Source organism: Dechloromonas sp. H13, from assembly GCF_009469615.1.
Classification (GTDB): domain Bacteria; phylum Pseudomonadota; class Gammaproteobacteria; order Burkholderiales; family Rhodocyclaceae; genus Azonexus.
This window is the reverse complement of the sequence record NZ_SSXX01000002.1, coordinates 207501-317484: the sequence shown is the minus strand read 5'-3', so window position 1 is coordinate 317484 and position 109984 is coordinate 207501. Positions and strand designations below refer to the sequence as shown.

The 109984-nt window shown below is 66.9% G+C and carries 113 protein-coding genes, 1 tRNA gene and 1 rRNA gene (2 of these 115 only partly in view); 54 read left to right on the top strand and 61 right to left on the bottom strand.

The genetic code is table 11. The features are described 5' to 3' along the window. The 5 genes from GH660_RS06075 to purB form a co-directional block, all read right to left on the bottom strand. Window positions 1-177: the 5' portion of a cytochrome b/b6 domain-containing protein gene (locus tag GH660_RS06075; protein ID WP_153145762.1), read on the bottom strand. Its footprint begins 516 nt before the window's first position; the window shows 177 of its 693 coding nt (coding positions 1-177); its start codon is at window positions 175-177; its stop codon lies off the left edge, out of view. Window positions 178-236: 59 nt separating this feature from the next. Then, complete coding sequence (locus tag GH660_RS06070) at window positions 237-695, bottom strand: cytochrome c (RefSeq protein ID WP_153145761.1); 459 nt, start codon at window positions 693-695, stop codon at window positions 237-239. A gap of 138 nt (window positions 696-833) precedes the next feature. Continuing rightward, window positions 834-1151, bottom strand: a complete 318-nt coding sequence (locus GH660_RS06065) for a DUF2322 family protein (RefSeq protein ID WP_153145760.1) — start codon at window positions 1149-1151, stop codon at window positions 834-836. Next, window positions 1152-1427: a zinc ribbon domain-containing protein gene (locus tag GH660_RS06060; RefSeq protein ID WP_153145759.1), complete on the bottom strand. Its 276-nt coding sequence runs from the start codon at window positions 1425-1427 to the stop codon at window positions 1152-1154. A gap of 3 nt (window positions 1428-1430) precedes the next feature. After that, window positions 1431-2798 (bottom strand): adenylosuccinate lyase, encoded by a 1368-nt coding sequence (gene purB, locus GH660_RS06055; RefSeq protein ID WP_153145758.1) that lies wholly within the window; start codon window positions 2796-2798, stop codon window positions 1431-1433. 94 nt (window positions 2799-2892) lie between these two features. Between purB and GH660_RS06050 the strand changes: the two genes are divergently transcribed. Together GH660_RS06050 and GH660_RS06045 are read left to right on the top strand one after the other, a co-directional pair. Beyond that, on the top strand, window positions 2893-3501 hold the full coding sequence (locus tag GH660_RS06050) for a glutathione S-transferase (RefSeq protein ID WP_153145757.1): 609 nt from the start codon (window positions 2893-2895) through the stop codon (window positions 3499-3501). Between the two features lie 122 nt (window positions 3502-3623). Beyond that, window positions 3624-4229, top strand: coding sequence for an HD-GYP domain-containing protein (locus GH660_RS06045; protein WP_228276378.1), 606 nt, complete (start codon window positions 3624-3626; stop codon window positions 4227-4229). A gap of 6 nt (window positions 4230-4235) precedes the next feature. On the opposite strand, the gene mnmA is transcribed toward GH660_RS06045, so the two are convergent. Genes mnmA through GH660_RS06030 form a run of 3 tightly spaced genes read right to left on the bottom strand, consistent with a single transcriptional unit; the run spans window position 4236 to window position 6326 of the window. After that, a complete protein-coding gene (gene mnmA / locus GH660_RS06040; protein WP_153145756.1) occupies window positions 4236-5333 on the bottom strand; it encodes a tRNA 2-thiouridine(34) synthase MnmA in 1098 nt (365 codons plus the stop codon). Beyond that, the gene (locus tag GH660_RS06035) at window positions 5326-5880 is read right to left on the bottom strand and encodes a hypothetical protein (RefSeq protein WP_153145755.1); all 555 of its coding nucleotides are present in this window, start codon (window positions 5878-5880) and stop codon (window positions 5326-5328) included. Before GH660_RS06035 ends, mnmA begins: the two co-directional genes overlap by 8 nt. After that, the gene (locus tag GH660_RS06030) at window positions 5877-6326 is read right to left on the bottom strand and encodes an NUDIX hydrolase (protein ID WP_153145754.1); all 450 of its coding nucleotides are present in this window, start codon (window positions 6324-6326) and stop codon (window positions 5877-5879) included. Before GH660_RS06030 ends, GH660_RS06035 begins: the two co-directional genes overlap by 4 nt. A gap of 88 nt (window positions 6327-6414) precedes the next feature. Between GH660_RS06030 and GH660_RS06025 the strand changes: the two genes are divergently transcribed. The 7 genes from GH660_RS06025 (at window position 6415) to GH660_RS05995 (ending at window position 11838) form a co-directional block, all read left to right on the top strand. Further along, window positions 6415-7335: a branched-chain amino acid transaminase gene (locus GH660_RS06025; RefSeq protein ID WP_153145753.1), complete on the top strand. Its 921-nt coding sequence runs from the start codon at window positions 6415-6417 to the stop codon at window positions 7333-7335. Window positions 7336-7354: 19 nt separating this feature from the next. Further along, entirely contained in the window at window positions 7355-7543 is a 189-nt protein-coding gene (locus GH660_RS06020) for a zinc-finger domain-containing protein (RefSeq protein WP_153145752.1), read from the top strand. A gap of 58 nt (window positions 7544-7601) precedes the next feature. After that, on the top strand, window positions 7602-8612 hold the full coding sequence (waaF, locus tag GH660_RS06015) for a lipopolysaccharide heptosyltransferase II (RefSeq protein WP_153145751.1): 1011 nt from the start codon (window positions 7602-7604) through the stop codon (window positions 8610-8612). Beyond that, window positions 8609-9040: a nuclear transport factor 2 family protein gene (locus GH660_RS06010; RefSeq protein ID WP_153145750.1), complete on the top strand. Its 432-nt coding sequence runs from the start codon at window positions 8609-8611 to the stop codon at window positions 9038-9040. The genes waaF and GH660_RS06010 overlap by 4 nt, the downstream gene beginning before the upstream one ends. Next, on the top strand, window positions 9037-9993 hold the full coding sequence (locus tag GH660_RS06005) for a YheT family hydrolase (RefSeq protein ID WP_153145749.1): 957 nt from the start codon (window positions 9037-9039) through the stop codon (window positions 9991-9993). Before GH660_RS06010 ends, GH660_RS06005 begins: the two co-directional genes overlap by 4 nt. A 9-nt stretch (window positions 9994-10002) precedes the next feature. Further along, window positions 10003-11379 (top strand): phosphomannomutase/phosphoglucomutase, encoded by a 1377-nt coding sequence (locus tag GH660_RS06000; protein ID WP_153145748.1) that lies wholly within the window; start codon window positions 10003-10005, stop codon window positions 11377-11379. Window positions 11380-11481: 102 nt separating this feature from the next. Continuing rightward, complete coding sequence (locus tag GH660_RS05995) at window positions 11482-11838, top strand: hypothetical protein (protein WP_153145747.1); 357 nt, start codon at window positions 11482-11484, stop codon at window positions 11836-11838. Between the two features lie 11 nt (window positions 11839-11849). On the opposite strand, the gene GH660_RS05990 is transcribed toward GH660_RS05995, so the two are convergent. The 5 genes from GH660_RS05990 to GH660_RS05970 form a co-directional block, all read right to left on the bottom strand. Beyond that, window positions 11850-12341 carry an NUDIX domain-containing protein gene (locus GH660_RS05990; protein ID WP_228276377.1) on the bottom strand — a complete coding sequence of 164 codons (492 nt, stop codon included), beginning with the start codon at window positions 12339-12341 and terminating at the stop codon, window positions 11850-11852. Between the two features lie 4 nt (window positions 12342-12345). Beyond that, window positions 12346-12651 (bottom strand): hypothetical protein, encoded by a 306-nt coding sequence (locus GH660_RS05985; protein WP_153145746.1) that lies wholly within the window; start codon window positions 12649-12651, stop codon window positions 12346-12348. Beyond that, complete coding sequence (gene alaS / locus GH660_RS05980; RefSeq protein ID WP_153145745.1) at window positions 12648-15263, bottom strand: alanine--tRNA ligase; 2616 nt, start codon at window positions 15261-15263, stop codon at window positions 12648-12650. The genes GH660_RS05985 and alaS overlap by 4 nt, the downstream gene beginning before the upstream one ends. 83 nt (window positions 15264-15346) lie before the next feature. Then, entirely contained in the window at window positions 15347-16051 is a 705-nt protein-coding gene (ugpQ, locus tag GH660_RS05975; protein ID WP_153145744.1) for a glycerophosphodiester phosphodiesterase, read from the bottom strand. Then, window positions 16051-17352, bottom strand: coding sequence for an extracellular solute-binding protein (locus GH660_RS05970; RefSeq protein WP_153145743.1), 1302 nt, complete (start codon window positions 17350-17352; stop codon window positions 16051-16053). Before GH660_RS05970 ends, ugpQ begins: the two co-directional genes overlap by 1 nt. Before the next feature lie 293 nt (window positions 17353-17645). Between GH660_RS05970 and GH660_RS05965 the strand changes: the two genes are divergently transcribed. The 5 genes from GH660_RS05965 (at window position 17646) to GH660_RS05945 (ending at window position 25562) form a co-directional block, all read left to right on the top strand. After that, window positions 17646-18782: an efflux RND transporter periplasmic adaptor subunit gene (locus tag GH660_RS05965; protein ID WP_153145742.1), complete on the top strand. Its 1137-nt coding sequence runs from the start codon at window positions 17646-17648 to the stop codon at window positions 18780-18782. A 9-nt stretch (window positions 18783-18791) separates the two neighbouring features. Then, window positions 18792-21917 (top strand): efflux RND transporter permease subunit, encoded by a 3126-nt coding sequence (locus GH660_RS05960; protein ID WP_153145741.1) that lies wholly within the window; start codon window positions 18792-18794, stop codon window positions 21915-21917. A 1-nt stretch (window position 21918) separates the two neighbouring features. Further along, window positions 21919-23343, top strand: a complete 1425-nt coding sequence (locus tag GH660_RS05955; RefSeq protein WP_153145740.1) for an efflux transporter outer membrane subunit — start codon at window positions 21919-21921, stop codon at window positions 23341-23343. A 32-nt stretch (window positions 23344-23375) separates the two neighbouring features. Further along, the gene (locus GH660_RS05950) at window positions 23376-24005 is read left to right on the top strand and encodes a TetR family transcriptional regulator (protein ID WP_153145739.1); all 630 of its coding nucleotides are present in this window, start codon (window positions 23376-23378) and stop codon (window positions 24003-24005) included. Between the two features lie 132 nt (window positions 24006-24137). Next, on the top strand, window positions 24138-25562 hold the full coding sequence (locus tag GH660_RS05945) for a DEAD/DEAH box helicase (protein ID WP_153146188.1): 1425 nt from the start codon (window positions 24138-24140) through the stop codon (window positions 25560-25562). A gap of 6 nt (window positions 25563-25568) precedes the next feature. Here the strand turns inward: GH660_RS05945 and GH660_RS05940 are convergent, their stop codons facing one another. The 6 genes from GH660_RS05940 to hyi all read right to left on the bottom strand — a co-directional run bounded on the left by GH660_RS05940 (window position 25569) and on the right by hyi (window position 32296). After that, window positions 25569-26363, bottom strand: a complete 795-nt coding sequence (locus GH660_RS05940) for a PP2C family serine/threonine-protein phosphatase (RefSeq protein WP_153145738.1) — start codon at window positions 26361-26363, stop codon at window positions 25569-25571. A gap of 90 nt (window positions 26364-26453) precedes the next feature. Next, on the bottom strand, window positions 26454-27692 hold the full coding sequence (gene glcF, locus GH660_RS05935) for a glycolate oxidase subunit GlcF (protein ID WP_153145737.1): 1239 nt from the start codon (window positions 27690-27692) through the stop codon (window positions 26454-26456). Continuing rightward, on the bottom strand, window positions 27692-28774 hold the full coding sequence (glcE, locus tag GH660_RS05930; protein ID WP_153145736.1) for a glycolate oxidase subunit GlcE: 1083 nt from the start codon (window positions 28772-28774) through the stop codon (window positions 27692-27694). Before glcE ends, glcF begins: the two co-directional genes overlap by 1 nt. Beyond that, window positions 28774-30255 carry an FAD-linked oxidase C-terminal domain-containing protein gene (locus GH660_RS05925; protein WP_153145735.1) on the bottom strand — a complete coding sequence of 494 codons (1482 nt, stop codon included), beginning with the start codon at window positions 30253-30255 and terminating at the stop codon, window positions 28774-28776. The genes glcE and GH660_RS05925 overlap by 1 nt, the downstream gene beginning before the upstream one ends. 8 nt (window positions 30256-30263) lie before the next feature. After that, window positions 30264-31526: a glycerate kinase gene (locus GH660_RS05920; protein WP_153145734.1), complete on the bottom strand. Its 1263-nt coding sequence runs from the start codon at window positions 31524-31526 to the stop codon at window positions 30264-30266. Beyond that, a complete protein-coding gene (gene hyi / locus GH660_RS05915; RefSeq protein ID WP_153145733.1) occupies window positions 31523-32296 on the bottom strand; it encodes a hydroxypyruvate isomerase in 774 nt (257 codons plus the stop codon). Before hyi ends, GH660_RS05920 begins: the two co-directional genes overlap by 4 nt. A 64-nt stretch (window positions 32297-32360) precedes the next feature. Here hyi and GH660_RS05910 point away from each other — a divergent pair, with 64 nt between their 5' ends. From GH660_RS05910 to GH660_RS05895, 4 genes are all read left to right on the top strand, one after another. Further along, on the top strand, window positions 32361-32951 hold the full coding sequence (locus GH660_RS05910) for a cob(I)yrinic acid a,c-diamide adenosyltransferase (protein WP_153145732.1): 591 nt from the start codon (window positions 32361-32363) through the stop codon (window positions 32949-32951). Then, entirely contained in the window at window positions 32948-33232 is a 285-nt protein-coding gene (locus GH660_RS05905) for a DUF1330 domain-containing protein (protein ID WP_153146187.1), read from the top strand. The genes GH660_RS05910 and GH660_RS05905 overlap by 4 nt, the downstream gene beginning before the upstream one ends. 82 nt (window positions 33233-33314) lie before the next feature. Next, window positions 33315-34136, top strand: coding sequence for a crotonase/enoyl-CoA hydratase family protein (locus tag GH660_RS05900; RefSeq protein WP_153145731.1), 822 nt, complete (start codon window positions 33315-33317; stop codon window positions 34134-34136). A gap of 237 nt (window positions 34137-34373) precedes the next feature. Then, entirely contained in the window at window positions 34374-34946 is a 573-nt protein-coding gene (locus tag GH660_RS05895) for a hypothetical protein (protein ID WP_228276376.1), read from the top strand. 85 nt (window positions 34947-35031) lie between these two features. Here the strand turns inward: GH660_RS05895 and aroG are convergent, their stop codons facing one another. Next, a complete protein-coding gene (gene aroG, locus GH660_RS05890) occupies window positions 35032-36111 on the bottom strand; it encodes a 3-deoxy-7-phosphoheptulonate synthase AroG (RefSeq protein WP_153145729.1) in 1080 nt (359 codons plus the stop codon). Between the two features lie 51 nt (window positions 36112-36162). On the opposite strand from aroG, the gene GH660_RS05885 reads away from it, so the two are divergent. Continuing rightward, window positions 36163-37269 carry a PA0069 family radical SAM protein gene (locus tag GH660_RS05885; protein WP_228276375.1) on the top strand — a complete coding sequence of 369 codons (1107 nt, stop codon included), beginning with the start codon at window positions 36163-36165 and terminating at the stop codon, window positions 37267-37269. Here GH660_RS05885 and GH660_RS05880 read toward each other — a convergent pair whose 3' ends face one another. The 5 genes from GH660_RS05880 to GH660_RS05860 form a co-directional block, all read right to left on the bottom strand. After that, window positions 37270-38049, bottom strand: coding sequence for a type IV pili methyl-accepting chemotaxis transducer N-terminal domain-containing protein (locus GH660_RS05880; protein WP_153145727.1), 780 nt, complete (start codon window positions 38047-38049; stop codon window positions 37270-37272). Between the two features lie 109 nt (window positions 38050-38158). Then, complete coding sequence (locus GH660_RS05875) at window positions 38159-38782, bottom strand: cytochrome c (protein WP_228276374.1); 624 nt, start codon at window positions 38780-38782, stop codon at window positions 38159-38161. 27 nt (window positions 38783-38809) lie between these two features. Further along, window positions 38810-40255, bottom strand: a complete 1446-nt coding sequence (tldD, locus tag GH660_RS05870) for a metalloprotease TldD (RefSeq protein ID WP_153145726.1) — start codon at window positions 40253-40255, stop codon at window positions 38810-38812. Between the two features lie 10 nt (window positions 40256-40265). Further along, on the bottom strand, window positions 40266-41054 hold the full coding sequence (locus tag GH660_RS05865) for a carbon-nitrogen hydrolase family protein (protein ID WP_153146185.1): 789 nt from the start codon (window positions 41052-41054) through the stop codon (window positions 40266-40268). Between the two features lie 17 nt (window positions 41055-41071). Then, window positions 41072-44932: a YhdP family protein gene (locus tag GH660_RS05860; protein ID WP_194266235.1), complete on the bottom strand. Its 3861-nt coding sequence runs from the start codon at window positions 44930-44932 to the stop codon at window positions 41072-41074. Window positions 44933-45034: 102 nt separating this feature from the next. Between GH660_RS05860 and glnE the strand changes: the two genes are divergently transcribed. Then, entirely contained in the window at window positions 45035-47731 is a 2697-nt protein-coding gene (gene glnE, locus GH660_RS05855) for a bifunctional [glutamate--ammonia ligase]-adenylyl-L-tyrosine phosphorylase/[glutamate--ammonia-ligase] adenylyltransferase (RefSeq protein ID WP_153145724.1), read from the top strand. A 64-nt stretch (window positions 47732-47795) separates the two neighbouring features. Here the strand turns inward: glnE and mscL are convergent, their stop codons facing one another. Next, entirely contained in the window at window positions 47796-48221 is a 426-nt protein-coding gene (mscL, locus tag GH660_RS05850) for a large conductance mechanosensitive channel protein MscL (RefSeq protein WP_153145723.1), read from the bottom strand. A gap of 73 nt (window positions 48222-48294) precedes the next feature. Further along, window positions 48295-49449 (bottom strand): pyridoxal phosphate-dependent aminotransferase, encoded by a 1155-nt coding sequence (locus GH660_RS05845; protein ID WP_153145722.1) that lies wholly within the window; start codon window positions 49447-49449, stop codon window positions 48295-48297. A gap of 116 nt (window positions 49450-49565) precedes the next feature. Here GH660_RS05845 and GH660_RS05840 point away from each other — a divergent pair, with 116 nt between their 5' ends. The 12 genes from GH660_RS05840 to GH660_RS05785 all read left to right on the top strand — a co-directional run bounded on the left by GH660_RS05840 (window position 49566) and on the right by GH660_RS05785 (window position 60142). After that, entirely contained in the window at window positions 49566-49790 is a 225-nt protein-coding gene (locus GH660_RS05840) for an AbrB/MazE/SpoVT family DNA-binding domain-containing protein (protein WP_153145721.1), read from the top strand. Between the two features lies 1 nt (window position 49791). After that, on the top strand, window positions 49792-50172 hold the full coding sequence (locus tag GH660_RS05835) for a type II toxin-antitoxin system death-on-curing family toxin (protein WP_153145720.1): 381 nt from the start codon (window positions 49792-49794) through the stop codon (window positions 50170-50172). A 3-nt stretch (window positions 50173-50175) separates the two neighbouring features. Continuing rightward, window positions 50176-51264 carry an S-methyl-5-thioribose-1-phosphate isomerase gene (mtnA, locus tag GH660_RS05830; RefSeq protein ID WP_153145719.1) on the top strand — a complete coding sequence of 363 codons (1089 nt, stop codon included), beginning with the start codon at window positions 50176-50178 and terminating at the stop codon, window positions 51262-51264. Continuing rightward, the gene (locus GH660_RS05825) at window positions 51257-51886 is read left to right on the top strand and encodes a class II aldolase/adducin family protein (RefSeq protein ID WP_153145718.1); all 630 of its coding nucleotides are present in this window, start codon (window positions 51257-51259) and stop codon (window positions 51884-51886) included. Before mtnA ends, GH660_RS05825 begins: the two co-directional genes overlap by 8 nt. A gap of 76 nt (window positions 51887-51962) precedes the next feature. Then, complete coding sequence (locus GH660_RS05820; RefSeq protein WP_153145717.1) at window positions 51963-53678, top strand: DUF1538 domain-containing protein; 1716 nt, start codon at window positions 51963-51965, stop codon at window positions 53676-53678. After that, entirely contained in the window at window positions 53675-54055 is a 381-nt protein-coding gene (locus tag GH660_RS05815) for a P-II family nitrogen regulator (protein WP_153145716.1), read from the top strand. Before GH660_RS05820 ends, GH660_RS05815 begins: the two co-directional genes overlap by 4 nt. Window positions 54056-54062: 7 nt before the next feature. Then, entirely contained in the window at window positions 54063-54413 is a 351-nt protein-coding gene (locus tag GH660_RS05810) for a hypothetical protein (RefSeq protein WP_153145715.1), read from the top strand. A gap of 20 nt (window positions 54414-54433) precedes the next feature. Continuing rightward, window positions 54434-54952 carry a DUF3124 domain-containing protein gene (locus GH660_RS05805; RefSeq protein ID WP_153145714.1) on the top strand — a complete coding sequence of 173 codons (519 nt, stop codon included), beginning with the start codon at window positions 54434-54436 and terminating at the stop codon, window positions 54950-54952. Further along, window positions 54949-55983 carry a TrkA family potassium uptake protein gene (locus GH660_RS05800; RefSeq protein ID WP_153145713.1) on the top strand — a complete coding sequence of 345 codons (1035 nt, stop codon included), beginning with the start codon at window positions 54949-54951 and terminating at the stop codon, window positions 55981-55983. The genes GH660_RS05805 and GH660_RS05800 overlap by 4 nt, the downstream gene beginning before the upstream one ends. Before the next feature lie 91 nt (window positions 55984-56074). Further along, the gene (gene nhaD, locus GH660_RS05795; protein WP_153145712.1) at window positions 56075-57358 is read left to right on the top strand and encodes a sodium:proton antiporter NhaD; all 1284 of its coding nucleotides are present in this window, start codon (window positions 56075-56077) and stop codon (window positions 57356-57358) included. Between the two features lie 126 nt (window positions 57359-57484). Continuing rightward, complete coding sequence (locus GH660_RS05790; RefSeq protein WP_153145711.1) at window positions 57485-58843, top strand: cation:proton antiporter; 1359 nt, start codon at window positions 57485-57487, stop codon at window positions 58841-58843. Window positions 58844-58846: 3 nt separating this feature from the next. Then, window positions 58847-60142, top strand: coding sequence for an MFS transporter (locus GH660_RS05785; protein ID WP_153145710.1), 1296 nt, complete (start codon window positions 58847-58849; stop codon window positions 60140-60142). A gap of 100 nt (window positions 60143-60242) precedes the next feature. On the opposite strand, the gene GH660_RS05780 is transcribed toward GH660_RS05785, so the two are convergent. The 4 genes from GH660_RS05780 to GH660_RS05765 form a co-directional block, all read right to left on the bottom strand. Continuing rightward, window positions 60243-60563: a hypothetical protein gene (locus tag GH660_RS05780; RefSeq protein WP_153145709.1), complete on the bottom strand. Its 321-nt coding sequence runs from the start codon at window positions 60561-60563 to the stop codon at window positions 60243-60245. Between the two features lie 126 nt (window positions 60564-60689). Next, window positions 60690-60977 carry a hypothetical protein gene (locus tag GH660_RS05775; RefSeq protein WP_153145708.1) on the bottom strand — a complete coding sequence of 96 codons (288 nt, stop codon included), beginning with the start codon at window positions 60975-60977 and terminating at the stop codon, window positions 60690-60692. Window positions 60978-61178: 201 nt separating this feature from the next. Then, on the bottom strand, window positions 61179-62138 hold the full coding sequence (locus tag GH660_RS05770) for a hypothetical protein (protein ID WP_153145707.1): 960 nt from the start codon (window positions 62136-62138) through the stop codon (window positions 61179-61181). A 146-nt stretch (window positions 62139-62284) separates the two neighbouring features. Beyond that, window positions 62285-63064 carry a ferredoxin--NADP reductase gene (locus GH660_RS05765; protein WP_153145706.1) on the bottom strand — a complete coding sequence of 260 codons (780 nt, stop codon included), beginning with the start codon at window positions 63062-63064 and terminating at the stop codon, window positions 62285-62287. A 99-nt stretch (window positions 63065-63163) separates the two neighbouring features. On the opposite strand from GH660_RS05765, the gene GH660_RS05760 reads away from it, so the two are divergent. The 7 genes from GH660_RS05760 to GH660_RS05730 all read left to right on the top strand — a co-directional run bounded on the left by GH660_RS05760 (window position 63164) and on the right by GH660_RS05730 (window position 71173). Beyond that, entirely contained in the window at window positions 63164-64081 is a 918-nt protein-coding gene (locus GH660_RS05760) for a LysR family transcriptional regulator (RefSeq protein WP_153145705.1), read from the top strand. A gap of 20 nt (window positions 64082-64101) precedes the next feature. Next, window positions 64102-65082, top strand: a complete 981-nt coding sequence (locus GH660_RS05755) for an efflux RND transporter periplasmic adaptor subunit (protein ID WP_153145704.1) — start codon at window positions 64102-64104, stop codon at window positions 65080-65082. 58 nt (window positions 65083-65140) lie between these two features. Next, window positions 65141-66415 (top strand): NAD(P)/FAD-dependent oxidoreductase, encoded by a 1275-nt coding sequence (locus GH660_RS05750; RefSeq protein ID WP_153145703.1) that lies wholly within the window; start codon window positions 65141-65143, stop codon window positions 66413-66415. A gap of 6 nt (window positions 66416-66421) precedes the next feature. Then, window positions 66422-69607 (top strand): efflux RND transporter permease subunit, encoded by a 3186-nt coding sequence (locus GH660_RS05745; protein ID WP_153145702.1) that lies wholly within the window; start codon window positions 66422-66424, stop codon window positions 69605-69607. After that, window positions 69604-69828, top strand: coding sequence for a DUF2892 domain-containing protein (locus GH660_RS05740; protein WP_153145701.1), 225 nt, complete (start codon window positions 69604-69606; stop codon window positions 69826-69828). Before GH660_RS05745 ends, GH660_RS05740 begins: the two co-directional genes overlap by 4 nt. Window positions 69829-69952: 124 nt before the next feature. Next, window positions 69953-70519 carry a phosphoribosyltransferase family protein gene (locus GH660_RS05735; RefSeq protein ID WP_153145700.1) on the top strand — a complete coding sequence of 189 codons (567 nt, stop codon included), beginning with the start codon at window positions 69953-69955 and terminating at the stop codon, window positions 70517-70519. Between the two features lie 21 nt (window positions 70520-70540). Further along, complete coding sequence (locus GH660_RS05730) at window positions 70541-71173, top strand: phosphoribosyltransferase (RefSeq protein ID WP_153145699.1); 633 nt, start codon at window positions 70541-70543, stop codon at window positions 71171-71173. Here the strand turns inward: GH660_RS05730 and GH660_RS05725 are convergent. Next, a complete protein-coding gene (locus tag GH660_RS05725; protein ID WP_153145698.1) occupies window positions 71165-72517 on the bottom strand; it encodes a nicotinate phosphoribosyltransferase in 1353 nt (450 codons plus the stop codon). The two genes, GH660_RS05730 and GH660_RS05725, sit on opposite strands and share 9 nt — an antisense overlap. A gap of 2 nt (window positions 72518-72519) precedes the next feature. Next, window positions 72520-73107 (bottom strand): isochorismatase family protein, encoded by a 588-nt coding sequence (locus GH660_RS05720; RefSeq protein WP_153145697.1) that lies wholly within the window; start codon window positions 73105-73107, stop codon window positions 72520-72522. A gap of 178 nt (window positions 73108-73285) precedes the next feature. Between GH660_RS05720 and GH660_RS05715 the strand changes: the two genes are divergently transcribed. The 3 genes from GH660_RS05715 to GH660_RS05705 are packed head-to-tail and all read left to right on the top strand — an operon-like array spanning window position 73286 to window position 75798. Further along, complete coding sequence (locus GH660_RS05715; protein ID WP_153145696.1) at window positions 73286-74152, top strand: NAD(P)-dependent oxidoreductase; 867 nt, start codon at window positions 73286-73288, stop codon at window positions 74150-74152. Continuing rightward, entirely contained in the window at window positions 74149-75003 is an 855-nt protein-coding gene (locus tag GH660_RS05710) for an NAD(P)-dependent oxidoreductase (RefSeq protein WP_153145695.1), read from the top strand. The genes GH660_RS05715 and GH660_RS05710 overlap by 4 nt, the downstream gene beginning before the upstream one ends. A gap of 60 nt (window positions 75004-75063) precedes the next feature. Beyond that, window positions 75064-75798: a hypothetical protein gene (locus GH660_RS05705; RefSeq protein WP_153145694.1), complete on the top strand. Its 735-nt coding sequence runs from the start codon at window positions 75064-75066 to the stop codon at window positions 75796-75798. Window positions 75799-75811: 13 nt separating this feature from the next. Here GH660_RS05705 and GH660_RS05700 read toward each other — a convergent pair whose 3' ends face one another. The 3 genes from GH660_RS05700 to GH660_RS05690 all read right to left on the bottom strand — a co-directional run bounded on the left by GH660_RS05700 (window position 75812) and on the right by GH660_RS05690 (window position 77895). After that, window positions 75812-76045, bottom strand: coding sequence for a thioredoxin family protein (locus GH660_RS05700; protein ID WP_153145693.1), 234 nt, complete (start codon window positions 76043-76045; stop codon window positions 75812-75814). Window positions 76046-76060: 15 nt separating this feature from the next. Further along, window positions 76061-77497 (bottom strand): permease, encoded by a 1437-nt coding sequence (locus GH660_RS05695; protein ID WP_153145692.1) that lies wholly within the window; start codon window positions 77495-77497, stop codon window positions 76061-76063. Between the two features lie 71 nt (window positions 77498-77568). Next, window positions 77569-77895: a hypothetical protein gene (locus GH660_RS05690; protein ID WP_153145691.1), complete on the bottom strand. Its 327-nt coding sequence runs from the start codon at window positions 77893-77895 to the stop codon at window positions 77569-77571. A gap of 98 nt (window positions 77896-77993) precedes the next feature. On the opposite strand from GH660_RS05690, the gene GH660_RS05685 reads away from it, so the two are divergent. Together GH660_RS05685 and GH660_RS05680 are read left to right on the top strand one after the other, a co-directional pair. Continuing rightward, on the top strand, window positions 77994-78329 hold the full coding sequence (locus tag GH660_RS05685; RefSeq protein WP_153146184.1) for a YnfA family protein: 336 nt from the start codon (window positions 77994-77996) through the stop codon (window positions 78327-78329). A gap of 38 nt (window positions 78330-78367) precedes the next feature. Then, window positions 78368-78829: a PaaI family thioesterase gene (locus tag GH660_RS05680; protein WP_153145690.1), complete on the top strand. Its 462-nt coding sequence runs from the start codon at window positions 78368-78370 to the stop codon at window positions 78827-78829. Between the two features lie 24 nt (window positions 78830-78853). On the opposite strand, the gene GH660_RS05675 is transcribed toward GH660_RS05680, so the two are convergent. The 5 genes from GH660_RS05675 to GH660_RS05655 form a co-directional block, all read right to left on the bottom strand. After that, complete coding sequence (locus tag GH660_RS05675; RefSeq protein ID WP_153145689.1) at window positions 78854-79816, bottom strand: cation diffusion facilitator family transporter; 963 nt, start codon at window positions 79814-79816, stop codon at window positions 78854-78856. Between the two features lie 70 nt (window positions 79817-79886). Continuing rightward, a complete protein-coding gene (locus tag GH660_RS05670; RefSeq protein ID WP_153145688.1) occupies window positions 79887-80432 on the bottom strand; it encodes a sigma-70 family RNA polymerase sigma factor in 546 nt (181 codons plus the stop codon). Continuing rightward, complete coding sequence (gene arsB / locus GH660_RS05665) at window positions 80429-81490, bottom strand: ACR3 family arsenite efflux transporter (protein WP_153145687.1); 1062 nt, start codon at window positions 81488-81490, stop codon at window positions 80429-80431. Before arsB ends, GH660_RS05670 begins: the two co-directional genes overlap by 4 nt. Then, on the bottom strand, window positions 81487-81990 hold the full coding sequence (locus GH660_RS05660; protein WP_194266233.1) for an arsenate reductase ArsC: 504 nt from the start codon (window positions 81988-81990) through the stop codon (window positions 81487-81489). The genes arsB and GH660_RS05660 overlap by 4 nt, the downstream gene beginning before the upstream one ends. Next, entirely contained in the window at window positions 81987-82322 is a 336-nt protein-coding gene (locus tag GH660_RS05655) for a helix-turn-helix transcriptional regulator (protein ID WP_153145686.1), read from the bottom strand. The genes GH660_RS05660 and GH660_RS05655 overlap by 4 nt, the downstream gene beginning before the upstream one ends. A gap of 82 nt (window positions 82323-82404) precedes the next feature. On the opposite strand from GH660_RS05655, the gene GH660_RS05650 reads away from it, so the two are divergent. Beyond that, window positions 82405-83340: a hypothetical protein gene (locus GH660_RS05650; protein WP_153145685.1), complete on the top strand. Its 936-nt coding sequence runs from the start codon at window positions 82405-82407 to the stop codon at window positions 83338-83340. Between the two features lies 1 nt (window position 83341). Here the strand turns inward: GH660_RS05650 and GH660_RS05645 are convergent, their stop codons facing one another. From GH660_RS05645 to GH660_RS05635, 3 genes are read right to left on the bottom strand one after another with little or no spacing between them, the layout of a single operon-like run. Further along, entirely contained in the window at window positions 83342-83698 is a 357-nt protein-coding gene (locus GH660_RS05645) for a PilZ domain-containing protein (protein WP_194266232.1), read from the bottom strand. A gap of 7 nt (window positions 83699-83705) precedes the next feature. Then, complete coding sequence (locus tag GH660_RS05640) at window positions 83706-84602, bottom strand: alpha/beta hydrolase (protein ID WP_228276373.1); 897 nt, start codon at window positions 84600-84602, stop codon at window positions 83706-83708. After that, window positions 84599-85639, bottom strand: a complete 1041-nt coding sequence (locus tag GH660_RS05635) for a C4-dicarboxylate ABC transporter (protein ID WP_153145682.1) — start codon at window positions 85637-85639, stop codon at window positions 84599-84601. The genes GH660_RS05640 and GH660_RS05635 overlap by 4 nt, the downstream gene beginning before the upstream one ends. 151 nt (window positions 85640-85790) lie before the next feature. On the opposite strand from GH660_RS05635, the gene GH660_RS05630 reads away from it, so the two are divergent. The 3 genes from GH660_RS05630 to GH660_RS05620 are packed head-to-tail and all read left to right on the top strand — an operon-like array spanning window position 85791 to window position 88036. Continuing rightward, entirely contained in the window at window positions 85791-86837 is a 1047-nt protein-coding gene (locus tag GH660_RS05630; protein ID WP_153145681.1) for an inorganic phosphate transporter, read from the top strand. Beyond that, a complete protein-coding gene (locus tag GH660_RS05625) occupies window positions 86834-87472 on the top strand; it encodes a DUF47 domain-containing protein (RefSeq protein ID WP_153145680.1) in 639 nt (212 codons plus the stop codon). Before GH660_RS05630 ends, GH660_RS05625 begins: the two co-directional genes overlap by 4 nt. Window positions 87473-87475: 3 nt before the next feature. Continuing rightward, the gene (locus tag GH660_RS05620) at window positions 87476-88036 is read left to right on the top strand and encodes a 1-acyl-sn-glycerol-3-phosphate acyltransferase (protein ID WP_153145679.1); all 561 of its coding nucleotides are present in this window, start codon (window positions 87476-87478) and stop codon (window positions 88034-88036) included. Window positions 88037-88045: 9 nt separating this feature from the next. Here GH660_RS05620 and GH660_RS05615 read toward each other — a convergent pair whose 3' ends face one another. From GH660_RS05615 to GH660_RS05590, 6 genes are read right to left on the bottom strand one after another with little or no spacing between them, the layout of a single operon-like run. Continuing rightward, the gene (locus tag GH660_RS05615) at window positions 88046-88261 is read right to left on the bottom strand and encodes an RNA-binding S4 domain-containing protein (RefSeq protein ID WP_153145678.1); all 216 of its coding nucleotides are present in this window, start codon (window positions 88259-88261) and stop codon (window positions 88046-88048) included. Then, window positions 88258-88908 carry a lactate utilization protein C gene (locus GH660_RS05610; RefSeq protein WP_153145677.1) on the bottom strand — a complete coding sequence of 217 codons (651 nt, stop codon included), beginning with the start codon at window positions 88906-88908 and terminating at the stop codon, window positions 88258-88260. The genes GH660_RS05615 and GH660_RS05610 overlap by 4 nt, the downstream gene beginning before the upstream one ends. Continuing rightward, on the bottom strand, window positions 88905-89861 hold the full coding sequence (locus GH660_RS05605) for a D-2-hydroxyacid dehydrogenase (protein WP_153145676.1): 957 nt from the start codon (window positions 89859-89861) through the stop codon (window positions 88905-88907). Before GH660_RS05605 ends, GH660_RS05610 begins: the two co-directional genes overlap by 4 nt. After that, the gene (locus GH660_RS05600; protein WP_153145675.1) at window positions 89861-90559 is read right to left on the bottom strand and encodes an aldehyde dehydrogenase family protein; all 699 of its coding nucleotides are present in this window, start codon (window positions 90557-90559) and stop codon (window positions 89861-89863) included. Before GH660_RS05600 ends, GH660_RS05605 begins: the two co-directional genes overlap by 1 nt. 2 nt (window positions 90560-90561) lie before the next feature. Then, window positions 90562-92004 (bottom strand): lactate utilization protein B, encoded by a 1443-nt coding sequence (locus tag GH660_RS05595; RefSeq protein ID WP_153145673.1) that lies wholly within the window; start codon window positions 92002-92004, stop codon window positions 90562-90564. Continuing rightward, window positions 92001-92732 carry a (Fe-S)-binding protein gene (locus tag GH660_RS05590; protein WP_153145672.1) on the bottom strand — a complete coding sequence of 244 codons (732 nt, stop codon included), beginning with the start codon at window positions 92730-92732 and terminating at the stop codon, window positions 92001-92003. Before GH660_RS05590 ends, GH660_RS05595 begins: the two co-directional genes overlap by 4 nt. Before the next feature lie 129 nt (window positions 92733-92861). On the opposite strand from GH660_RS05590, the gene GH660_RS05585 reads away from it, so the two are divergent. Continuing rightward, window positions 92862-93590 (top strand): IclR family transcriptional regulator, encoded by a 729-nt coding sequence (locus GH660_RS05585; RefSeq protein ID WP_153146182.1) that lies wholly within the window; start codon window positions 92862-92864, stop codon window positions 93588-93590. Window positions 93591-93632: 42 nt separating this feature from the next. Here the strand turns inward: GH660_RS05585 and pbpG are convergent, their stop codons facing one another. Then, window positions 93633-94715 carry a D-alanyl-D-alanine endopeptidase gene (pbpG, locus tag GH660_RS05580; RefSeq protein ID WP_153145670.1) on the bottom strand — a complete coding sequence of 361 codons (1083 nt, stop codon included), beginning with the start codon at window positions 94713-94715 and terminating at the stop codon, window positions 93633-93635. Between the two features lie 104 nt (window positions 94716-94819). Next, on the bottom strand, window positions 94820-97099 hold the full coding sequence (locus GH660_RS05575) for an NADP-dependent malic enzyme (protein WP_153145668.1): 2280 nt from the start codon (window positions 97097-97099) through the stop codon (window positions 94820-94822). Window positions 97100-97344: 245 nt separating this feature from the next. Here GH660_RS05575 and GH660_RS05570 point away from each other — a divergent pair, with 245 nt between their 5' ends. Both GH660_RS05570 and GH660_RS05565 read left to right on the top strand, forming a co-directional pair. Continuing rightward, the gene (locus GH660_RS05570; protein WP_153145666.1) at window positions 97345-99189 is read left to right on the top strand and encodes a phosphoenolpyruvate carboxykinase (GTP); all 1845 of its coding nucleotides are present in this window, start codon (window positions 97345-97347) and stop codon (window positions 99187-99189) included. A gap of 81 nt (window positions 99190-99270) precedes the next feature. Further along, window positions 99271-100434: a pyridoxal phosphate-dependent aminotransferase gene (locus tag GH660_RS05565; RefSeq protein WP_153145664.1), complete on the top strand. Its 1164-nt coding sequence runs from the start codon at window positions 99271-99273 to the stop codon at window positions 100432-100434. Here GH660_RS05565 and ampD read toward each other — a convergent pair. The 6 genes from ampD to ispB form a co-directional block, all read right to left on the bottom strand. Further along, complete coding sequence (gene ampD, locus GH660_RS05560; RefSeq protein ID WP_153145662.1) at window positions 100411-100980, bottom strand: 1,6-anhydro-N-acetylmuramyl-L-alanine amidase AmpD; 570 nt, start codon at window positions 100978-100980, stop codon at window positions 100411-100413. The genes GH660_RS05565 and ampD overlap by 24 nt on opposite strands. Next, entirely contained in the window at window positions 100977-102329 is a 1353-nt protein-coding gene (locus GH660_RS05555; protein WP_153145660.1) for a sigma-54 dependent transcriptional regulator, read from the bottom strand. The genes ampD and GH660_RS05555 overlap by 4 nt, the downstream gene beginning before the upstream one ends. Next, on the bottom strand, window positions 102287-103897 hold the full coding sequence (locus GH660_RS05550) for a PAS domain-containing sensor histidine kinase (RefSeq protein ID WP_153145659.1): 1611 nt from the start codon (window positions 103895-103897) through the stop codon (window positions 102287-102289). The genes GH660_RS05555 and GH660_RS05550 overlap by 43 nt, the downstream gene beginning before the upstream one ends. Continuing rightward, window positions 103894-104124, bottom strand: a complete 231-nt coding sequence (locus tag GH660_RS05545) for a PP0621 family protein (protein ID WP_153145657.1) — start codon at window positions 104122-104124, stop codon at window positions 103894-103896. Before GH660_RS05545 ends, GH660_RS05550 begins: the two co-directional genes overlap by 4 nt. Before the next feature lie 251 nt (window positions 104125-104375). Continuing rightward, window positions 104376-104452 (bottom strand) — tRNA-Pro (locus GH660_RS05540). Between the two features lie 18 nt (window positions 104453-104470). Next, a complete protein-coding gene (gene ispB / locus GH660_RS05535) occupies window positions 104471-105439 on the bottom strand; it encodes an octaprenyl diphosphate synthase (protein WP_153145655.1) in 969 nt (322 codons plus the stop codon). A 199-nt stretch (window positions 105440-105638) separates the two neighbouring features. Here ispB and tcdA point away from each other — a divergent pair, with 199 nt between their 5' ends. Then, window positions 105639-106403, top strand: coding sequence for a tRNA cyclic N6-threonylcarbamoyladenosine(37) synthase TcdA (gene tcdA, locus GH660_RS05530; RefSeq protein ID WP_153146181.1), 765 nt, complete (start codon window positions 105639-105641; stop codon window positions 106401-106403). Next, a complete protein-coding gene (gene corA / locus GH660_RS05525; protein WP_153145653.1) occupies window positions 106400-107458 on the top strand; it encodes a magnesium/cobalt transporter CorA in 1059 nt (352 codons plus the stop codon). Before tcdA ends, corA begins: the two co-directional genes overlap by 4 nt. Here the strand turns inward: corA and GH660_RS05520 are convergent. After that, window positions 107455-108405 carry an MBL fold metallo-hydrolase gene (locus GH660_RS05520; RefSeq protein WP_153145652.1) on the bottom strand — a complete coding sequence of 317 codons (951 nt, stop codon included), beginning with the start codon at window positions 108403-108405 and terminating at the stop codon, window positions 107455-107457. The two genes, corA and GH660_RS05520, sit on opposite strands and share 4 nt — an antisense overlap. Window positions 108406-108473: 68 nt before the next feature. On the opposite strand from GH660_RS05520, the gene GH660_RS05515 reads away from it, so the two are divergent. Then, complete coding sequence (locus tag GH660_RS05515; protein ID WP_153145650.1) at window positions 108474-109310, top strand: alpha/beta fold hydrolase; 837 nt, start codon at window positions 108474-108476, stop codon at window positions 109308-109310. Here the strand turns inward: GH660_RS05515 and msrA are convergent. Further along, the gene (gene msrA / locus GH660_RS05510; protein WP_153145648.1) at window positions 109291-109830 is read right to left on the bottom strand and encodes a peptide-methionine (S)-S-oxide reductase MsrA; all 540 of its coding nucleotides are present in this window, start codon (window positions 109828-109830) and stop codon (window positions 109291-109293) included. The genes GH660_RS05515 and msrA overlap by 20 nt on opposite strands. A gap of 136 nt (window positions 109831-109966) precedes the next feature. After that, window positions 109967-109984: ribosomal RNA gene (gene rrf / locus GH660_RS05505) — 5S ribosomal RNA — on the bottom strand (it continues 96 nt past the right edge of the window).

Here is a 109984-nt window from a genome sequence, read left to right as displayed (position 1 = left end):
GCCCCAGACGAGGCGAAAGACCAGGAGGCCGATGATCAGCAGCCCGATGCGTCCGTGCCATGCCATCAGGTTGCCGCCCAACTGGCCGCTGACGATGGCGGCGATGACAGCCGCGGCGAGAAGCCAGTGGAAAAGCCGGGTTGGCAAATCCCACAGGCGAATCCGTTTTCGGTTCATGACGAATCCTCGCTATGGCGGACGCCTAGGCGCCCGCGGAACGACGTTCGGCGTCTTCGTTACTGCTTGATCTTGAAGTCGTCGTGGCAGGCCTTGCAGGCGCCGCCCAGCTTGCCGAACTGCTCCTTGATCGCCGCCACGTCACCGGTCGCCGCGACCTTGGCCATTTCGTTGGCCTCCTTGTTGAAAGCCATGGCGACCTTGGCAACGCCTTCCTTGTCGGTGAAGAACACCGGCTTGACTCGGGTCTTTTCCCAGCCGGTGCCCTTGTCGGTGCCCGGCAGGTAGAGGGCACCCATGCCGGAATTGGCGATAGCCTGGATGGCATTGGCTGCCTTGATCACCTCTTCCTTGTTGAACTGGCCGCCTTCGACGTTGGCCTTGATGCGGCCCATGTTCCACGCCATGAAGCCATAGCCCGACTGGCGGAACTTGATGGCGTCCTCGGGCTTGAGCTGGGCGGCAGCGGTGCCGGTCAGGGTGATGGCCAGCAGGGCGAGCAGAAGCTTCGATTTCATCTTGTTTTCTCCATTGTCGTTGAGGAAGGAAAGCTGCACACGGTATACGCCTGGCAAGCGCGGTTTATTCCAGCGTAATTGGAACGCCCGGCGATGACGGCCTTCCGGCCGTCCGCCACAGCGCCGGAGCGCGGCGCCTCAGACGGCGAAAACGTGCTTGACGCGCAAGGCCGGGCCGCCCTGCTCGATGGCGATCAGGCGGTCGATATTGGGATGCTTGCCGGGATTGAGGCGGGCATCCTCGGTATGTTCGGCGAAGATTTCCAGACCCTTCCGGGCGGCTTCGAGGTTGATCGAGCCGTAGGTCTGCGCCAGGTGGTTGTAGACGGCCAGCGAGCCCTGGCTACCCGGCTTGTTCTCGATGGTGGCGACAACGGTTTCCGCCTTGTCCAGCAGGTTGACCGCAGCAAGGTGGGAAATCCCCGGCAATTTTTTCAGGTTTTCGGCAAAAGACATTTATTTCCAGTCCCGTTTGGCTTTGACCAGACCCAGGATCAGCCCGGTCGCGAAGGTGGCGATCGGCACGGTCAGGGCGATCGCCTTGATGCCGCGCTCGGCGCCGTACAAGTAAAGAATCAGCAGGGCCGGCACCAGACCGACCAGCAGGCCGATCAGGCCGCCGCGGATGCCGCCGCGGATGACCTCGCGATCCGTGGTCTGGCGCTCGCCGGTACAGTGCGGGCAATAGATGGCGTCGGCGGGCACTTCCTGCCCGCACTTGCTGCACCGCATGGCTTAGATGCGCTTGGCCAGTTCGGCGGCCTTACCGGTGTAATCCCAAGGCGTCAGCTTCAAGAGTTCGGCCTTGGCGGCTTCCGGAATCTCCAGCGTGGACACGAAGGCCTGCATGCCGTCGCGCGAGACGCGGGTGCCGCGAGTCAGCTCCTTGAGCTTTTCGTAAGCATTCGGCACAGCGTAGCGGCGCATCACGGTCTGGATCGGCTCGGCGAGCAGTTCCCAGTTGGCGTCGAGGTCGGCCTTCATCAGGTCGGCGTTGATTTCCAGCTTGCCCAGGCCCTTCAACAGCGAGTCGTAGCCGAGCAGCGTGTAGCCGAGGCCGACGCCCATGTTGCGGAGCACGGTGGAGTCGGTCAGGTCGCGCTGCCAGCGGGAAATCGGCAGCTTTTCGGCGAGGTGCTTGAGGACAGCGTTGGCCAGGCCGAGGTTGCCTTCGGAGTTCTCGAAGTCGATCGGGTTGACCTTGTGCGGCATGGTCGACGAGCCGATTTCGCCAGCCTTGACCTTCTGCTTGAAGAAGCCGAGCGAGATGTAGCCCCAGACGTCACGGTCGAGGTCGATCAGGATGCTGTTGGCGCGGGCGAAAGCGTCGAACAGCTCGGCCAGCGCATCGTGCGGCTCGATCTGGATGGTGTACGGATTGAAGGTCAGGCCGAGCGACTCGACGAAGCGCTTGGCGAAGCCTTCCCAGTCGTAGCCAGGGTAGGCGGCCAGGTGGGCGTTGTAGTTGCCGACCGCGCCGTTGATCTTGCCGAGCAGTTCGACGGCGGCGATGCGGGCGCGGGCGCGTTGCAGGCGGTAGGCGACGTTGGCCATTTCCTTGCCCATCGTAGAGGGCGTGGCCGGCTGCCCGTGCGTACGGCTCATCATCGGGATGTCGGCGTAGGCATGGGCGAGCTCGACCAGCTTGGCGATGACCTTGTCCAGCGTCGGCAGCATGGCCTGCTGGCGGGCGCCCTGGCACATCAGCGCGTGCGACAGGTTGTTGATGTCTTCGGAGGTGCAGGCGAAGTGGATGAACTCGCTGACCTTGGTCACTTCGGCGTTGCCCTTGGTGTTCTTCTTGATCCAGTACTCGAGCGCCTTGACGTCATGGTTGGTGACCGCTTCCTCGGCCTTGACCTCGGCGGCCTGCTCGACGGTGAAGTTGGCAACCAGCGCATCCAGCTCTGCTACGGTCGACGGCGAAAAAGCGGCGATTTCGGTGAAATGCGCTTCGGCAGCCAAGGCCTTCAGCCATTCGATCTCCACCTTGAGGCGGGCGCGGATCAGGCCGAATTCGGAAAAATGCTCGCGCAGGGCATCGACCTTGCCGGCGTAGCGGCCGTCGAGCGGGGAAAGGGCGGTCAGGGGATTGAAAGTCATGAAGGCATCCTTTTCGGTAAGCCCTCGATTTTACCCGCCCGGCGAACCCCTCGCCACACGCTATAATCACACTCCCCAAATCAGAGAACATGCGATGAAGCTGATCGGTTCCCATACCAGCCCCTTCGTGCGCAAGGTGCGCATCGTGCTGGCCGAAAAGAAGATCGACTACGAATTCGTGATCGACTCGCCGTGGCTGGGCGACAGCAAGGTGCCGGACGTCAACCCGCTGGGCAAGATTCCGGTGCTGCTGCTCGACGACGAAACGCCGCTGTTCGACTCGCGCGTCATCGTCGAGTACATCGACAACGTCACCCCGAACAACAAGCTGTTTCCCGCCCCCAACCGCGAGCGCACCGAGGTCAAGCGCTGGGAGGCCCTGGCCGACGGCATCTGCGACGCGGCCGTCAGTGCCTTCCTCGAGGCGAAGCGGCCGGCCGGGCTGCAAAGCGGCGACTGGATCCTGCGCCAGCGCGGAAAGATCGGCCGCGGGCTGGAATTCATGGCCGAGGAACTCGGCGAAAAGCCCTATTGCCAGGGCACCCACATCTCGATGGCCGACGTGGCCGTCGGCACCGCGCTCGGCTACCTGTGCTTCCGCTTCCCGGGGATCGACTGGCAGACCGGGCATCCGAACCTGGCCAGGCTGTATGGCAAGCTGATGCAGCGCCCGTCGTTCGCCGAAACGGTGCCGAACGACTGACGGGCTGCGCCGGCGCGGCATCCCGCTTCATCTCCCTAGCCGAACGACATGCCGCGAATGAACCGGCGGCCCCCTCTGCCGGTCAATGGTTCACCTGCCAGCCCGCATCGAGGAACATCGCGTTGACGCAAAAGCCTGATCTGGTGCCGATGGAAAGCATCATCCGCTCCCTGACCGTCGCCCTCGGGGAGCGCGATCACCACACCCGCATCCATTCCGAACGCGTCGTCCTTCTCTCGGCCGAGCTCGGGCGCCACCTCGCCCTCTCGGCGCATGAACTGGAAGTGCTGTCGCTCGGCGCCCAGTTCCACGACCTGGGCAAGATCGGGATTCCCGACCGCATCCTGCGCAAGGCAACCCCGTTCGACGACGCGGAATGGGAATGCATGAAACAACACGCGGCGATCGGCGAACGCATCGTCCTCGCCATCGGTGACGACAGGTCACCCGCAGTGGCGCGCGTCGTCCGCCACCACCATGAAAACTTCGATGGCTCGGGCTATCCCGACGGACTCGGCGGCACCGCGATTCCCCTGCTGTCGCGGATTATCATGCTGACCGACAACTACGATGCGATGGCGGTCACCCGCCCCTACCACAAGGCGCGCAACCATCGGGCGGTGATGGACATCCTGGCCGACGAAAACGGGAAAAAGTTCGACCCCGACCTGCTGCGCGCCTTCAGTGTCGTCATCGAAAAATCGGACATGCGCGCCACGGACGACTGAGTCCGCTCAGCGGATCACGCCGCCGCCAAGACAGACCCGGCTTTCGTAGAGCACCACCGACTGCCCCGGCGTGAGCGCCCACTGCGGCTCGGCGAAGCGGATCTCGCAGGTCGCGCCATCGACACGCTCGACTTCGCACGGCTGGTCAGCGGTCCGGTAGCGCGGCTTGGCCGTGTACACCCAATGCGTGTGCGGCGCCTCGCCCGACACCCAGCTCAGCTGCTCGGCGACCAGATCGCCCTTGAGCAGCGCCGGGTGGTCGTGGCCCTGGACGACGTAGAGCACATTCTTTTCCATGTCCTTGCCGGCGACGAACCAGGCATCGTGGTCGCCACCGCCGGGCTGGCCCTTTTCCTTGAGGCCGCCGATGTGCAGGCCCTTGCGCTGGCCCAGCGTGTGGTACATCAGGCCGTCGTGCTCGCCGAGCACCTTGCCGTCGTCGAGCCGGCGGATCTCGCCCTTCTTCGGCGGCAGGTAGCGCGCCAGGAAATCCTTGAACGGCCGCTCGCCGATAAAGCAGATGCCGGTCGAATCCTTCTTGGCGGCGACGTGCAGCCCCTCGGCCTCGGCGATTTTCCTGACCTCGCGCTTGTAGATGTCGGCCAGCGGGAACAGCGTCTTCGACAACTGCGCCTGGTTCAGCCGGTACAGGAAATAGCTCTGGTCCTTGGTGCCGTCCTCGGCCTTGATCAGCTGGAACTTGCCGTCGAACTCGCGCACCCCGGCGTAATGGCCGGTGGCGATCTTCTCGGCGCCCAGCTGCAGGGCATGGTCGAGGAAGGCCTTGAACTTGATTTCCGAGTTGCACAGGATGTCCGGGTTCGGCGTCCGCCCGGCCTGATATTCGCGCAGGAACTCGGCGAACACCCGCTCGCGGTACTCGGCGGCAAAATTGACCACTTCGACGTCGATGCCGATGCGGTCGGCGACGCTCATGACGTCGATCAGGTCCTGGCGCGACGAGCAGTACTCCTCGGTATCGTCGTCCTCCCAGTTCTTCATGAACAGGCCGATCACCTTCCAGCCCTGGCGCTTGAGCAGCAGCGCCGCCACCGACGAATCGACGCCGCCGGACAGGCCGACCACCACCGTTTTTTCAGACATCGGGCCCCGCCCCTTCCTTCCATTCCGCCAGCGGCAGGATCACCGCCGGCTGGCCATTGTCGACAAACCAGCTATCGACGACGAAGCGCGCCCCGCCGTCCTTCTTTTCCTCGATCACCGCCGACCAGTGCGCCGGGAACACGAACGCCCAGTTGCGCACCTCGGGCTCCAGCACCCGGTGCCAGCGCAGGCTACCGCGCGCTTGGAGCAATTTCAGCAGGCGTGTCGTCGACGTCGAGTGATCGATGCAGTCCATCTTGCCGGGCGCATGGCCGTCGGCATAGTTGCCGCCGCGGTCGTTGCGGATGTCCGACTGCTGGCCGGCCCAGCCGTACAGTTCGCCGACGGCAACGGCGAGCAATTTGCGCTCTTCGGCAGCGTCGACCGCAACCGACAGCTGGCGGCCGATGTCGCGCAACTGCACTTCGCTGAACCTGATCTGCGCCTGGGCGATGCAGCCGTAGCCATAGCAGATCGGCACGGTTTCGTCGGCCGCCGCCACCCCGGCCCCGAGCAAGATCAGCGCGGCAAGGGCATGGCGGATCATCGGTCGTAATGCACCAGCAGGTCGAGCGGGTAGCGGCGGCCGGCGACCAGGTCCTCGATGCAGCGCAGGATCAGCGGGCTGCGGTGGCGCACCTGCGTCGCCTTCACCTCGTCGAGGGTCAGCCAGTGCGCGGCGACGATGCCTTCGTCCAGCTGGCGCCCGGCCTCCCAGCCGCGCAGCTCGCCGGCGAAGGCAAAGCGCAGGTAGGTCACCTCGCCATCCGGGCGGCGCCAGTTGTAGACGCCGACCAGGTGCGTCGGCTTGAAGTGGTAGGCGGTTTCCTCGAGGACCTCGCGCGCCGCCGCGTCGACCAGCGACTCGCCCTCTTCCAGGTGTCCGGCGGGCTGGTTGAAAGCGAGGCCGGCCGAGGTTTCCTCCTCGACCAGCAGGAATTTTCCGTCGCGCTGGACGACGGCGGCGACGGTGACGTTGGGTTTCCAGACCATGCGCGGCTCGAACGGCAAAAGCGTTATTTTACCTGTTGATTTGGGCTAGAATTATGCGCTTTCACACGCGCAACACGGAGAATCGAACATGTCCATGTCGGATCGCGACGGCTTCATTTGGCAAGACGGCAAACTGGTGCCCTGGCGTGAAGCCACCACCCACGTCCTCACGCATTCGCTGCACTACGGCATGAGCGTATTCGAGGGCGTCCGTGCCTACAAGACCGAGCGCGGCACCGCCATCTTCCGCCTGGAAGAGCACACCGACCGCCTGTTCAACTCCGCCCACATCTTCCAGATGGCCATGCCCTTCGACAAGGCGACCATCAACGAGGCGCACAAGGAAGTGCTGCGCGCCAACAACCTCGACTCCGGCTACCTGCGGCCGATCGCCTTCTACGGCTCGGAAAAGATGGGCGTTTCCCCGAAGGGCGCCAAGGTGCACGTCGCCATCGCCGCCTGGCCGTGGGGCGCCTACCTCGGCGAGGAAGGCATGGAGCGCGGCATCCGCGTCAAGGTGTCGAGCTACACCCGCCACCACGTCAATATCTCGATGGTCCGCGCCAAGGCCTCCGGCCACTACATCAACTCGATCCTCGCCAACAACGAGGTGACCAACGAGGGCTACGACGAGGCCATGCTGCTCGACCCCGAAGGCTACGTGGCCGAGGGCGCCGGCGAGAACCTGTTCATCGTCAAGAAGGGCAAGCTGTACACGCCCGACCTGACCTCCTGCCTGGAAGGCATCACGCGCGCCACGGTGTTGCAGATCGCCGAGGAACTCGGCCTCTCCGTCCAGGAAAAGCGCATCACCCGCGACGAGGTCTATACCTGCGACGAGGCCTTCTTCACCGGCACCGCCGCCGAAGTGACGCCGATCCGCGAACTCGACGGCCGCCAGATCGGCATCGGCCGCCGCGGCCCGATCACCGCGCAGATCCAGCAGAAATACTTCGACGTGGTCTATGGCCGCTCGCCCGAACACGACGGCTGGCTGGCCTACATCTAAGCTCAGGGAGAAGACCGAAATGTCCGACAACAAGACCATTGAAATCACCGCCCACGACCTGCCACTGCACTGCCCGACGCCGAACGCACCGCTGTGGAGCCAGCACCCGCGGGTCTTCCTCGACGTGCTGAAGACCGGCGAAGTCACCTGCCCCTACTGCAGCGCCAAGTACGTCTTCAAGGGCGAGGCGCCGAAGGGCCATCACTGATCGCTGTCGGTTGCCGGTCATTGGTCGCTGGCAACTGATGACTGGCGACCAATAACCCATGAAAGCCCTCATCGTCGCCCCCTCCTGGATCGGCGACACCATCATGGCGCAGCCGCTGTTCGCGCGGTTGCACGCCCGGCACCCCGGCCTGCAACTCGACGCCCTGGCGCCGCGCTGGGTGGCGCCGGTCCTGCGCCGCATGGACGACATCGCCGAGGTCGTCGACAGTCCCTTCGGCCACGGCCAGCTGTCGCTCAAGGCGCGCTGGCGGCTCGCCCGGCAGCTGGCGGCGCGCGGCTACGATGCCGTCTATGTCCTGCCCAATTCGCTCAAGTCGGCACTGGTACCCTTCCTCGCCGGCATCCCGCGCCGTGTCGGCTTCACCGGCGAATCCCGCTACGGCCTGATCAATGTCCGCCACACGCTCGACAAGGACGCCCTGCCGCTGATGGTCGAACGCTTCGCCCAGCTTGCCGAATCCCCGGGCGCCGCGTTGCCGCAGCCCATTTCGCACCCCAAAATCCGGTCGACCGCAGCCGACCAGGACGACACCCTGACGGCACTCGGCCGCGAACGTCCGTCCCGCTTCGTCGCCTTCTGTCCGGGCGCCGAATACGGCCCGGCCAAGCGCTGGCCGGCGGCGCATTTCGCCGCGCTGGCGCGCGCCCTGGCCGGGCGTGGCTACCGCATCGGCCTCTTCGGCTCGCCCAAGGACCAGGCGGTGGCCGACGAAATCTGCGCCCTCGCCCCCGGCGTCTGCGACAACCTGTGCGGCGCCACCTCGCTCGAACAGGCGATCGACCTGCTGGCCATGGCCGACCTCGTCGTCTGCAACGACTCCGGCCTGATGCACGTCGCCGCCGCGCTTGACCGGCCGATCGTCGCCCTTTACGGCTCGTCGTCGCCCGGCTTCACGCCGCCACTTTCGGAGCGGGCGGACATTCTCAGTCTGCACCTCGACTGCAGCCCCTGCTTCAAGCGCGAATGTCCGCTCGGCCACCTCGACTGCCTCAACAAACTCTCGCCCGACCAGGTGCTTGCCGCCTGCCTGCAACGGAGCAACGCATGAGCAAACCCGCCAATTACGCCTCGCCCGAAGACATCGAACAGGCCTTCTACGAGGCCGTGCAGAAGGGCGACGCCGACCTGCTGATCCAGCTCTGGGCCGAGGACGAGGAAACCCTGTGCGTGCATCCGACCGGCGTCCGCCTGCTCGGCATCGTGCCGATCCGCGAAAGCTGGCGCAGCATCTTTTCCAATGCCCGCATTCGCGTGCAGGCCGAATCGGTCGCCCACTGGCAGGGCTCGGTGCTGGCCATCCACCACCTGACCGAAATCCTCTTCGTCGGCGACGACCCCAGCCCGCACGGCCCACTGCACGTCACCCACACCTATGCCCGCGGCGCCCACGGCTGGCGCCTGGTCAGCCGCCATGCCTCGGCCGCCGACGACAGCCACCAGGCGATGGCCGAGGCCGTCCCGCACACTCTGCATTGAAACCCTACCATGCCCCCGCCTGGCTGCCCGGCGGGCATGCCCAGACCATCTGGCCGAAGCTGATCCGGCAGGCGCCGATCAAGCTCCGGCGCGAACGCTGGGATACGCCGGACGGCGATTTCATCGATGTCGATTGGGTCGACGGCCCGCCACGCTCTTCCCTGCTCGTGCTCTTCCACGGCCTCGAAGGCAGCTCCGCCAGCCATTACGCGCTGAGCACCGCGCACGCCTGCAGGAAGGCCGGCTGGCGGCTCGCCCTGCCGCACTTTCGCGGCTGCTCCGGCGAACTCAACCGCCGCCCGCGCGCCTATCACTCCGGCGACGCCGAGGAAATCGACTGGATCCTGCACCGCCTCCGCACCGCCCACGGCGGCCGGCCGCTGCACGCCGCCGGCGTCTCGCTCGGCGGCAACGCCCTGCTCAAGTGGGCGGGCGAGCGCGGCGCGGCGGCCGGCGAACTGGTCACCGGCGTTGCCGCCCTCTGCGCCCCGCTCGACCTCGCCGCCTGCGGCCACCACCTGGCGCGCGGCTTCAATCGCGTCTACACCCAGTATTTCCTGAAGACGCTGAAAGCCGTCTCGGCCGCCCGCCTGCGCCAGTTTCCCGGTCTCTTCGACGAGGCGCGCATGCTGGCGGCGATCAACCTCCACCAGTTCGACGATGCCGTCACCGCCCCCGTGCATGGCTTCGCCGGCGCCGACGACTACTGGCAACGCGCCTCGGCCAAGCCCTGGCTGAAATCGATCGCCGTGCCGGCGCTTGCGGTCAACCCGAAAAACGACCCGTTTTTGCCCGCCACCTACCTGCCCACCGCTACCGACGCCGGCCCTTCGGTCCGTCTCGAACAACCGGCGGGCGGCGGTCATGTCGGCTTCGTCAGCGGCGCCTTCCCGGGAAATCTGGACTGGCTGCCGCAAAGACTCTTACACTTCTTCCTTTATGAAACGTCATAGGCAAACATCATGACCCAACTTCCCGCCGAAATTTTCAAGGCCTACGATATCCGTGGCATCGTCGACAAATCGCTGACCGCCGGTGTCGTCCGGCAGATCGGCCACGCCCTCGGCTCGCTCGCCGTCGAACAGGGGCAGACCGCCATCGCCGTCGGCCGCGACGGCCGCCTGTCCGGCCCCGAGCTGGCCGGCGCACTGATGGACGGCATCTGCGCGGCGGGCTGCGATGCCATCGACGTCGGCTGCGTACCGACGCCGGTCACCTACTTCGCCGCCTACGAACTCGGCTGCAATTCCTGCGTCTCGGTCACCGGCAGCCACAACCCGCCGGACTACAACGGCCTCAAGATGGTCATCGGCGGCACGACGCTGGCGCTCGACGCCATTCAGGATCTCAGGCGCCGCATCGAATCCGGCGACCTGAAGCACGGCCAGGGAACGCGCCGCAACGCCGACGTCAAGACCGCCTACGTCGACAAGATCGTCGCCGACGTCAAGCTCGCCCGCCCGCTGAAGATCGTCATGGACTGCGGCAACGGCGTCGCCGGCGCGGTCGCCCCCGAACTGTTCCGGCGCCTCGGCTGCGAGATCGTCCCGCTCTACTGCGAGGTCGATGGCAACTTCCCCAACCATCACCCGGACCCGTCGAAGCCGGAAAACCTCGCCGATGTCATCAAGGCCCTCCAGGAAACCGATGCCGAGATCGGCATCGCCTTCGACGGCGACGGTGACCGCCTCGGCGTCGTCACCAAGGACGGCGAGATCATCTACCCCGACCGCCAGCTGATGCTCTTCGCCGCCGATGTCCTGTCACGCGTACCGGGCGGCCAGATCATCTACGACGTCAAGTGCACCCGCCTGCTCGCCCCGTGGATCAAAAAGCACGGCGGCGTGCCGCTGATGTGGAACACCGGCCACGCACTGGTCAAGGCCAAGCTCAAGGAAACCGGCGCCCCCCTGGCCGGCGAGATGTCCGGCCACACCTTCTTCAAGGAGCGCTGGTACGGCTTCGACGACGGCCTGTATACCGGCGCCCGCCTGCTGGAAATCCTGTCGCGTGCAACCGACGTCAATGCGCCGCTGAAGGCGCTGCCGAATTCGCCGTCGACCCCGGAGCTCAACATCAAGATGGCCGAAGGCGAACCCTTCGCGCTGATCGACAAGCTCAAGGCCCAAGGCAGTTTTGCCGGCGCCGCCGAGATCATCACCATCGATGGCGTCCGTGTCGAATACGCCGACGGCTTCGGCCTCGCCCGCCCGTCGAACACGACGCCGGTCGTCGTGCTGCGCTTCGAGGCCGACGACGCCGCCGCGCTGGAACGCATCCAGGCCGGCTTCCGCCAGGCATTGACCGCCGTCTGGCCGGGCATCCAGCTGCCGTTCTGACGTCCGCCGCGTTACAAAACAACGACAGTCGCGCCACAATCGGTCGGCGCGACTGTCGCTAGAATGGGTATGCTGCAATCGGGACACACATTCGGGAAAGCGATGAACACGTCTGAAGAATCACTGAAATTCCGCCAGTTCCACACCAGCCTCGGCGGCCCGCCGCCGGGTCCGTTGGCCAAGGTCGCGGCCTTCGTGCTGGGGACGATCATGATGATCGCCGCCTTCATGTTTTCGCTGGTCGCCTTGGCCGTCGTCGCAGTCGGCGCCGTCGTCGCCGGCACCTGGTTCTGGTGGAAGACGCGTGCCGTGCGCCGCCAGATCCGCGAACAGATGGCGGCGCAAAGGCAGCAGGGCGCGTACACCGAACGACGCCCCGCCGACGGCTACATCATCGAAGGCGAAGCGGTACGTGAAAGCGAACCGGCACATGCGCCGGACCAGCGCCTGACGAGCTGACCCGGCCCAAGTCAGCCGGCGGCGCGCGCCGCCAGCCAGTCGCGCACCGCGAAGCCGGTGCCGTAATCCCAGGCTTTCAGACGTTCCGGCTCGATCAACCGGATCTCGGCCAGTTCCTCGTTGAGGGCGATCTCCCCCGCCGCCACGACGTGGTAGGCGATGAGCAGCTGGTTCTTCTGCGGGAAAGGATAGAGACCGATCAGGTCGACCGCCGTCGCGGCGAGCCCCAACTCCTCCGCGACTTCGCGCGCCACCGCCTGGTCCGGCGTTTCATCGCGCTCGAGGAAGCCGGTCACCAGCCCGAAGGCCTTTTCCGGCCACGCGACATTGCGCGCCAGGAGCATGCGCCCGCCGTACTCGACGAGCGCCGCGACGACCGGCACCGGGTTGTCCCACAGCACGAAGCCGCAGACGTCATCCGGACAGGTCGGGCGCATCAGCCCGCCGGCCTCGCGCCGTACCAGTCCGGCGCCGCACTGCGGGCAGTAGCGATAGTCGCTCAAGGACTCAGCGCAGCTTGGGATTCAGCGAACCCCGGTTGTACTCCTTGTCGCCCGGCATGACCGTGCGGCCGACGCCGAACAGGCCGCCCTGCGCACCCTCCGGGCGCGTCTGGTTTTCGGGATAGGCGGCCGCCTTCTGCTGCGCTGCGGCGGCCTTCGCCGCATCGACGTATTCCCAGCGGCCGTTCGGAAAAAGCCGCACCCTTTCGCCGTCGACCGTAACCGCCTCGAGCGGCGTGCGGTCCAGCTCCGCGGCGTGAACGCCCGCCGCCACCAGGCCGAGCAGAAGAACGAACAGCGCCTTGCTCACAGCTTGCCCTCGATCCAGCCCGGCACCGAAGCCAGCGCCGCCGCCAGGTTTTCCGGCTGCGTGCCGCCGGCCTGCGCCATGTCCGGCCGGCCGCCGCCCTTGCCGCCGACCTGCTGGGCGACCATGTTGACCAGTTCGCCGGCCTTGACCTTGCCGGTCAGGTCGGCGGTGACGCCGGCGATCAGCGTGACCTTGCCGTCGGCGACCGAAGCCAGCACGACGGCCGCCGACTTCAGCTTGTCCTTGAGCTTGTCCATCGTTTCGCGCAGCGCGGTGATGTCGGCGCCATCGAGCGTCGCGGCCAGCACCCTAGCCCCCTTGACGGTGGCGGCCTGGTTGACCAGGTCGTCGCCCTGCGCCGAGGCCAGCTTGCCCTTGAGAGCGGTCAGTTCGCGTTCGAGCTTCTTCACCTGGTCGAGCACCGCCAGCACGCGGCCGTGGACCTCCCTGGGCAGCACCTTGAGGGTGCCGGCGACGCCGCCGAGCGCGGTTTCCATGTCCTGCATGTAGTGCAGCGCGTTGTCGCCGGTGACCGCCTCGACCCGGCGCACGCCGGCCGCGACGCCGCCCTCGGCGGTAATCGAGAAGAGCCCGATGTCGCCGGTGCGGCCGACGTGCGTGCCGCCGCACAGTTCGCGCGAGCTGCCGATGTCGAGCACGCGCACCTCGTCGCCGTACTTCTCGCCGAAGAGCATCATGGCGCCCAGCTTCTGGGCTTCGGCGATCGGCAGGACGCGGCATTCGGTCGCCGTGTTGGCGAGGACCTCGGCATTGACGATGTTTTCGACCCTGCGGATTTCCTCGTCGCTCAACGGCTGGTTATGGACGAAGTCGAAACGGGTCTTGTCCGGATCGACCTGCGAGCCCTTCTGCTGCACATGGTCGCCGAGGACTTCGCGCAGCGCCTTGTGCAGCAGGTGGGTCGCCGAATGGTTGCGCATCGTGCGCTGGCGGGCGAGGACGTCGACCCGGGCCGTAACACCGTTGCCGACGGACAGCGTCCCGGTCTTGACGATGCCGTGGTGGCCGAACACCGTGGCCTGGATCTTCTGCGTGTCCTCGACGGCGAAGATGCCATGTACCGACTGCAGCGCGCCGCGGTCGCCGACCTGGCCGCCGGATTCGGCGTAGAACGGCGTGTCGTCGAGGACGACGACGCCCATTTCGCCCTCGTTCAACTGGTTGACCGCAACCCCGTCCCGGTACAGGGCCAGGACGTTGGCCTTGGTTTCCAGCGTGTCGTAGCCATGGAAGATGGTGGCCGGACCGTCGTATTCGAGATTGGCGGCCATCCTGAACTTGCCGGCGGCACGCGCCTGTTCCTTCTGGCGGGCCATCGCCGCGTCGAAGGCGGCGGCGTCGACGGTGACCTTGCGCTCGCGGCAGATGTCCTGCGTCAGGTCGAGCGGGAAACCGTAGGTGTCGTGCAGCTTGAAGGCGGTTTCGCCGTTGAAGACGCCGCCTTCCGGCAGCGACTTCAATTCGCCTTCGAGGATGGCCATGCCGTGCTCGATGGTCTCGAAGAAGCGGTCTTCCTCCTGCTTCAGCGTCGCCATCACCTTGGCCTGGTGCTGCGCCAGCTCGGGATAGGCCATGCCCATCTCGGCAACCAGGTCGGGCACCATCCGGTGGAAGAAGGCGGCGCGGGCGCCGAGCTTGTAGCCGTGGCGGATGGCGCGGCGGATGATGCGGCGCAGGACGTAGCCGCGGCCTTCGTTGCCCGGGATGACGCCATCGGCGAGCAGGAAGGAGCAGGCACGTATGTGGTCGGCGAGCACCTTGAGCGACGGGCTGTCCATGTCGGCATCGCTGGTTTCACGGGCGGCGGCCTTGAGCAGCGCCTGGAAGAGGTCGATCTCGTAGTTGGCGTGCACGCCCTGCAGCACCGCCGAAATGCGCTCGAGGCCCATTCCGGTGTCGACCGAGGGCTTGGGCAGCGGATGCATGACGCCGGCTTCATCGCGGTTGAACTGCATGAAGACGTTGTTCCAGATCTCGATGAAACGGTCGCCGTCTTCCTCGGGCGATCCCGGGGGGCCGCCCCAGTGCTGCGGGCCGTGGTCGTAGAAGATCTCGGTGCACGGGCCGCAGGGGCCGGTGTCGCCCATCATCCAGAAATTGTCGGAGGCGTAGCGGGCGCCCTTGTTGTCGCCGATGCGGATGACGCGCTCGACCGGCACGCCGATTTCCTTGGTCCAGATGTCGTAGGCCTCGTCGTCCTCCGCGTAGACGGTGACCGTCAGCTTGTCCTTGGGCAGCTTGTAGACCTCGGTCAGCAACTCCCAGGCGTACTTGATGGCATCGCGCTTGAAATAGTCGCCGAAGCTGAAGTTGCCGAGCATCTCGAAGAAGGTGTGGTGGCGCGCGGTGTAGCCGACGTTCTCGAGGTCGTTGTGCTTGCCGCCGGCGCGCACGCATTTCTGCGAGGTCGTCGCCCGGCTGTAGGGCCGCTTGTCGAAACCGAGGAAGACGTCCTTGAACTGGTTCATGCCGGCGTTGGTGAACAGCAGCGTCGGGTCATCGTGCGGCACCAGCGAGCTGGACGCCACGATCTGGTGGCCCTTGGAGGCGAAGAAGTCGAGGAACTGCTGGCGGATTTCGGAGCTTTTCATGGGCTGGCGGCCTCAAGGGGGTAATTCGAAACCTTCGATTTTAAGAGAAAAAGCTACCGGCTTCGCAGCCGCCGGCCTTCCCGCTATGCAAAAAGATCGAGGCGATCGGTAAACAGCGCGCTGACGCCGCGCGCGAAGAGCGTTTTTGCCTGTTCCGGAGCGTTGACCGTGTAGCACAGCACGGGAATGTCATGCGCCCGGGCCTCGGCCAGCACCTCGTCGCGCAGGAGGTCGGCGTCACAGTGCAGCGAGACGGCCTGCAGACGCCGCAGCTGCGCCAGCCAGTCGGCCGGCGGCGCCTCGAACAGGACGCCGCGCGGAATTGCCGGCGCCCGGTCGCGGGCCACGGCGAGCGCTTCGAGGGAAAACGATGAGAGCAGCGGCTGCACCTCGGCCCCCCGCCACAGGTCGGCAGTGAGCCCGGCGACGACTTCGGCCGTCGCCACCTCGTGGCCGGTTGCCGGCTTGATCTCGACATTGGCCAGCAGGCCCAGTTCGCGGCAGAGCGCCGCGGCTTCGGCAAAACGGGGAATGCGCTCGCCATCGCCGGCATCGAGCGCGAAAAGAACGGCATCCGGGGTGTCGCAGACGCGGCCGGCGCCGTCGGTCGTGCGCTCCAGGGTTTCGTCGTGGATCAGGATCGGCGTGCCGTCGGCCGAGAGCATCACGTCGAATTCGACCGCCCGGTAGCCGAGCCTGGCCGCCAGGCGAATGCCGGCCAGGGTGTTCTCGGGTGCCAGGCTGCCGCCACCGCGATGGGCGATCCAGCGCGGCAGCGGAAGCGACATCAGAAGGGCTGCGCCTTCTTCAGCGCCGGCTTGGCGGCGAGCACCGCGTTGCCGCGCCCCACCGCCTTGTCCAGAGCCGCCTTCGACGGCTCCTTGTCGGACCAGGCCAGTTCGAGTTCCTCATTGGCGATGACGCGCAGGGGATCGATATCCGAAACGTGGACCATCGGCGTATCGCTCGCGCCCTTCAGCGACGCGTAGGCAGCCTGCAGCGCCTGGTCGCCGTCCTGCAGCAGCTTGCTGCGCGCGGCGGCGCGGGCGGCGGCGGTCATCGGCAGGCCACCATAGCTGCGCACCAGCTCGATCTGGTTGTCCGGCGCCAGCAGGAAGGAGACGAACTTCGCCGCCTGCTTGTACTCGGCCGGCGAGCGCCCGGCACCGACCCACAGCGAGGCACCGTCGGCCAGGGACGGCCGGCGGCCGCCATAGACATCGTCATGGAAAGGCATCGGCGCGACGCCCAGTTCGACGCCCCGGGCATCGCGGAAGTCGATGTGCTCGCGCGAATCGGTGGTGATCATGGCGCACTCGCCGGCATGGAACTTCTTGCTGGCTTCGTCGCCGCGGCCGAACAGCTTGAAGTAGTTGGCCTTGGTCCACGTCGCCATCATCGCCACGTGCTTGACCTGAGGCAGGCCATTGAAGGCCAGCTGGCCCTTGTCCGTCGCCGGCAGCCCGGAAACGGCGCTGACGTTGTCGACATGCACCCAGACCGGCCACGCCGTGGTGTAGGGGCAGGCGTAGCCGGCATCCTGCAGCTTGTCGAGCATGCCCTGCATTTCGAACCAGGTCTTCGGCGGCTGATCCGGGTCCAGCCGTGCCTTGCGGAAGGCGTTCTTGTTGTAGAACAGCACGGGGGTCGAGTAGAGCACCGGCAAGGCGACCAGGCGGCCCTTGGCATCGACGACATTGGCCTTGAGATCGGTGGACAGGCCGCTGGTATCCAGCTTGACGCCTGCCTTGGCCATCATCTCGTGCAGCGGAACGAAATACTTCGCCTGGCTGAGCACCTCGCTCATCTCCTGGCGACGCACCAGATTCAGGCCGGCCGGCTTGTCGCCCTTCTCGAGCCGCACCAGCTTCAGGTTGCTGCCGGTTTCCTTGTTGAAGCGGTCGACGAACGCCTGCAGGCTCTTCTCGCCATCGGCGCTCAGGTTGTGCGCCAGTTCGAATTCGGCCGCGGTGGCAGTCGGGGCAGCTTCCTGTTTGGGGGCAGGCTTGGCGGCAGGCTTGGCAGCCAGCGCAGGAAAGGCCAGGGCCAGGCCGACGGCGATCACCAGGGGGCGAAGGGAATGCGACATAGGTACTCCAGGGGGCGAAAAATTTGGATTATAGCGCCCGATCCGGCGGCGTGAAGCACCATGCCAAATACCACGCCGCCCCCTGGCCGGTAGCCGGCAGGCACCCCGTTTTCCGGGCAGGCGAAGTCCTCTCTGTGCGGCAAAACCGGCCGCCCGGTGACAGCCGGCAGCATGGCGTCGCGAAAAATCGCATTTCGTTATTTACATACATACACGAATGTATGTAAAATCCGCCCATCGTCAATCCTGCGGGCCGCGCGGCCCTGACCGAAAGCCACTTCCGGAGCCCCGACATGCCCTCATCCCACGCCCTCCCGCACTGTTTCCCGAATGCCCTGCTGCTTCCCGCTCTGGTAAGCGCCGCGTTGCTGCTCGGCGCCTGTTCCAAGACGGAAGCGCCGCCCAAGGCAGGCGGCGCGCTGCCGGTCACGGTGCTGGAGATGCAGCCGCGCAGCGTGCCGAACGCGGTCGAGATCGTCGCCCAGACCGAAGGGGCCAAGGAAACCGAAGTGCGCGCCCGCGTCGGCGGCATCCTGATGAAGCAGCTGTACCAGGAAGGGATGCCGGTCAAGGCCGGCCAGCCGCTGTTCCAGATCGACCGCGCGCCCTACGAGATCGCCCATGCCGAGGCCAAGGCCAAGGCTGACCAGGCGGCACGGGAACTGGCGCGGCTGAAGAAGCTGGTCGACATCCAGGGCGTCAGCCGCAAGGAATACGATGACGCGATCAGCGCCAATGAACTGGCCCAGGCAGCCCTGCGCCAGGCGCAGCTGAATCTGTCGTGGACCACCGTCACAGCGCCGGTGGACGGCGTTTCCGGACGCGCCGCCAAGTCGGTCGGCAACCTGGTGAGCGTCGGCGCCGACAGCCTGCTGACCTCGGTCTACCAGAACGACCCGATGTGGGTGCGCTTCAGCATGTCAACCAACGAAGCCGAGCGTCTGCCGGGCGGTCGCCTGACACCGGACACGGTGACCGGCGTCGAACTGGTTTTGCCGGACGGCAGCGTCTCCCCGGTCAAGGGCAAGCTGAACTTTCTGGCCAGCACCATCGACCCGACGCTGGGCACCCGCCAGTTGCGCGCCGAATTCAGGAATACGGACGGCCGCCTGCTGCCCGGCCAGTTCGTGCGCATCCGCCTGCTCGCCGGCGAGCAGGACGGCATTTTCCTGGTGCCGCAGAGCGCGGTGATCCAGAGCGAGCAGGGCAACCTGGTGATGACCGCCGACGCCGAGAACAAGGTGGCGCCGCGCCCGGTGAAGACCGGCGAGTGGTTCGGCAAGGACTGGATCGTCCTCGACGGCCTCAAGGCCGGCGACAAGGTGATCGTCGACAACCTGATGAAGCTCAGGCCCGGCGCGCCGGTCGATCCGCACCCGCCGGCACCGCCGGCCGGCGCGCCGGAAGCAGCGAAGCCGGCGCAGAAGTAGGGAGCGGCCATGTCGAAATTCTTCATCAACCGGCCGATCTTCGCCTCGGTCGTCTCGATCATCATCGTCATCGCCGGGCTGGTCGCCTCGCAGGTGCTGCCGATCGCCCAGTATCCGCAGATCGCCCCGCCGACGGTGATGATCACCGCCACCTACCCGGGCGCCTCGGCCGAAACGCTGGCGCGCACCGTCGCCGCGCCGATCGAGGAGCAACTGAACGGGGTCGAGAACCTCTCCTATTTCACCTCGTCGGCGTCGGCCAACGGCACGGTCAGCATCACCGCGACCTTCGAGGTCGGCACCAACGTCGACATCGCCTCGGTCAACGTCAATAACCGGGTCAAGGCCGCCGAGCCGCGCCTGCCGGAAGAAGTGCGGCGCAACGGGGTGATCGTCCAGAAGCGCTCGAACGACATCCTGCAGGTGGTCGCGCTGGATTCCGAGAAGGGGCGCTACAACACCCTTTTTCTCTCCAACTACGCCAGCCTCAACATCGTCGACGAACTGAAGCGGGTCAAGGGCGTCGGCGACGTCACCATCTTCGGCGCCCAGGACTACTCGATGCGCGTCTGGTTGAAGCCGGACCGCATGGCCCAGCTCGGCCTGACGACGAGCGACGTGTCGAACGCCATCAAGATCCAGAACGCCCAGAACGCGGCCGGCAAGATCGGCCAGGAACCGGCGCCCGGCGACCAGCAGCTGGTCTACACGGTGACCGCCAAGGGCCGCCTGCTGACTCCCGAGGAGTTCGGCAACATCGTCATCCGCGCCAGCGGCCCGGGCGGCGTGCTGCGCCTCAAGGACATCGCGCGCATCGAACTCGGTGCCTACAGCTACGACCAGCAGGTCACGCTGGACGGCCAGCCGACCATCGCCATGGGCGTCTTCCTGCAGACCGGCGCCAACGCGCTGGAAGTGGCCGAGAAGGTGCGCGGCAAGATGGAGGAGCTCAAGAAGAAATTCCCGGAAGGCATGGGCTACGTCATCCCCTTCGACACCACGCGCTTCGTCTCGGCCTCGATCAACGAGGTCGTCAAGACCCTGGTCGAGGCCATGCTGCTGGTCCTCGCCGTCGTCTTCATCTTCCTGCAGAACTGGCGGGCGACGCTGATCCCGATGGTCGCCGTGCCGATCTCGCTGATCGGCACCTTCGCCGGCCTCTGGCTGTTCGGCTTCTCGATCAACACGCTGACGCTGTTCGCGATGGTGCTGGCGATCGGCATCGTCGTCGACGACGCCATCGTCGTGCTGGAAAACGTCGAGCGCCTGATGTCCGAGGAAAAGCTGCCGCCGCGCCAGGCCGCCATCAAGGGCATGCGGGAAGTCCAGGGCGCGGTCATCGCCACCACCCTGGTGCTGGTCGCGGTCTTCGTGCCGGTCGCTTTCCTCGGCGGCATCGCCGGCCAGCTCTACAAGCAGTTCGCCGTAACCGTCGCGGTGTCGGTGGCGCTCTCCAGCGTCGTCGCGCTGACCCTGACGCCAGCCCTGTGCGCCGTCGTTCTCAAGGTGCAGCATGGCGAGAACAAGTTCTTCGCGCCCTTCAACCGGCTGTTCGAGCGGCTCACCCGCGCCTACATCGGCGTCGTCCGTCTGACCCTCAAGCACAGCATCGTCGTCGCCCTGCTCTTCGCCCTCGTGATCGGGTCAGTCGTCGCCTTCTTCCGCGTCATCCCCGGAAGCTTCGTGCCGGCCGAGGACCAGGGCTACCTGATTTCGGCGCTGATGCTGCCGGACGGCGCGACGCTCAAGCGCACCGCGACCACCGGCGAGAACATGCGCCAGATGGTCGCCGCCGACCCGGCGGTCAAGCACACCTTCGTCGTCTCCGGCTTCGACCTGATCGGCGGCGGCAACAAGCCGAACGCCGGCACCATGTTCATCCCGCTGCACGACTGGAGCGAGCGCGAGGCCAAGGCGCAGGACCTGGCCGGCAAGTTCATGGGCTTCGGCATGATGCAGCCGGACGGCCTCGGCCTCGTCTTCAACCCGCCGCCCATCATGGGCCTCGGCACCGCCGGCGGCTTCGAGGTCTATGTCCAGAACCGCGTCGACGGCGACGCCAGGAAGCTCGACGAAGTGGTCAAGAACTTCATGGCCGAACTGCAGAAACACCCGGAATTCACCCGCGTCTCGACCTTCTTCCGTCCGACCGTGCCGCAGCTCTTCGTCGAGGTCGACGAGCCGAAGGCGCTGGCCCTCGGCATCCCGCTCGACTCCGTCTATTTGACGCTGCAGAGCACGATGGGCGCGCTCTACGTCAACGACTTCAACAAGGCCGGCCGTGTCTATCGCGTCCAGTTGCAGGCCGAGGCGGACTACCGCATGAAGCCGGAGGACATCGGCAAGGTCTACGTGCGCAGCGCGACCAGCAACGCGATGATCCCGCTCTCCGCGATCGCCTCGGTCAAGCGCGTCGTCGGCCCCGAACAGGTCGAGCGCTTCAACGGCTTCGTCGCCGCCAAGGTGATGGGCGACAGCAAACCCGGCGTCAGTTCCGGCGATGCAATAAAGATCGTCGAGGAAGTCGCCGCCGCCACGCTGCCGACAGGCTACGAAATTTCGTGGACCGGCCAAGCCTTCCAGGAAAAGCGTTCCGCTGGCTCGTCGTTCCAGGCCTTCGCCTTCGCCATCATCATGGTCTTCCTGATCCTCGCCGCGCAGTACGAGAAATGGTCGCTGCCGCTGGCCGTCGTCATGGCCGTGCCCTTCGCGCTGATCGGCGCCCTGACGGCGATCTGGGTACGCGGCATGCCGAATGACATCTACTTCCAGATCGGCCTCGTCGTGCTGATCGGCCTGGCGTCGAAGAACGCCATCCTGATCGTCGAGTTCGCCGCCCAGAAGTACGCCGAGGGCAAGAGCGTCGTCGATGCCGCGCTCGAAGGCGCCCGCCTGCGCTTCCGGCCGATCATCATGACCTCGCTCGCCTTCGTCCTCGGCGTCTTCCCGCTGGTGAAGGCCACCGGCGCCGGCGCCGCCGCCCGCCAGTCGATGGGTACCGGCGTCTTCGGCGGCATGCTCGCCGCCACCTTCATCGCCACCCTCTTCATCCCGCTCTTCTTCAAGTGGCTGGAACGCGGCGAGCAGAAACTGCCCGCTGGCGACGAGCACGCCGACCAGACGGAGGAAAACTGACATGTCCGCGCGTAACAAGCTCCCCGTGAAAATCGGCCTTTTTTCGGCGTTGACCGCAACCGTCCTCCTCGCCGGCTGCGCCGTCGGCCCCGACTACGCCCGGCCGTCCTCGACCCTGCCCGAGGACTATAGCCAGGCCGCCCCCGAGGCGCGCGCCGCGGCGCCGGTCAATCCCGAATGGTGGCAGCTGTTCGGCGATGCCGATCTGAACGCCCTCGTCGACCAGGCGCTGGCCGCCAACCAGGACCTGCAGGCCGCCATCGCCCGCCTCGAAGCGGCCGAAGCCGGCGCCCGCGAGGCAGGCGCCGCCTACTACCCGGCGCTCGACCTCGGCGCCGCCGGCAGCCGCAACCGGATCAGCGGCGAAACCTACAGCGGCCAGAAATCCGGCGCCGCCATCTACGACAACCGCCGCGCCGCGCTGGCGCTCAGCTACGAGCTCGACGTCTGGGGCCGCATCCGGCGCCAGAACGAGGCGGCCGGGGCCGAGGCGCTGGCCAGCCGCTTCGCGCGCGACAGCGTGCGCCTGACGCTGATCGGCCAGGTCACCAACGAATACCTGGCGCTGCGCAGCCACGACGCCGAAATCGCCGTCAGTCAGGAGACCGTGGCCTCGCGCGAGCAGACCCTGCGCATCGTCCGGGCGCGCCTCGACGCCGGCTCCTCGTCGGCGCTCGAGCTGGCCCAGGCCGAGAATTCGCTCGCCACGGCGCAGTCGCAGCTGAGCCAGCTCAAGCGCCTGCGCAGCCTCTCGGAAAACCAGCTCGCCCTGCTCACCGGTCAGCCCGGGCTGCGCATCGCCGCCGGCGACTTCGCCCGCCTGCCGTTGCCGCCGACGCCCCCGGCCGGCCTCCCGTCCACCCTGCTCGAAGCGCGTCCCGACGTCCGCCAGGCCGAGGAAAAGCTGGTTGCCGCCAACGCCCGCATCGGCGTCGCCAAGGCCGCCTACTTCCCGACCATCAGCCTGACCGGCCTCTACGGCGGCGAGAGCCTCACCCTCTCCAACCTGACCGGCGGCAGCGCCACCATCTGGTCGGCGGCTCTCGGCCTCGCCATGCCCATTTTCGACGGCGGCCGCATCGGCGCCCGCGTCGACCAGGCGACGGCGACCCAGAAGGAAACCCTGGCCCTGTACCGTAAGACGATGCAGACCGCCTTCAAGGAAGTGAATGACGCGCTGGCCAGCCTGCGCGAGATGGCCGCCGAGGAAACCGCCAACATCGCCCAACTGGAAGCCGCCCGGCGCGCGTTGAAGTTATCGCAGGCGCGCTACGAAGCCGGCTATTCGGGTTTTCTCGAAGTGCTCGATGCACAACGCACGACAAACGTTGCACAATTGACTTATTTGAACAGCCGCAAGAACCGGCTCGGCGCCGCGGTCGACCTGTTCAAGGCACTTGGCGGCGGCTGGCGCGAAGACGCCTGAGCGGCGCCGGCAGGCAGCAGGGAGAGAGACAAATGGTCAGAAGAACCAAGGAAGATGCGCAGGAAACGCGCAACCGCATTCTCGACACGGCCGTCGAGGTGTTCAACCGCCAGGGCGTCGCGCAGACGTCGCTGAACGACGTCGCCAGGGAAGCCGGCGTCACGCGCGGGGCGATCTACTGGCATTTCGCCAACAAGGTCGCCATGTTCGACGCGATGATCGAACGCCTGGTCTGCCCGTTGATGTTCAACGCCGCCGATCGCGACGCACGACTGGCCGCCGACCCGCTCGGCTTCATCCGCGCCGCCACCGACGAATTCATCGGCATGATGCTGAACGACGCCAGCTTTCGCCGCGTCTTCGAGATTTTCTGGCACAAGTGCGAATACGTCGGCGAAATGGCCAACCTGCGCGACTCGCACCTCGAAGAGGGCGAAAACCACATCGACATCTTGCAGCGCGCCTTCGCCCTCGCCCAGGAAAAGGGGCTGATGAACCGCCTGCTGACGCCGCATCAGGCGACCATCGGGCTGATCGGCCAGGTCGACGGCCTGCTCTTCAACTGGACCAAGAATCCCGACATGTTCCCACTGGCGAGTTACGCCCCGTGCATTCTCGACGCCTGGTTCCGCGGGCTTACCGCTCCCGTCGACGCCGCTTAGCGGCATCCCGCCCGGGCGCCGGGCAAATCGGCGGATCGGGGCGCGACAGGCGTATAATGCTGCCCCATGTCTGAAATCAATACGTTAGCTGGCGACGCTGCCAGCACACCGGCTGCCGAAGCCGCCCCCGAAATCACCTTCGCCGACCTCGGCCTGGCGCCCGAACTGCTGCGCGCCGTCACCGACGAGGGCTATACCAAGCCGACGCCGATCCAGGCCAAGGCCATTCCGCTGGTCATCAGCGGCAAGGACATCATGGGCGGGGCACAAACCGGCACCGGCAAGACCGCTGCCTTCACGCTGCCCATCCTGCAGCGCATCCTGCCCTTCGCCAGCAGCAGCCCGTCGCCGGCCAAGCACCCGGTACGCGCGCTGATCCTCGCCCCGACCCGCGAACTGGCCCTGCAGGTCTACGAGTCGGTCAAGGCCTACAGCAAGCACACGCCGATCCGCGCCATGTGCGCCTTCGGCGGCGTCGACATCAAGCCGCAGATCGCCGAACTGAAGAAGGGCGTCGAGATACTCGTCGCCACGCCGGGGCGGCTCCTCGACCACGTCGAGAACAAGAGCGTCAGCTTCAACTCGGTGCAGGCGCTGGTTCTCGACGAAGCCGACCGCATGCTCGACATGGGCTTCATCCCCGACGTCACGCGCATCCTCAAGATGCTGCCGGCCCAGCGCCAGAGCCTGCTCTTCTCGGCGACCTTCTCGGAGGAGATCAAGAAGCTGGCCGACTCCATGCTGCAGTCACCGGTGCTGGTCGAGGTCGCCCGCCGCAATCAGGTGTCCGAAACCATCACCCACCGCGTCCATCCGGTTTCCGAATACGGCAAGCGCGGACTGCTGACCAAATTGCTCAAGTCCGGCGACATCCGCCAGTGCATCGTCTTCATGCGCACCAAGCAGGGCTGCTCGCGCCTGACGCGCGAACTGCAGCGCGCCGGCATCAAGGCCGACGCCATCCACGGCGACAAGAGCCAGCTCGACCGCATCAAGGCGCTCGAAGCCTTCAAGGGCGGCGAAACGCACGCCCTGATCGCCACCGACGTCGCTGCGCGCGGCCTCGACGTCGACGACCTGCCCTACGTCATCAACTACGAATTGCCGCACACGCCGGAAGACTACGTGCACCGCATCGGCCGCACCGGCCGGGCCGGCAAGATGGGCAACGCCATTTCACTGGTCAGCGCGCACGAGGTCGGTTACCTGGTCGATATCGAGAAGCTGATCAAGCGCCCGATCGAGCAGATCGAGGTCGCCGGCTTCGAGCCGGAACCGGAATACGAATACCCCCCGGGCAACCGGAAAAGACGCGGCGCGCCGCCGCCCCCGAAGGCGCCGCTGGCCAGCCGGCCGGAGCGCTCCGAGCGTGGCGAACGCCGGGCCCCGCGGCGCAATCCGATGATCGCCGCCGACGGCTTCGATTTCAGCAAGCCCTACGAAGACAACGGGCCGCGCGGCGAGGTGCCGGATTCGCCCAAGGCACCGGCCAAGCCGGACCCGCACAAGCCGAAACGCGTCGTCGCGGCGCTGCTCGGCGGCCTCGGCCGACGCTGAACGCTGCTACTGGCGCGTCGCCGCCGCGGCCTGCGCGGCAACGCCGGTGGCGAGCGGGATTTCCTTGACCTTGATGATGACCAGCGACACGTTGTCGCCGACGCCGCCGGCGCGAACGCGCGCCTGGTCGATCAGGATTTCCGAGGCGCGGCGCGCCGAATTCCCGGCGATCACCTGCGCCATCTCGGCTTCCTCGAAATAGGGCCAGAGGCCGTCGGAACACAGCATGAAGGCGTCGCCGTCGGTCAGGTCGTCGGCCTCGCCGAAGGCGAGCTTCGGCTCTTCCTTGCCGCCCAGCGAGGTGATCAGCACATTGCGGTTGGGGTGGGTCAGGGCCTGCTCGGGCGTGATGCGCCCGATCGAAACCAGGTGCTCGACATAGGAATGATCGACGCTGCGGAACAGCATTTCCGGGCCGCGGAAGCGATAGACCCGGCTGTCGCCGCAATGCCCCCAGGTCACCTTGCCCGGCTGCAGCAGGAGCATGACGACCGTGCTGTGCGGGTCCTTCTCGTTGATGAAACGCGAGGCGCGGATCATCGAATGCGCTTCGAGCATGCTGTTTTCGAGCAGGATGCGCGACGATTCCAGGGACGGCGCGAAGTGTTCCAGGCTGGTCTTGGCGGTGTGGATCACCTGCTCGGCGGCCAGCGCGCCGCCGGCATGGCCGCCCATGCCGTCGGCCACCACGGCCAGCGCGACGCCGCGCTGCCGCGAATGCGGCAGGATGGCCACGCGATCCTGCTGTTCCTTGCGATCCCCCTGGTGCTGTGCGGCGCACGCATCGACTGTTATTGGCATTGCTTTTCCCTTTCGGCGGGGAGATTAGCACGAAAGGCATATCCGCTGCAGCGGCAATGGCCGCGCCTGCTCGCCTCCGTCATACCGCCGTCAGGCCAGCGCCTCGTCGATCAGTTCGATCCAGTGCCGCACCGGCAGCACGCTGCCGGCCTGCAGGTGGGTCAGGCAGCCGATGTTGGCGGTGGCGATGACGAGCGGCGAATTCGCCGTCAACGCGGCCAGCTTGTTGTTGCGCAGACGCAACGACAGCTCGGGCTGGAGCACGGAATAGGTGCCGGCCGAACCGCAGCACAGGTGACCGTCGGCGACCGGAACCAGCGCGTAGCCGGCGGCCGCCAGCAGCCCCTCGACGACGCCGCGGATCTGCAGGCCGTGCTGCAGGGTGCAGGGCGCGTGGAAGGCCAGCTTGCCGCGCGTCCCGGGCGCGGCTGCGAGCTTCGCCTGCAGGCGTTCCCGCTCGGCGGCGACGATTTCCGCCGGGTCGCGGCACAGGGCGCTGATTTTGGCCGCCTTTTCGGCGTAGACCGCGTCATCGGCCAACGCATGGCCGTAATCCTTCACCTGCACACCGCAGCCCGAGGCCGTGACGACGATGGCCTCGACGCCGGCCGCGACATGTGGCCACCAGGCGTCGATGTTGCGCCGCATGTCGTCGCGGGCGGCTTCCTGGTCGTTGAGATGAAAGCGCACGGCGCCGCAGCAGGCGGCCTTGCCCTCCTCGAACAGTTCGATACCCAGCCGGTCGAGCACGCGGGCCGTCGCCGCGTTGATGTTGGGCGCCAGTGTCGGCTGCACGCAGCCGGCCAGCGCCAGCATGCGCCGCGCATGGCCGGCCGCGGCCGGCCACGGGCGGGCGGCGCCCGACACCTCGGGCGGCAGCTTGTCGGCCAGCCCCGACGGCAGCAGCGGGCGCAGCATCTGGCCGAGCCTGACCGCCGGACCGAACAGCCCCGGGCGCGTCACGGTTTCGCGCAAAGCCCAGCGCGTCAGCGCGTCGCCGCCCTGGCGCGGCAGTTTTTCCTCGACGACCTGGCGGCCGATGTCGAGCAGGTGGCTGTACTTGACCCCGGACGGGCAGGTCGTTTCGCACGAGCGGCAGGTCAGGCAGCGGTCGAGGTGCAGGCGCGTCTTCTCGGTGACCGGCTTGCCCTCCAGCACCTGCTTGATCAGATAGATGCGGCCGCGCGGTCCGTCGAGCTCGTCGCCGAGCAGCTGGTAGGTCGGGCAGGTGGCGGTGCAGAAACCACAGTGCACGCAGGTGCGCAGGATCGCCTCGGCTTCCTTGCCGGCCGGGGTGTCGCGGATGAAATCGGCGAGTTTCGTGTCCATCAGAATTCGGCGTAGAGGCGACCGGGGTTGAGGATGCCGCGCGGGTCGAAGGTCTTCTTGAGCCGCCGGTGAAGCGCCAGCATGGCCGGCGCCAGCGGGGCGAAGGCGCCCTCGCGGCAGCGCAGCGACTCCGGCGCGCGGTAGAGCACGGCATGGCCGCCGAGGCGCGCCGCCGCGCCGCGCACCGCCGCCAGTTCGCCGGCGTACCAGCGCTGGGCGCCGCCCCATTCGATGGCGCGCAGGCCGTCGAGCCCGGCATCTGGCGCGGTTGACGGCAAGGCCAGGCGCCACAGCGGCTGGCCGGCGAACGCCGGATGCGTCTGTTCGCGCACGGAAATCCAGTGTTTTTCGGCGTCGACCGCAACCGCCCCGCCCAGCTTGCCGCGCGCCGCCTCGACCGCCGCGTGCGCCCCGGAAAGGCGCAGCCAGAGCTGCCCGTCGTGCCAGAACGAGGCCGACACCGGCAGCGGCTGGCCGCCCCACTGGTTGAGCCGGGCGACGGCCGCCGCGGCATCCAACTCGAAGACCAGCGTCGTCTCGGCGAGCGGGCGGGGCAGCACCTTGAGCGTCACCTCGGCCAGCACACCGAGCGTACCGAGGCTGCCGGCGAGCAGGCGCGAGACGTCGTAGCCGGCGACGTTCTTCATGACCTGGCCGCCGAAATCGAGCACCTGCCCGGTGCCGTCGACCAGCTTCACGCCGAGCACGAAGTCGCGCACCGACCCCGCCTGCTGCCGGCGCGGGCCGGCGAGCCCGGCGGCGACGCAGCCGCCGACCGTCGCGCCAGAGGAACCGGCAGTCGCGCTGCCGAAATGCGGCGGTTCGAAGGCCAGCATCTGCCCCTTTTCGGCCAGCGCCGCGTCGATCTCGGCGAGCGGCGTGCCGCAACGCGCGGTGATGTAGAGCTCGGTCGGCTCGTAGGCGACGATGCCGCGATAGCCGCCGACGTCGAGGACGTCGCCGGCCAGCATGCCGCCGTAAAAATCCTTGCTGCCGGCGCCGCGAATGCGCAGCGGCGCACGTTCGTCGTGCGCGACACCGATGGTGGCAACGATGTCGTCGAGCGTACGCGACGGCGTCATCAGAAGCGCTCCAGTTCGGGGAACTTCACGTCGCCATGATGCACGTGCATGCGCCCGTATTCGGCGCAGCGGTGCAGGCTGGGCACCGCCTTGCCGGGGTTGAGCAGGCCCGTCTCGTCGAAGGCCGCCTTGATGCGATGGAAAGCCTCCAGTTCCGGCGTCGCGTACTGCACACACATCTGGTTGATCTTCTCGACACCGACGCCGTGCTCGCCGGTGATCGAGCCGCCGAGCGCCACCGAGAGTTCGAGGATTTCGGCGCCGAAGGCCTCGGCGCGCTCCCATTCGCCGGGCTGGGCGGCGTCGTACATGATCAGCGGATGCAGGTTGCCGTCGCCGGCGTGGAAGACGTTGGCGCAGCGCAGGCCGTATTTCTTCTCCATGCCGGCGATGGCCGAGAGCATTTCGGCCAGGCGCTTCCTCGGAATCGTGCCGTCCATGCAGTAGTAATCCGGCGTGATGCGGCCGACCGCCGGGAAGGCCGCCTTGCGCCCTGCCCAGAAGCGCAGGCGCTCGGCTTCGGACTGCGAGACGCGGATGTCGCGCGCGCCGGCCGCCGTCAGCACCTCGGTGACGCGGGCGATTTCCTCGGCGACCTCTTCCGGCGTGCCGTCGGCTTCGCAGAGCAGGATGGCCGCCGCCTCGAGGTCGTAGCCGGCCTTGACGTAAGGCTCGACGGCAGCGGTTGCCGGTTTGTCCATCATCTCCAGCCCGGCCGGGATGATGCCGGCGGCGATGATCGCGGCGACCGCATCGCCGGCCTTGGCGACATCGTCGAAGGACGCCATCACCACCTGCGCCAGCTCCGGCTTGGGCACCAGTTTGACGGTGACTTCGGTGACGACGCCGAGCATGCCCTCGGAGCCGATGACCAAAGCCAGCAGGTCGTAACCCGGCGCGTCGGGCGCCTCCGAGCCGACCTCGAACACTTCGCCCTCGATGCTGACGACGCGGATGCGCAGCACGTTATGGACGGTCAGGCCATATTTCAGGCAATGCACGCCGCCCGAGTTCTCGGCGACGTTGCCGCCCAGCGTGCAGGCGATCTGCGACGAAGGGTCGGGCGCGTAGTAGAGGCCGTAGGGGGCAGCAGCCTCCGACACCGCCAGGTTGCGCACGCCGGGCTGAACGATGGCGGTACGGCTGTCGCGGTCGACCTTCAGAATGCGGTTGAAACGCGCCAGCGACAAAACCACGCCCTGCGCGTGCGGCATCGCGCCCCCCGACAGCCCGGTGCCGGCGCCGCGCGCGACGACCGGCACGCCTAGCTGGTGGCAGGTGCGCAGCACGTCGATCACCTGCCCCTCGTTTTCCGGCAGGCAGACGGCCAGCGGTAGCGCGCGGTAGGCGGTGAGGCCGTCGCACTCGTAGGGGCGCAGATCCTCGTCGTCGACCAGCAGGCAGTGCGCCGGCAGGATCGTCGCGAGGCGCGCGGCGAGCGCCGTGCGGTCGGTCTGGAAGGCGGAGTCGGTGGTCGGCATGGTGATCGCTATTCTAGTCCGATCATGATGGCGCGGAAGTCATTGACGTTGGTCCGCGTCGGGCCGGTGACCAGCAGGTCGCCGAGCGCCGAGAAATAACCCCAGGCGTCGTTGGCGGCAAGCGCCTGGCGGATGTCGAGGCCACTGGCGCGCGCCCGACGCAGGGTGTCCGGGGCGACGAAGGCGCCGGCGTTGTCCTCGGAACCGTCGATGCCGTCGGTGTCCGCCGCCAGTGCGTGGATGCCCCGCGCGCCGTCGAGCGCCAGCGCTAGACCGAGCAGGAATTCGGTATTGCGCCCGCCGCGCCCCTCGCCTTTCAACGTCACCGTCGTTTCACCGCCCGACAGCAGCACGCAGGGTTTTTCGGCCGGAAATCCGTGTCGACCGCAACTGACCGCCATGCCGGCCAGCGCCTTGCCGACCTCGCGCGCCTCGCCTTCGATGGCATCGCCGAGGATGAGCGGCGTGATGCCGAGCCGACGCGCTTCGGCCGCCGCCGCTTCGAGCATCTGGCGCGGGCTGGCGACCAGGCGGAATTCGCTTTGCGCCAGGCGCGGGTCGCCCGGCTTGGGCGTTTCCAGTTCGCCGGAAGCCAGCCGCGCACGCAGCGCTTCGGGAATGTCGATGCCGTGGAAATCAAGCACCTTCAGGGCGTCGACTGCCGTCGTCGGGTCGGCCACGGTCGGGCCGGAGGCGATCACCGCCGGGTCGTCGCCCGGCACGTCGGAAATCGCCAGCGTCAGCACGCTGGCCGGCCAGGCCGCGGCGGCCAGCCGGCCGCCCTTGATCGCCGACAGGTGCTTGCGCACGCAGTTGATCTCGCCGATGCCGGCGCCCGACTTGAGCAGCGCCGAGGTGAGCGCCCGCTTCTCGGCCAGCGTGACGCCTTCAGCCGGTGCCGCCAGCAGCGCCGAGCCGCCGCCGGAAATCAGCGCCAGCACACGGTCGCTTGCGGTCAACCCGGAAATCTTGCCAAGAATGCGCGCCGCCGCCGCTTCGCCCGCCGCATCCGGCACCGGGTGCGCGGCCTCGACGATCTCGATGCGTTCGCACGGCACACCGTGGCCGTAGCGCGTCACCACCAGCCCGTCGAACGACCCCGACCAATGCTCCTCGACCGCCCGCGCCATCGCCGCCGAGGCCTTGCCGGCGCCGATCACGATCAGATGACCGCCGTCGTCCGGCGGCAGGTGCGGCGGCACGCAGCGTGCCGGGTCGGCAGCGGCGATCGCGGCGTCGAACAGGCGGCGGAGAATCGCGCGCGGGCTCATTTCGACAGCCAGCCGAGGCCGGCCTCGGTCGTCGTCAGCGGCCGGTATTCGCAGCCGACCCAGCCGTCGTAACCCAGCCGGTCGAGCAGGTCGAACAGGAAGGGATAGTTGATTTCGCCGCTGCCCGGCTCGTGGCGACCCGGGTTGTCGGCGACCTGGATGTGGCCGATGCGCCCGAGGTTGGCACCCAGGGTGCGTGCCAGATCGCCGGCGATGATCTGCGCGTGGTAGATGTCGTACTGCAATTTCACATTGCTGCGGTCGACCGCCTCCAACAGGCGAAAACCCCTGGCCACATCGTCGAGCCAGTAGCCGGGCATGTCGATGCGGCTATTGATCGGCTCGATCGTCACCGTCGCGCCGATGGTGGCAAAGCGGTCGGCGGCGAAGCGCAGGTTGGCTATGTAAGTCGCCTCCAGTTCCGCCTCGTCGTGGCCGGCCGGCCGCAGTCCGGCCAGGCAATGCACGCGCTCGCAATCGAGTACCACGGCGTAGTCCAGCGCCCGCTCGATGCTTTCGGCAAACTCGCCCTGGCGGTGCGGCAGACAGGCCAGACCGCGCTCACCGGCCGCCCAGTCGCCGGCCGCGCAATTGAAGAGCACCTGTTCGAGGTCGTTGTCACGCAGCCATTCGGCCACGTCATGCGCCGGCCAGTCGTAGGGCGACATATACTCGACCCCCTTGAAGCCGGCCGCCGCCGCCCGCCGGAAGCGCTCGGGAAACGGCGCCTCGGTAAACAGAAAGCTGAGGTTGGCGGCGAACTTTGGCATGGCGACGACAGTCTCTTGTGCGGACTCGTCAGTATAATCCGCGCTCTTTCAGGAGATCAGCACCATGAGCGACCACGACCACAATCCCGACAGCGAGCGCAAGGGCAACCGCCTGTCGAAGATCGTCACCCGCACCGGCGACGCCGGCACCACCGGCCTCGGCGACGGCTCGCGGACGACCAAGGACAGCCTGCGCATCGACGCCATGGGCGAGGTCGACGAGCTGAATTCCAGCCTCGGCGTCCTGCTCTGCGAAGAACTGCCGGCGCACGTGCAAAGCGCGCTCCTCGACATCCAGAACGATCTCTTCGACCTCGGCGGCGAACTGTGCCTGCCGGGCATGGAGGTCATCAAGGACGTCCAGGTCGCCCGCCTCGAAGCGCTGGTCGAGGAATTCAACGCCGACCTGCCGATGCTGAAGGAATTCATCCTGCCCGGCGGCACCCGCCCCGCCGCCCTCGCCCACCTGAGCCGCACCATCTGCCGCCGCGCCGAACGCGCCGTCGTCCGCCTGGCGAGCGAGGAAACCGTCTCCAGCGCCGCCCGCCGCTACGTCAACCGGCTTTCCGACCTGCTCTTCGTCCTCGGCCGCGTGCTCAACCGCACCGGCGGCCGCGGCGACGTGCTGTGGCAGAAGGGCAAGACCGCGGCATGAGCGCCTGCGTCATCGGCCACATCACCGTCCGCGATGCCGACAAGTGGGCGCAATACCGCGCCCAGGTGCCGGCGACGCTCGCCCCGTGGGGCGCCGAACTGCTGTTTCGCGGACAGCGCGCCGCGGTCCTCAGCGGCGAACACGCGCACACCGATACCGTCGTCATCCGCTTTCCCGACCTCACCGCGGTCGACGCCTGGTACGCCTCGCCCGCCTACCAGGCGCTGATTCCCCTGCGCCGGCAGGCGGCCGACCTCGATCTCGTCGTCTTCGGCGAGTAAAACGGCGTTTGGGCGGCGCCCTCTACCCGCGCCGCCGCTACTGCGGGTAAGCTGTCCGGCACCTTTGCCCGGAGCCTGCGCGATGACCCTGCCGACCTGCACCACCCTCGCCCTCGAACTCGCCGACGGCATCGCCGAAATCCGCCTCGACCGGCCGGACAAGTCGAACGCCATGAACGACGCGATGTGGCAGGAAATCCGCCAGGCCTTCGAATGGGCCGACGCGACGCCGGAAGTCCGCGTCGTCATCCTGAGCGGCGCCGGCCGCAACTTCTGCGCCGGCATCGACCTCGCCATGCTCGGCAGCATTCAGCAACGCATCGCGCACCCCGACGGCGCGCGCAGCCGCGAAAAGCTGCGCCGGCTGATCCTCGACCTGCAGGACTGCCTCAGCAGCATCGAACGCTGCCGCAAGCCGGTGCTCGCCGCCATCCAGGGCGCCTGCGTCGGCGGCGCGCTCGACATGGTCACCTGCTGCGATCTGCGCTATGCCGCCCCCGATGCCGTCTTCTCGATCCGCGAAATCGACCTCGCCTTCGTCGCCGATGTCGGCACCCTGCAACGCCTGCCGCACCTGATCGGCGACGGCGCAGCGCGCGAACTCGCCTACACCGGACGCAACGTCGGCGCCGAGGAAGCGGCAACGCTGGGCCTGGTCAACCGCATTTTCGGCAATTTTGAAGCGTTGACCGCAGGCGTCCGCGAAATCGCCCACGCCATCGCCGCCAAATCCCCCCTCGCCACCCGCGGCCTCAAGGAAGTCATGAACTACAGCCGCGACCACTCGGTCGCCGACGGCCTCAACTTCGTCGCCACCTGGAACGCGGCGCTCCTGCTGTCGGGCGACCTGGCGGAATGTCTCGCGGCACAGCGGGAGAAACGAGCGCCACGGTTCGCGGACTAGGCGCGGGCTGGTTCGAAAACTACAACCGGCCAGCCCTCCGTGCCTTGCGAAAAGCGGCCGGCCTGCCTATATGTGATTCATACCGTTCACGCTCGCAAGGCGGGCCAGGGTCTGCATCAATCCGAAAGCCAACAGTTTGTTCTCTCCTGCCAGGTGTCGCCGCGCGATCTGTGGCTGGTATTTCGTCAAATACCAAAGGAGTGAATAACCATGTCAAAACGGATACCTACAATTGGTTTGACAGCGGCCTCGCTCATCGCCATCGGCATGCATGCAGCCAGTGCCGCCGACATGGCCATGCCGGCGACCGCTGCCAAAGGCGCGACGCCAACTGCTGCCGACATGAAGCTGATCAAGAGCGCGATGCGGGCAGCGCCGAAGAAGGTGGGCGCGACGGCGACGATCATCGCGATGGGGGCCGACGGCCAGATGCGCACCCTGCGCGCCGGCAGCAACGGCTATACCTGCATGCCCGACAACCCGGCGACGCCCGGCCCCGACCCGATGTGCATGGACAAGGCGGCGCTGGAGTGGGCGGAGGCATGGATCAGCCACAAGCCGCCAGCCAGCGGCAAGGTCGGCTTCATGTACATGCTCTCGGGCGGCACCGACGCCAGCAATACCGACCCCTATGCCGCGAAGCCGGAGGCCGGGAATCACTGGATCAAGACCGGGCCGCACGTCATGATCGTCGGCGCCGATGCCGGCTTCTACGACCAGTACCCCAAGAGCGCCGACCCGGACACCTCGGTGCCCTATGTCATGTGGGCGGGAACGCCTTACCAGCACCTGATGATTCCGATCAAGTGAGAGCCGGAACCCGCGAAAGCAGAAGGCCCGGCAGGAAAACCTGTCGGGCCTTTTGTCGCTTTGGGGTCGGCAAGCCGCCCCGCCGTTACTCCGCCGCTTCCGCCACCCGCCGCGCCCTGACGGCCGCTGCCAGCTTGTCCAGAACGGCCAGGCTGTCATCCCAGCCGATGCAGGCGTCGGTGATGCTCTGGCCGTAGGTCAGCGCCTTGTCGGGCGAGAGATCCTGGCGACCTTCGACGAGATGCGATTCGACCATGACGCCGACGATGCGCTCCTCGCCCGACGCCATCTGCGCGGCGACGCTGTCGCAGACTTCCATCTGCAGCTTGTACTGCTTGCGGCTGTTGCCGTGCGAGAAATCGACCATCAGGCGGGCGGCAAGGCCGGCCTTGGAGATTTCGTTACAGGCTGCATCGACGCTGGCGGCGTCGAAGTTCGGCTCCTTGCCGCCGCGCAGGATGACGTGGCAGTCCTCGTTGCCCATCGTCGAGACGATGGCGGTGTGGCCGGACTTGGTCACCGAGAGGAAGTGGTGCGGCGAATTGGCCGCGCGGATGGCGTCGACCGCAATGCGCATGTTGCCGTCGGTGCCGTTCTTGAAGCCGACCGGGCAGGACAGGCCGGAGGCCAGTTCGCGGTGCACCTGCGATTCGGTGGTGCGCGCGCCGATGGCGCCCCAGGCGATCAGGTCGGCCGTGTATTGCGGCGTGATGGTGTCGAGGAACTCGGTGGCGCAGGGCAGGTCAAGTTCGTTGATTTCGAGCAGGATGCGGCGCGCCAGGCGGATGCCTTCGTTGATGCGGAAGGTGTTGTCCAGGCGCGGGTCGTTGATCAGCCCCTTCCAGCCGACGGTGGTGCGCGGCTTCTCGAAATAGACGCGCATCAGGACGACGAGGTCCTCGGCGTGCCTTTCCGCTTCCTTTGCCAGCCGTTTGGCGTACTCCATGGCGGCATCGTAGTCGTGGATCGAGCAGGGGCCGATGACGACCAGCAGACGGTCGTCTGCGCCGTGCAGGATGCGGTGGATGGCCTGGCGGGCGGTGTAGGTCGTCTGCGCCGCGCGGTTCGACACCGGATATTCGCGAAAGACGTGCGCCGGCGGCACCAGCTCCTTGATTTCCCGGATGCGAAGATCGTCGGTATTCGGTTTGGTTTGCGGCGTCATCCCCTGCACCATTCAAAATTTGCTGAAAACCCGGCATTCTACCGGATGCGTATGGAAGATTTCGACCTGCAACCTTCTCCGGAGATTCCGCCGACGCCCATCAAGGGCCGTGGGGCGGGCGGCAACGTCGCCCATCGCTTCAGCAGCGAGACCCGCCAGGCCGAGGCCGACGGCTGGACGCCGGCACAGGCGTCGCTGCCGCAGACGCGCCTGCTGGTCGACAGCGCCAAATCCGTCATCACTCGCAACGATTCGCCGGACATCGGCTTCGACCAGTCGCTGAACCCCTACCGTGGCTGCGAGCATGGCTGCATCTATTGCTACGCGCGCCCGACGCACGCCTGGCTGGGCCTCTCGCCAGGCCTCGATTTCGAGACGCAGATCTTCCACAAGCCGGATGCGCCGCGCCTGCTGCGCGCCGAACTGAGCCGCCCGGACTACGTCTGCTCGACCATCGTGCTCGGCACCGCCACTGACGCCTACCAGCCCTTCGAACGCAAGGAACGGCTGACCCGCGCGCTGCTCGAGGTGATGCTGGAAACCCGCCACCCGGTGTCGGTGGTCACCAAGTCGTCGCTGATCGTTCGCGATCTCGATCTCTGGGCCGAACTGGCGCGGCAGAATCTGGCGCACGTCGGCATTTCGCTGACCACGCTCGACGGCCAGCTGGCCCGCGAACTGGAACCGCGCGCCTGCGCGCCGCACGCGCGGCTGGCGGCGATGCAGCAGTTGAGCGAGGCCGGCGTCCCGGTCTCGGTGTTCGCCTCGCCGCTGATTCCCGGCCTCAACGACCAGGAACTGGAAAAGCTGCTGGCCGCCGCCCGCGAGCACGGCGCGACGAGCGCCGCCTACACGCTGCTGCGCCTGCCGCACGAGGTGGCCGGTCTGTTCCGCCAATGGCTGGACTGGCACGCGCCCGAGAAATCCGCGCGCGTCATGTCGGTGCTCTACGATCTGCGCGGCGGCCGTGCCAACGACGCCCGCTTCGGCAGCCGGATGAAGGGGCTGGGGCATTTTGCCGACCTCCTCCGCCAACGCTTCGAGCTCGCCTGCCGGCGCCTCGGACTGGCCCGCGAGTTTCCGCCGCTCGACAAGACGCGCTTCACGCCGCCCCCGCCGGAGAGGCCGGCGGACGAGCGGCAGCTCAGCCTGTTCTGATTACTTCAGCTTCTCGTACAGGCCGACGACGGTTTCCATTTCTTCCAGGATGCGCTCGCTGGTCGTCGCCACTGCGGTTTGCGGCCGCTTGTCCGGCCCGGCTTTCTGGTTCAGCGCGTTCTCGAAGAACATCCACTGCTGCTTGACCAGCTCCAGGCTGTCCTTGATCTGCGGCGTATTGGATGGCGCCGCGGCGAGTTCCTGATGGGCGGCGGCGAATTCCTTGCGCGCCTTTTCCAGATCGCCGGCGCTCTTGTCGTCGCCGACACCCCAGGCGATCGCCTGGTAGAACTTGGCCATGCGCTGAGACAGCATGCGCTGGCGCCCGGAGACGTTGACCAGGCGGCCGGCGCTCGTCGTCGACTGCTTTTCGAGCAGGACCGTGCCCTGATGGGCCAGCCCGAGCACCTGATCGGAAATTTCCAGCACCTTGCGCCCGTTGTCCGGCGACGGCATAGCGCCGACCAGCAGATCCTTGTAGGCCAGCCAGGATTTTTCCAGCTTCAGGTAGTTGTCCTTGATCTCGGGCGTCGGCGCGAAATTCTTGAGCTCGACCAGCTGGCGGTCGAACAGCGCGACCGACGCGTCGAGAATCTTCTTGCTGCGGTCGACCTCGACCTGCTGGCCGATCTGGAAATAGGCCTTGGCCATGCGCTGCGACAGCATGCGCTGGCGACCCGCCTTGTTGATCGCCGAATTGAGATCGCTGATCTGCGCCAGCGCCTCGCCGCCAAAAACGCACAAGGCCAGTGCGAGCAGCAGTCCTGAAAGAGTCTTCATGAGTTCCCCAAAATGCAAATTGTCCCCGGAGCGGAAACTACCGGGGACAACGGACGGGAACCATGACATCGGTCAATTTTGCCGACCGATGGAAAGAACGCGGGTTACATCACGGCAGCTGGGTCAGATAGTTGGCGACCGCCTTGATGTCTTCGTTCTTCAGCGTCGCGGTGGCGATGGCCATCAGCTGGTTGTTGCGGATGCCGGTGCCGTCGCGATAGCGGGTGATCGACGTCTGCAGGTAGGGAATCTGCTGGCCGGCGAGGCGGGGAATCGTCGCATCGCCGCGCGCCGCCTCGCCATGGCAGCGCACGCACAGCTTGGTGAACAGCTCCTTGCCGCGCGCCACCTGGGCGGGATCGGCCTTGCCCGGAGCGACCGTCTGGCTGCCGAAATAGAGGGCGATCTGGACGCGCTCCTCGTCCTTCAGGACCTTGATCAGCCCCTGCATGAACTGGTCCTTGCGCTCGCCGCTGCCGAACTTGCGAATCTGCTCCACCAGGTAGGCCGGATTCTGCCCGCCCAGGTTGGGGACTTCCGGGATCTTGCTGATGCCGCTGTCACCATGGCAATTGAAGCAGAAGAAGGCGGCCTTCTGCCCGGCCTCGATGGCCTGCTTGAGCGCCGCCGGATCAGCCTGAACGGCCTTTACCTTGTCCTGCAGGGGCGTCTGCTGGGCAGCCGCCCCGCCACAAAACGCCATCACCGCTGCCGCCAGAAACCACGCTCGCATGAATGCCTCCCCCGAAATAACTAGGCATTATGCCGTACCGCCCACGGTCAGTCCATCAATGCGCAGCGTCGGTTGACCGACGCCCACCGGCACGCTCTGCCCGTCCTTGCCGCAGGTGCCGACGCCGGGGTCGAGCCGGAGGTCGTTGCCGATCATCGAGACGCGGGTCATGGCGTCGGGGCCGTTGCCGATCAGCGTCGCTCCCTTGATCGGCCGGGTGACCTTGCCATCCTCGATCATGTAGGCCTCGCTCATCGAGAAGACGAACTTGCCGCTGGTGATGTCGACCTGGCCGCCGCCGAAATTGGCGGCGTAGATGCCCTTCTTGACCGAGGCGATGATCTCCTGCGGATCGTGGTCGCCGGCCAGCATCATGGTGTTGGTCATGCGCGGCAGAGGCAGGTGGGCGAAGGATTCGCGCCGCCCGTTGCCGGTCGGCGCGACGCCCATCAGGCGGGCGTTCAGGCTGTCCTGCATGTAGCCGCGGAGGATGCCGTCCTCGATCAGCACGGTGCGCTGCGTCGGGTTGCCCTCGTCGTCGATGTTCAGCGAGCCGCGGCGGTCGGCGATGGTGCCGTCGTCGATGACGGTGACGCCCTTGGCGGCGACACGCTGGCCGATGCGGCCGCTGAAGGTCGAACTGCCCTTGCGGTTGAAGTCGCCCTCGAGGCCGTGGCCGACCGCTTCGTGTAGCAGGATGCCGGGCCAGCCGGAACCGAGGACGACGGTCATCTGGCCGGCCGGCGCCGGTTCGGCGTGCAGGTTGGTCACCGCCTGATGGACGGCTTCCTGCGCATAGCGCTGCAGCACCGCATCGTCGAAATAGGCGAAGTCGAAACGTCCGCCGCCGCCCGCCCCGCCCTGTTCGCGCCGGCCGTTCTCCTCGACGATGACCGACAGCGAACAGCGCACCAGCGGCCGGATGTCGGCAGCCAGCCGGCCGTCGGAACCGGCGACGAGGATCACTTCGTATTCACCGGCCAGCGAGGCCATGACCTGGATCACCCGCGGGTCGAGGGCGCGCGCCATGCCTTCCAGGCGTTCGAGCAGCTTCACCTTGGCCGCCGCCGGCAGCGAGGCGATGGGATCGTGCGGCACGTACAGCTGGCGGGCTGCCGCGCCGTGCTTCAGGTGCGGCAGCTTGCCGCTCTGCCCGGCGGCGGCGATGGCGCGCACGGCGGTCGCCGCGTCGCCCAGCGCCCGCGCACTGATATCGTCGGAATAGGCGAAGGCGGTCTTTTCGCCGGAGATGGCGCGCACGCCGACGCCCTGGTCGATGTTGAAGCTGCCCGACTTGACGATGCCCTCGTCGAGGCTCCACGCCTCGGCGCGCGAATACTGGAAGTAGAGGTCGGCGTAATCGACCTGGTGGGTCAGGATCTGGCCGAAGGTCCGCGTCAGGTCGCCTTCGCTCAGCGAGAAGGGCGTCAGCAGCAGGGATTCGGCTTGCGCCAGGGCGCTGTTCGGGTTCATTGAAGCTCCATCAAAGTTTGCGGTGCGCCAGGGCCGGGAGGCTGGCGCGGATTTCGGCGATGCGGGCATGGTCGAGGTCGGCGATGACGACGCCCGGCCCCTTCATCTTGCGGTCGAGAATCTCGCCCCACGGATCGACGATCATGCTGTTGCCGTGCGTCACGCGGCCGCTTTCGTGCCTTCCGCCCTGTCCGACCGCCAGCAGGTAGCATTGGTTCTCGATGGCGCGCGCACGCAGCAGGATTTCCCAGTGGGCACGGCCGGTGGTGTCGGTGAAGGCGGCCGGCATCAGGATCAGGTCGACCGGCGCCAGCGCCCGGTACAGTTCGGGAAAGCGCAGGTCGTAGCAGATCGACAAGGCGATGCGGCCGAACGGCGTGGCGACGGCGACCGGATCGTCGCCCGGCTCGATGAACGCCGCTTCGTCGTAGGACTCCTCGCCCTTGTTGAAGCCGAACAGGTGCACCTTGTCGTAGCGCGCGACGCATTCGCCGGCCGGGTTGTAAACCAGGCTGGAATTGCGCATCTTGTCGGCGACGGTTGCGGTCAACGGGATGGAACCGGCAAAAATCCAGATGCCGTGACGGATGGCGGTCGCCGCCAGCCAGTCCTGGATCGGACCGCGGCCGAAATCCTCGCGGGCGTTCACGCGGTCGGCATCGACGGCGCCGATGATCGGGAAATACTCGGGCAGCACCACCAGCTGCGCGCCCTGCGCCACAGCATCGTCGATCAGGCGGCCGGCCGCCGCCAGGTTGTCGGCGACGCGCGGTCCGGACACCATCTGGATGGCCGCCATGCGGCAATTCTGCTTGCTCACTGCCTCGCTCCTTCTGCCGCCGGTGGCGGCTCCTCGACGAACTGGCCGACCTTCTCGACCGTGGGATCGCTCCAGCTGCCGGTCACCCGATAGCGGTAACTGAACAGGCGGCCGAGCGGATTCTGCAGGATTGTACTGGCGACCAGCGCCGCGGCGCCGGCCAGCGGATTGACTAGGGTCGCGGCGCCGATCGCCGCCACCGCGCTGACCTGCGGGCGCACCAGGACCTGCAGGTTCTGCGTTTCGTTCTTCAGGTCGGCCTCGCCCTCGATCATGATCTGCGCCGCCGGACTGTTGATACGCAGGGGCTCCGCCGTACGCATGACGCCGGCGGTCACCGCCGTCCGCCCCTCGATGCTGTCGAAGGCCAGGCCCTCGCTGAAGATGTCGCGGAAGTCGAGGGTCAGCCGGCGCGGCAGCGACTGCAGCGAGATCAGCCCGAGCAGCCGCCCGACGCCCGGCTCCAGCTTGTTGAACTGGCCGTTCTCGGCGCTGACCGTCATCTCGCCGGTCAGCGACGGATAGTCGATACCGGTCAGCGGGCCGTTCCACTGCATGTTGCCGGCCAGGCGGGCGGTGCCGCGCCGGATGGCATCGACGTAACCCAGGCGGTTGAGCAGCCGGCCGACGTCGCTGGCAGTCAGTTCGAAGTCGAGGCGGGTCTGGTGTCGGCCCGCACCTTCGTTGTGCCAGACCGCCGTGCCGTTCAGGGCGCCATCGGGATTCTGCAGGTTCAGCGTCTCCAGATGCCAGGCGCCCTTGTCGTTGCGCGCCCGCAGATCGAGCCGGCCGAGCGCGCGGTCGCCGATGCGGAAATCGTCCACCCGCAGGTTGAGGCCGGGCAGGCTGTTGATCAGCGCCGTAGTGGTACCCGAGGCCTCCGCCGCCGGCCGCACCACCAGCCGGCGCAGCCGGCCCTCCAGCGAGCCTTCGCCGGCATTGCGCCAGAACAGGTCGCCGGCCGCCTCCTGCATGTTGAGCATGATCTGCCAGCCGTCGTCGCGCGGCCGCACCTCGCTGTCGACCTGCGTGAAATCGCGGCCGAACAGGCGCAGCTGCGGCGTCCTGATCGACAGCACGTCGAGCGCCGGCATCGCTCCGTTGCGACCGCCGTTGTCGCCGGCGTCCGCCAGGGCCCGCCAGGCGTCGGCGTCGAACTGCGGGACGGCAATGCGCACGGCAACACCGCGTTCGGGCAGTTGAGCCTCGCCGGAACCGAGCACGACGACGCCGCGCTCCAGCCCCTCCGCGCGCTTGACCAGAACCGCCTGCGCGACGTTGCCCAGGGTCACCCGGTACTGGTCGCGCCCGGCCTCGGCACGCGTCTTCTCGACGCGCAGCGCCAGCGGCGTCGGTGCCGCCTTGCCCAGCGGCTCGGGCAGGAGCGAGGCAACGCCGATCAGGTCCGACTCGATGACCAGATCGGTCTGGTGATGGCGAATGTCGATCGCCAACTTCCACGCCGTGCTGCCGCTCAGGCGGTCGCCGACGGGCAGCCCGAAATGCCGGGACAACTCGGCCACGTTCGAGGTGCCGCTGCCCTGCACGGCAACACGGTCGCCATGGCTCTTGATGGCGACCCTGATCGGCCCGCCGTATACCCGCCCGCTGATCTCCGGCGACGAAATGCTGGATTCGGTCAGCAGCAGCCGGCCATTGACCTGGGTCACCGGCGCCATGGCGTCGAACAGCTGGATCTGGTTGTTCTGCAGGCGGAATTCGCCGCGCACGCGTGACTCCTGCAAGCGGCGCAGCGGAATGTCGAGCGCCAGGTCGAGCTTGCCGTTGCCGGTCGCCTTCATGCCTTCGGTGAACTTGTCGATCTTCTCGCCGACCGGGCTCAGGTCGATGAAGCGCAGGAACTCGGCGGTCGGCCCGCTGGCGTCGCCGCGGATGAGCAGCATTTCATCGAACGACTCGAAATCGGGAATCTCGACCACGACATCCGCCAGCCGCGCCCCCAGGATGCTGCCCTTCTCGGCGACGACCCGCATGCCGACGCCGAAACTCATGTCGGCCTTGATGTCGTCGATGAGCGGCCAGCCGGTCGCATAGTCGAGCTTCACGCCATCGGCGCGGGCGGTGACGAGGAACTTGCCCTTGGCCGGGTCGCGGAAGGGGAAGTCGGCGAGATTCCCCTTGAGCGTCAGCTTGCCGTCGGAAGCGCGGCCAGCCAGGATGCCGCTGCGCAGCCAGTCGCGCACGTCGGCGCTGACAGCGTGCGGCATGTAGCGCCAGACGGCACGTCCGTCGGCGCGTGAAATGCTGGCGGCGAGGTCGATGACGCCCGGCCCATCGCCATCGTAGCGGTAGGTGCCGCTGGCCGACCCGGCAGCGTCGGCGCCGTCGAACTGCAGGCGCTCCAGCTTGACGTCGACCGCATCGCCGGCCACCTTCCAGCTGGCCCGGGCGCGCAGCTGGTCGAAGGCGATGTCCGGGGTCGGGAAGACCGCCGGCAGCGCAAGACCCGAGCGCCCGGCATCGAGCGACAGCGCGCCGCCCTTCTCGGTGAATTCGATCTGGCCGGCCAGACCGTTGGCGCCGGGGAAATACCCGCCCGCCAGCAGTCCGAGGCCGGTGAAGGCCGCGCGCAGCGAATAGCGGTCGAGCACTTCGCCGTCGCGCCCCCAGCTGGCACGCAGTTCGGCGACCCGCCCCTGCGGCTGGTGGCGGTCGAGCAGTTCGCGGCTGCGCGCATCCAGCGGCAGGAAGGACGCCAGCCGGCCGAACATCGCCAGGTCGATGATGCTCGCCGCCGCCGAGCCGGTGATCCGGCCGCTCCGCGCGTCCTGCTGCCATTCGACCTGGAAGTCGGTCGGCACGACATGCATGCCGTCCGCCGCCCGCAGCTCGACCTTGCGCCCGGTCAGCGCCCAGGCACCGCCCTTGTAGCGCCCTTCGAGGCGGCCGCGCAGGCTGTCGAGATCAAGCTCGGGCAGCTTCTTGTCGAAGCGGATGCGGACGTCGGCGAGCGCCAGGTCGGTCGTCACGCTCCCCTGCCCGTCGGCCAGATCCCCCCAGAGACGAACGGCGCCACGCCCCTGCGTCAGGTCGACGGGGTAGTCGATCCAGTTCCGCCAGCCGGCCAGGTCGGCATAGTCGAGCTGGACGAATACCTTGCCGGCCAGATGTTCGAGCGCCTCGTCGAGATTGCCGCTGATCTCGCCGCGAATGTCGATGCGCGCCGCTAGTTCGGCCGGAGGGGCGGCCGAGAGGCCGAAGCGATGGCGGCGCCCCTTGTTGTCCAGCCCGAATTGCAGGTCTTCGAGGGCGAGCGGCGGCGCGCCGCGCAGGCGATCCTCCCAGACGATCGTCGCATCGCGGATGCGAATCCGCTGCTGCGCGAGCACCCAGTCGGCAAAGCCCGAGTCGCCGTCGTCCTCGGCCTCGATCCCGGCCACGCTGATGCGGCCGTTGGCCTCGCGCCGCACCTGCAGCACCGGCCGTTCGAGCGCCAGCAGCGCCAGCGTCACCTTGCCGCGCCACAGGCTGTGCCACGAGAGCACGGTTTCCACCTGCTCCAGCGAGAGAACCTCGGCGCCCTGGCGGTCGGCGAGGGTCACGTGTTCGAGCAGGAGATCGGGATTCAGTCCCTGCCAGCGCGCCTCGATCCGGCCGATGCTCACCGGCTGGCCGACAGCCCGGGTAAGCGCCTGCTCGATCTGTCCGTGGTACATGCCGATGTTGGGCAGGACAACGTAGCGCAGGGCCAGCACCAGCAGGACGAAAATCAGCCAGGCGGCGAGCGCCCCCCACAGCGCGACACGCAGGGTCCGGCGCAGCAGCGGTGCGGCGAGGATCGGCCACAGCCAGCGCAGGCGATGATAGAGCGCCTGGCGGGTTCCCGTTTCAATCACGGGGCGACGCGCTTTGCCAGAAGAAGGGATAGGTCACTACAATCAACGATCCGTCAAAAATGACATTCTATCCTTTTCGGCCCTGACGCCGACCGAGCAATCATGGACACGCACCCCGACCCGCGCTGGCAATCCGCCCTTGCCCACAGCCGTTATCTGGCCAACCTGCTGGCCACACAGCCGGCGCTGATTCCCGAGTTGGCCGCCGCGTGGACGGCGCCGCTTTCCGCCGACCAGCTACGCGCCGCGCTGACGCCACCCGCCGGCGATGACGAGGCGATCAAGACGCAGCTGCGCCGCCTGCGCCAGCGCGCCATGGCGCACATCGCGCTGCGCGACCTGTGCGGCCTGGCGCCGCTCGAGGAGGTCGTCGAGAGCATGACCCTGCTCGCCGACGTCACCACCAACTTCGCGCTCGACCACTACCACCGCCAGCTCGCCGCCACCTACGGCGAACCGCTCGACAAGGCCGGCCGGCCGCAGCGCCTGCTGATCATCGGCATGGGCAAGCTGGGCGGGCGCGAACTGAACGTCTCGTCCGACGTCGACTACATCTTCGTCTACCCGGAAGAAGGCGATACCGCCGGGCCCAGGAGCATCGAGAACTACGATTTCTTCAACCGCCTCGGCAAGCGCGTCATCGCCGCGCTCGGCGAGATCACCGCCGACGGCCAGGTGTTCCGCGTCGACATGCGCCTGCGCCCGAACGGCGACTCCGGCCCGCTGGTCTGCTCGCTCGATTCGCTGGAAAACTACTTCATCACCCAGGGCCGCGAGTGGGAGCGCTACGCCTGGATCAAGGGGCGCACCATGAACGAGGGCGCCAACCTGCAGCCGGAATGGGTGACGGCGATGCAGAAGATCGCCCGCCCCTTCGTCTTTCGCAAATATCTCGACTTCGGCGCCATCAACGCAATGCGCGACCTGCACGCGCAGATTCGCCGCGAGGTGGCGCGCAAGGACATGGCCGACCATGTCAAGCTCGGCCCCGGTGGCATCCGCGAGATCGAGTTCATCGCCCAGGTCTTCCAGCTTATTCGCGGCGGCCGCGACCCCGGGCTGCAGATCCGCCCGACGCTGGCCGTCCTCAGGCAGCTGGTCAGCCGCCAGCTGCTGCCGGCCGAGACCGAGAGCGAACTGCGCGCGGCCTACATCTTCCTGCGCCGCCTCGAACACCGCCTGCAGTATGTCGAGGACAAGCAGACGCACATGCTGCCGGAAAACCCGGCCGACCAGGCCAGCGTCGCGCACAGCATGGAATTCGCCGACTGGCCGGCCATGCTCGCCGCGCTCAACGCCCACCGCGACAAGGTGAGCCGCCATTTCGAGCAGATCTTTTCCGACCCGGAGGCCGGCGAACACCCGCTCACCGGCCTCTGGATGGGGCAGCTCGACGACGAAACGGCGGTCGAGGCCTTCGGCAACCTCGGCTTCCGCCAGCCGACTGAGGCCATCCGGCGCCTCGCCGAACTGCGCGCCTCCAGCCGCTACCTGCAGCTGCCGACCACCAACCGCGCGCGCCTCGACGCCATCGGCCCGCGCCTGATCGAGGCCGCCGGCGCCACCGGCGACCCTGACACCACGCTTGCTCGCGGCCTCCATTTCGTCGAGAGCATCGCCCGCCGCGGCGCCTACCTGGCGCTGCTCCAGCAATACCCGATGGCGCTAAAACGCGTCGCCGACATGGTCTGCGCCTCGTCGTGGGCGACCGACTATCTCGGCCGCCATCCGCTGCTGCTCGACGAGCTGCTCGACCCGCGCCTCTACGACATCGCCACCGACTGGGCCGGCTTCCGCGAAAACCTCAGGCGCAACCTGGCCGACCACGCCGGCGACACCGAGCGCGAGATGGACATCCTGCGCGAAATGCACCACGCGCAGATCTTCCGCCTGCTGGCGCAGGACCTCGCCGGCCTGCAGACCATCGAGCGCCTTTCGGACCACCTGACCGAACTGGCCGACACCATCGTCCAGGAGACCCTGCCGCTGTGCTGGCGGACGATCAAGAAGCGCCACTGCGAGACGCCGAAATTCGCCGTCATCGGCTACGGCAAGATGGGCGGCAAGGAACTCGGCTACGTCTCCGACCTCGACCTCGTTTATCTCTACGATGACGATGACCAGGAGGCGGCGGAAAACTACACCCGCCTCGGCCAGCGCCTGAGCACCTGGCTGGCGAGCCAGACGCCGGCCGGCATGCTGTTCGAGACCGACCTGCGCCTGCGCCCGAACGGCGATTCCGGCCTGCTTGCCGTGTCGGTCGACGCCTTCCGCGACTACCAGCTGAAGAACGCCTGGGTCTGGGAACACCAGGCGCTGACCCGCGCCCGCTTCTGCGCCGGCGACCCGGCGGTCGGCGCGCGCTTCGAGGAAATCCGCTGCGAGATTCTCTGCCTGCCGCGCGACCTGGCGAAGTTGCACGAGGAAGTCGTCGCCATGCGCCGCAAGATGTACGATGCCCACGCCTCGAAGAGCGAAACCGGCTTCAACCTCAAGCACGACGCCGGCGGCATCATCGACGTCGAGTTCATCGTTCAGTACCTGGTGCTCGGTTACGCCAGCCAGCACCGCAGCCTGACCGGCAACCTCGGCAACATCGCCCTGCTGCGCATGGCGGCCGAACTCGGGCTGATTCCCGCCGACCAGGCAGAAGCCGCCGGCGACGCCTACCGCGAATACCGCCGCCGGCAGCACGCCAAGCGCCTGAGCGCCGCGCCCAAGGCACTGATCGACCGGGAAAGCATCGAACGGCACATCGTTGCGGTCAACACGCTGTGGCGGACGGTTTTCGGGGAGTGACGGAACCGGTCGGGCAACAAAAAAGCCGCTGCGAGCGGCTTTTTTGTTGCCTGGGCCAGACTCCCTACTTCTTCAGCGAATCGCGAATCTCGCGCAGCAGCAGGACATCTTCCGGCGTCGCCGGCGCTTCCGGCTCGGGCGCCGGCTCGCTGGCGCGCAGGCGGTTGATCTGCTTGACCATGATGAAGATGACAAAGGCGAGGATGGCGAAATTGACGGCGATGGTCAGGAAATTGCCGTAGGCGAAGACCGGGATGCCGGCCGCCTTGATGTCGGCCAGCGCGGTCAGGTTCTTCGGATTGTCGCCGAGCAGGACGTAGAGGTTGGAAAAATCCAGGCGGCCGGTGACGCGCGACACCAGCGGCATGATCAGATCGCCGACGACCGACTCGACGATCTTGCCGAAGGCACCGCCGATGATGACGCCCACCGCGAGGTCCATCGCGTTGCCCTTGACCGCGAATTCGCGGAATTCCTGAAGCATGCCCATGCTGCCTTCCTTTCTCTCGGGATATTCTGGTCCGTCGATTATTGGGTTCCGCCCGCCCCGCGTCAAGCCGGCATCATAAGCGCCGCAGCCGCTCGCCGGCGGCGCGCAGGGTTTCCTCCTGCTTGGCGAAGCAGAAGCGCACCACCCTGTCGTCGTGCCCGTCGGCGTGGAACACCGACACCGGGATCACCGCGACGCCGACCTCGCGCGTCATCCACTCGGCGAAGGTGCGGTCGGGCAGGTCGGAGACCGCCTTGTAGCTCGCCAGCTGGAAATAGGTGCCGCGGCAGGGCAACAACTCGAACGGGGTCGCCGCCAGCAGGTCGCGGAAAAAGTCGCGCTTCTCCTGATAGAAGGCTGCCAGCCCTAGGTGGCGGGAGGCGTCCTGCATGTAGTCGGCGAGCGCCAGCTGCGACGGCGTGTGGACGGTGAACACGTTGAACTGGTGCACCTTGCGGAACTCGGCCATGAGCGCCGCCGGGCCGACGACGTAGCCGATCTTCCAGCCGGTGATGTGGTAGGTCTTGCCGAAGCTGGAGACGACGATGCTGCGCGCCGCCAGTTCCGGGTGGCCGCACAGGCTGGCGTGGCGCTCGCCGTCGAACAGGATGTGCTCGTAGACCTCGTCGGAGAGCACGACGATGTCGGTGCCGCGCACCAATTCCGCCAGTTTTTCGCGGTCGACCGCGGTCACCAGGCTGCCGGTCGGATTGTGCGGCGAATTGACGATGATCATGCGCGTCCGCGGCGTCACCAGCCGGCGCACCTGCTCCCAGTCCGGCGCGTAGTCGGGGAATTTGAGTTGCGCATAAACCGCCGTGCCACCGACCGTCTCGATCGCCGGCACGTAGGAGTCGTACACCGGCTCGAAGACGATCACCTCGTCACCCGGCCGGACGAAGGCGGCGATCGCCGTGAAGATCGCCTGCGTCGCCCCGGCGGTGACCGTCACTTCGGACTCGACGTCGAAGCGCGCGCCGTAAAGCGCCGCCACCTTGTCCACAATCGCCTGGCGCAACTCCGGCATGCCGGCCATCGGCGCATACTGGTTGCGCCCGGCCAGCATGTGGCGATGCACCGCGTCGAACAGCGCCGGCTCGGCCTGAAAATCGGGGAAGCCCTGCGACAGGTTGATCGCCCCGCACTCGGCCGCCAGCCGCGACATCACGGTGAAGATGGTGGTCCCCATGTGCGGGAAGCGGGAGTCGATGCGGATCGGGGTTTGCATGTTGCGGTCGACGGTCAAAAAGAGGTGAAAATCATGCGCCAAGGCAGCCCGGCAGGCAACCGCAAGCTGAAAAACGGCGTAGTATTACATTCGTTATAACGAGCACGGAGATCGCCATGTTCGCACTCAAACTGACCCAGATCGGCAATTCGGTTGGCGTCGTGCTGCCCAAGGAAGCGCTCGCCATGCTCCGCATCGACAAGGGGGACACGGTCTATCTGGTCGAGTCGCCCGAGGGCTTCTCGCTAACGCCTTACGACCCGGAGGTCGCCCGGCAGGTTGAAGCCGGACGCGAATTCATGCGCGAGTACCGCGACACCTTCCACGAACTCGCCAAATAGCATGTTCGTCTGGATCGACCGCCGCGCGCTTCTGCTTCTGCATGGCGAAAGTCTGGTGTTGCATGGCGGCGCGCAAGGCCTCCGCGACGAGGGTCTGCTCGACTCCGCGCTGTCCCGCTCGGTCAACCTGGCTGCCTATGGCACCCCGGACGTCTTCGACTGCGCCGCCGCCTACGCCTTCGGCCTGGCGAAAAATCACCCGTTTGTTGATGGCAACAAACGGGCCGGCTTTCTCGGCGCCGGCATGTTTCTCCGCCTGAACGGCCACCGGCTGACCGCCTCGCAGAAAGACGCCACCTTGACGATGCTCGCCCTCGCCGCCGGTGAAATCACCGAAACGGGTTACGCCGCCTGGCTGCGTACCCACACCGCCCCCACCTGAACCATGAACATCGACGGCATCCCGACCCGCACCCTGCGCGCCCACCCGGAACAGCGCGCCATCGACATCATCGACCAGAGCTGCCTGCCGCACGTCCTGCACTGGGTGCGTGTCGCCACGCTGGAGGCGGCGGCGCACGCCATCCGCGCCATGCAGGTACGCGGCGCGCCGCTGATCGGCGTCACCGCCGCCTACGGGCTGGCCATCGCGCTCGACTTCGAGGCTTCCGACCGGTGCCTCGCCGAGGCCGCTGCGCTGCTGCGGTCGACGCGTCCGACAGCCGTGAATCTGCACTGGGCGCTGGCGCGCATGGAAGCAGCGCTCGCCCCGCTGCCGCCCGAAGCACGCTGCGCCGCCGCCTGGCTGGAAGCCGCCGCCATCGCCGACGAGGATGTCGCGCAGAACGTCGCCATCGGCCAGCACGGCCTCGCCCTGTGGCGCGACCTGATCGTCGCCGACGGCCGGACGCTCAATGTCATGACCCACTGCAACGCCGGCTGGCTGGCCACCGTCGACCGCGGCACCGCGCTGGCGCCGGTCTATGCCGCGCACGACGCCGGCGTGCCGGTGCATGTCTGGGTGTCCGAAACCCGGCCGCGCAACCAGGGCCTGCTGACGGCCTGGGAACTCGACCAGCACGGCGTCCCGCACACCCTGGTCGCCGACAATGCCGCCGGCCTGCTGCTGCGCCGGGGGAAAGTCGACGCCGTGATCGTCGGCGCCGACCGCATCGCCGCCAACGGCGACGTCGCCAACAAGGTCGGCACCTATCTGAAGGCGCTCGCGGCGGCCGACAACGGCATCCCCTTCTACGTCGCCGCGCCGCGCTCGACCATCGATTTCGCCTGCGCCGACGGCGCCGGCATCCCGATCGAGGAGCGCGACGGCGATGAATTCCGTCTCGTCCACGGCCTCGATAGCCGCGGCGTGCCCTCGGCGCTGCGCCAGGCGCCGGCCGCCGCCGACGTCGCCAACCCGGCCTTCGACGTGACGCCGGCCTGGCTGGTCAGGGCCATCGTCACCGAACGCGGCGCCTGCCCGGCCAGCCGCGACGGCCTGCTCGGACTCTACCCGGAGGAAGCCCATGACTGATCCGCGCCAGCAACTGATCGCCACCGCCCTGGCGATGGGCGCCAGCGGCCTCAACCGCGGCACCGCAGGTAACGTCAGCGTGCGCAGCGGCCAGGATTTCTACATCACGCCGACCGGCATGGCCTACGCCGCGCTGGTGCCCGACGACATCCCGCTGCTGACGCCGGACGGCGCCCGCCACGGCCGGCGCAAGCCGTCGTCGGAGTGGCGCTTCCACCGCGATCTCTACGCCGCGCGGCCGGAAGTCGGTGCCGTGCTGCACGCCCATTCGCCGTTCGCCGCCAGCCTCGCCTGCCTGCGCCGCGACATTCCGCCCTTCCACTACATGATCGCCCGTTTTGGCGGCGACACCATCCGCTGTGCCGACTACGCCATTTTCGGCTCGCCGGAACTGTCGACCGCAGCCATGCACGCCATGGAAGGCCGCAAGGGCTGCCTGCTCGCCAACCACGGCCTGCTGGTCGCCGGGCGCGACCTCGGCGAGGCGCTGGCGCTGGCCATCGAACTTGAGGAACTGTGCGAGCAATACTGGCGCGCCTGCCAGCTCGGCCGGCCGGTGCTGCTGACGCCGGCGGAAATGCGCGCGGTGCTCGACAAATTCGCCGGCTACGGGCAGCAGTAGGAGGTATCGGCGGGTAGCGCGCCGCCCGCCGATGCGGGGGTGTGGCAGAATGTCGTCAGCCACCTGTCAGACTCCCATGTCCGAAAAGAAAATCCGCTACGGCCAGTATCTGGGCGCCATTCGCCGCCGCCACCGGCAGGTCAGCTACAACGACGTCATCGCCGCCGAACGCGCACTGCCGGCCCGGCGCACGCCCGCCCTGCGCCTGATCGACATCCACCGCCTGGTCACGCCCTACGTTTCGGTGCGCTTCACCGAGCAGATGCGGGCGGTCATTCCGCTGGCCCTGATGCTGATCGGCTTTCAGGCGCTGGCGCTGCGCACCACCCCGGCCGAGGCCGAAACGATCGCCCTCGGCATCTGCGCCGTCATGCTCGGCCTGATGTTCTTCATGGAGGGCGTCAAGCAGGGCCTGATGCCCTTCGCCGAGAACATCGGCTTCCTGATGCCGGCACGCTCGAGCACCGCGACCATCCTGCTCTTCGGCGCCCTGCTCGGCACCGCCGCCACCTTCGCCGAACCGGCGATCAGCGCGCTGCAATCGGCCGCCGGCGCCATTTCGGCCGAGCGCGCCGGGCTGCTCAAGGCGCTGCTCGGCCCGTGGTCGGAATCGCTTGTGCTGGCGGTCGCCGGCGGGGTCGGCTGCGCCGTCACGCTCGGCCTGCTGCGCCTGATGTTCGGCTGGCAGATGAAGACGCTGATCCTGGTCATCGTCCCGCTCTGCCTCGGCCTGACCGTGTATGCCGCCAACCGGCCCGGGCTCGACCAGGTGATCGGCCTCGCCTGGGACTGCGGCGGCATCACCACCGGGCCGGTCACCGTGCCGCTGGTCCTCGCCGTCGGCATCGGCGTCGCCGCCTCGGCAGGGCGCGGCGACAACCCGCTTTCCGGGTTCGGCATCGTCACCCTGGCGTCGTTGCTGCCGGTCATCTTCGTCCTCGGCGCCGCCATCCATTACGCCGGCGAGGGCCTGCCGCCGCTGGCCGACGCCACCGCAACGCCCACCGACTGGTATCGCGAAAGCCCGGTCGCCGAGATGCTCGCCGCCCTGCGCGCCATCCTGCCGCTGATCCTGCTGCTCTTCGTCGTCCAGCGCTTCCTGTTGCGGACGCCGATCAAGCACACCGATCTCTTCCTCTACGGCGTCTGTGTCGCCGTCCTCGGCATGATGGCCTTCAACCTCGGCCTCACCACCGGCCTCGTCGAGCTCGGCAATCAGGCCGGCAACAACGTGCCGTGGGCCTTCGCGCCGCACCGCCAGACCGGGGCGCCGCCGCTCTACCCGCGCCTGCTGGGGCTGGGCATGACGCTGCTGTTCGCCTTCTGCATCGGCTACGGCGCCACCGTCGCCGAGCCGGCGCTCAACGCGATGGGCATGACCGTCGAAAACCTGAGCGACGGCGCCTTCAAGAAGCGCCTGCTGGTGCACGCGGTCGCCTGCGGGGTCGGCATCGGCGCCGCGCTCGGCGTCGCCCGCATCCTCTTCGACCTGCCGCTGGTCTGGCTGCTGATCGGCGCCTACGGCATCGCCCTGGCGCTCACCGTGCTTTCGCGCGAGGAGTTCGTCAACCTGGCCTGGGACAGCGCCGGCGTGACTACCGGCCCGGTCACCGTGCCGCTTCTGCTAGCGCTCGGCATCGGGCTCGGCAAGGCGGTCGGCGCGCCGGAAGGCTTCGGCATTCTCGCCATGTGTTCGGCGGGTCCGATCGTCAGCGTGCTCGCCGCCGGCCTGTGGATCGAACGGCGCAACCGCGCGCTGCACCGCGGCGACGCCGCAAGGAGAAAGCCATGAGCCGGAGCGAAATGATCATCCTGACCGACGCCGTGCTGATTACCGCGATCGTCCAGCGCGGCATCGCCGACATGGTCGTCCAGGTCGCCCAGGAGGCCGGCGCCCAGGGCGCCACCATCTTCTACGCGCACGGCACCGGCGTGCGCCAGAAGCGCCTCGGCCTGCTCGGCCTGACGATCAACGCCGAAAAGGAGGTGGTCTACATCGTCGTTCCCTCCGACCAGGCCGACAGCATCTTCGAGCGCATCTTCGTCACCGCCAAGATCGACACGCCGGGCATGGGCATCCTGTGGATGACGCCACTGGAAAAGATGGCCACCCACGTCCCGTACGAAGTCGCCGCCCGCTTCGGGCTGCACGTCGACAGCGACAGGTGACGCGGCGATGAGCGTCCTCGCCCGCATCGGCCGCGAGATCGAGAAGAAGCTGATCACCGCCATCGTGCCCGCCGGCCAGGGCCAGAAGCTGCTCGAAGCGCTGGCCGAAACGCCCGGCGTGCTGTCGATCTCGCACCACCACGCGCGCGGCGTCGGCAACCGCCGCCTGCGCGCCGGCCAGCTCTTCACCAGCGAGCAGGACGTGCTGATCGTGCTGGCCGAGGCCGAGCAGGCCGACGCCATATTCGCCCGCGTCTTCCACGAAGGGCGCATCGGCGAACCGGGTTCGGGCATGGTTTTCGTCGAAAGGGTCTTGCGCGGACACCCCATGATGCCGGTAGACTTGACGGACTGGTAAAAAAACCAAGGGGAGCGACCATGAAAGGATCCGCAGTGGTCCGCAGTTGCCTGTGGGCAGCCATTTTTGGCCTTTTTGCGGGGTCGACCGCAACCATCGCCCAGGAGGTGCGCGCGCCGAGCAGCGGGCAGACGGTCTACCTGCCGATCTATTCGCACATGCTCTACGGCAACCTGGGCAAGAGCGGCAAGGCGTCGCAGGTGCTGCTCTCGGCGCTGGTCAGCATCCGCAACACCGACGGGCGGCGCCCGCTGCGCATCCTCTCCGCACGCTACTACGACACCCACGGCAAGCTGCTCGGCGAGCGCGTGCCGACGCCCGTCGCCATCCCGCCCTACGGCACGCTCGAACTGTTCGTCGAACTCAACGACGCCTCCGGCGGCTCCGGCGCCAACTTCATCATCAAGTGGGACAGCGAGGCGGCGATCAACCCGCCGCTGGTCGAGGCGCTGCACGCCAACATGGACGGCGGCAAGGCGGTCATCTTCATGACCCAGTCGGTGCCGATCAACGATCCCGCGCCCCCGCCCGCCAAGTGATCAACACCTCGCAGATCGGCTACATCGTCCGCCTGCTGTGGCTGGCGCTCAGCTTCCTGGTCGCCGTCCACATCTTCGGCACGGTCGGCTACATGCTGCTGACCGAGGGCAAGTATTCGTGGTTCGACTGCTTCTACATGACCTTCATCACCGTCGCCACCATCGGCTTCGGCGAAATCATCGACATGTCGAGCAACCAGGGCGCGCGCATCCTGACGGTGGTCATCGGCATCCTCGGTGCCGGCAACCTGTCGATGCTGTTCTCGATCGTCACCGTCGCCCTTCTCGAAACCGACCTCAACGGCAGCCTGCGGAGACGACGCATGGAAAAGGCAATCAACAGGCTCAAGGGCCATTACATCCTGTGCGGTTTCGGCCGCGTCGGGCGCAACATCGCGCACGAACTGGAGGCCACCAACCGCCACTTCGTGGCCATCGACGAGGAGCGCGAGCGGCTCCAGGAATTTCGCGACAAGAACCCCGGCATGCTCTACCTGCACGGCGACGCCAGCGACGACGACATGCTGCGGGCAGCCGGCATCGAGGAGGCCAAGGGCATCTTCGCGATCACCGAGGACGATTCGCGCAACCTGATGATCGTCATCACCGCCAGGCAGCTCAAGCCGACCATCCGCGTCGTCGCCCGCTGCCAGGAAACGCGCAACACCGAGAAGATGCGCAAGGCCGGCGCCGACGCCATCGTCTCGCCCGACTTCACCGGCGGCATGCGCATCGCCTCGGCGATGATCCGCCCGCACGTCGTGTCCTTCCTCGACGAAATGCTGAAGTCGGAGAAGAACCTGCGCATCGAGGAAATCCCGATCCCGGCCGCCTTCATCCCCAAACCGATCGGCTCGCTCAAGCTGCGCAGCGCCAACTACGTGCTGCTCGCCGCCCGCGAGCGCAACGGCAACTGGCAGTTCAACCCGGACAAGGAGTTCCTGCTCAAGCCGGGTTTCACGCTGATCGCCATGGCCAGCGCGCTCGGCCGTCAGGAGATCGAGGCACTGCTGATCGAGATGCTGGGTTGACCGGTAAGGGTTTTCCACAGGCGGCCGGGGCGCGTCGCCGTGCTAGGATTGGCGCCCTTCGAAATCACCCGAACTGTCACGAGGTTACGAGATGCTGACCGCCCTCGTCGTTGTCTTCGTCGTCGCCTACGCCGCGATCGCGCTCGAACATCCGCTCAAGATCAACAAGTCGGCCTCCGCGCTGATCGGCGCCGGCCTGTTATGGACCATCTACGCGCTGTCCACCGCCGACCACGAACTGATTTCGCACCAGCTCGGCGAATCGCTGATGGCCACCGCACAGATCGCCTTCTTCCTGATGGGCGCGATGACCATCGTCGAGGTGGTCGACGCACACAACGGCTTCGAGGTCATCACCAAGCGAATCAAGACGCAGCAGCTGTCGACGCTGATGTGGCTGGTCGGCATCGTCACCTTCTTCCTCAGCGCCCTGCTCGACAACCTGACGACGACCATCGTCATGATCTCGCTGATGCGCAAGCTCCTCTCCAACCGCGGCGACCGCCTGTTCTTCGCCGGCATCATCGTCATCGCCGCCAACGCCGGCGGTGCGTGGTCGCCGATCGGCGACGTGACGACGACCATGCTCTGGATCGGCGGTCAGATCACCGCCATGAACATCATCACCTCGGTCTTTCCGGCGGCGGTCGTCAGCCTGCTGGTGCCGCTCGCCATCACCGCCTGGGTGCTGCGCGGCCGGCCGGTCGAATCGCCCGAGCACATCGAGATGGATCACGGCCTGAAGACCACCGAATTCGAGCGCAACACGATGTTCTTCCTCGGCCTCGGCACCCTGATCGCGGTACCGGCGTTCAAGACCATCACCCACCTGCCGCCCTTCCTCGGCATCCTCTTCGGCCTCGGCATCGTCTGGCTGGTCGGTGACCTGATCCATCGCAACAAGGAATCCGAGTACAAGAACCACCTGACGCTGGCCCACGCGCTGTCGAAGATCGACATGAGTTCGCTGGTCTTCTTCATCGGCATCCTGCTCGCCGTCGCCACCCTCGAACACACCCACATCCTGACCGCGCTCGCCCAGCGTCTCGACCACGACATCGGCCGCCTCGACCTGATCGTCCTCATCATCGGCATGGTCAGCGCCATCGTCGACAACGTGCCGCTGGTCGCTGCCGCGATGGGCATGTACGACCAGGCGACCTACCCGACCGATCATTTCCTGTGGGAATTCCTCGCCTACTGCGCCGGCACCGGCGGCTCCATCCTCGTCATCGGCTCGGCGGCCGGCGTCGCGGCGATGGGCCTCGAGAAGATCGACTTCTTCTGGTACGTGAAGAAGATCAGCGGCCTGGCGCTGATCGGCTACCTGGCCGGCGCCGGCATATACGTGCTGCAATACCAGTTGATGCACTGATCCGGCGACCACCGGACACGACCTGCGTTCCGGCCGGGCCATGCCGCATGAATCGGCCGGCGCGGCTTGTCGATTCATCGCCGCCCCATTAGGATGGGCCGCATCCTCGCTCCCACATACAAGCCCATGACACTCCGCCGCCTCTTCCCGCTTGCCCTGCTCGCCGCCGCCTGGCCGGTATTCGCCGCCGGTTCCGACGTGGTCGGCGAGAACCTGCTGTGGCTGACCATCATCCTGCTCGCCGCCCGTCTCTTCGCACCGCTCGCCCAGAAGATCGGCTTTCCGGCCGTCCTCGGCGAACTGCTGCTCGGCGTCATGCTCGGCAACCTCGGCCTGCTCGGCTTCCATTACTTCGACACCATCGCCAACGACCCGATCATCATGTTCATGGCTGAGCTCGGGGTCATCATCCTGCTCCTGCAGATCGGTCTTGAAACCCGGCTCGGCGACCTCGTCAGCGTCGGCGCCCGCGCCTCGCTGGTCGGCTCGGTCGGCATCGCCGTGCCCTTCGTGCTCGGCGCCTTCGTCGCCGGCCCGCTGGTACTGCCGGGCATGGAATTCAACGCCTACCTGTTCCTCGGCGCAACGCTGGCCGCTACCTCGGTCGGCATCACCGGCCGCGTCTTCCGTGACCTCGGCAAGCTGAAGATGCCGGAAGCGCAGGTCGTCCTCGGCGCCGCGGTGATCGACGACGTCCTCGGCCTGGTCATCCTCGCCGTCGTTTCCAGCCTGGTCGAGGCCGGCACGGTGAGCGTCGTCGACGTACTGCTGATCATCGCCAAGGCCGTCGCCTTCCTCGGCGGTTCGATCGCCATCGGCCGCGCCGTCGCGCCGCGCTTGCTGCACTGGGTATCGCACCTGGACCGAAGCCACTCGATGCTGTTCTCGCTGGTCCTGGTGGTCGGCCTGTTCATGGCCTGGCTGGCGCACGCCGTCGGGCTGGCGCCGATCATCGGCGCCTTCGCCGCCGGCCTGCTGTTCGAACCGGTGTTCCTCAAGGAATTCGAAACGCCCAAGCTGGTGCAGGATATCGAGGCGCTGCTGCCGGTTGCGGTCGACACCGAAAAACAGCAAAAAATCAGAAAGGTGCTCGAACGTCATACCAGCCACCAGCACGAGCACATGCTCGAACCCATCGGCTACTTCTTCGTGCCGGTGTTCTTCGTGCTGACCGGCATGCAGGTCGACCTGACCGCGCTCGCCGACCCCAAGGTCGTCGCCGTCGCGCTCGGCATCACGGTGGCGGCCGTGATCGGCAAGCTGGCCGCCGGCTTCGCCGCCGGCAAGGGCATGAACCCGTGGCTGGTCGGCTGGGGCATGGTGCCGCGCGGCGAGGTCGGCCTGATCTTCGCGATGGTCGGCAAGAAGCTCGGTGTCATGAGCGAGGCGATGTTCTCGGTGATCGTCATCATGGTCATCCTGACCACCCTGCTGACGCCGCCCATCCTCACCGTGCTGCTGCGCCGGCACTCGACCAGGGCCTGAGCGGTGCTCGCCCTGACGGCCGAGCAGCAGCGCCGACGCTGGCTGGCGCTCGGCGTCGTCGCCGTCGCCTACATCCTGTCGTTCTTCCAGCGCTTTGCGCCGGCCGGCATCGCCCAGGACCTGGCCGCCGCCTTCGCCACCTCGGCGACCTCGCTCGGCGTCCTGGCAGCGACCTACTTCTACGTCTATACGGTGATGCAGATCCCGACGGGGATCCTCGTCGACACCCTCGGGCCGCGCCGGATTCTCGCGCTGGGCGGTGTCGTCGGCGGCCTCGGCAGCTTCCTCTTCGGCTTCGCGCCGACGCTCGACTGGGCGCTCGCCGGGCGCACGCTGATCGGCCTCGGCGTCTCGGTCACCTTCATCGCCATGCTCAAGCTGATCGCCGTCTGGTTCGAGGAGAACCGCTTCGCGACCATGGTCGGCGTCTGCATGCTGATCGGCAACCTGGGCTCGGTGCTGGCCGGCGCCCCGCTCTCCGGGCTGGCCCAGGCAACCGGCTGGCGCGGCGTGTTCATCGGCATCGGCGTCGTCTCCTTCCTGCTCGCCGCCGGCTGCTGGCTGATCGTGCGCGACCGCCCGGACGCCGGCAGCGGCACCGCGGCCCCGAAATTCGACCGCACCGTCGTCCTCTCCGGCCTGCTTGCGGTGATCCGCAACCGTGCCACCTGGCCGGCCATCCTGGTCAATACCGGCATGTCCGGCGCCTTCTTCACCTTCGCCGGCCTGTGGGCGACACCCTACCTGATGCAGGTGCACGGCATGCCGCGCCCGACCGCGGCGAGCCACCTGTCGCTGTGGTTCGGCGGCTTCGCCGTCGGCTGCTTCTTCATTGGCACGCTGTCCGACCGCATCGGCCGGCGCAAGCCGGTGCTGATCGCCGCCGCCCACCTGTACACAGCGATCTGGCTGATCTGGCTGTCCGGCGCGACGATGCCGCTCGGGCTCTCGTTCGCGCTTTTCGGGCTGATGGGACTGTCGACCGCCGGCTTCAGCCTGACCTGGGCGTGCGCCAAGGAGGTCAACCCGCCGCTACTCTCCGGCATGTCGACCAGCGTCGCCAACATGGGCGGCTTTCTCGCCGGCGCCTTGCTGCAACCGCTGGTCGGCTGGGTGATGGACCTCGGCTGGCGCGGCGAAATGCTCAACGGCGCCCGCATCTACGATCTCGCTGCGTGGCGCAACGGCGTCCTCGTCGTCACGCTGTGCGCGCTGTTCGGTGCCCTCGCCAGCTGGTGGATTCGCGAAACGCGCTGCCGCAACATCTGGCGGCCGGCGGCGGGCGACGCCGCGCGCTGAGGGAAGCTCTCATGAGAAAAGGGCCGGTCATGCGACCGGCCCTTTTGCTTCGATCAAGAAATCCATCGGCCGGCACCGCCGCCATGGCACTGCGGCCAAGTCAGGGGCCGTCTGCCCCAAAGGACGACGCCGAGAACGCCGGTGCATCTTCGGGATAGGCGAAGCGGTCGGCCGGCGCGTCTTCCGCGTAGGCATAGGGTTCGCCCAGCGCCGCCGAATCGACCATCAAGTCACTGCGAATCGGACCCTGCGCGCCCTGCCCGACGGACCACGCCGGAGACTCGTAAGCCTGGGACACGCCGTCGCCGCCGATCTGTGCCTGGATGTAGTCGTTGGCATCTGCTGCGTTCACCGTGCTCCATGGTGCGATCAGCGCAATCATCACGCTGCAGCCAATGTGGGAAAAACTGAGGTGTTTCATGATTTCCTCCTGCGGTCGAATGCCTCCCTGAGGTGATTCAATCAAGAAGTTCCGCAACGGGAAAGTCGTCTGCCGCCCCAAGTCCAGGCGCTTGCCTCGACATCGGGAGCGGCTACGGCAATCGGCTCAGGCGCCGTCGTTACCACCGAACGGATAGAGCTGTCTCTCCATCTGCTGCTTCCTCGCCGCCCGCTCGCTTTCGCTCAGCTTGTCCTCGGTCATGTCCGAGCGGATCGGCCCCTGCGCGCCCTGCGCCTTGGACCAGGCTTCATAGTTGCTGGTCAGCGACGGGCTGTCGCCACCCAGGTTGGTCTGGATGTAATCGTTCGCGTCTGCGGCATAGCCCGCGCCAATCGGCGCCAGCAGGCCAATCACCAGGCCACAGCCAATTTTGGAAAAAGTGAGTTTCTTCATGATTCTTCTCCTACGGTCAATTTCCTCCCTGGAGGTTGAACCGTCGAATGCGCCCGGCCTGCCATTGTCTTTCCGGTAGCCGGCGACGCCCCGATCCTCTCAAGCGGTTCGTGTCGTTGCTTGATGAATCACGGTAAAAATCCGACAGCCGGCGCCGGCAAAAGTTCGCCTGCCACACCAAAAAAAGAGGGAAGCAGACGCTCAGCGCTGCTCCGGCGCTCCCTGCGCCGCCACCCGCCCCGCGCCCGGCCCCGTGGCGGCGACCGCGACCAGCGTCGTTTCGGCCGGAATGGCGGCGGTGATCACTTCCCGCATCTGGAACAGGTCGAGCACGTCGGCGATGAAGGTCTTGTGCTCGTCCGGGGCGTTGCGGTACCAGTTGCGCAGGTAGTCCTGAAGGCTGCTGCGCGCGTCGCCGGGGTCCAGGTTGAGGTAAGAGAGGGTCGACCAGTTCTCCGGATTGCGCTCGAACAGCGGCAGCAGGAGATTGGCGACCAGTTCGTTCTTTTCGCGCTGGTACGGGTTGGCGCGCAGGCGCTCCTCGTTGCTGGCGAGCCAGACGGCGAGCGGCGAGTGCGGCGGCAGCTGGCGATGCCCCTCGGCGATCAGGAGGTCGAAGAAGCGGTTGAGCTTGTCCGCCTCCTTCGACCAGTCCGCCGGCGCCGGCGGCGATTCCTTCCAGGTCGTGGCCAGCTTCTTCAGCGTAAATAGCGAGGCGGTTTCGCACAGGGTTTCCTCGAACCACTGGTTGTAGCGACTGTTCCCCGGTGCGGCGTTTTCCTCGTAGTTCGACAGGATGTGGCACAGCTCATGGGCGAATTCGTAGGTGTACAGGTGCCAGTTGGCGCCGCGGGCGTGCAGTTCGACCCGGTATTCGCCGTCGGCGCCGCGCTCGTACAGCGCCACCGGATTGCTGTCGGTATGGGTGACGACGATCGGCACGTTCAGCTTCTTCGGCAGCCGCGTCATCAGTTCGTCGGCAACCGAATAGAGTACCGCCTCGATCGTTTCCTTGCGCACGCTGCCCCAGCCCTCGCCCTCCACCTTGATGGTGAGGCCCATCTTGCGGCTGTTCACCGGCTTTTTTTGCGGCGCGGCGAACCCGTGGGAAGAGTAGAGCAAGGAGTAAAGCAACGATGCGATGATCAGCGGCAGGCGCATGGCGTACTCCTTTCGCGGCGGGTCGGACGATGGCAGCTTGCCGTCGCGTAGCGAACGACGGCAATCTACAGTTTAGTCCACCGGCGCGGCGCGGAGTTCGCCTGCCCCAAGCATGATTTTGCGCGGCGGCACGGCGCCGCCCCCGCTCACTTCTCGACGAAGGCGCGCTCGATCACGTAGTCGCCCAGCTCGCCGGTGTAATGGCGTGCCACCTTGAAGCCGCGGACGTCGAGCAGCTTCGCGGTGTCGGCCAGCATGGCCGGGCTGCCGCAGATCATCGCGCGGTCGGTCGCCGGATCGAGCGGCGGCTCGCCGATGTCGGCGAACAGCTTGCCGGAGTCGATCAAGTCGGTCAGCCGCCCCTCGTTGCGGAAGGATTCGCGGGTCACCGTCGGGTAGTAGATCAGCTTCTCGCGAGCCCAGTCGCCGAAGAACTCGTGGTCGGACAACTCGTGTTCGATGTAGTCGTGATAGGCCAGTTCGTTGGTCCACCGCACGCCGTGGATCAGGATCACCTTCTCGAAGCGCTCGTAGGTTTCCGGGTCGTGGATCAGGCTCATGAAGGGCGCCAGCCCGGTGCCGGTGGCGAACATGAACAGGCGCTTGCCCGGCTTGAGGTCGTGCAGAACCAGCGTGCCTGTCGGCTTCTTGCTGACGAGGATCGGATCGCCCGGCTTGACGTTCTGCAGGCGCGAGGTCAGCGGGCCGTTCGGCACCTTGATGCTGAAGAATTCCAGGTGTTCCTCGTGGTTGGCGCTGGCGATGCTGTAGGCGCGCGTCAGCGGCCGCCCGTCGACCTCCAGCCCCATCATGACGAACTGCCCGTTGAGGAAGCGCAGGCCGGCGCTGCGCGTGGTGCGGAAGGAAAACAGCGTGTCGTTCCAGTGATTGACGGAAAGGACGGTTTCGGTGGCGAGGTTGCTCATGATCGGACTCCTTTACGTTTTTGACTGGAAGCGATGATAGGCGTTGCACCACAGAAACATAAGCGGATAATTTGCATATCAATTATCGGTTTTATATATATGCGAATCACCCTGCGCCAGATCGAGGTCTTTGCCGCCATCGCCCGCAGCGAGAACGTCTCGCGCGCTGCCGAAGCGCTGGCGATGTCGCAGTCGGCGGCGAGCAGCGCACTGGTCGAACTCGAACGCCAGTTCGCCTGCCCGCTGTTCGACCGCATCGGCAAGTCGCTGCGCCTCAACGCCACCGGCCGCGGGCTGCTGCCACAGGCCGAGGACATCCTGGCGCGCGCCGCCGAGATCGAGGGCTTCCTCGCCGGCGGCCAGCTCGGCCCGCTGGCCGTCGGCGCGACGATGACCATCGGCAACTACCTGGCGACGTTGATCGTCGCCGACTACCTGCAGCGCCACCCGACCTCGCGCCTCGACCTCAAGGTCGCCAACACCCGCCACATCCTCGACGGCGTGCTGCGCTGCGAACTCGACCTCGGCCTGATCGAGGGCGAGGCCAACGACCCCGACCTCGTCCTCGACCCGTGGCTGGCCGACGAACTGGTGGTCTTCTGCGCGCCGCAGCACCCGCTCTCCGCGAGCGGCCGTGCGAGCACCGTGCAGCTGGCGGAACAGCCGTGGATCCTGCGCGAAGCGGGCTCCGGCACGCGCGCCCTGTTCGACCGCGCCATCGCGCCGCGGCTCGCCAGCCTGCAGATCCGCCTGCAGCTGGAACACACCGAGGCGATCAAGCGCGCCGTCGAGGCCGGCCTCGGCCTCGCCTGCCTGTCGCGCGTCGCCCTGCGCGAGGCCTTCCGGCGCGGCAGCCTGGTCGAGCTGCGGACGCCGCAGTTCGACCTGCGCCGCAACTTCTATTTCGTGCGCCACCGCCAGCGCCACGTCAGCCCCGCCAGCCGGGCCTTCCAGGCGCTGTGCCGCGACTTCGGCGCGGCCCTGCAGGCGGCCGGCGACCTTGCGCCCGACCAATAAATTAGAGTATTCTTATATACATGAAGACAAAACTGATTTTTGGCCTTTTGTGGGCGTTGACCGCAGCCGCCTCCGCGCAGGAACTGCCAAGCGTCGTCGTCCAGCCGCACCGCGTCGATCTGGGCTTCCCGGCCGAGTCGCTGGTCGAGGCCGTCCAGCAGACCACCGTCGGCGCCCAGACGGCCGGCCGGATTATCGAAGTGAAGGCCGACGCCGGCCAGCGCGTGAGCAAGGGCGAGGTACTGATGCGCATCGACGCGCGCGAGGCGGAGGAAGCGGCGCGTGCCGCCAACGCCCAGTACGCCAACGCCAGACTCAACTACGAGCGCACGAAAAGCCTGGTCGCCCAGAAATTCATGAGCGCCGCCGCGCTCGACAAGGCGAAGGCCGACTACGACGCGGCCACCGCCACCCGCGCCGCGGCGGGCGCCAGCGAGAGCCACGCCACCATCGTTGCGCCGCTGACCGGCGTCGTCGCCCGCCGCCACGCCGAACTCGGCGACATGGCGACGCCCGGCAAGCCGCTGTTCACGATCTACGAACCGGGCGGCCTGCGCGTCACCGCCAGCATTCCGCAATACCGCCTGAATGACATGCGCAGCGTCAGGACGGCGCGCGTCGAGTTCCCGGAACTCAACAAGTGGGTCGATGCGACCGCCGTCAAGCTGCTGCCGACCGCCGACACCGCGACCCACGTCTCGCAGGTGCGCGTCAGCCTGCCGCCGGTGCCGGAGGCGACGCCGGGCATGTTCGCGCGCGTCCATTTCGTCCTCGGCCAGGCCGAGAAGCTGACCGTGCCGGCACAGGCCGTCGTGCGCCGCGGCGAAGTCGCCGCCGTCTACGTGCTGGGTGCCGACAACCGCCTCAGCCTGCGCCAGCTGCGCATCGGCGACGCCGTCGGCCAGGGTGAGATCGAAGTGCTGGCCGGCCTGAGCGCCGGCGACAAGGTGGTGACCGACCCGGTCAGGGCGGCCATCGCGCTCAAGCAGGGCAACAAGTAGTCCGGAGCGGCCGAACGAAAGAGCCGCGGTTCTTCCATCACACCGAGGAGAGAGACCTATGGCACACATCGTTATTGTCGGCAGCGGCCTGGGCGGCATGACCATGGCCTTCGAGATGCGGGAAAACGCCCGCCCGACGGATCGCATCACCGTTGTCTCGAACAACCCGAAATTCCATTTCGTCCCGTCCAACCCGTGGGTTGCGGTCAACTGGCGAAAACGCGAGGAAATCGAACTCGACGCCGCCCCCCTGCTCGAGCGCAAGAAGATCGGCTTCATCGGCGTCGGCGTCCGCCGCGTGCATCCCGAGCGCAAGCAGCTGGAGCTTGACGACGGGGCGACGGTCGATTACGACTTCCTGATCCTGTCCACCGGCCCCAAGCTGGCCTTCGACGAGATCGAGGGCACGGGACCGCAGGGACACACCCAGTCGATCTGTCACGTCGACCATGCCGTGCAGGCCGAGCGCGCCTGGCAGGAGTTCGTCGCCGACCCCGGCCCGATCGTCGTCGGCGCCGTGCAGGGCGCCTCGTGCTTCGGGCCGGCCTACGAGTTCGCGATGATCATGGAAACCGACCTGCGCCGGCGCAAGATCCGCGACCGCGTACCGATGACCTTCGTCACGTCGGAGCCTTACATCGGCCACCTCGGGCTGGGCGGCGTCGGCGATTCCAAGGGGCTGATGGAGTCGATCTTCCGCAGCAAGCACATCAAGTGGATCTGCAACGCCAGGGTGATGCGCGTCGAGGCCGGCCAGATGTTCGTCACCGAGCACGACGAGGACGGCAAGCCGAAGAAGGAGCACGTGCTGCCCTTCAAGTATTCGATGCTGCTGCCGGCCTTCAAGGGCATCGACGCGGTGTTCGGGGTCGAGGGCCTGACCAACCCGCGCGGCTTCGTCAGCATCGACGCCTTCCAGCGCAACCCGAAATACCCCGAGATCTACGGCATCGGTGTCTGCGTCGCCATCCCGCCGGTCGAGGTGACGCCAATCCCGACCGGCACGCCGAAGACCGGCTACATGATCGAATCGATGGTCACCGCCACGGCCAAGAACATCCGCGCCGTGCTCGACGGCCGCGAGCCGGACAAGAAGGCGACGTGGAACGCCGTCTGTCTCGCCGATTTCGGCGACACCGGCGCCGCCTTCGTCGCGCTGCCGCAGATTCCGCCGCGCAACGTCAATTGGTTCGGCGAAGGCAAGTGGGTGCATCTGGCCAAGGTCGGCTTCGAAAAATATTTCATGCACAAGCTCAAGCATGGCACCAGCGAGACGGTCTATGAAAGGATCGTCATGGAGGCACTGGGCATCCTGAAACTGAAAGGAAAATAGTTGTCGATGGGTATTTCCGGGCGCATCGCCGCCACTTTCCAGGAATCGCGGATGACGCCGCTGCTGGCGCTCGTCGCCTTCCTGCTCGGCGTCTTCGCCGTCCTCGTCACGCCGCGCGAGGAAGAGCCGCAGATCGACGTGACCATGGCCGACGTGCTGGTCGCCTTCCCCGGCGCCTCGGCCAAGGATGTCGAGAACCTGGTCGCGCGCCCGGCCGAACAGGTGCTGTCGCGCATGCACGGGGTCGAGCACGTCTATTCCGTGTCGCGCCCCGGCATGGCGGTGATCACCGTGCAGTTCGACGTCGGCGTCAAGTACAACGACGCCGTGCTGCGCCTCTACGACACCGTGCATTCGCACCGCGACTGGCTGCCACCCAACCTCGGCGTCCAGGAGCCGGTGATCAAGCCGCGCGGCATCGACGACGTGCCCATCCTCGCCCTCACCTTCTGGACGAAGGACCCGGAACGCTCGGCCTACGAGCTGCAGCAGGTGGCGCGCGCCGTCGAGATCGAGCTGAAGCGCATCAAGGGCACGCGCGACGTGTCCACGCTGGGCGGCCCCGACCACGCCATCCGCGTGCTGATGGACGCCGAGCGGATGAACGCCTACGGCGTCACGCCGCAGGAAATCGCCGGCGCCCTCAAGGTGTCGAACGCCCTGCAGCCCTCCGGCAACCTGACCGCCGGCAACCGCGAGGTGCTGGTGCAGACCGGCACCTACCTCGAAGCGGCGGCCGACGTGAAGCAGCTGGTGGTCGCCGTGCGCGACGGCAAGCCGGTGTTCATGAGCGACGTCGCGACGGTCGAGGACGGCCCCGACCAGCCGAAGCGCTACGCCTGGTTCGGCAACCGCGACGGCGAGTTCCCGGCCGTCACCATCCAGCTTTCCAAGCAGCCGGGGGTCAATGCCGCCGATGTCGCGTCGGCTGCGGTCGACCGGATAAATACCCTCAAAAACACGGTGATCCCGGAAGGCGTCGAGGTCACCGTCACCCGCAACTACGGCGAAACGGCGACCGAGAAGGCGCAGAAGCTGATCGGCAAACTGATCTTCGCCACCGCCTTCGTCGTCGCCCTCGTCTTCTTCGCGCTCGGCCGGCGCGAGGCCTTCATCGTCGGCGTCGCCGTAACCCTGACCCTCGCCGCGACGCTGTTCGCCTCCTGGGCCTGGGGCTTCACGCTCAACCGGGTGTCGCTGTTCGCGCTGATCTTCTCGATCGGCATCCTGGTCGATGATGCCATCGTCGTCGTCGAGAACATTCACCGCTGGCAGGGCCTATACCCCGGCAAGCCGCTGCGCGAGATCATCCCGCCAGCGGTCGACGAGGTCGGCGGGCCAACCATCCTCGCCACGCTGACAGTAATCGCCGCCCTGCTGCCGATGGCATTCGTCACCGGCCTGATGGGGCCGTACATGAGCCCGATCCCGATCAACTCGTCGATGGGCATGGCCATCTCGCTGGCGGTGGCCTTCGTCGTCACGCCGTGGCTGGCGCTCAAGCTGATGAAGGCGCACGGCCCGAGCAGCGCCGGCCACGCGCCGTCAAAGCTCGATGCCAAACTCGACGCCACCTTCCGCAAGCTGCTGACGCCCTTCCTCGACCCGCAGAAGGGCGGCGCGGCGCGCATCCGGCTGGCCGTTGCCGTCGTGCTGATGATCCTCGGCTCGGTGTCGCTGGCCTACTTCCAGCTCGTCGTGCTAAAGATGCTGCCCTTCGACAACAAGAGCGAATTCCAGGTCGTGCTCGACATGCCGGTCGGCACGCCGGTCGAGGAAACGGCGCGCGTTCTGCACGAAATCGGCGCCGAACTGGCGCAGGAAGCCGACGTCGTCGACTACCAGGCCTATGCCGGCACCGCCAGCCCGATCAACTTCAACGGCCTGGTCCGCCAGTACTATCTGCGCGCCGCGCCGGAAAAGGGCGACATCCAGGTCAACCTGGCCGACAAGAAGCACCGCTCGCGCCAGAGCCACGAGATCGCCGTCGCCCTGCGCGACCGTATCGAGGCCATCGGGAAGAAGAACGGCGGCGTCGCCAAGGTCGTCGAAGTGCCGCCCGGACCGCCGGTGCTGTCGCCCATCGTCGCCGAGATCTACGGGCCGGACATGGCCGGCCAGATGGCGGTCGGCAAGCAGGTGCGCAAGGCCTTCGAGGACACGCCCGATCTGGTTGCGGTCGACGACTATATCGATGCAGATTCCCGGAAGTTCGTGCTGCACGTGCTGCAGAGCAAGGCGGCGCTGCTCGGCGTGGCGCAGAGCGACATCGTCGAGGTGGTCGGCATGGGGCTGGCCGGGCAGGACGTGACGCCGGCGCGTAATACCGAATCCAAGTTCGAGATCCCGGTGCGCGTGACCCTGCCGGCGGAAAAGCAGTCGAACCTCGACGCCCTTTTGAAATTGCGCGTGCGCTCAAAAGACGGCCACCTGGTACCGGTGTCGGAACTGGTCGAGGTGCGTGAGGCGACGCGCGAGAAGGCGATCTACCACAAGGACCTGCTGCCGGTGGTCTATGTCGTCGGCGACATGGGCGGCAAGCTCGACTCGCCGCTCTACGGCATGTTCGACGCGCGCTCGCAGATCATCGGCAAGGAGCTCAAGGAAGGTGGCACGCTCGGCGAATGGTTCATCCGCCAGCCGGCCGACCCCTACGCCGGCTACAGCGTCAAGTGGGACGGCGAGTGGAAGGTCACCTACGAAACCTTCCGCGACATGGGACTGGCCTACGGCGTCGGCCTGATCCTGATCTACCTGCTGGTCGTCGCCCACTTCGGCAGCTATCTGGTGCCGCTCATCATCATGGCGCCGATCCCGCTCACCATCATCGGCGTCATGCCCGGCCACGCCCTGCTCGGCGCGCAATTCACGGCGACCTCGATGATCGGCATGATCGCGCTGGCCGGCATCATCGTCCGCAACTCGATCCTGTTGGTCGATTTCATCAAACAGCAGGTCGCCGCCGGTATGAACTTCCACGACGCCGTGATCCAGTCCGCCGCCGTGCGCGCCAAGCCGATCGCGCTGACCGCGCTGGCCGCCATGCTCGGCGCCCTGTTCATCCTCGACGACCCGATCTTCAACGGGCTGGCCATCAGCCTGATCTTCGGCATCCTGGTCTCCACCCTGCTCACCCTGGTGGTGATCCCGGTGCTCTACTTCTCCGCTTTCAGAAAGGAACACTCACAATGACCATCGAACGCATGATCCGCATCATGGCCGGCTTCTTCGTCCTGCTCTCGCTGGCGCTCGGCGTCGAGGGCAGCCCCATTTTCGTTTCGAAATGGTTCCTCGCCTTCACCGCCTTCGTCGGTCTCAATCTGCTGCAGAGCGGGTTCACCGGCTTCTGCCCGCCGGAAAAGCTGCTGGCGAAAATGGGTTTCAAACGCGGCAATGGCTCCTGCGGCGTCTGAACGGGCCGTCCGACCGGCCGACGATTCCGCTCATTGACGCCGCGCCGGCGATGCGTCAGAGTCGGATCGTGTTCCGCAATGCGCTGGAGACAGCGACCGGCGGAACGTCAAGGGAGCGACAACGATGCATCCGGACCGACCGCCACCCACCCGCACCTGCCTGTACGACCACCGGCAACTCGACGATGTCGTCGCCGACATGGCTCGGCGGGCGGCCGGGCTGTTTCCCGGACCAGCGCCGATCGCGGTAGTCGGCGTCCTGCGCCGCGGCGCGCCGCTCGCCGAGCGCATCACCGAACGCCTGGTCGCCCACCACGCCCTGCCGCCGCCCGTGCGCCTCGACCTCAAGGTGTCGCGCTATGCCGACGACCTCACGCTGCTCCACCCGGAAACGCGACTCGTCGAGAACCCGGACCATGCCGCACCCCTTGCCGAACTGGCCGGGCGCCGCCTGCTGGTCGTCGATGACGTGCTTTACTCCGGTCACTCCCTGCTTCGCGTCGTCGAATACCTCGGACGTTACGGGCCGGCCGAAATCCGCGTCGCCGTGCTGGTCGACCGCGGCGTCGCTTGCCTGCCCGTCCACGCGGATATCGTCGGGGTGCGCCTGCAGGTGGCGCCACCCGACATCGTCGAATGCCACGTGCCGCCCTACGAGCCGGATTTCGGAATCGATCTGCGCCGTGAGTGAGTGCTCGCCAAGGAGAAAGCCATGTTCTTCGCCGATCGCCTGGATGCCGCCGACAAACTCGCCACTGCCCTCGCCGCATGGAAAGGCAGCAATCCGCTGATCCTCGCCATCCCGCGCGGCGCGGTGCCGATGGGTGCCGCGCTGGCCACGGCACTCGCTGGCGAACTCGATGTAGTGCTCGTCCACAAGCTCGGCGCACCCGGGAATCCGGAATACGCCATCGGCGCCATCGACGAGAGCGGCTGGTTTTTCGTCGCCGACCCGAACGCAGCAGACGAGGCATGGCTGCAGCGCGAAAGAGCCTACCGGTTCGAGCAGTTGCGCCGGCGCCGCGCCCTCTACTCGCCGGGCCGGCCGCCTGCCGACCCCGGCGGGCGCATCGCAATCGTCGTGGACGACGGCCTGGCGACCGGCTCGACGATGCTCGCCGCGCTGCATGCCGTGCGCTCCCGGGCGCCGGCGCGGCTGATCTGCGCCATCCCGGTGGCGGCACAGGACAGCCTGAAGCGGGTCGGCCGCCACGCCGACGAGACGGTCTGCCTGTACGCGCCACGCGACTTTCAGGCGGTCGGACAGTTCTATGCCCGCTTCGACCAGGTCGAGGACGACGAAGTCATCGCCTGCCTGCGCCGCGCCCGGCCATCCTCAGGTTGACCGGAAGGCCGCCGTGCGCCGGTCAACGGCCTCGGCAAGTTCGCGCAGCGGCCCGGCCACCGTGACCGGATAGGCGGGCGCCGTATCGAGACTGCACAGGGCGGGCGGCAATGCCGCCAGTTGTCGGCGGGCCAGCTCGCGCAGGTCGGCGAGCTGCGCCTGCGGCGCGACGCGCCGGCCGTCGCGCATGACCGTCGCCAACAGCGGCACGCCCGCGTCGCACGCGTCATCCAGCGTCAGCGTGTCGCCCGCCATGCCGTCGGCGGCCAGGCGCCGGAACACCTGCTTGCGGCCGGGCCATGTCGCCTTGCCTTCGGAACGCTTGCGGCGGGCGATGCCCGCGTACTCCTGCAGCTTGTAGGCGCAGTCGAGGTACGGGTAGTCGGCCGAGGTGTTCATGCGCGTGCCGACGCCGAAACCGTCGATCGGCCCGCCGTCGGCGACCAGCTTGCAGACAGCGTATTCGTCGAGGTTGCCGCTGGCGAAGATGCGTATGTTCCCGGCGCCACCGGCGTCGAGAATGGCGCGCACCTTGCGGGCGTGCTCGCCGAGGTCGCCGCTGTCGATGCGCACCGATTGGATCGCGATATTCTCGCCGGCGAGCCGGCGGGCCAGCGCGACCACCGCGTGCGCCGCAGCCTCGGTGTCGTAGGTGTCGATCAGCAGCGTGGAGCCTCCGGGATAGGCGCGCGCGAAGCGCTCGAAGGCGTCGGCCTCGCTGTCGTGTGCCTGGATGAAGGAATGGGCCATGGTCCCGAAGACCGGGATGTTCCAGCGCATCCCGGCGAGCACGTTGGAACTGCCGTCAAAGCCGGCCAGGTAGCTGGCACGCGCCGATAGCAGACCGGCCTCGGCGCCATGCGCACGGCGCAGGCCGAAGTCCACCAGCAACCGGTCGCCGGCGGCGAGCCGCACGCGCGCCGCCTTCGAGGCGACCAGCGTCTGAAACTGCAGCAGGTTGATCAGGCGTGTCTCGACCAGCTGGGCCTCGCGCAACGGCGCGACGACGCGCAGGATCGGCTCGTCCGGGAAGAACACCGTGCCTTCCGCCATCGCGTGCACCTCGCCGGTAAAGCGCAGATCCGCCAGCGAATCGACGAAGGGTCGGCTGAAGCGTCCGCAGGTGCCCAGCCAGTCGAGCTCCTCGGCAGTGAACCTCAGGCTCTCGAGAAAATCGAGCACCTGTTCGAGTCCGGCGGCGACCAGGAAATTGCGTTGCGCCGGCAGTTTGCGCACGAAGAACTCGAACACCGCCGTCTCCGCCATGCCCTCGTCGAAATACGCCTGAAGCATCGTCAGCTGGTAGAGGTCGGTGAGCAGTACGCTCTCTCCGGCGCTGCGCATGCTCAACCCCGCCGGGCGACCGCCCCGGCCGCCAGCATCGCTACCGTGGCCCGGGCACCATCACCGGCCTGCACATCGACGGCGCGAATGCAGTCGACGAGGAGCACGACGCGGTAGCCCAGGCGCAGCGCATCCTGCACTGTATTGAGTACGCAATAGTCGGTGGCGAGCCCGCCAACGAACAGGCGGCGCACGCCGGATGCTCGCAGCCGCGCATCCAGATCGGTACCTTCGAATCCCGAATAGGCATCGGCAGCACGTTGCGTCGCCTTGGACACGATGCTGGCAGCGGCAACGGGCAGTTCGAGGCCCGGCGCCAACTCCGCGCCCGGCGAAGCGGCGATGCAATGCGGCGGCCACGGTCCGCCTTGCGGGGCGAACGAGCAATGGTCGGCCGGATGCCAGTCGCGCGTCGCAAAAACCGGCCGCCCGGCCGCGACGAAACGGCGAATCCACACGCTCAGCGGTGCAACCACCGCATCGCCATCGAGCACCGCGAGTGCGCCTCCCGGCAGGAAATCCCGTTGGACATCGACGACCAGCAGTGCGTCGTCAGGCTGGAGCGCAATCTCGTTGAACGTATCCTTCATGATATCGGCCTCGGGATTTCCGCAAGCACACCGGCGGAAACTTGTGCAGCCCTGCAACGTTGGCGCGCCGACAGGGTCGGCAAACCGAGCATACCCCCAATCCCCGCGCCCGGCCAGCTGCCAGCCCGAACCAGGCCGGCTGGGCTAGAATCGCTGCTTCGCACATGGGAGAAAGCGCATGAAGATCGGATTCATCGGCCTCGGGATCATGGGCCGCCCGATGGCCCTAAATCTGCTGAAGGGCTGCCATCAGGTCACCGTCTGGGCGCGCCGCGCCGAATCGATGCAGCCGCTGCTCGACGCCGGCGCCAAGGGAGCCGGCAGCCCGACGGAAGCCGCGCAGGGCAATGAACTGGTGATCTCGATGGTCGCCGATGCGCCGGACGTCGCCGAAGTCATGCGCGGCGCGGCGCAAGGCGCCGCGCCCGGCCTGGTGGCGGTGGACATGAGCACCATCGCCCCCGCCGCTGCCCGCCAGATCGGGGTCGATCTCGCTGCCACCGGCGTCGATTTCATGGATGCGCCGGTGTCCGGTGGTGAAGTCGGCGCCATCGCCGGCACGCTGTCGATCATGGCCGGCGGCTCGGAGGCTGCTTTCGCCCGCGCCAAGCCGGCCTTCGAGTGCATGGGCAAGAACATTGTCCATGTCGGGGCTTGCGGCGCCGGCCAGGTGGCCAAGGCTGCCAACCAGATCGTCACCGGCATGGGCGTGCTGGCGGTCGCCGAGGCTTTCGCTTTTGCCGCCAAAAACGGGGTCGACCGCAGCAAGGTGCGCGAGGCGCTGCTCGGCGGCTTCGCCTACTCGCGCATCCTCGAAAACCACGGCCAGCGCATGCTCGACCGCAATTTCAAGCCGGGCTTCAAGAGCTGGATGCACGAGAAGGACCTCAACATCGTCATGCAGACGGCGCACGAACTCGGCCTCTGCCTGCCCGGCTCGGCGGCGACGGCGCAGATGTTCAACGCCATGGTCGGCTCCGGCCTCGGCGAGGAAGACTCGATCGCCGTGCTGAAACTGCTCGAACGGCTGTCGGGCCAGGAATGAAGGTCGGCTTCATCGGGCTGGGCGCCATGGGGCGCCCGATGGCGCTGCACCTGCAGCGCGCCGGCCACGACCTGCACGTCTGGGCGCGCCGCCCGGAAAGGGCTGCCGGCCTGCCGGCGACGCTGTGCGCGACGCCCGCCGAACTCGGGCACCGCTGTGAAGTGGTGTTCACCATCATCACCTCCAACGCCGACGTCGAGACCGTCGCCCTCGGTCCGGACGGCCTGAGCGACGGCATGGCGCCCGGCTCGGTGCTGATCGACTGCTCGACCATCGCTCCCGACGTCGCCCGCAAGATCGCCGCGAAACTCGGCGAACGCGGCATCCACATGCTCGACGCCCCGGTTTCCGGTGGCGCCCAGGGTGCCATCGACGCCACGCTGGCGATCATGGCCGGCGGCGATGCGGTGGTTCTCGAACGCGTGCGCCCACTGCTCGAATGCCTCGGCCAGCGCATCGTCCATATCGGCCCCAACGGCGCCGGGCAGGTGGCCAAGGCGTGCAACCAGATGATCATGGTCGCGGCGATCGAGGCCGCCGCCGAAGCACTGCGCCTGGCCGCCGCCTCCGGCGTCGATTGCGCGAAGGTGAAGCAGGCGCTGGCCGGCGGCTCGGCGGCCTCGCGCGTGCTCGACGTGATGGGCGAACGCATGGTCCGGCGCGATTTCGCAGCCGGCATCGAGGCGCGGCTGCATCACAAGGATTTCGGGCTGGTGCTGGAAGCCGCCCGCAAATCGGGCGTTCCGGTGCCGTTGACCGCAACCGTCGCCCAGCAGCTCAACGCGTTGATGGCGCAGGGCTGGGGCCGCGACGACACGGCCTCGCTGCTGCGCGTGCTCGAACTGACCTGATCCGGCCTGCCGGCCACTTCCGCCAATGTCGATCCGTGACCACCAACGCCTGACCCGACGATGAAGAAATCCCGCCTGACCAGAAGCCTCTTCCTTGCCCTGCTGCTCGGCGCCGGCAGCGCGGCGCCGGCCCTCGCGGAAATCCGCGCCGAGCCGGTGCGTTTCGAGAAGGGCAGGAACGGCGCCACGCTGAAGGGCACGATCCGGGGCGACGAGACCGTCGACTACCGCCTGCGCGCCACGGCGGGCCAGATCCTCGACGTCAACCTGCAGGCGAACAACCGCTCGGCCTATTTCAACGTGCTACCGCCAAACGACGACACCGCCCTCTTCGTCGGTTCGCTCTCTGGCAACAGTTTCAACGGCGCGCTGCCGCGGGACGGCGAGTACACCGTGCGCGTCTACCTGATGCGCAATGCCGCGCGGCGCAACGAAAGCGCCCGCTACACGGTGAACTTCACGATGGCCGGCGACAAGGCGGTGTCAGGCACCGCGGCCGCCAATCCGCCGGCCATCTACGACGCCTCGGGGAAAATCAAATGCGCGACCGGCAAGCCGCCCCTCGACCAGTGGTGCGACTTCCGCGTCGTCCGACATCTCGCCAGCGGCAGCGCCCAGATCTGGATCGCCCATACCGGCACGCCGCTCCATCGCGTCCTGCATTTTGCCGGCAAGCGCTTCACGACCGACGACGGCGCCGGCGTCTCGGCCAAACGGCAGGACGACAACTGGCTGGTCAGCGTTGGCGGCCGGGAGTTCTACCTGATTCCCGACGCGCTGATCCACGGCGGCTGACCGGCAGGCGGGATCATCCGCGCAGCCAGCCGACGATCTCGTCCCTGCTCGGGATGCGGCCAGAGCATTTCACCGCCTCGTCGATCACCAGCGCCGGCGTGGTCATGATCGGGTAGGCCATGATCGCGTCCATGTCGCGGACGTGCTCGAAGGTCGCGGCGATGCCCAGTTCGCCAACCGCCTCGCGCGTCAGCTGTTCCAGCCGGTTGCACTTGGCGCAGCCGCTGCCCAGTATCTTGATCAGCATCGTTCTCTCCTTGGTTCAGGCCCGGGCCAGCCGGGCTTTTTCGATCAGATGCAGGGCGGCGACCAGCAGTGCCACGAAGCCGACCACCGCCGCCGCGAGTGTCACCAGCGGCGCACCATCCACCCACGCCCCGTAGGTCAGCCCGGCCAGCGTCGAGAACAGGGCGACCAGCCCGACGTAGGTCCATGCCTTCAGCTTGCCGATGATCGCCGCGGTGATCAGGATGCTCTGCAGCGACAGTTCGGGATCGGCCATCAGGTAGGCGATCAGCGGCCCCGGGTGCATGCCGAGCGAGAGGAACATTTTGGCAATCGGCACCTCGACCAGGGTCGGGAAGTACATGAAGACGCCGAAGACGACGCCGGCCAGGTTGGCGAGCACCGTATTGGCGCCGGCCACCGCCTGTATCCATTCCGGCTGGATGAAGATGCGGATGACGCCGACCAGGAAGACGCCGACGACCAGCAGCGGGAAGATCATCTTCACGAAGCGCCAGGTTTCCCACAGCCACTGCTGCACGTCCCAGGTGTCGAAACGGCGGGCCAGCGGCACCAGCAGCGCCAGCAATGCCGCGACGGCGGCGGTTCTTCCGGTCAACGTCAAAAAGAGGCCGTTTTCCGTGGCGCGCAGGCCGAGCGCGGCGAAAACCAGCGTCAGCGCCGTCAGCCCGAGTGCCAGCGGCGTCAGGCGGTTGAAGCCGTTGTCGACCTGACCCAGGCCGCGCCAGGCCGCGCCACCGATCAGCCCGAGCAGGACGATCAGCGCCGCGCCTTGCAGGCTCAGCCCCTCGGCGCCGAGCGCCTCGTTGACCGGCACCCAGCGGTCGAGCGTCGCTTGGGCATGCGCCGCACCCGGCCACGGCAGTTCGGCGGTGAACAGGCTGGCCTTCAGGAAATCGACCTTCAGCGTGCCGGCGATCAGCAGGGCGACCAGCGCACCGAGGAAAACCAGCGTCCGCCGCGAGATGCGCTCGCCGGCGGCGAAGGTCGCGCCTTCCGCGACCCGCACCGCCTCGCCGTCGCGGAAGACGATGGCCATGATCATGCCGATGCCGATCCCGAAGGACAGCGCCAGCACGATGCGGGCGATGGCGAATTCCGCCCCCAGCGCGACGCCGGTGTAGGAGAGCGCCAGGATGTTGGCGGCCGGCGCGAAGAAGAGGAAGGTGATGGCCGGCCCGAGCCCGGCGCCCTTCTTGTAGATGCCGGCGAACAGCGGCTGGATGGTGCATGAGCAGACTGCCAGCAGACTGCCGGCCCCGGCCGCCGCCGGGTAGGACACCCACTTCGGCGCGTCCGGCCCGAGGAAGCGGATGATGGACTGCTGCGGCACCAGCGCCGACAGCGCGCCGGCGATGAAGAAGGCCGGCACCAGGCAGAGCAGGACGTGCGCCGCCAGATACGAGGCGAGGCTGGCGAAACCGCTTTGCAGGGCAGACGACACGATGTCCATGCGAATCTCCTTATCTCCTGCCCCTGAAGACGAGGGACGGCGCCAAAGGATGCAACGGCGCCGGGGCGACCTCAGCCGAGGAGCGTCACCTTGAGCTTCTCGAGAAGGCTCAGGCTGTCCCACCAGCGCACGCCGTTGTCGCGGAAGCGCTTGCCGTCGACGGTCAGGGCCAGTTTGCGGGCGCCGAACTGCGTCTTGCCGGTCTCGGTGACGAAGCCAGTCTCCATCAGGTAGCGGGCGATCGCCGGCTGCACCTGCTGGCCACTCAGCGTCCACCGCGTGCCGTAGCCATCGTCGCTGCCGGTCAGCATGAGGATCGGCTCGTAGTCGCCCATCAGCCGAAGCACCCGGAGGGTCTCGAGGCGGTTGGGGATGGTGGAGGGCGAGGTGGAAGACATGATGCGAATGATTATGGCGCTTTTTCGGCGGGCGTCCACCACCCGTCACTGCCGCGCCCGCCGTGGCACAATCCGGGGCACGAAATCACGGAACCGCCATCGTGGAACTCCTGCGCCTCAGCTTCCTGTTCGCCCTGACGGCCCTGGCCGAGATCGTCGGCTGCTATCTCCCGTGGCTGGTGCTGAAGCACGACAGGAGCGCCCTGTTGCTGGTGCCCGCCGCCGCATCGCTGGCGCTGTTCGCCTGGCTGCTGACGCTGCACCCGACGGCCGCGGGGCGGACCTACGCGGCCTACGGCGGCATGTATATCGCCGTCGCGCTGCTCTGGCTGCGCCTGGTCGACGGCGTGTCGCTGACGCGCTGGGATGTGTCGGGCGCCGCCATCGCCCTCGTCGGCATGGCGGTGATCGCCCTGCAACCGTCCGCCAACTGACCTTCTTCCCCACCGAACGAACCGCCGAGGACTACAACATGCAAGCCTTCCAGGACTACTACCCGGAAAACGTCGCCCACTGCTACGGCTGCGGCCGGCTCAACGCCGCCGGCCACCAGATCAAGACCTGCTGGGAGGGCGACGAGAGCGTCACCCGCTTCCAGCCGAGGCCCGAACATACGGCGATCCCCGGCTTCGTCTATGGTGGCCTGCTGGCATCGCTGATCGACTGCCACTGCACCGGCACGGCGGCGGCGGCGATGTATCGCGCCGAGAACCGGCCGCTGGACAGCCTGCCGGCCTTCCGTTTCGTCACCGGCTCGCTGCAGGTCAGCTACCTGAAGCCGACGCCGCTCGGCCCGCTGCTCGAGATTCGCGGCCGGGTCAAGGAAATCAAGGGGCGCAAGGTGGTGGTCGAAGCGACCGTCTACGCCGACGGCGTCGCCACCGCCCGCGGCGAGGTCGTCGCGCTGCAGATGCCGGAGAGCTTCACCGGCTAGGCGATGGTGGCGTCCGGCGCGCCGCTAGTGTTCCGGCGCACCGGATGGTTCGTGGCGCCGGAAGCGCACCGGCTGCGCGTCGCCATTGCGGAACGGCGCCGGCTGGAAAGTGACGTGGCCAATGCCGTGCCGCATCGCCACCTCGCTCAACCCGCCCAGGGTGCGCGGCCAGTCGGCCAGGCTGTCGACCCGGACATGGGCCGAAACCGCCAGGCGCTCGGCACCGATCGGCCAGACGTGCAGATCGTGCACTTCGCGGACGCCGGCCACCCTGGCCAACTGCCGGCCGAGGTCGTCGAGGTCGATGTGGGCCGGCACGCCGTCGAGCGCGGCGTGCAGCGCCTCGCGCAGCAGCGCGACGCTGGAGGAAAGAATCAGCCCGCCGATCAGCAGCGAGAGCAGCGCGTCGATCGGCGTCCAGCCGGTGAAGTAGATCACCGCCCCGGCGACGATGGCCGCCACCGAACCCAGCGCATCGCCCATGACGTGCAGCAGCGCCCCACGCACATTGAGATTCGGCTCGCCGCGCGACAGCACCCAGGCGACCAGCAGGTTGACCAGCAGGCCGGCGATCGCCACGCCGCCGACGATGGCGCCGTCGATTTGCCCCGGCGCCTGCAGGCGCCGCCAGGCTTCCATGCCGATCAGGAAGACGACGACCAGCATCGAGAGCGCATTGACCAGCGCAGCCAGCAGTTCGGCCTTGCCCAGGCCGTAGGTGTGACGGCGGCTGGGCGGCCGTGCCGCCAGCCAGGCCGCCAGAGCCGAGAGGCCGAGGGCGGCGCCGTCGCTGACCATGTGCCCGGCATCGGCGAGGAGGGCCAGCGAGCCGGCGCGCCAGCCGGCGACGAGTTCGACGACGGAAAAGCCGAGCGTCAGGAGCAGCGCGATGCCGAGCGCCCGCCCGGCCGTCGCGTGGTGGTGATGGTGGCCGTGACAGTGCTTCGCGTGGTCGTCGTGATGGTGGTCGTGATCGCCGCTACTCATGAACAGCTTCCAGGGAGTCGCTTCATCCGGCCCCGCGGGCGACAACGCCGCCCTTCGGTTCCGGCCTTGCTCATTCTGCCAGCGGCGGGCGCGGCACGAAACAGCAGACTTCGCCCCGCGCGTCGAAGCTGACCTGGCAAGCCGTCACCAGTCTTGCCCGCAGGCGCCGGCGCGCCCGCTGGATGCGCGATTTCGCCCCGGGCAGGCCGATGCCCAGATGGTCGGCGAGTTCCTGCTGGGTCCGCCCCTCGATATCGCAGAAGGTGATCGCCAGGCGGTCCGCCGCCGACAGTTCGGACAGCACCCGCGGCAGGCACTGGCTAAGGTCATCGACGACCGGGTGCGCTTCTTCGGTCGGCGCCGGCACGTCGTCCGGCAGCGCGATGTACTTGCGTGCGCAACGCAGGTGGTCGGCCAGCGCGTTGCGGGCGACCTGGAACAGCCAGGCGCGCGGATTCTCGATGGCGCAGAAGCGCCTGTCCTGACGCAGCGCCTTGATGAACACCTCCTGCAGAAGGTCGTCGGCGTCCTCCGGCCGGCCGAGGCGATGGCGCAGGAAACCGCGCAGTTCGCCTTCATGCGCGGCCAGCGCGGCGCGCAGGCAGGGAACGCTCATGGCGTGCCCGCCGTCTCCGCGGCAAAGAAGCGCTGCCGGAACCACAGCGCGACGGTCACCAGGCCGATCATCACCGGCACTTCGACCAGCGGCCCGATGACCGCGGCGAAGGCGGCGCCGGAATTGATCCCGTAGACCGCCACGGCGACCGCGATCGCCAGTTCGAAGTTGTTGCTGGCGGCGGTGAACGACAGCGTCGTGCACTTCTTGTAGCCGGCGCCGATCTTCCGGCTCAGGTAGAACGAGATCAGGAACATGACCACGAAGTAGATCAGCAACGGGATGGCGATGCGCACCACGTCGAGCGGGATGGTGACGATCAGTTTGCCCTTGAGGCTGAACATGACGACGATGGTGAACAGCAGCGACACCAGCGTGATCGGCCCGATCTTGGGGACGAAATGCGCGTGGTACCACTCCTTGCTGACGAAGCGCAGCATGACGACGCGAGTCAGCACGCCGGCGATACAGGGAATCCCGAGGTAGATGAAGACGCTCTCGGCGATCTGGCCGATCGAGATATCGACGATCGCTCCGGTCAACCCGAAAAAAGGCGGCAAAACGGTGACGAACAGCCAGGCGTAGATACTGAAGAACAGCACCTGGAAGATCGAGTTGAAGGCGACGAGGCCGGCGGCATACTCGGTCGAACCCCTGGCGATCTCGTTCCAGACGATGACCATGGCGATACAGCGGGCGAGGCCGATCAGGATCAGGCCGACCATGTACTCCGGCTTGTCGGGCAGGAAGATGATGGCCAGCGCGAACATCAGCAGGGGCCCGACGATCCAGTTCTGGACCAGCGACAGGCCGAGCACCTTGCGGTCGGCGAAAACGTCGGGCAGTTCCTCGTAGCGCACCTTGGCGAAGGGCGGGTACATCATCAGGATCAGGCCCAGCGCGATCGGGACGTTGGTCGTGCCGACCTGGAAGGCATTGATGAAGTCCTCGACCCCTGGCACGAAGTAGCCGAGCGCGATGCCCAGCCCCATCGCGGCGAAGATCCAGAGCGTGAGGTAGCGGTCGAGGAACGAGAGCTTGCGGGTGACTTCGCTCATGCGCCGGCCTCCGTGTGGATCTTGCGCGCCGCGTCGGCAACTGCTGCGGTCGACATTGTTTCGAGGGGCAATTTCAGGAATGCCGCGATGCGCCTTTCGAGTTCGCCATAGGCGACCTCGAACGCCGCCCGGCGCGCCGCCAGCGGCTCGACATGCGCCGGGTCGGCGATGCCCCAATGCGCGGTCGCCGGGTGGCCGGGCCACACCGGGCAGGCTTCGCCGGCCGCGCTGGCGCAGACGGTGAAGATGAAGTCCAGGCGCGGCGCCCCCGGTTCGGCGAATTCGTCCCACGACTTGCTGCGCGGCTGGCCGGCGTTCGGCCACGGCACGCCGTGCGCCGCCAGGGTTTCCAGGGCCAGCGGATTGACCCGGCCGCTCGGCTGACTGCCGGCGGAAAAGGCGCGGATGCGGCCGTTGCCCAGATGGTTGAACAAGGCCTCACCGAGGATCGAGCGGGCCGAATTGCCGGTGCACAGCACCAGGACGTTGAAGCTCTTCATGCGCAGCTTTCCGTGTCGCAGGCAGCGACGATTTCGTCGCAACCGAGGCCGCCGCAGCAATCCTCGGTCAGGTAGCGCAGCAGTTCGTTCATCGCGCCGTAGTTGGTCGAATAGAAGACGAAGCGCCCTTCCTGGCGCGAGTTGGCCAGCCCGGCGCCGACCAGTTCCTTGAGATGGAAGGTCAGGCGGCCGTTGGCGTCGATGCCCAAGGCCTCGGCGATGCGGCCGACCGACAGGCCCTCGGCCCCGGCGCGCACCAGCAGGCGGAATATTTCCAGGCGGGTGGCGTGGGCCAGGGCGCCCAGCGCGGTGATGGCGGCTTTCGATTCCATATTTCAATAACCGTTGAATTGATTGCCCATCTTAACGGCTTTTTACGCACACCGACAAGCGTCGACGTCGACCGGGGCAGGCATGGCGGCTAGAATCCGGCCGATGCCCCATCCGGAAACACCCGGCACGCAGCGCGCCCTGCTCCTCGAAATCGCGGAACTGAAGCGCCAGCTGGCCGACCAGACCTCCCGCAAGCAACGTTCCCTGCGGCTGGCGATCGCCGCCTCGCTGCTCCTGCACGTGCTCGTCGCGCTGATCCCGCAGCAGAAGCCGCGTGCCGAGCGCCCGGCCACCCGCCTCGAAGCCAGCCTCACCGCGCCGACCGTCAAGCCGCAGGAGGCGGAGCCGGTGCCGGTGCCGCCGATGCCGGCCGAACTGCCGGCCCGCAAACCGCCCCCGAAGAAAGCGCCGGAGCGCCGGCCGGTGCTGGCGGTCAACAAGCCCAAGGGGCAGGCCGCCAGCCAGCCGGCACCGAAGTGGACCGTCGCGCAGAAGGAGGAAATGAACAATTTCCTGCGCGAACTCGAACGCCAGTCGCAGGCCAGCCCGCGCCCCAACCTCGCCCAGCGCTCGCTGGCCCAGGCCCGCGAATTCTCCCGCCAGCAGGCGCGCCAGGAACAGGAACGCAGCGAAATCCTCGAACTGTTGCCCAACGCCCAGCCGGTCGATCCGTTCAGCCTGGAAATGTATCTCGACGCGCTGGTCAAGAAGCTCAACCGCAGCGCCGGCTTCGTGCGCAACGACCCGCGCAGCCGTGGGGTCAGGAAGGCGTCGGTGCAGGTGAAGCTGAACCCGGACGGCACGCTGAAAAGCTTCCGCATCGTCAATGCCGGCGACCAGCAGGACCAGATCGCCTTCATCAAGGCGGTGGTCGAGCAGGCGGTGCCCTTCGCGCCCTTCCCCGGCGACCTGCGGCGCTCGGCCAGCGCGCTCAACATGATGATCTGCATCCAGCCGGCGAGCGGCGGCGGCGGCGGTTTCGGCTTTTCGCGCCTGCCCGAGGGCAGCGGCTGCTAGGTCAGTCGACGCGGTTCGAGCGCGTTTCCAGCATCGTCTGGAGCGCCGCGCGCTGCTCCGGCGTCGGGTGCGAGACGGTGAATTCGATCCCCGCCCGGTTGGCCGCGACGAAACGCAAGCGGCAGGGAAACTTGAGTTCCTGAAGCACGCCCATCCGGCGCAGCAGGAAGGTCAGGATCGCCGGCGTGCCGCTGGCCACGACATTGCCGGTGCGGGTCAACGATTCGCTGGCCTCGAATTCGACACCGCCGAACGAAATGTTCTTGGTAAATCCGGAAAAATGTTTCCCGGTCGGCGCGATCAGCAGGTCGCAGGGAATCCGGGCGGCGATGCGAAGGTTCTTGCGGCGTTCATCCATGCCGCGATTATCGCGGCAAATGCCCCACCGGCGAAGCATTCGGGCGCTTTCCGCGGCCTGCGGCAGCAGCCTGGTCGAGAAATTCCACGACCGCGGCCAGCGGGCCGTCGATCTCCGCGAAGCCCTCGTGATCGCCGGCGATCAGCAGCAACCGCGCCTGCCCGGGACGGGCGGCGGCCAGGATTTCGTGCGCCTCGGCGACCGGCACGGTGGCGTCGGCGTTGCCATGCACCAGCAGGACGGGACAGGCGACGTCGGCGATCGTCCGGCGCGGGGCGATGTCGTCGAAGCGGTGGCCGATGACGTGCTGCACGTAGGCCAGGATGTACCAGCCGAACGGCCGGTAGGGGATGCGTTTCCAGCGCAGCCAGCGGCGCATCAGGCCGGCCGGGTGGGCGAAGGCGGCCAGGCTGACGACCGCCGCCACGTCGCGCCGGCGGGCGGCGACCAGCAGCGCGGCGCCGGCGCCGACCGAGTGGCCGAGCAGGCCGACGCGGGCGGCATCGACCTCCGGCCGGGCGCACAGCCAGTCGAAGGCGTGTTCGAGATCCTCGGCGAAGCGCGGCAGCGACGAGAAGGTGTCGCCGTCGCTGGCCCCGTGGTTGCGCGCCGAGAACAGCAACAGGCCGTAGCCGGCCCGGTGCAGGGCGGCGACCAGCGGCAGCATCATCGCCGCGTTGCCGCCCCAGCCGTGCAGCACGGCCAGCGCCGGCGCCCGCTCACCGGCCGGAATCCACCAGCCGCGCAGCGTCTTGCCGTTGGCCGTGGCGAATTCGACGGCCTGCCAGGCGACACCTTCCGGTGTCGCGCCGTCGGCGACGCGAGGCGCCGCCAGTCCGCGGCGGATCAGCCAGTTGCCGCCGAGCCAGCCGGCGCCCAATACGCCGAGCAGCGCCTCGATCACGGGTGGGGCCGGAAGATGTCGCCGCTGGCGACGCCGCATGCCGTGCGCCACAGCGTCAGCGCCCACAGCGCGCAGAGCAGCAACCACGCGGCGACGCCGACGGCGAGGATGGTGCCCCAGCCGAGCAGTTTCGTCAGACGCAGGCTTTCGGCGACGAAGGCGCCGAGCGGAAAGGTGAAGCCCCACCACGAAAGCGCGAACGGCAGTTGCCCGGCGGCGCGCGCCGCCAGCGTCAGCAGGCTGGCCATGACCAGCCACCAGACACCGAAGCCCCAGAACAGGAGCATCGCCACCACGGCGACCTCGCGCGCCGCCGGGAAGGGCAGGTAATCGAGCAGGTTGGCCAGGCTGACCGGAATGACGCCGAGCGGCGCCAGGTGAATCCACACCGTCGGCGTCAGGATGCCCTGCGCAGGCTTGTGCAGGTATTTGCGGAACAGCGTGATGCCGAGCAGGCCGACATACATCATGCTGCCGGCGCCGAGGCCGACGGCGTTGACGGTCAGCGCAACTTGGCGCGTCGATTCCGCCATGTGCGGCAGCAGCGGCGCGCCGGCCAGCGGCATGACGACGAGGCCGACGGCCGGGATGAAATGGGCCGGCGTCACGTGCTCCATCGCCACGTGCTCGCCACGGAACATGAAGAACAGCACGGCAAAGCTGAAGGCGAAATGCAGGACGACGCCCAGCCACCACAAGGTCAGCGCCAGCGCGACGCAGGGCGTGAAGACCAGCCATTGCGCCGCCAGCACCAGCAGGGCGATCGAGAAGGTCGGGTAGAAGTTGGCCTGCACCGGATGCATGAGCGTCTGCAGCGCGGCATCGCGGAAGCGCAGCCAGCGCGCCAGCCAGGGCACGGCGAGCACGACGAAGAGCAGCGAGGCGAACCAGTGCAGCGCCAGCGCCGGCCCGGCCAGGAGCGGCCAATGCGCGGCGAGCCCGTGCGTGGTCAGCGCCAGGACGCCGCTGCCCATGACGGCGGCGAACCAGCCTGGGGCGAAGGCGCGCGTGATTTCGGAAAATTTCGGGTAGGCCATGGCGGCGCGTCCCTGCGAATCAGAATTTGCTTATTTTAGACGGTCGACCGCAACCGGCGCCGGTTTTCGCGCAAATCCCGGCAGTGCCAACGGCGCTATACTGATTTGATGACAACAAACAACAACACTGCACCCCGCCGGGCGCGGCACGATGGCTGAGGGCGTCGTCCTGCTCGCGACGATCACCGTCGTCATCGTGCTGCTGTTCGACTACACCAACGGCTTCCACGACGCCGCCAACATCGTCGCCACCGTCATCGCCTCGCGCGCCATGACGCCGGCGCAGGCGGTCGTCATCGTCGGCGTCTTCGAGTTCCTCGGCCCGCTGCTCGGCGGCACGGCGGTCGCCAACACCATCGGCAAGTTCGTCGCGCTCGACGGCGTGGCACCCCTGCTCTCGCTGGCCATCCTGCTCTGCGGGCTGCTCGGCGCCATCGTCTGGAACCTCGGCACCTGGTACTTCGGCATTCCGTCGTCGTCGTCGCACGCGCTGGTCGGCGGGCTGATCGGCGCCGTCACCGTCTCGGTCGGCAGCGACCATGTCGTCTGGGGCTTCGGCGAACTGCTGCACGGCCACCTGACCGGTATCGTCAAGGTGCTGGCGGCGCTGCTGCTGTCGCCGCTGCTCGGCTTCTGGCTCGGCTATCTGGCGCACCGGCTGCTGACCGCCGTGCTGATGGCGGCCAACCCGGCCGCCAACGCCCGCCTGCGCGGCCTGCAGTTCGTCACCGCCGCCGGCCTAGCCTTTTCGCACGGCGCTAACGACGCGCAGAAGAGCATGGGCATCCTGACCCTGGTCCTGCTGCTCGGCGGCTTCATCCCGACCTTCGAGGTGCCCTTCTGGGTCATGCTCGCCTGCGCCACGGCGATCACCCTCGGCATCCTCTCTGGCGGCTGGCGCATCGTCCGCACGCTCGGCTTCGCCATCTACCGGGTACGGCCGATCCACGCCCTCGGCTCGCAGCTGACCTCGGCGGCGGTCATCCTCGCCGCCTCGGCCGGCGGCGCGCCGGTGTCGACGACGCACGTGGTGGCCACCTCGATCATGGGCATCGGCGCCTCGGAACGCCCGCGCGCGGTGCGCTGGGCCAAGGCCAAGGACATCGCAGTGACCTGGGTCATCACCATTCCCGGCGCCGCCCTCGTCGCCATCCAGGCCTACGCGCTGGTCAATCTCTTTCTCGGAGGCCCGCCATGATCGAACAGCCTTCCTTCTTCCGTCGCCTGCTCGAGCGCGTCTTCCCGAAAACGCCCAATTTCTTCGCCCTGCTGGTCGAGCAGTGCGAGCAGGTCGCGCATACCACCGGCCTGCTCGTCGAGTTCATGGAAAGCGGCGACCCGGCGACCGGCGAGCTGATCCGCCAGGATGAACATGCCGCCGACCACATCAAGATCCGCAACCTGCACGCGCTGAACGAGGCCTTCTCGACGCCGATCGACCGCGAGGATCTCTACCGCGCCATCATCAACCTCGACGAGATCGTCAATTACTGTAAGAGCACGGTCAGCGAGATGAACGTTCTCTGTGTCGCGCCCGACAAGCACTGCCTGGAGATGGCCATGCACATCAAGCTCGGCACCGACGCGCTGGTCCTCGGCTTCACCAAGCTCGCCAGGGAACCGGCAGCCGCCGAAGCCGATGCCGACGCCGGGCGCAAGGCCGAACGCAAGGTCGAGAAGGCCTACCGGCGGGCGATCGCCGAACTGTTCCAGGGCGACGACTACATCAACATGTTCAAGCGCCGCGAAATCTACCGCCATCTGTCGAACGCCGCCGACCGCATGGCCAATTGCGCCAACACGCTGCACGACATCGTGGTCAAGATCACCTGACCGATGCTGCGCCGCTTCTCCCGCCTCCTCCTCGCACTCCTCGGCTGGAAGGTCTTCGAGCCGCCCGGGCCGCGCCCACCCAGGGCAGTGCTCATCGAATACCCGCACACCTCGAACTGGGACGCTTTCTACGGCCTGTTCGCCAACTTCGCGCTCGGCGCCGAGGTGCGCTGGATGGCCAAGGACGTCGCCTTCCGCTGGCCATTCGCCGGCCTGATGCGGCGGCTCGGCGGCATCCCGATCAACCGCCGCGAACGGACCAACGTCGTGACGCAGATGATCGAACAGTTCGCCGTGCGCGAGCGCTTCATCCTCGGCATCACGCCCGAAGGCACCCGGCGTCGGACGGAAGGCTGGAAATCCGGCTTCTACCGCATCGCCCTCGGCGCCAAGGTGCCGCTGGCCATCGCCGTCATCGACTACGCGCGCAAGGAAGCCGGCATCGTCGCCTACATCGATCTGGGCGGCGACCGCGACCGGGATCTCGCGCGCATCGCCGAACTCTACGCCGGCCGCATCGGCCGGCACCCGGAACTGGCCTCGCCGATCCGCTGGCTCGACTGAGGCGGCGGCCTATTCGGCGACCAGCCGGACTTCCTCGCCGGCGAACTGGACCGTCTGCCCCGGCCGCAATTTGGCCCGTTTCCGGGTGTCGACCGCACCATCCACCCTGACCCGCCCCTCGGCGATGGCGGCATGCGCCGCGCCGCCGGAATCGCAGAGGCCGGTGGCCTTGAGCAGCTGGTCGAGCTGGATGTAGTCGCCGCGCACGGCCAGGGTAATGCTCATGAAGTTTCTCCGCACAGGATCAGGTGCACCCGGCACGGCCCGTGGGCGCCGAGGACGATGGTTTGCTCGATGTCGCCGGTCCGCGAGGGGCCGGAAATGAAATTGACGGCGCGCGGCAGGGCGCCCCGTTCGGCGCGTAGCAGCGCGAAGGCGTCCTCCATCGTGGCGACGAGGCGCCCGACGGGAACGACGGCGATGTGGGTTTCCGGCAGCAGGCTGACGCTGGCCGGCGTCCGCGGGCCGGAGAGCAGCATCAGCGTGCCGGTTTCGGCGATGGCGCAGAAGCAGCCGGAAATGCCGGTACGGTCGGCATCGACCGCAACCCGCGCGGCAACCTCGAGGCCGGCGCCTGCCCAGTCGAGCCCGGCGACGTCACCGGTCGCCACGGCCTGCGGTGGCAGCCCCTGCGCCGTCAGGTAGCGGGCGACGGCGGCCGGTACCGCCGCCATGTCGCCGACCTGCTCGACGCTGCTCGCCAGGCTCCGCGCCTTGTCCGCGAAACGCGCGACGAGATCGCTCGCCATGCGCGGCTGCGGGCCGCGCGCCGGATCGCTCAGGCACGCCTCGGCCGCCGCCCGGCGCGCCGCCGCGTCGCGCTTGCCGAGGCCGGCGCGGACGCGCTGCAGGATCTCCTCGCGCGCGCTCACGCCACCCGGTTGCGCGGACTGCCCGCGACAAAGGCTTCGATGTTGTCGATCAGCTGGTCGGCCAGCGCCTGCATGGCCGGCCGGCTGGCCCACGCGACATGCGGCGTCAACAGGAAGTTGGGCAGCGCCAGCAGTTCTGGCGCGACCATCGGGTGGCTCGGCGGCGGCGGTTCGGCGGTGATGACGTCGAAGCCGGCGCCGGCGATCCAGCCTTCCTGCAGCGCCCGGATCAGCGCTACCTCGTCCACCAGGCCGCCGCGCGCAGTGTTGATCAGCAGCGCCGTCGGCTTCATCGTGCGCAGTTCGGCCTCGCCGATCAGGCCCTGCGTCTGCGGCGTCAGCGGGCAATGCAGGCTGATCGCGTCAGCCTCGCGCAGGACCTGCGCGAAATCGGTGTAGCCGGGGCGCAGCGCGGTCGCCCCCTTGTGTTCGGCGCGCAGCACGCGCATGCCGAAGGCCTCGGCCAGCCGTGCGACGCCGTTGCCCAGGCTGCCGCTGCCGATCAGGCCGAGCGTGGCGCCATGCAGGTCGCGGATCGGGTGGTCGAACAGGCAGAACTGGTCCGACTGCTGCCAGCGCCCGGCCTGCACCGAGGCGCGCCAGGCAACCAGGTTGCGCGACAGCGCCAGCAGCAGCGCCAGCGCGTGTTCCGGCACCGTGTGGTCGGCATAGCCGCGGATGTTGGAGACAACGATGCCGCGCCGCCGGCAGGCATCGAGATCGATGATGTTGGTGCCGGTCGCCGCCACGGCGATCATTTTCAGGTCCGCCAGGGCGTCGACCGCAACCGCCGGCAAAGGTGCCTTGTTGATGATGGCGATGCTGGCGCCCTGCAGGCGTTCGACCACCTGCGCCGGCGCCGTCTTCGGGTATTCGACCCAGTCGTGGGCGAAGCCCGGGCGGCGGACGTCGGCGATGATCGACTCGCGTTCCAGGTAGACGATGCGCTGCATCAGGCAGCCTGCATCGCAAACGGCTTGCCGGCAGCCGCAGCCATGGCGCCGACCTGGGCGCCGAGCGCCGCCTCGCCGGCATAGGCCAGGCGGTCGATGGCGGCGGCACACAATCCGGCGATCGCTTCCGTGTCGCCTTGCAGCAGGTTGAGCACGCCGCCCGGCCAGCCGGCGCGGCCGGACAGTTCGCACAGCGCGTAGGCAGCCGACGGCGCCTTCGGGCTCGGCTTGACGATCACGCACGCCCCTGCGCGCAGCGCCGGGGCCGCCGCTTCGGCGAGGCCGGCCAGCGGGCGCGTGGCGTCGACGACGATGGCGACGACACCGGGTTCGCCAACCTCGGCACCGCGCAGGGCCGCCACCGCCGCGGCCACGTCGGCTGCTGCCGCTGCCTCGGCGAGGCCCGTGTCGCCGCGCAACAGCTTGGCGAAATGACCGGCATAGCCTTCCAGGGCATCGGCCAGCGCGTTCAGGCTGGCCTGGCGCGCCGCGGGCGCCAGCGCAGCCCAGGCCGGCCGGGCGGCGCTGGCAGCGGTGGCGGCTTCGGCCGCCTCGTCGGCCCCGCACAGCGGCACCCGGTAAACCGCCTCGCCACTGACCGGATTGACGACATCGAAGAACGACGGCGTCACGGTCAGGAAGGCGCGGCCGTTGATCCACAGGGGGATGGCCTTCGGGCCGTCGACTGCAAATTCCATGCTCAAGCTCTCTTTCTTGCTGCGTAAAGTTCGTGAAAAGTCCGGCCCGGCGGCGGTGCCAGGTCGCGCCCGGCGGTCCACTCCGGCGCCAGGCCGAGAACGCGGATGCGCCCGCTCTCGTCGGTCAGCCAGCGCAGGTAGCGCGCCGCCCGGCGTGTCGCCCAGCGATAGAGGCCGGGCCGCGCCGCCAGCCAGGCCCAGGCACGCAGGGCTAAGCGCTCGCGCCACGGACGCAGGCCGCGTTCGTGCTGCATCTCGCGCAGGCGGTGCATCAGCGCCGGCAGCGGAATATTGACCGGACACACGCTGCCGCACTGGTTACAGCCGGTGGACGCGTGCGGCAGGTCGAGGGCGTTCTCGATGCCGGTGAACAACGGGGTCAGCACCGAGCCCATCGGCCCGGGATAGACCCAGCCGTAGGCGTGGCCGCCGAGCGAGAAATAGACCGGACAGTGGTTCATGCAGGCGCCGCAGCGGATGCAACGCAGCATGGCGGCAAAATCCGACCCGGCGAGCGCGGCCCGTCCGTTGTCGACGAGGATGAAGACGGTCTTTTCCGGTCCTTCCCGTTCGTCGGCGCCGCGCGTCCCGGTCAACAGCGAGACGTAGTTGGAAATGCCCTGCCCCGTCGCCGAGCGCGGCAGCAGGCGCATCAGGGTCGCGAAATCGTCGAGCGTCGGGACGATCTTCTCGATCCCGGTGACGACGACATGCACACGCGGCAGCGTCGTGACCATGCGGCCGTTGCCCTCGTTGGTCACCAGCGCCGCCGAGCCGCTCTCGGCGATCAGGAAATTGGCGCCGGAAATGCCCATTTCCGCCGACAGGAAATGCTGGCGCAGCACGGCCCGCGCCTCGGCGGCCAGCGCCGGGATGTCGGCCGCGGTCCGCGCCTGGACGGGACGCTCGTGATGCTGCGCGAACAGTGCTTCGACCTCGGCCAGCGTCTTGTGCACCGCCGGGGCGATGATGTGCGAGGGCGCTTCGCCGGCGAGCTGGACGATGTATTCCCCGAGGTCGGTTTCGACCGGCCGGATGCCGGCGGCGGCGAGCGCCTCGTTGAGGCGCGCCTCTTCGGAAAGCATGGATTTCGACTTGACCGCCTTGGTCACGCCATGGCGCTGCGCGATGTCGACCACCAGTCGCGCGACCTCGTCGCCGTCGCGCGCCCACAGCACCTCGGCGCCGCCGGCCGTGGCCCGTGCCTCGAAAAGTTCCAGCCAGACGTCGAGGTCATCGACGACGCGACGGCGGATGGCCTCGCAGGCGGCGCGCAGGCCGGCGAAGTCGAGGCCGTCGTCGGCCAGCCCGGCGAGCCCCTTGGCCCGCTTGCCGACGAACAGCGGCCTGGCTTTCTCCAGCGTCTTCTGCAGGCCGCTGTCGCGCGCCTGCCGGGCAGCGCGCGCCTGGAAGAACATGGCCTGAGAACGGACGGCCGCCGTCATGCCGGCTCGGCCCCGGCCAGCACTTCGGCCACATGCAGAACCCGGGTACGCGTGTCGCCGCGCCGCCGCAGGCGACCTTCGATATTGAGCAGGCAGCCAAGGTCGCCGCCGACCACGGCATCGGCGCCGGCGGCGGCAATCGCCTCGCACTTGCGATCGACGATGGCGGTCGAGATGTCGCCGAAACGTACCGCGAAGGCGCCGCCGAAACCGCAGCATTCCTCGCAGTCGCGCATTTCGGCCAGCGTCAGTCCGCGCACCCGGGCCAGCAGCTCCCGCGGCTGCGCCTTGACGCCGAGGCCGCGCAGGCCCTTGCACGAATCGTGATAGGTGACGCTGCCGGCGAACGCCCCCGGCACCGCATCGAGCGCCAGCACGTCGGCAAGGAAGGCGGTCAGTTCGTGGCTGCGCGCGGCGACCGCCTGCGCGCGCGCCGCCCAGGCCGGATCGTCGGCAAGCAGTTGCGGATAGACGTTGCGGATCTGGTCCGCGCACGAGCCCGAGGGAATCACCACGTAGTCGCAGCCTTCCAGCTCGGCGATCGCCTTCTGCGCCAGGTCGCGCGCCAGATCGCGATTTCCGGCACTCCAGGCGGGTTGACCGCAGCAGGTCTGCGCCGCCGGCACGACCACCTCGCAACCGGCTTCCTCCAGCAGACGCAGCGCCGCCAGGCCGACGGCGGGACGCATCAGGTCGACCAGGCAGGTAACGTAGAGGGCCAAGCGCATGCTAATATTGCGGCGCACAAGAGAGAAAGTGGCTAATGCTACTCAAACCGCACCAATAAAGGAATCCAGTTGTCCGAAACCGCCAGCGGGTCTGCCAAGACGCCCGGTTCGATCCAGGTCATCGAGCGCATGATGACACTCCTCGACGCCCTTGCCGCGACCTCCGAGGCAGCCACCCTCAAGCACCTGGCGAGCGTCACCGAACTCCACCCGTCCACCGCGCACCGCATCCTGGCGGCGATGACGGCGGCGCGTTTCGTCGAACGCCAGGACGCCGGCACCTATCGCCTCGGCATCCGCCTGCTCGAACTCGGCAACCTGGTGAAGTCGCGCATCAACGTACGTGAGATCGCCCTGCCCTTCATGCAGGAACTGCACGAGACCATCGGCGAGGCGATCAACCTTGGCGCGCGCTACGACGACGAGATCGTCTATATCGAGCGCACCTCGTCCGGCCGGGCGCTGGTGCGTGTCGTCTATCTGGTCGGCGGGCGTGCACCGCTGCACCTGACCTCGCTCGGCAAGCTCTTCCTGGCCGCCGATTCGTCGCAGCAGGTCCGCGACTACGCCAAGCGCACCGGACTGCCCGGCAAGACGCCGCGTTCATTGACCACGCTCGCGACGCTCGAGAAGGAACTCGACAAGGTGCGCCGGCACGGCATTGCCTACGACGACGAGGAAGCGGAAATCGGGCTCAAATGCCTGGCAGCCCCCATCTACGACGAGGAAGGCCACATCGTCGCCGCGCTTTCGGTTTCGGCGCCGGCCGACCGCCACGATCCAGCCTGGGTTCCCCAGGTCAGGAAGGCTGCCGACGCCATCTCGCACGCACTCGGTTATTCCGGGATAAAAAAATAGGGCTGCCACTGGCAGCCCCGTTGCATCCTATCCGGACGAGGATCAGACCGGCCGGCGCTCCGGCGTCAGGCTGGCGCTTTCCATCCAGCGCTTGATCCGGTTGGCATCGCCAACCCGCGTCATCTTGCCGGCGGAGTCGAGCAACACGATCACGACCGGCTTGTCGGCAACGCGCGCCTGCATGACCAGGCAGCGCCCCGCCTCGGAAATGTAGCCAGTCTTGGAGACGCCGATTTCCCAATTGTCGCTGCGCACCAGGGCGTTGGTATTGTGGAAGTCGCGGATATGGCCGTTCAGGTCGACACGGGCCTCGCCGGTCGTCGAGAAATTGCGGATCTCCGGGTAGCGGGCGGCGGCCGCCACCATGCGCGCCAGATCGCGGGCGGTCGACACGTTGTTGCTGGACAGGCCGGTCGGCTCCTCGAAGCGTGAGCTGAACATGCCCAGCGCGTGCGCCTTCTGGTTCATGGCCTTGACGAAGGCCGGCAGACCGCCCGGATAGTGGCGACCAAGGGCATTCGCTGCACGGTTTTCGGAAGACATCAGGGCCAGCAGCATCGCCGTTTCGCGCGTCATCGTCGTTCCCACCGGCAGGCGCGAGCGGGTGCCCTTCAGGCCATCGACGTCGTCGTCGCCGATCGCGATGACTTCATTGAGATCGAGTTTGGCGTCGAGGACGACCATTGCCGTCATCAGCTTGGAAATCGAGGCGATCGGCACGACGGTGTCGGACTGTTTTTCCAGCAGCGGCTGCCCGGTTTCCTGGTCTATGACCAAGGCCGAGGCCGAATAGAGTGCCAAGCGGCTCGGTTCGATGTCGGCCATGCTGACCTTGCGCATCGACTTCCTGACGCCTTGGCTGCTGGCGGTCTTCTCCGGCGCCGCCGCCCGAGATGCCGACTTCGGCGCTGCCTTGGCTGGGGCGGCCGCCGATTTGGCCGGCGCCTTGCGGGTCGAGGCGACCGCCTTCCTGCTGCCCAGTTTGGCGGCAGCGACATCCTTGGAACCATCCTTCTTGGCGACTGCCTGCGGCTTCTTGACGTCGGTCGCCGCATGGCCTGGGACACTCAGCCCTGCCCCCAGCAACGCACCCAGCAGCACGGCTGCCTTGAGTACCTGTTTCATATGCAAACTCCTGCCAACACGCTGCAAATTTTAGCCTAGTTTAGCAGGAGGCTTGCAAAAATCAACAAAAATAGATAGATAGGACAATAAGTTAAGACTCTTTGTCACCTTGCGTCGACGACAGTCAGCGCGGTCATATTGACGATGCGGCGGACGGTGGCGGTGGGGGTCAGGATATGGACGGGCCGTGCGGCGCCGAGCAGGATGGGGCCGATGGTCAGGTTGTCCCCAGCCGCCACCTTGAGCAGGTTGAACGAAATGTTGGCGGCATCGAGCGTCGGCATCACCAGCAGGTTGGCCTGGCCCTTGAAGCGCGAATTGGGGAAGGCGCCGAGGCGGATTTCCTCGTCCAGCGCGGCATCGCCGTGCATTTCGCCATCGACCTCGAGGTCCGGCGCCCGCTGCTCGAGGATCGCCAGCACCTGGCGCATCTTCAGCGCAGTCGGCGTATCCGCCGTCCCGAAGGTCGAATGGGAAAGCAGCGCGACCTTCGGCTGCATGCCGAAGTTGCGGATTTCCTCGGCGGCGAGCAGGGTCATGTCGGCCAGCTGCTCGGCGCTCGGATCGTAGTTGATGTAGGTATCGGCAATGAAGACCGTGCGCCCCGGCAGCATCAGCAGGTTCATCGAATAGTAGCGGTCGCGCCCGGCCTGGGTGCCGATCACGCTCTGCACGTACTCGCGGTGCGTTTCATGGCGCCCGAAGGTGCCGCAGATGAGGCCGTCGGCATGGCCGAGACGGACCATCAGCGCGCCGTACAGCGTCGCCCGGCGCCGCACCTCGCGCCGCGCGTAGTCCGGCGAGACGCCCTTGCGTTCGGTCAGGCGATGGTAGGTCTGCCAGAACTCGTCGAAATGGCGGTCGAAGAATTCCGAATCGTCGGCATGGATCACCTCGTAGTCGCTGCCCGGGCGGATGCGCAGGCCCGAGGCCTCGATCCGCCGCGCGATTTCCCCGGGGCGGCCGATCAGGATCGGGCGGGCGATGCCCTCGTCGACCACGACCTGCACGGCGCGCAGCACGCGCTCGTCCTCGCCCTCGGCGAAGACGATGCGCTTGGGCGCCAGCTTGGCCTGCGAGAAGACCGGCTTCATGATCATGCCGGAGTGGTAGACGAATTCGTTGAGCCCCTGGACGTAGGCGGCCCAGTCCTGGATCGGCCGCGTCGCGACGCCGGAGTCCATGCCGGCCTTGGCGACCGCCGGCGCGATCTTGACGATCAGGCGCGGGTCGAAGGGGCGCGGAATCAGGTATTCGGGGCCGAAGCCGGTGACCTTTTCGCCATAGGCCGAGGCCACCACTTCCGATTGCTCGGCGCGGGCGAGTTCGGCGATGGCGCGGACCGCCGCCATCTTCATTTCCTCGGTGATGGTGGTCGCGCCGACGTCGAGGGCGCCGCGGAAGATGAAGGGGAAGCAGAGGACGTTGTTGACCTGGTTCGGGTAGTCCGAACGGCCGGTGCACATGATGGCGTCGTCGCGCACGCTCTTGACCAGTTCCGGCGTGATTTCCGGGGTCGGGTTGGCAAGCGCCATGATCAGCGGGTTGGCGGCCATTTTGGCGACCATCTCGGGTTTCAGCACGCCGCCGGCGGAGAGGCCGAGGAAAACGTCCGCCCCTGCGATCACCTCACCCAGCGTACGGGCGTCGGTCTTTTTTGCGTAGCGCGCCTTGATCTCGTCCATTTCCTCGACACGGCCTTCGTAGACCAGGCCCTTGATGTCGGTAACCCAGATGTTCTCGACCGGTGCCCCGAGCATGACCAGCAGGTCGAGGCAGGCGAGCGCGGCGGCGCCGGCGCCGGAGGTGACGATCTTGACCTGCGACAGGTCCTTGCCGATCAGGTGCAGGCCGTTGAGCGCCGCCGCCCCGACGACGATGGCGGTGCCGTGCTGGTCGTCGTGGAAGACGGGGATCTTCATCCGCTCGCGCAGCTTCTTCTCGATGTAGAAGCATTCGGGCGCCTTGATGTCTTCGAGGTTGATGCCGCCGAAGGTCGGCTCCAGCGAGGCGATGGTGTCGATCAGCTTGTCGGGGTCGCGTTCGTCGATTTCAAGGTCGAAGACGTCGATGTTGGCGAATTTCTTGAACAGGACGCCCTTGCCTTCCATCACCGGCTTGGCGGCCAACGGGCCGATCGGCCCGAGGCCGAGGACGGCGGTGCCGTTGGTGATGACGCCGACCAGGTTGCCGCGCGCGGTCAGCGTGCTGGCCTCGACCGGGTCGGCAACGATTTCCTCGCAGGCGAAGGCGACGCCCGGCGAGTAGGCCATCGACAGGTCGTACTGGTTGGTCAACTGCTTGATCGGGGTGACCGCTATCTTCCCGGGCTTCGGGTGACGGTGGTAATAGAGCGCGGACTCGCGCAGCTGCTTGGGATCCATGTCTGCCTCCGTTTCGTATTATGAAAACGATTTTTGAATAGTGCAAAAATTATATCATGCCGGCACGGGCTGCCAAGCTGCGGATATCACGTAGCCGAACAAAGTCAAGTGGATGTTTACCCTGACTTGATGCATAATTACGGGCTTCCCAGCCGACGGCTCCGCGCCGCTCGAAGTCTTGGTGGCAGCTTCCGGCGACTGGCGTAAAGTTTATCTATTTCAGTAACTTGGAGAGAGACATCGCCATGACCGCACCGCTGAATGCACCTGACTACGTCAAACACGAAGGCCTGAAGAAATGGGTCGCCGAAATCGCCGCGCTGACCCAGCCCGAACGTATCCACTGGGCCGACGGATCGCAGGAAGAGTATGACCGCCTGTGCGCCGAAATGGTAGAGGCCGGCACGCTGATCAGGCTCAACCCGGAAAAGCGCCCGAACTCCTATCTCGCCTTCTCCGACCCGTCCGACGTCGCCCGCGTCGAAGACCGCACCTACATCTGCTCCGAGAAGAAGGAAGATGCCGGCCCGACCAACAACTGGGAGGAACCGGCCAAGATGCGCGAGACCCTCAACGGCCTGTTCAAGGGCTGCATGAAGGGCCGCACGATGTACGTCATTCCGTTCAGCATGGGCCCGCTCGGCTCGCCGATCGCCCACATCGGCTTCGAGATCACTGATTCCGCCTACGTCGTGACCAACATGCGCACCATGACCCGCATGGGCAAGGCCGTGTTCGACGTGCTCGGCACCGACGGCGAATTCGTTCCGTGCATCCACACTGTCGGCGCCCCGCTCGAACCGGGCCAGCAGGATGCCAAGTGGCCGTGCAACCCGACCGTCAAGTACATCGTCCATTACCCGGAAACCCGCGAAATCTGGTCCTACGGCTCCGGCTACGGCGGCAACGCCCTGCTCGGCAAGAAGTGCTTCGCGCTGCGCATCGCCTCCAACATGGCGCGCGACCAGGGCTGGCTGGCCGAACACATGCTCATCCTCGGCGTCGAGTCGCCGGAGGGCGAGAAGTCCTACGTCGCCGCCGCCTTCCCGTCGGCCTGCGGCAAGACCAACTTCGCCATGCTGATCCCGCCGAAGACCCTGGACGGCTGGAAGATCACCACCATCGGCGACGACATCGCCTGGATCAAGCCGCGCGTCGATGCCGACGGCGTCACCCGCTTCTACGCCATCAACCCGGAAGCCGGCTTCTTCGGCGTCGCGCCGGGCACCTCGGAAAAGACCAACTTCAACGCGCTGGCAACGCTCAAGGAAAACATCATCTTCACCAACGTCGCGCTGACCGACGACGGCGACGTGTGGTGGGAAGGCCTGACCAAGGAAGCCCCGGCCCACCTGATCGACTGGCAGGGCAACGACTGGACGCCGGCCGACGGCAAGGCCGGCAAGAAGGCCGCGCACGCCAACTCCCGCTTCACCGCCCCGGCAAGCCAGTGTCCGTCGGTCGACCCGGCCTGGGAAGATCCCGCCGGCGTGCCGATTTCCGCCTTCATTTTCGGCGGCCGTCGCGCCACCACCGTGCCGCTGGTCTACCAGGCCTTCAACTGGAACTACGGCGTCTACATGGCCGCCACGCTCGGTTCCGAAACCACCGCTGCCGCCTTCGGCCAGCAGGGTGTCGTCCGTCGCGACCCGTTCGCCATGCTGCCGTTCTGCGGCTACCACATGGGTGACTACTTCAACCACTGGCTGCGCATGGGCAAGGCCGTCGATGCCACGCCGAAGATCTTCTGCGTGAACTGGTTCCGCATGAACGAGAAGGGCGAGTTTATGTGGCCGGGCTTCGGTGACAACATGCGCGTCCTCAAGTGGATCGTCCAGCGCTGCAAGGGCACCGTCGCCGCCAAGGAAACCGTGCTCGGCTGGATGCCGAAGTTCGAGGACATCGACTGGAACGGCCTGGAAGTCAACAAGGCCGAGTTCGAGGCGCTGACCACCATCGACGCCGACGCCTGGAAGGCCGAACTGGCCGGCCACAAGGAGTGGTTCGACAAGATGGGCGAGAAGATGCCGCGCGAACTGGTGCTCAAGCGCGAACTGTTCGAGATGGGCATCTTCAAGGACGCCGCATAAGCTTCACCTGAGCGATAATCGGACGGCCACCTGCGGGTGGCCGTTTTCTTTTCCGTTTCCGCCATCGTCCGCAGAACCGCCATGACCTACCGCCCCGCCCGCCGCCTTGCCGACATCGAACCCTTCCATGTGGTGGAACTCTTCACCCGCGCTCATCAGTTGCAGGCCGAAGGCCGCGACATCATCCACATGGAAGTCGGCGAACCCGATTTCCCGACGCCGGCGCCAATTGCAACTGCTGCGGTCGACGCGATAAAACAGGGCAAAACGCTCTATACCCAGGCGCTCGGCCTGCCCGAACTGCGCGAGGCGATCGCGGATTTCTACCGCAGCCGCTACGGCGTGCCCGTTCCGGCCAGCCGCATCGCCGTCACCAACGGCGCTTCCGGGGCGCTGAACCTGGCGTTCGCCTGCCTGGCCGACCCCGGTCGCGAATGGCTGCTCGCCGACCCCGGCTACCCGTGCAACCGCCATATCCTGCGCGCCTACGAAGGGCGGCCGCGCAGCATCCCGGTCGGACCGGCAAGCAATTTCCAGCCGACGCCCGAGTTGCTGCGCGCCCACTGGAGCGCTGACACGGCGGGCCTGCTGGTCGCCTCTCCGGCCAATCCGACCGGGACCCTGCTGACGCTCCCGGAGATCGCCGCGCTAGCCGCGACCTGTCGCGAGAAGGACGGTCATTTCATGGTCGACGAGATCTACCACGGCCTGACCTACGAAATCGACGCGCCGACGGCCTGCGCGGCCGGCGACGACATCTGGGTCATCAACAGCTTTTCGAAGTATTTCCAGATGACCGGCTGGCGACTGGGCTGGATGGTCGTTCCCGAGTCCTACGTCCGCGACGTCGAGAAACTGGCGCAGAACCTCGTGCTCTGCCCGTCGACGCCGGCGCAGCACGCGGCGCTGGCCGCCTTCGCACCCGAGACCATCGCCATTCTCGAAGAACGCCGCGGCGAATTCCGGCGGCGCCGGGATTTTCTCGCGCCGGCCCTCGAAAATATCGGTTTCCGCGTCACCGCCCGCCCGGAAGGTGCCTTCTACCTGTATTGCGATTGTTCCGGCCTGTGCGACGACAGCTTCGTGCTGGCCCGCGACCTGCTGGAAAAGGTCGGCGTCGCCGCCACCCCCGGTCTCGATTTCGGCAGCAACGAACCGGAAAGGCACATTCGCTTCGCTTACACCACCGGCATCGACCGCCTGGGCGAAGCGGTCGACCGTCTAGCCGCCTACTTCGGCCGGTAAGGTAAGGGCGGGAAAGCGGGCCCGCGCCGCGGCCCAGTCGAAGTACGGCCCGGGATCGGTCTTTCGCCCAGGCGCCACATGGCTATGACCGGCCAGCCCGGTGATCGGGTAACGTTGCCGGAGCCTGGCCAGCAACGGCCACAGCGCCGCATACTGCGCCAGCGTGAACGGCTGGCCGTCGCTGCCCTCGAGTTCGATCCCGATCGAATAGTCGTTGCAGTTTTCCCGGCCCTGCCAGGCCGACTGGCCGGCATGCCAGGCGCGCCGGTCGCAACCGACGAACTGGATCACGCGACCGTCGCGCCGCACCAGAAAATGCGCCGACACCCGGAGTTCGGCGATCGTCCGGAAATACGGATGCGCCTGCGGATCCAGGCGGTTGGTGAAAAAGCGCTCGATCCAGTCGCCCGAGAAATCGTCGGGCGGCAGGCTGATGTTGTGCAGCACGACCAGCGAAACCGTGCAGCCGGCCGGCCGCTGTCCCTGGTTCGGCGAAAACGCCCAGCGCGCGCCCTTCAGCCAGCCGTCGCCACGCCAGCGCTTCACTCGATGCCCAGCCGTTCCAGACGGTAGCGCAGCGAACGGAAGGTAACGCCGAGCAGGCGGGCGGCCGCAGTCCGGTTCCCGTCGGTCTTCTGCAAGGCTTCGAGGATGGCCTGGCGCTCGAGGCGATTGAGATAGTCATCCAGCGTCTCGCTGCCACGCCCGGGATTCTCGCCACCCATTTCGTCCGGCGCCAGATGCAGGTCGTCCACCTCGATCGTCGTCCCGGAACAAAGTGCCGTCGCGCGTTCGAGAATGTTTTCCAGTTCGCGCACGTTGCCGGGGAACGGATAGGCTGCCAGCGCCTGCAGGGCCGCCGCCGACACCTGGGGCACTGTCTCGCCGCAGAGCTTCTTCAGGATGGCAGCGACCAGCGCGGGAATGTCCTCGACCCGCTCGCGCAGGGCCGGCATGCGCAACTCGATGACGTTCAGGCGATAGTAGAGGTCCTGCCGGAAGTTGCCCTTGTCGACGCAGTCACGCAGATTCCGGTGCGTCGCGCAGATGATGCGGACGTCGACCGGCTCCTCGGTGGCGACCCCGACCTTGCGCACCTTTTTCTCCTGGATCGCGCGCAGCAGCTTGACCTGCATCGCCAGCGGCAGGTCGGCCACCTCGTCGAGGAACAGCGTGCCACCGCTGGCGGCCTGGAAAAATCCTTCGTGATCGCTCTCGGCACCGGTAAACGCCCCCTTGCGATGCCCGAAGAATTCGCTTTCCATCAGGTTTTCCGGTATCGCGCCGCAGTTGACCGGAACGAACGGCCCGCTCGCCTGCGCGCTGCGCGCATGGATGAGGCGCGCCGCAAGCTCCTTGCCGCTCCCGGATTCGCCGGAAATGTAGATGGGTGCCTGGCTGCGCGCCAGCCGCTCGATCATCGAACGGGCCTGCTGCATGGCGGCCGACTCGCCAGTCAGCGACTGCAGGGGATGATTACCCTGCTGCTGGCTGCCCGGCACGCGCAAGGCCGACTTGACGAGGGCACGCAACTGCTCGAGGCCGACCGGCTTGGCCAGGTAGTCGAAGGCACCCGCCTTGAGCGCTGCGACGGCATTTTCGGTGCTGCCGTAGGCGGTGATCACCGCCACCGGGGTCTGCGCATGGTGCTCGGCGATGTAGCGGACGACCTCAAGGCCATCGCCATCCGGCAGCCGCATGTCGGTCAGACACAGATGGAACTCGCCGTCGGCCAGCGCCTGCCGCGCCTCTGCGACGCTGCCGGCACAGGCGGCAGCCAGCCCCATGCGCGACAACGTGAGATCGATCAGTTCGCGGATATCCGGCTCGTCATCGACGACCAGCACGCGGCTCAATTCGCCGCGCGGGCGTCGCTCGCTTCGGGCAACAGACATGTGTCGCATCTCCCAACAAGAATGAAATGTCCACCATCGGCATCGGCCGCCAGCTCCAGGCTGGCGCCGTTGGCCTCGCAAAGCTCGCGGGCGATGAACAGGCCCAGCCCGGTACCGAGATGGTGGGTGGTGAAAAATGGCTCGAATATCTGGGACCTGACCATTTCCGGAACGCCGGCGCCGTCGTCAATGACATGCAACTCTACCAGCCCTTGCCCGTCGCCGGCCGCTACGTGCAGGCGCACGCTACCGGGACGCCCACGGCAATGACGCACGGCATTGCCCAACAGATTCCACAGAACCTGGTCGAGGTGGGTACGATCGAAACAGATGCCTGGATCGCCCGCGACATCGACCTGGATGAGGCCCGGCACGACCGCGTGGGCGCTTTCGAAACTCTCGACGAATTGCGCACAGAAGCGGCGCAGCGGCAGGTACTCGGCCTGCATCCGGTCGCGCCGGCCGAGTTCGAGGATATCCGCAACGATCCGGTCGAGACGCGCCACGTTGTCGGCGAGGATTTTCAACAGCCGCTCCTGCATGTCGCCCCGCCGTTCCTCGCGCAATAGTTCGCCGGCGTGGCTGATGGCAGAAAGCGGGTTGCGGATTTCGTGGGCGATGCTTGCGGTCAACCGTCCCAGGGCGGCAAGTTTCATCTGTTGCGCCCGTTCCTCGATACGCCCGATATCCTCGAGAAACACCAGTATCTCCCCCGCGCTGCTGGCCGTCTGCTCGAAACGGGCACGCAGTTCGCTGCCGTTGGGCGCCTGAAAGTCGGTCGTCGCATTCGCCCTGGCCACCTTCCATCCGGCCAGCGCCGCAGCCAGCGCCGGACAATAATCCGCCAGACGCATCTCTGGCGCGGGCGCCGCGCCGAGCATCGTTTCGACCACGGGATTGTGCCGCTGCACCTGCCCGTCGCTGTCCACCACCAGAATGCCGTCCTGCATCCGTTCGATGACCCGCTGGCTGATGCGGCTCTGGTTTTCCAGGCTGATGCCGCGCTGGCGTGCCAGCTCCTCGTTGGCCATCAGGCGCTGGCCAAGCAGGCGCGCCAGGATCGCCGTCGCAAAAAACCCGGCGGACAGGAAGCCCGCCTGGACGATGGTCGCCGGCTCGAAATCGCGGAACACGGCGCCGACGACCTGTCCGCCGAGCGTAGCCAGCGTCGCCAAAGCGGCATAGAAGAGCACCAGACGCCCCCGCCCGACCAGACTGGCGGTGGCCAGGGAGACCAGCATCAAGGCGCCGACGCCGCTGCCGATCCCGCCGCCGGCGTACATCAGCAGACCGATCGCCGCCACGTCGGTCATCACCTGCAACGAGAGCTGGAAATTGAAACGATGCTGCCAGTGGATGGAAGCAAGGAGTCCGGTGCCGACCACCGACATGTAGAGCACCGCCAGCAGCAGGAAGGGCAGCGAATACGTCAGATGCAGCGAGGCAATCCAGCCCTCGGGCAGCAGGACGCCCAGCAAGGCGAGACCGCCGAGAACCAGGCGGTAGAGGTTGAAATACTGGAAGGGGCGCCAACTCGCCTCCCAGGTCGTGGCCAGCCAGTCGCTCACGGCTTGCCGGCTGCCTTTCCAGCCTGCCGATGCGCTTCGGAGCAGAAATGGACGCCATGCTCGGCGATGCTGTCGCTGAGCGGCAAGTGCACGCCGCAGTGAGCGCAGACCACCATCTTCTCAGGCGCGGGAGATGCCTTGGTGCGAGGTGGCGTCGGCCTCACTGCACGGATTTTGAACACCCACCAGATCACGACGACAAAAGCGATGAGCAGCAGGTACTTCATTCTGGACGACCCCGAGTTTGCCGGCACGCCTTGCAACACCAGCCAGGCTGAGAATTATTCGGAAATGCATCCCCGGTATTCCCCAGGGCATTTTTCTGCCTGGCGATGGCAGGACAGAACAACACAAAAGCCAATTAGCTCAACATGTTACCACGCAACCCCGTGGACCGAGACGCTCCGACGCCGAAATTCAGGGATATCTTCAAAAGCGAAAAGCCCATGTAATTCTTAGAATTACATGGGCTTCAATATGGTCGGAGTGACATGATTCGAACATGCGACCCCTGCGTCCCGAACGCAGTGCTCTACCAGGCTGAGCTACACTCCGAAGCTTTGCGAGAGGAGACTAGTGATTCCTCTCAACCGCAAAGAGCGTCAATTTTAGCAGAGCTTCCCGATAATTTGAATCCCTCAGCGCGCAAATTGCTTCTCTCGCGCGTTCGGCTTCACGTTCCGCCTGCCGGCGCGCATGGCCCAGCGCCCCGCTGGCGTGGATGGCTGCCAGCACGGCGGGAAAATCGTCCCGACCGCCGTCCTCGATGGCCCGGCGCACACAGGCCGCCTGTTCGGGCGTGCCGTTCTGCATCACGTAGATCAGCGGCAACGTCGGCTTGCCTTCGGCGAGGTCATCGCCGAGATGCTTGCCGGTATCCGCTTCCTGGCCGGAATAATCGAGCACGTCGTCGACCAGCTGGAAGGCCGTTCCAAGATGCATGCCGTAGTCGGCCAGGGCGCGCTCGATCTCCGGTGTCGCCCCCCCCAGTATGGCGCCCAGTTGCGCGGCGGCCTCGAACAGCTTGGCTGTCTTGAAGCGGATGACCTGCAGGTAGCGCTGCTCGTCGACGTCGGCATCGTGACAATTCATGAGTTGCAGGACTTCGCCCTCGGCGATGACGTTCGTGGCGTCGGAGAGCACCCGCATGATACGCATTTCATCGACCTCGACCATCATCTGGAAGGCCCGGGAATACAGGAAGTCGCCGACCAGCACGCTGGCTGCGTTGCCGAAAATGGCATTGGCGGTATCGCGACCACGACGTAGCGATGATTCGTCGACCACGTCGTCGTGCAGGAGGGTGGCGGTATGGATGAATTCGACGACGGCCGCCAGATCGTGATGCTGCCGTCCCTGATAGCCCATCGCCCCTGCCGCCAGCAAAACCAGCGCCGGACGCATGCGCTTGCCACCGCTAGCGATGATGTACTCTGCAACCTGGCTAACGAGCGCGACGTCCGAGTGGAGACGATCGCGGATGACCGCGTCCACGGCCTTCATGTCTTGCCCGATCAGGGCGTAAAGCTGTTCCACGGTCACAATCAACCTGCTCTTGGGTAAGCGCGGAATCTTAGGCGTGGGCAGACGGGTCGTCAAGACAAGGAAACCAGGTTTCCGCCTTCTTCCCGGCCGTTGCTTTCGGCTACACTCGGCGTGTCATGAGCAACTCCGAAACATTCATATCGCCCCTGCATGCATTGGCGGCGCCTACTTTGCGCCGGCAGGAGGGCAGGAAATGATGGCGGCCGACCACGCACGCCGCTTTGGCGGCGTTGCCCGCCTGTACGGCCCGGCGGCGGCCGAACGCCTGATCCATGCCAGCGTCTGTGTCGTGGGCGTCGGCGGAGTTGGCTCGTGGGCGTTGGAGGCGCTAGCCCGAACCGGCATCGGGCAGCTTGCTGCGGTCGACCTCGACATGGTGGCGGAATCCAACACCAACCGGCAGATTCATGCCCTCGGCGATGTCTACGGCAAAGCCAAGGTCGATGCGATGGCCGAACGAATCCATGCCATCAATCCTACCTGCGAGGTCACCTGCATCGAGGATTTCGTCACCCCGGAAAACGTGGCGGATATCCTGACACCCCGCTTCGATGTCGTGGTCGATGCCATCGACCAGGCACGCACCAAAGCTGCCATGATCGCCCACTGCCGGCGTCTGCGCATGCCGATGGTCGTCGCCGGTGCTGCCGGTGGCCAGATCGACCCAACCCAGGTTAGGATAAGCGACCTGTCGGCGACCGTGCAGGATCCGCTGCTGGCCAAGGTTCGCGCACAGCTCCGTCGCGAACATGGATTCCCGCGCGATCCCCGGAAGAAATTCGGGGTAGCCGCCGTATTCTCGACGGAAGCGCTGCGCTACCCCGATCCGCAGGCCAGCTGCGAGACACAAGGCGCGCCGGCAGGGCTCAGCTGTGCGGGATTCGGCTCGTCGGTCTGCGTCACCTCGGTCTTCGGCATGGCCGCCGCCGCACATGCCATCCAGCTGATTCTCGCCAAATGAAAAAGCCGAAGAAGCTGCGTTCTCGCAAGGCCGGCATGCCGCCAGGCTCGCTGGTTCACATCGGCGAAATCAAGACCGCCAAACCCGTAATATCGGTACTCGATTTCGGTCCGGCTGCCCTGAGCGAGAACGAACTGCCGGATACCGCCGCCTTGGCTGCCTACCCGCGCCAGAACTCAACGCTGTGGGGAAATGTTTACGGACTTCAGGATCCGGTGGCGCTGGCCGCCATCGGCAATGCCTTCCAGTTGCATCCGCTGGTGCTTGAGGACATCCTGAACAACAACCAGCGCCAGAAAGTCGATGCTTACGACAACTACCTGTACATAGTTCTGCACCGCTACGAGGTCGCCACGACGCCGCTCGACCTAGTGCAGGACCAGATCAGCCTGGTCGTCGGCCCGGACTACCTGCTCACTTTCCAGGAGCGGCCTTCCCGCACATTCGAGCCGGTCCGTCAGCGCCTGCGGACGGATCGCGGAAAGCTCCGTAGCGCCAGTACCGACATGGTGGCTTACTCGTTGCTCGATTCGGTGGTCGATAGCTATTTTGCGGTCATTGAACAGCTCGACGATTATGCAGAAAAGCTCGAAACCGAAATTCTTGGCCACCCGGGACCGGCGGTGCTCGAAAACATCCACCAGTTCAAGCGTTGCGTATCCCAGCTGCGGCGCAATCTTTACCCGCTACGCGAACTTCTCGGCAACCTGCATCGCGAACATGCGCATTTTTTTGCACCGGAAATCCAGCTTTATCTGCGCGATGTTTATGACCACACGGTTCATATCATCGAGTCGCTCGAAGATCTCCGCGAACTGGCGACCGGCTTGCTCGATGTGCACCTGACGACCGTCAGTCATCGCGTCAATCTCGAAGTCCGGACGCTGACGGTGGTCGCCACCATCTTCATGCCGGCAACGTTGATTGCCGGCATTTTCGGGATGAATTTTCACCAGATGCCCTGGCTCGAACTGCCGCGTGGCTTCTACTATGCCACCGGATTGATGCTGGTAATTGCCAGCATCATGCTGTTCATGTTCTGGCGGCGCCGTTAGGCTGGCTGCCGGCTATCCAGCCACACTTCGAGCCCCTGGGCATTGAGTTCGAGATCGGTTTCCCAGATTCCCAAAGCGTGCGCTTGCGGCAAAGGACAGCCATGGGCTCGCAGTTCGGTCAGCAGATAATTCGTCAACGCCGCCTTGATTGCTTCATGCCTTTCCGCACCGCTACCGCCAGCCTGCTGCGCACAGGCGACCATCGCATCCAGCCGGCGATGCAGGTCGGCGCCCATCTGGGGAATATTCCCGACCCGGCTGTAGTGCGTCAGATAGATCGCTTCCGGCCTGAACGACAGCAGGCGATCGATCGAGGCATGCATCGCCTCCGGCTCGAACTGCGTCGGCGTGGTCGTTGGAAAGATGAAGGGACCCCCATCCACGTCATGTTCGCGGTAGGAAAGTCCGAACATGTCTCCGCTGAAAATCCCACCCGTCCTGCGGTCGACGATGCAGATATGGTGCCGCGCGTGACCCGGTGTATCGAGACACAGCAACTCGCGGCCAGCCAGTGAAACCGCATGGCCATCGGGGGCCTCGACGATTCTCTCGGCGGGAACCGGCAGAATCTCGCCGTAAACCCGGCGCACGTAATCCTCCCCATAGACGGCGGTCACGCCCGCGACCAGCCGGCCTGGCTCGGCCATGTGTCGCGCGCCGCGCGGATGAACGACGAGTTGCGCCCGGGGAAAAGCGGCCATCATGCTGCCGGCGCCACCGGCATGATCGAGGTGTATGTGGGTCAGAATAATGTAGTCGACCGCGTCAGGCGCCAGCCCAAGCCGTTTCAGAGCCGCCTGCGCATTGGGCAGCGCATCGTTGCTGCCCGTATCGATGAATGCCACGCGCCCCGCTTCTATGACGACATGAATCGCTGCCAGAACCGGCCGCACATAGCCGGCGTCGAAGGCGATGATGCCATTGCCGTAATCTCTCCAGTCGAACATTTCCGTACCCTTCCGTATTGAAGGGCGGATTATACTTTGCCCCTGTTTTCACTGCGACCGCAAAAGCCATGTCCCATTTCCTCGCCGACGACGGAGCAAAAATCCATGTGAAGGTATCCGGAGAAGGCTCGCCGATCGTCATGCTGCACGGCTGGACATCCAGCCATCAGGAATGGTTTCCCTTCCTGAACGAACTTCACCGGCACCACCGCGTATATCGCTGGGATGCCCGCGGCCATGGCGGCCACCCCCTGGATGACGGTGAGCCGCCAACGGTGGAAAGAATGGCCAGAGACCTCGCCAACCTGCTCGAGCATTACCGTCTCGACAACGTGGTGGCGGTAGGCCATTCGATGGGTGCCCTGACCCTCTGGCAATACATCAGGGATTTCGGAACGGACCGTCTCGCCAAGTTGTGCTTCATCGACCAGTCACCGAAATTGCTGACCGAACCTGGTTGGGAACATGGGATCTACGGAAACTTCGGCCCGGATAAAGCAAATGAACTGATGACCTGGCTCGAGGAGGATTTCGCCGAGGGCGTGCTGAAGCTCACTGCGTTCGGGCTGAATGAGCGGGCTCGGGAAAAATACCTGGCCGGCGCCAGCGGCTGGGAACGCTCGCGTGCCGCATTGCGCGCCCAGAATCCTCGCCCACTGATCACCTGCTGGGCAAGTCTGACCGCAGCGGATTATCGCGACGTGCTGAGACGAATCGATATTCCATCAATGCTCGTTTATGGTGGCCAAAGCAATTTCTACCGGACTGAAACTGCGCATTACGTCGCCAATGAAATAGCGGATGCCGTTCTCCACATCTACGAGGGATGCGATCACTCCCCACATCAGTGGCAACGCGAACGCTTCGCCCGCGAGTTGATGCAATTCATTGACCCGGTGTCTTGAGCAGCGACGCAAATTCACGCCTGAAGGCTGCCACTTTGGGACTGATCACGAACGTGCAGTAACCCTGAGCCGGATTGTCGGCGAAATAGCGCTGGTGGTAATTCTCCGCGGGGAAGAATTGCGGTGCATCCGATATCTCGGTCACCACGGGTGAATTCGCAGGCAGCTCCTGGTTCAGAGCACCGATCATCGCCAGCGCTTCAGCCCGCTGCTCGGGCGAATGAACGAATATTGCAGATCGATATTGCGTCCCCACATCGGCCCCTTGACGATTCCGGGTTGTCGGATCATGGATAGTGAAAAAGACTTCCAGAAGCTGGGAGAAAGAAATCTTTGCCGGATCAAAGTCGATTCTGACTGCTTCCGCATGGCCAGTAGTTCCGGTGCATACCTGCTCGTAGGTCGGATTGACGTTGTATCCGCCGCAATAGCCCGAGGTTACATGATGGACACCCGACAATTGGGAGAAAACCGCTTCCAGGCACCAGAAGCAGCCACCGGCAAATGTTGCGACAGCCATCTTTAACCTCGCTTCCGAACAACGATTTCGGGTAGCTCAGTATAGCCCCTGCCATCTATCGGCAGAGTGTGTTTTGTAGATTGTAAACGCCGCGGCCCCCTGCCGGTGGTTCCGGAGGGGGCTGGGTTGATGGGGAGCCTGGCGATGACCTACT

Excerpts from the sequence above, each read along its gene's own strand:
- GH660_RS06070 (WP_153145761.1), bottom strand. The coding sequence starts at position 695 with ATGAAATCGAAGCTTCTGCTCGCCCTGCTGGCCATCACCCTGACCGGC.
- GH660_RS06065 (WP_153145760.1), bottom strand. The coding sequence starts at position 1,151 with ATGTCTTTTGCCGAAAACCTGAAAAAATTGCCGGGGATTTCCCACCTT.
- GH660_RS06060 (WP_153145759.1), bottom strand. The coding sequence starts at position 1,427 with ATGCGGTGCAGCAAGTGCGGGCAGGAAGTGCCCGCCGACGCCATCTAT.
- purB (WP_153145758.1), bottom strand. The coding sequence starts at position 2,798 with ATGACTTTCAATCCCCTGACCGCCCTTTCCCCGCTCGACGGCCGCTAC.
- GH660_RS06050 (WP_153145757.1), top strand. The coding sequence starts at position 2,893 with ATGAAGCTGATCGGTTCCCATACCAGCCCCTTCGTGCGCAAGGTGCGC.
- mnmA (WP_153145756.1), bottom strand. The coding sequence starts at position 5,333 with ATGTCTGAAAAAACGGTGGTGGTCGGCCTGTCCGGCGGCGTCGATTCG.
- GH660_RS06035 (WP_153145755.1), bottom strand. The coding sequence starts at position 5,880 with ATGATCCGCCATGCCCTTGCCGCGCTGATCTTGCTCGGGGCCGGGGTG.
- GH660_RS06030 (WP_153145754.1), bottom strand. The coding sequence starts at position 6,326 with ATGGTCTGGAAACCCAACGTCACCGTCGCCGCCGTCGTCCAGCGCGAC.
- GH660_RS06025 (WP_153145753.1), top strand. The coding sequence starts at position 6,415 with ATGTCCATGTCGGATCGCGACGGCTTCATTTGGCAAGACGGCAAACTG.
- GH660_RS06020 (WP_153145752.1), top strand. The coding sequence starts at position 7,355 with ATGTCCGACAACAAGACCATTGAAATCACCGCCCACGACCTGCCACTG.
- waaF (WP_153145751.1), top strand. The coding sequence starts at position 7,602 with ATGAAAGCCCTCATCGTCGCCCCCTCCTGGATCGGCGACACCATCATG.
- GH660_RS06010 (WP_153145750.1), top strand. The coding sequence starts at position 8,609 with ATGAGCAAACCCGCCAATTACGCCTCGCCCGAAGACATCGAACAGGCC.
- GH660_RS06000 (WP_153145748.1), top strand. The coding sequence starts at position 10,003 with ATGACCCAACTTCCCGCCGAAATTTTCAAGGCCTACGATATCCGTGGC.
- GH660_RS05995 (WP_153145747.1), top strand. The coding sequence starts at position 11,482 with ATGAACACGTCTGAAGAATCACTGAAATTCCGCCAGTTCCACACCAGC.
- alaS (WP_153145745.1), bottom strand. The coding sequence starts at position 15,263 with ATGAAAAGCTCCGAAATCCGCCAGCAGTTCCTCGACTTCTTCGCCTCC.
- ugpQ (WP_153145744.1), bottom strand. The coding sequence starts at position 16,051 with ATGTCGCTTCCGCTGCCGCGCTGGATCGCCCATCGCGGTGGCGGCAGC.
- GH660_RS05970 (WP_153145743.1), bottom strand. The coding sequence starts at position 17,352 with ATGTCGCATTCCCTTCGCCCCCTGGTGATCGCCGTCGGCCTGGCCCTG.
- GH660_RS05965 (WP_153145742.1), top strand. The coding sequence starts at position 17,646 with ATGCCCTCATCCCACGCCCTCCCGCACTGTTTCCCGAATGCCCTGCTG.
- GH660_RS05960 (WP_153145741.1), top strand. The coding sequence starts at position 18,792 with ATGTCGAAATTCTTCATCAACCGGCCGATCTTCGCCTCGGTCGTCTCG.
- GH660_RS05955 (WP_153145740.1), top strand. The coding sequence starts at position 21,919 with ATGTCCGCGCGTAACAAGCTCCCCGTGAAAATCGGCCTTTTTTCGGCG.
- GH660_RS05950 (WP_153145739.1), top strand. The coding sequence starts at position 23,376 with ATGGTCAGAAGAACCAAGGAAGATGCGCAGGAAACGCGCAACCGCATT.
- GH660_RS05940 (WP_153145738.1), bottom strand. The coding sequence starts at position 26,363 with ATGCCAATAACAGTCGATGCGTGCGCCGCACAGCACCAGGGGGATCGC.
- glcF (WP_153145737.1), bottom strand. The coding sequence starts at position 27,692 with ATGGACACGAAACTCGCCGATTTCATCCGCGACACCCCGGCCGGCAAG.
- glcE (WP_153145736.1), bottom strand. The coding sequence starts at position 28,774 with ATGACGCCGTCGCGTACGCTCGACGACATCGTTGCCACCATCGGTGTC.
- GH660_RS05925 (WP_153145735.1), bottom strand. The coding sequence starts at position 30,255 with ATGCCGACCACCGACTCCGCCTTCCAGACCGACCGCACGGCGCTCGCC.
- GH660_RS05920 (WP_153145734.1), bottom strand. The coding sequence starts at position 31,526 with ATGAGCCCGCGCGCGATTCTCCGCCGCCTGTTCGACGCCGCGATCGCC.
- hyi (WP_153145733.1), bottom strand. The coding sequence starts at position 32,296 with ATGCCAAAGTTCGCCGCCAACCTCAGCTTTCTGTTTACCGAGGCGCCG.
- GH660_RS05910 (WP_153145732.1), top strand. The coding sequence starts at position 32,361 with ATGAGCGACCACGACCACAATCCCGACAGCGAGCGCAAGGGCAACCGC.
- GH660_RS05905 (WP_153146187.1), top strand. The coding sequence starts at position 32,948 with ATGAGCGCCTGCGTCATCGGCCACATCACCGTCCGCGATGCCGACAAG.
- GH660_RS05900 (WP_153145731.1), top strand. The coding sequence starts at position 33,315 with ATGACCCTGCCGACCTGCACCACCCTCGCCCTCGAACTCGCCGACGGC.
- aroG (WP_153145729.1), bottom strand. The coding sequence starts at position 36,111 with ATGACGCCGCAAACCAAACCGAATACCGACGATCTTCGCATCCGGGAA.
- GH660_RS05885 (WP_228276375.1), top strand. The coding sequence starts at position 36,163 with ATGGAAGATTTCGACCTGCAACCTTCTCCGGAGATTCCGCCGACGCCC.
- GH660_RS05880 (WP_153145727.1), bottom strand. The coding sequence starts at position 38,049 with ATGAAGACTCTTTCAGGACTGCTGCTCGCACTGGCCTTGTGCGTTTTT.
- GH660_RS05875 (WP_228276374.1), bottom strand. The coding sequence starts at position 38,782 with ATGCGAGCGTGGTTTCTGGCGGCAGCGGTGATGGCGTTTTGTGGCGGG.
- tldD (WP_153145726.1), bottom strand. The coding sequence starts at position 40,255 with ATGAACCCGAACAGCGCCCTGGCGCAAGCCGAATCCCTGCTGCTGACG.
- GH660_RS05865 (WP_153146185.1), bottom strand. The coding sequence starts at position 41,054 with ATGGCGGCCATCCAGATGGTGTCCGGACCGCGCGTCGCCGACAACCTG.
- glnE (WP_153145724.1), top strand. The coding sequence starts at position 45,035 with ATGGACACGCACCCCGACCCGCGCTGGCAATCCGCCCTTGCCCACAGC.
- mscL (WP_153145723.1), bottom strand. The coding sequence starts at position 48,221 with ATGGGCATGCTTCAGGAATTCCGCGAATTCGCGGTCAAGGGCAACGCG.
- GH660_RS05845 (WP_153145722.1), bottom strand. The coding sequence starts at position 49,449 with ATGCAAACCCCGATCCGCATCGACTCCCGCTTCCCGCACATGGGGACC.
- GH660_RS05840 (WP_153145721.1), top strand. The coding sequence starts at position 49,566 with ATGTTCGCACTCAAACTGACCCAGATCGGCAATTCGGTTGGCGTCGTG.
- GH660_RS05835 (WP_153145720.1), top strand. The coding sequence starts at position 49,792 with ATGTTCGTCTGGATCGACCGCCGCGCGCTTCTGCTTCTGCATGGCGAA.
- mtnA (WP_153145719.1), top strand. The coding sequence starts at position 50,176 with ATGAACATCGACGGCATCCCGACCCGCACCCTGCGCGCCCACCCGGAA.
- GH660_RS05825 (WP_153145718.1), top strand. The coding sequence starts at position 51,257 with ATGACTGATCCGCGCCAGCAACTGATCGCCACCGCCCTGGCGATGGGC.
- GH660_RS05820 (WP_153145717.1), top strand. The coding sequence starts at position 51,963 with ATGTCCGAAAAGAAAATCCGCTACGGCCAGTATCTGGGCGCCATTCGC.
- GH660_RS05815 (WP_153145716.1), top strand. The coding sequence starts at position 53,675 with ATGAGCCGGAGCGAAATGATCATCCTGACCGACGCCGTGCTGATTACC.
- GH660_RS05810 (WP_153145715.1), top strand. The coding sequence starts at position 54,063 with ATGAGCGTCCTCGCCCGCATCGGCCGCGAGATCGAGAAGAAGCTGATC.
- GH660_RS05805 (WP_153145714.1), top strand. The coding sequence starts at position 54,434 with ATGAAAGGATCCGCAGTGGTCCGCAGTTGCCTGTGGGCAGCCATTTTT.
- nhaD (WP_153145712.1), top strand. The coding sequence starts at position 56,075 with ATGCTGACCGCCCTCGTCGTTGTCTTCGTCGTCGCCTACGCCGCGATC.
- GH660_RS05790 (WP_153145711.1), top strand. The coding sequence starts at position 57,485 with ATGACACTCCGCCGCCTCTTCCCGCTTGCCCTGCTCGCCGCCGCCTGG.
- GH660_RS05780 (WP_153145709.1), bottom strand. The coding sequence starts at position 60,563 with ATGAAACACCTCAGTTTTTCCCACATTGGCTGCAGCGTGATGATTGCG.
- GH660_RS05775 (WP_153145708.1), bottom strand. The coding sequence starts at position 60,977 with ATGAAGAAACTCACTTTTTCCAAAATTGGCTGTGGCCTGGTGATTGGC.
- GH660_RS05770 (WP_153145707.1), bottom strand. The coding sequence starts at position 62,138 with ATGCGCCTGCCGCTGATCATCGCATCGTTGCTTTACTCCTTGCTCTAC.
- GH660_RS05765 (WP_153145706.1), bottom strand. The coding sequence starts at position 63,064 with ATGAGCAACCTCGCCACCGAAACCGTCCTTTCCGTCAATCACTGGAAC.
- GH660_RS05760 (WP_153145705.1), top strand. The coding sequence starts at position 63,164 with ATGCGAATCACCCTGCGCCAGATCGAGGTCTTTGCCGCCATCGCCCGC.
- GH660_RS05755 (WP_153145704.1), top strand. The coding sequence starts at position 64,102 with ATGAAGACAAAACTGATTTTTGGCCTTTTGTGGGCGTTGACCGCAGCC.
- GH660_RS05750 (WP_153145703.1), top strand. The coding sequence starts at position 65,141 with ATGGCACACATCGTTATTGTCGGCAGCGGCCTGGGCGGCATGACCATG.
- GH660_RS05745 (WP_153145702.1), top strand. The coding sequence starts at position 66,422 with ATGGGTATTTCCGGGCGCATCGCCGCCACTTTCCAGGAATCGCGGATG.
- GH660_RS05740 (WP_153145701.1), top strand. The coding sequence starts at position 69,604 with ATGACCATCGAACGCATGATCCGCATCATGGCCGGCTTCTTCGTCCTG.
- GH660_RS05735 (WP_153145700.1), top strand. The coding sequence starts at position 69,953 with ATGCATCCGGACCGACCGCCACCCACCCGCACCTGCCTGTACGACCAC.
- GH660_RS05730 (WP_153145699.1), top strand. The coding sequence starts at position 70,541 with ATGTTCTTCGCCGATCGCCTGGATGCCGCCGACAAACTCGCCACTGCC.
- GH660_RS05725 (WP_153145698.1), bottom strand. The coding sequence starts at position 72,517 with ATGCGCAGCGCCGGAGAGAGCGTACTGCTCACCGACCTCTACCAGCTG.
- GH660_RS05720 (WP_153145697.1), bottom strand. The coding sequence starts at position 73,107 with ATGAAGGATACGTTCAACGAGATTGCGCTCCAGCCTGACGACGCACTG.
- GH660_RS05715 (WP_153145696.1), top strand. The coding sequence starts at position 73,286 with ATGAAGATCGGATTCATCGGCCTCGGGATCATGGGCCGCCCGATGGCC.
- GH660_RS05710 (WP_153145695.1), top strand. The coding sequence starts at position 74,149 with ATGAAGGTCGGCTTCATCGGGCTGGGCGCCATGGGGCGCCCGATGGCG.
- GH660_RS05705 (WP_153145694.1), top strand. The coding sequence starts at position 75,064 with ATGAAGAAATCCCGCCTGACCAGAAGCCTCTTCCTTGCCCTGCTGCTC.
- GH660_RS05700 (WP_153145693.1), bottom strand. The coding sequence starts at position 76,045 with ATGCTGATCAAGATACTGGGCAGCGGCTGCGCCAAGTGCAACCGGCTG.
- GH660_RS05695 (WP_153145692.1), bottom strand. The coding sequence starts at position 77,497 with ATGGACATCGTGTCGTCTGCCCTGCAAAGCGGTTTCGCCAGCCTCGCC.
- GH660_RS05690 (WP_153145691.1), bottom strand. The coding sequence starts at position 77,895 with ATGTCTTCCACCTCGCCCTCCACCATCCCCAACCGCCTCGAGACCCTC.
- GH660_RS05680 (WP_153145690.1), top strand. The coding sequence starts at position 78,368 with ATGCAAGCCTTCCAGGACTACTACCCGGAAAACGTCGCCCACTGCTAC.
- GH660_RS05675 (WP_153145689.1), bottom strand. The coding sequence starts at position 79,816 with ATGAGTAGCGGCGATCACGACCACCATCACGACGACCACGCGAAGCAC.
- GH660_RS05670 (WP_153145688.1), bottom strand. The coding sequence starts at position 80,432 with ATGAGCGTTCCCTGCCTGCGCGCCGCGCTGGCCGCGCATGAAGGCGAA.
- arsB (WP_153145687.1), bottom strand. The coding sequence starts at position 81,490 with ATGAGCGAAGTCACCCGCAAGCTCTCGTTCCTCGACCGCTACCTCACG.
- GH660_RS05660 (WP_194266233.1), bottom strand. The coding sequence starts at position 81,990 with ATGAAGAGCTTCAACGTCCTGGTGCTGTGCACCGGCAATTCGGCCCGC.
- GH660_RS05655 (WP_153145686.1), bottom strand. The coding sequence starts at position 82,322 with ATGGAATCGAAAGCCGCCATCACCGCGCTGGGCGCCCTGGCCCACGCC.
- GH660_RS05650 (WP_153145685.1), top strand. The coding sequence starts at position 82,405 with ATGGCGGCTAGAATCCGGCCGATGCCCCATCCGGAAACACCCGGCACG.
- GH660_RS05645 (WP_194266232.1), bottom strand. The coding sequence starts at position 83,698 with ATGGATGAACGCCGCAAGAACCTTCGCATCGCCGCCCGGATTCCCTGC.
- GH660_RS05635 (WP_153145682.1), bottom strand. The coding sequence starts at position 85,639 with ATGGCCTACCCGAAATTTTCCGAAATCACGCGCGCCTTCGCCCCAGGC.
- GH660_RS05630 (WP_153145681.1), top strand. The coding sequence starts at position 85,791 with ATGGCTGAGGGCGTCGTCCTGCTCGCGACGATCACCGTCGTCATCGTG.
- GH660_RS05625 (WP_153145680.1), top strand. The coding sequence starts at position 86,834 with ATGATCGAACAGCCTTCCTTCTTCCGTCGCCTGCTCGAGCGCGTCTTC.
- GH660_RS05620 (WP_153145679.1), top strand. The coding sequence starts at position 87,476 with ATGCTGCGCCGCTTCTCCCGCCTCCTCCTCGCACTCCTCGGCTGGAAG.
- GH660_RS05615 (WP_153145678.1), bottom strand. The coding sequence starts at position 88,261 with ATGAGCATTACCCTGGCCGTGCGCGGCGACTACATCCAGCTCGACCAG.
- GH660_RS05605 (WP_153145676.1), bottom strand. The coding sequence starts at position 89,861 with ATGCAGCGCATCGTCTACCTGGAACGCGAGTCGATCATCGCCGACGTC.
- GH660_RS05600 (WP_153145675.1), bottom strand. The coding sequence starts at position 90,559 with ATGGAATTTGCAGTCGACGGCCCGAAGGCCATCCCCCTGTGGATCAAC.
- GH660_RS05595 (WP_153145673.1), bottom strand. The coding sequence starts at position 92,004 with ATGACGGCGGCCGTCCGTTCTCAGGCCATGTTCTTCCAGGCGCGCGCT.
- GH660_RS05590 (WP_153145672.1), bottom strand. The coding sequence starts at position 92,732 with ATGCGCTTGGCCCTCTACGTTACCTGCCTGGTCGACCTGATGCGTCCC.
- GH660_RS05585 (WP_153146182.1), top strand. The coding sequence starts at position 92,862 with ATGATGACACTCCTCGACGCCCTTGCCGCGACCTCCGAGGCAGCCACC.
- pbpG (WP_153145670.1), bottom strand. The coding sequence starts at position 94,715 with ATGAAACAGGTACTCAAGGCAGCCGTGCTGCTGGGTGCGTTGCTGGGG.
- GH660_RS05575 (WP_153145668.1), bottom strand. The coding sequence starts at position 97,099 with ATGGATCCCAAGCAGCTGCGCGAGTCCGCGCTCTATTACCACCGTCAC.
- GH660_RS05570 (WP_153145666.1), top strand. The coding sequence starts at position 97,345 with ATGACCGCACCGCTGAATGCACCTGACTACGTCAAACACGAAGGCCTG.
- GH660_RS05565 (WP_153145664.1), top strand. The coding sequence starts at position 99,271 with ATGACCTACCGCCCCGCCCGCCGCCTTGCCGACATCGAACCCTTCCAT.
- GH660_RS05555 (WP_153145660.1), bottom strand. The coding sequence starts at position 102,329 with ATGTCTGTTGCCCGAAGCGAGCGACGCCCGCGCGGCGAATTGAGCCGC.
- GH660_RS05545 (WP_153145657.1), bottom strand. The coding sequence starts at position 104,124 with ATGAAGTACCTGCTGCTCATCGCTTTTGTCGTCGTGATCTGGTGGGTG.
- tcdA (WP_153146181.1), top strand. The coding sequence starts at position 105,639 with ATGGCGGCCGACCACGCACGCCGCTTTGGCGGCGTTGCCCGCCTGTAC.
- corA (WP_153145653.1), top strand. The coding sequence starts at position 106,400 with ATGAAAAAGCCGAAGAAGCTGCGTTCTCGCAAGGCCGGCATGCCGCCA.
- GH660_RS05520 (WP_153145652.1), bottom strand. The coding sequence starts at position 108,405 with ATGTTCGACTGGAGAGATTACGGCAATGGCATCATCGCCTTCGACGCC.
- GH660_RS05515 (WP_153145650.1), top strand. The coding sequence starts at position 108,474 with ATGTCCCATTTCCTCGCCGACGACGGAGCAAAAATCCATGTGAAGGTA.
- msrA (WP_153145648.1), bottom strand. The coding sequence starts at position 109,830 with ATGGCTGTCGCAACATTTGCCGGTGGCTGCTTCTGGTGCCTGGAAGCG.